General features: G+C 73.3%; 102 protein-coding genes, 1 tRNA gene, 2 pseudogenes and 2 riboswitches (2 of these 107 running past the window's edge). Of the genes and pseudogenes, 51 read left to right on the top strand and 54 right to left on the bottom strand.

Features of this window, described 5'->3' with window-relative positions; all coding sequences use genetic code 11:
* The 4 genes from Aiant_RS02160 to Aiant_RS02145 form a co-directional block, all read left to right on the top strand.
* Positions 1–48, top strand: the end of a protein-coding gene (locus tag Aiant_RS02160) for a MarR family winged helix-turn-helix transcriptional regulator (protein WP_189337020.1). 402 nt of this gene lie to the left of the window's left edge; 48 of the gene's 450 nt are visible here — the last part of the coding sequence; the start codon falls outside the window, past its left edge; the stop codon is at positions 46–48.
* A 52-nt stretch (positions 49–100) separates the two neighbouring features.
* Positions 101–204: riboswitch (glycine riboswitch) on the top strand.
* 4 nt (positions 205–208) lie between these two features.
* Positions 209–289, top strand: a riboswitch (glycine riboswitch).
* Positions 290–321: 32 nt separating this feature from the next.
* Complete coding sequence (gcvT, locus tag Aiant_RS02155) at positions 322–1,362, top strand: glycine cleavage system aminomethyltransferase GcvT (protein WP_189337021.1); 1,041 nt, start codon at positions 322–324, stop codon at positions 1,360–1,362.
* Positions 1,363–1,374: 12 nt separating this feature from the next.
* Positions 1,375–1,734: a glycine cleavage system protein GcvH gene (gcvH, locus tag Aiant_RS02150; protein ID WP_189337022.1), complete on the top strand. Its 360-nt coding sequence runs from the start codon at positions 1,375–1,377 to the stop codon at positions 1,732–1,734.
* A 39-nt stretch (positions 1,735–1,773) separates the two neighbouring features.
* On the top strand, positions 1,774–3,063 hold the full coding sequence (locus tag Aiant_RS02145; RefSeq protein ID WP_189337023.1) for an L-serine ammonia-lyase: 1,290 nt from the start codon (positions 1,774–1,776) through the stop codon (positions 3,061–3,063).
* A 37-nt stretch (positions 3,064–3,100) separates the two neighbouring features.
* Here the strand turns inward: Aiant_RS02145 and Aiant_RS02140 are convergent, their stop codons facing one another.
* Both Aiant_RS02140 and Aiant_RS02135 read right to left on the bottom strand, forming a co-directional pair.
* Complete coding sequence (locus tag Aiant_RS02140) at positions 3,101–4,222, bottom strand: glycoside hydrolase family 12 protein (RefSeq protein WP_189337024.1); 1,122 nt, start codon at positions 4,220–4,222, stop codon at positions 3,101–3,103.
* A gap of 91 nt (positions 4,223–4,313) precedes the next feature.
* A complete protein-coding gene (locus Aiant_RS02135; RefSeq protein WP_189337025.1) occupies positions 4,314–5,825 on the bottom strand; it encodes an IPT/TIG domain-containing protein in 1,512 nt (503 codons plus the stop codon).
* A gap of 74 nt (positions 5,826–5,899) precedes the next feature.
* On the opposite strand from Aiant_RS02135, the gene Aiant_RS02130 reads away from it, so the two are divergent.
* Positions 5,900–6,361, top strand: coding sequence for a nitroreductase/quinone reductase family protein (locus Aiant_RS02130; RefSeq protein ID WP_229831520.1), 462 nt, complete (start codon positions 5,900–5,902; stop codon positions 6,359–6,361).
* A gap of 59 nt (positions 6,362–6,420) precedes the next feature.
* Here the strand turns inward: Aiant_RS02130 and Aiant_RS02125 are convergent, their stop codons facing one another.
* Positions 6,421–7,428: an enoyl-CoA hydratase/isomerase family protein gene (locus Aiant_RS02125; protein WP_189337026.1), complete on the bottom strand. Its 1,008-nt coding sequence runs from the start codon at positions 7,426–7,428 to the stop codon at positions 6,421–6,423.
* A 1,426-nt stretch (positions 7,429–8,854) separates the two neighbouring features.
* On the opposite strand from Aiant_RS02125, the gene Aiant_RS02120 reads away from it, so the two are divergent.
* Positions 8,855–10,057, top strand: coding sequence for an NAD(P)/FAD-dependent oxidoreductase (locus Aiant_RS02120; protein WP_189337027.1), 1,203 nt, complete (start codon positions 8,855–8,857; stop codon positions 10,055–10,057).
* Here Aiant_RS02120 and Aiant_RS02115 read toward each other — a convergent pair.
* From Aiant_RS02115 to Aiant_RS02105, 3 genes are all read right to left on the bottom strand, one after another.
* Complete coding sequence (locus Aiant_RS02115; protein ID WP_189337028.1) at positions 10,054–10,929, bottom strand: hypothetical protein; 876 nt, start codon at positions 10,927–10,929, stop codon at positions 10,054–10,056. The two genes, Aiant_RS02120 and Aiant_RS02115, sit on opposite strands and share 4 nt — an antisense overlap.
* 11 nt (positions 10,930–10,940) lie before the next feature.
* The gene (locus Aiant_RS02110) at positions 10,941–11,726 is read right to left on the bottom strand and encodes a class I SAM-dependent methyltransferase (RefSeq protein ID WP_189337029.1); all 786 of its coding nucleotides are present in this window, start codon (positions 11,724–11,726) and stop codon (positions 10,941–10,943) included.
* 71 nt (positions 11,727–11,797) lie between these two features.
* Complete coding sequence (locus Aiant_RS02105; RefSeq protein WP_212846914.1) at positions 11,798–12,787, bottom strand: IS481 family transposase; 990 nt, start codon at positions 12,785–12,787, stop codon at positions 11,798–11,800.
* Between the two features lie 125 nt (positions 12,788–12,912).
* Between Aiant_RS02105 and Aiant_RS02100 the strand changes: the two genes are divergently transcribed.
* Both Aiant_RS02100 and Aiant_RS02095 read left to right on the top strand, forming a co-directional pair.
* Positions 12,913–12,985 (top strand) — tRNA-Asp (locus Aiant_RS02100).
* Positions 12,986–13,017: 32 nt separating this feature from the next.
* Positions 13,018–14,529, top strand: coding sequence for an ankyrin repeat domain-containing protein (locus Aiant_RS02095; protein WP_189335544.1), 1,512 nt, complete (start codon positions 13,018–13,020; stop codon positions 14,527–14,529).
* Positions 14,530–14,568: 39 nt separating this feature from the next.
* Here the strand turns inward: Aiant_RS02095 and Aiant_RS02090 are convergent, their stop codons facing one another.
* The 5 genes from Aiant_RS02090 to Aiant_RS02070 form a co-directional block, all read right to left on the bottom strand.
* A complete protein-coding gene (locus tag Aiant_RS02090) occupies positions 14,569–17,658 on the bottom strand; it encodes a tubulin-like doman-containing protein (RefSeq protein WP_189335545.1) in 3,090 nt (1,029 codons plus the stop codon).
* 16 nt (positions 17,659–17,674) lie between these two features.
* Positions 17,675–19,174, bottom strand: coding sequence for a vWA domain-containing protein (locus Aiant_RS02085; protein ID WP_189335546.1), 1,500 nt, complete (start codon positions 19,172–19,174; stop codon positions 17,675–17,677).
* The gene (locus tag Aiant_RS02080) at positions 19,171–20,451 is read right to left on the bottom strand and encodes a hypothetical protein (RefSeq protein ID WP_189335547.1); all 1,281 of its coding nucleotides are present in this window, start codon (positions 20,449–20,451) and stop codon (positions 19,171–19,173) included. Before Aiant_RS02080 ends, Aiant_RS02085 begins: the two co-directional genes overlap by 4 nt.
* Positions 20,451–23,363 carry a hypothetical protein gene (locus Aiant_RS02075; protein ID WP_189335548.1) on the bottom strand — a complete coding sequence of 971 codons (2,913 nt, stop codon included), beginning with the start codon at positions 23,361–23,363 and terminating at the stop codon, positions 20,451–20,453. The genes Aiant_RS02080 and Aiant_RS02075 overlap by 1 nt, the downstream gene beginning before the upstream one ends.
* Before the next feature lie 73 nt (positions 23,364–23,436).
* Entirely contained in the window at positions 23,437–25,452 is a 2,016-nt protein-coding gene (locus Aiant_RS02070; protein WP_189335549.1) for a hypothetical protein, read from the bottom strand.
* Between the two features lie 560 nt (positions 25,453–26,012).
* Between Aiant_RS02070 and Aiant_RS02065 the strand changes: the two genes are divergently transcribed.
* From Aiant_RS02065 to Aiant_RS02025, 9 genes are read left to right on the top strand one after another with little or no spacing between them, the layout of a single operon-like run.
* Positions 26,013–27,881, top strand: coding sequence for a hypothetical protein (locus Aiant_RS02065; RefSeq protein WP_189335550.1), 1,869 nt, complete (start codon positions 26,013–26,015; stop codon positions 27,879–27,881).
* Positions 27,878–30,430: a serine/threonine-protein kinase gene (locus tag Aiant_RS02060; protein WP_189335551.1), complete on the top strand. Its 2,553-nt coding sequence runs from the start codon at positions 27,878–27,880 to the stop codon at positions 30,428–30,430. Before Aiant_RS02065 ends, Aiant_RS02060 begins: the two co-directional genes overlap by 4 nt.
* Positions 30,431–30,443: 13 nt before the next feature.
* Complete coding sequence (locus Aiant_RS02055) at positions 30,444–31,676, top strand: hypothetical protein (RefSeq protein WP_189335552.1); 1,233 nt, start codon at positions 30,444–30,446, stop codon at positions 31,674–31,676.
* The gene (locus tag Aiant_RS02050) at positions 31,673–33,508 is read left to right on the top strand and encodes an AAA family ATPase (protein WP_189335553.1); all 1,836 of its coding nucleotides are present in this window, start codon (positions 31,673–31,675) and stop codon (positions 33,506–33,508) included. The genes Aiant_RS02055 and Aiant_RS02050 overlap by 4 nt, the downstream gene beginning before the upstream one ends.
* Complete coding sequence (locus Aiant_RS02045) at positions 33,505–34,140, top strand: 4Fe-4S cluster-binding domain-containing protein (protein ID WP_189335554.1); 636 nt, start codon at positions 33,505–33,507, stop codon at positions 34,138–34,140. Before Aiant_RS02050 ends, Aiant_RS02045 begins: the two co-directional genes overlap by 4 nt.
* The gene (locus Aiant_RS02040) at positions 34,128–34,646 is read left to right on the top strand and encodes an FHA domain-containing protein (protein WP_189335555.1); all 519 of its coding nucleotides are present in this window, start codon (positions 34,128–34,130) and stop codon (positions 34,644–34,646) included. Before Aiant_RS02045 ends, Aiant_RS02040 begins: the two co-directional genes overlap by 13 nt.
* Positions 34,643–35,350 (top strand): PP2C family protein-serine/threonine phosphatase, encoded by a 708-nt coding sequence (locus Aiant_RS02035; RefSeq protein ID WP_189335556.1) that lies wholly within the window; start codon positions 34,643–34,645, stop codon positions 35,348–35,350. The genes Aiant_RS02040 and Aiant_RS02035 overlap by 4 nt, the downstream gene beginning before the upstream one ends.
* The gene (locus tag Aiant_RS02030) at positions 35,337–36,533 is read left to right on the top strand and encodes a CHAT domain-containing protein (protein ID WP_189335557.1); all 1,197 of its coding nucleotides are present in this window, start codon (positions 35,337–35,339) and stop codon (positions 36,531–36,533) included. The genes Aiant_RS02035 and Aiant_RS02030 overlap by 14 nt, the downstream gene beginning before the upstream one ends.
* A gap of 10 nt (positions 36,534–36,543) precedes the next feature.
* Positions 36,544–38,205, top strand: a complete 1,662-nt coding sequence (locus Aiant_RS02025; RefSeq protein ID WP_189335558.1) for a CHAT domain-containing protein — start codon at positions 36,544–36,546, stop codon at positions 38,203–38,205.
* Between the two features lie 876 nt (positions 38,206–39,081).
* On the opposite strand, the gene Aiant_RS02020 is transcribed toward Aiant_RS02025, so the two are convergent.
* On the bottom strand, positions 39,082–39,744 hold the full coding sequence (locus tag Aiant_RS02020) for a response regulator (protein WP_189335559.1): 663 nt from the start codon (positions 39,742–39,744) through the stop codon (positions 39,082–39,084).
* Between the two features lie 54 nt (positions 39,745–39,798).
* Positions 39,799–40,956 carry a sensor histidine kinase gene (locus Aiant_RS02015; protein ID WP_189335560.1) on the bottom strand — a complete coding sequence of 386 codons (1,158 nt, stop codon included), beginning with the start codon at positions 40,954–40,956 and terminating at the stop codon, positions 39,799–39,801.
* 132 nt (positions 40,957–41,088) lie between these two features.
* On the opposite strand from Aiant_RS02015, the gene Aiant_RS02010 reads away from it, so the two are divergent.
* Positions 41,089–41,496, top strand: a complete 408-nt coding sequence (locus Aiant_RS02010) for a DUF6069 family protein (protein ID WP_189335561.1) — start codon at positions 41,089–41,091, stop codon at positions 41,494–41,496.
* Between the two features lie 9 nt (positions 41,497–41,505).
* Here the strand turns inward: Aiant_RS02010 and Aiant_RS02005 are convergent, their stop codons facing one another.
* The 5 genes from Aiant_RS02005 to Aiant_RS01985 form a co-directional block, all read right to left on the bottom strand.
* Positions 41,506–42,243 carry a maleylpyruvate isomerase family mycothiol-dependent enzyme gene (locus Aiant_RS02005; protein WP_189335562.1) on the bottom strand — a complete coding sequence of 246 codons (738 nt, stop codon included), beginning with the start codon at positions 42,241–42,243 and terminating at the stop codon, positions 41,506–41,508.
* Between the two features lie 244 nt (positions 42,244–42,487).
* A complete protein-coding gene (locus Aiant_RS02000) occupies positions 42,488–43,408 on the bottom strand; it encodes a S1 family peptidase (protein WP_189335563.1) in 921 nt (306 codons plus the stop codon).
* A 42-nt stretch (positions 43,409–43,450) separates the two neighbouring features.
* A complete protein-coding gene (locus Aiant_RS01995; RefSeq protein ID WP_189335564.1) occupies positions 43,451–44,020 on the bottom strand; it encodes a DUF1349 domain-containing protein in 570 nt (189 codons plus the stop codon).
* Between the two features lie 19 nt (positions 44,021–44,039).
* On the bottom strand, positions 44,040–44,696 hold the full coding sequence (locus Aiant_RS01990; protein WP_189335565.1) for a response regulator: 657 nt from the start codon (positions 44,694–44,696) through the stop codon (positions 44,040–44,042).
* Positions 44,696–45,928: a sensor histidine kinase gene (locus Aiant_RS01985; protein WP_229831241.1), complete on the bottom strand. Its 1,233-nt coding sequence runs from the start codon at positions 45,926–45,928 to the stop codon at positions 44,696–44,698. Before Aiant_RS01985 ends, Aiant_RS01990 begins: the two co-directional genes overlap by 1 nt.
* 110 nt (positions 45,929–46,038) lie before the next feature.
* Here Aiant_RS01985 and Aiant_RS01980 point away from each other — a divergent pair, with 110 nt between their 5' ends.
* A complete protein-coding gene (locus Aiant_RS01980) occupies positions 46,039–47,469 on the top strand; it encodes a nitrilase-related carbon-nitrogen hydrolase (protein WP_189335567.1) in 1,431 nt (476 codons plus the stop codon).
* Here the strand turns inward: Aiant_RS01980 and Aiant_RS01975 are convergent.
* Positions 47,393–47,767, bottom strand: a complete 375-nt coding sequence (locus tag Aiant_RS01975) for a YciI family protein (RefSeq protein ID WP_189335568.1) — start codon at positions 47,765–47,767, stop codon at positions 47,393–47,395. The two genes, Aiant_RS01980 and Aiant_RS01975, sit on opposite strands and share 77 nt — an antisense overlap.
* An 86-nt stretch (positions 47,768–47,853) precedes the next feature.
* Here Aiant_RS01975 and Aiant_RS01970 point away from each other — a divergent pair, with 86 nt between their 5' ends.
* A complete protein-coding gene (locus tag Aiant_RS01970; RefSeq protein WP_189335569.1) occupies positions 47,854–48,840 on the top strand; it encodes an ArsR/SmtB family transcription factor in 987 nt (328 codons plus the stop codon).
* A 271-nt stretch (positions 48,841–49,111) separates the two neighbouring features.
* Complete coding sequence (locus tag Aiant_RS01965; RefSeq protein ID WP_189335570.1) at positions 49,112–49,408, top strand: hypothetical protein; 297 nt, start codon at positions 49,112–49,114, stop codon at positions 49,406–49,408.
* Here Aiant_RS01965 and Aiant_RS01960 read toward each other — a convergent pair.
* The gene (locus tag Aiant_RS01960) at positions 49,384–50,367 is read right to left on the bottom strand and encodes a serine hydrolase domain-containing protein (protein WP_189335571.1); all 984 of its coding nucleotides are present in this window, start codon (positions 50,365–50,367) and stop codon (positions 49,384–49,386) included. The two genes, Aiant_RS01965 and Aiant_RS01960, sit on opposite strands and share 25 nt — an antisense overlap.
* 115 nt (positions 50,368–50,482) lie before the next feature.
* On the opposite strand from Aiant_RS01960, the gene Aiant_RS01955 reads away from it, so the two are divergent.
* A complete protein-coding gene (locus Aiant_RS01955; protein ID WP_189335572.1) occupies positions 50,483–51,445 on the top strand; it encodes an RNA polymerase subunit sigma-70 in 963 nt (320 codons plus the stop codon).
* On the top strand, positions 51,435–52,124 hold the full coding sequence (locus tag Aiant_RS01950) for an SDR family oxidoreductase (RefSeq protein ID WP_212846912.1): 690 nt from the start codon (positions 51,435–51,437) through the stop codon (positions 52,122–52,124). Before Aiant_RS01955 ends, Aiant_RS01950 begins: the two co-directional genes overlap by 11 nt.
* A gap of 123 nt (positions 52,125–52,247) precedes the next feature.
* Here Aiant_RS01950 and Aiant_RS01945 read toward each other — a convergent pair whose 3' ends face one another.
* On the bottom strand, positions 52,248–53,201 hold the full coding sequence (locus Aiant_RS01945) for a GlxA family transcriptional regulator (RefSeq protein ID WP_189335574.1): 954 nt from the start codon (positions 53,199–53,201) through the stop codon (positions 52,248–52,250).
* A 96-nt stretch (positions 53,202–53,297) separates the two neighbouring features.
* Here Aiant_RS01945 and Aiant_RS46970 point away from each other — a divergent pair.
* The 3 genes and pseudogenes from Aiant_RS46970 to Aiant_RS01935 all read left to right on the top strand — a co-directional run.
* Positions 53,298–53,483: pseudogene (locus tag Aiant_RS46970) on the top strand (hypothetical protein); the annotation flags it as partial.
* Between the two features lie 123 nt (positions 53,484–53,606).
* A pseudogene (locus tag Aiant_RS46830) lies at positions 53,607–54,008 on the top strand (hypothetical protein); the annotation flags it as partial.
* A gap of 281 nt (positions 54,009–54,289) precedes the next feature.
* Positions 54,290–55,087 (top strand): hypothetical protein, encoded by a 798-nt coding sequence (locus tag Aiant_RS01935; RefSeq protein WP_189335576.1) that lies wholly within the window; start codon positions 54,290–54,292, stop codon positions 55,085–55,087.
* Positions 55,088–55,892: 805 nt separating this feature from the next.
* Here the strand turns inward: Aiant_RS01935 and surE are convergent.
* Genes surE through Aiant_RS01915 form a run of 4 tightly spaced genes read right to left on the bottom strand, consistent with a single transcriptional unit; the run spans position 55,893 to position 58,683 of the window.
* Positions 55,893–56,768, bottom strand: coding sequence for a 5'/3'-nucleotidase SurE (gene surE, locus Aiant_RS01930; RefSeq protein ID WP_189335577.1), 876 nt, complete (start codon positions 56,766–56,768; stop codon positions 55,893–55,895).
* A complete protein-coding gene (locus Aiant_RS01925; RefSeq protein ID WP_212846910.1) occupies positions 56,768–56,986 on the bottom strand; it encodes a hypothetical protein in 219 nt (72 codons plus the stop codon). The genes surE and Aiant_RS01925 overlap by 1 nt, the downstream gene beginning before the upstream one ends.
* A 12-nt stretch (positions 56,987–56,998) precedes the next feature.
* Positions 56,999–57,460, bottom strand: a complete 462-nt coding sequence (locus Aiant_RS01920; RefSeq protein WP_212846908.1) for an alpha/beta fold hydrolase — start codon at positions 57,458–57,460, stop codon at positions 56,999–57,001.
* 17 nt (positions 57,461–57,477) lie between these two features.
* Positions 57,478–58,683 carry an MFS transporter gene (locus Aiant_RS01915; protein ID WP_189335578.1) on the bottom strand — a complete coding sequence of 402 codons (1,206 nt, stop codon included), beginning with the start codon at positions 58,681–58,683 and terminating at the stop codon, positions 57,478–57,480.
* A 113-nt stretch (positions 58,684–58,796) separates the two neighbouring features.
* Between Aiant_RS01915 and Aiant_RS01910 the strand changes: the two genes are divergently transcribed.
* The 3 genes from Aiant_RS01910 to Aiant_RS01900 are packed head-to-tail and all read left to right on the top strand — an operon-like array spanning position 58,797 to position 61,307.
* A complete protein-coding gene (locus tag Aiant_RS01910) occupies positions 58,797–59,795 on the top strand; it encodes a LacI family DNA-binding transcriptional regulator (RefSeq protein WP_189335579.1) in 999 nt (332 codons plus the stop codon).
* Positions 59,796–59,835: 40 nt separating this feature from the next.
* A complete protein-coding gene (locus tag Aiant_RS01905; RefSeq protein ID WP_189335580.1) occupies positions 59,836–60,096 on the top strand; it encodes a BatC protein in 261 nt (86 codons plus the stop codon).
* A complete protein-coding gene (locus Aiant_RS01900; RefSeq protein ID WP_189335581.1) occupies positions 60,096–61,307 on the top strand; it encodes a cupin domain-containing protein in 1,212 nt (403 codons plus the stop codon). Before Aiant_RS01905 ends, Aiant_RS01900 begins: the two co-directional genes overlap by 1 nt.
* Here Aiant_RS01900 and Aiant_RS01895 read toward each other — a convergent pair.
* Positions 61,276–62,115 carry a hypothetical protein gene (locus tag Aiant_RS01895; protein WP_189335582.1) on the bottom strand — a complete coding sequence of 280 codons (840 nt, stop codon included), beginning with the start codon at positions 62,113–62,115 and terminating at the stop codon, positions 61,276–61,278. The two genes, Aiant_RS01900 and Aiant_RS01895, sit on opposite strands and share 32 nt — an antisense overlap.
* Positions 62,116–62,139: 24 nt before the next feature.
* On the bottom strand, positions 62,140–62,556 hold the full coding sequence (locus Aiant_RS01890) for a hypothetical protein (RefSeq protein WP_189335583.1): 417 nt from the start codon (positions 62,554–62,556) through the stop codon (positions 62,140–62,142).
* A 79-nt stretch (positions 62,557–62,635) separates the two neighbouring features.
* On the opposite strand from Aiant_RS01890, the gene Aiant_RS01885 reads away from it, so the two are divergent.
* The 3 genes from Aiant_RS01885 to Aiant_RS01875 are packed head-to-tail and all read left to right on the top strand — an operon-like array spanning position 62,636 to position 64,554.
* Positions 62,636–63,058 carry a hypothetical protein gene (locus tag Aiant_RS01885; RefSeq protein WP_189335584.1) on the top strand — a complete coding sequence of 141 codons (423 nt, stop codon included), beginning with the start codon at positions 62,636–62,638 and terminating at the stop codon, positions 63,056–63,058.
* On the top strand, positions 63,055–64,224 hold the full coding sequence (locus tag Aiant_RS01880; RefSeq protein WP_189335585.1) for a zinc-dependent alcohol dehydrogenase: 1,170 nt from the start codon (positions 63,055–63,057) through the stop codon (positions 64,222–64,224). Before Aiant_RS01885 ends, Aiant_RS01880 begins: the two co-directional genes overlap by 4 nt.
* Positions 64,225–64,260: 36 nt before the next feature.
* Entirely contained in the window at positions 64,261–64,554 is a 294-nt protein-coding gene (locus Aiant_RS01875; protein ID WP_189335586.1) for a hypothetical protein, read from the top strand.
* A gap of 27 nt (positions 64,555–64,581) precedes the next feature.
* Here the strand turns inward: Aiant_RS01875 and Aiant_RS01870 are convergent, their stop codons facing one another.
* The 4 genes from Aiant_RS01870 to Aiant_RS01855 all read right to left on the bottom strand — a co-directional run bounded on the left by Aiant_RS01870 (position 64,582) and on the right by Aiant_RS01855 (position 67,877).
* Complete coding sequence (locus Aiant_RS01870) at positions 64,582–65,331, bottom strand: L-type lectin-domain containing protein (RefSeq protein WP_189335587.1); 750 nt, start codon at positions 65,329–65,331, stop codon at positions 64,582–64,584.
* Positions 65,332–65,402: 71 nt separating this feature from the next.
* On the bottom strand, positions 65,403–66,245 hold the full coding sequence (locus tag Aiant_RS01865) for an NAD(P)H-hydrate dehydratase (RefSeq protein ID WP_189335588.1): 843 nt from the start codon (positions 66,243–66,245) through the stop codon (positions 65,403–65,405).
* On the bottom strand, positions 66,229–66,951 hold the full coding sequence (locus Aiant_RS01860; RefSeq protein ID WP_189335589.1) for a histidine phosphatase family protein: 723 nt from the start codon (positions 66,949–66,951) through the stop codon (positions 66,229–66,231). The genes Aiant_RS01865 and Aiant_RS01860 overlap by 17 nt, the downstream gene beginning before the upstream one ends.
* 11 nt (positions 66,952–66,962) lie before the next feature.
* The gene (locus tag Aiant_RS01855; RefSeq protein WP_229831268.1) at positions 66,963–67,877 is read right to left on the bottom strand and encodes a helix-turn-helix transcriptional regulator; all 915 of its coding nucleotides are present in this window, start codon (positions 67,875–67,877) and stop codon (positions 66,963–66,965) included.
* A 104-nt stretch (positions 67,878–67,981) separates the two neighbouring features.
* Between Aiant_RS01855 and Aiant_RS01850 the strand changes: the two genes are divergently transcribed.
* Positions 67,982–68,653, top strand: a complete 672-nt coding sequence (locus Aiant_RS01850; protein WP_189335591.1) for an alpha/beta fold hydrolase — start codon at positions 67,982–67,984, stop codon at positions 68,651–68,653.
* A gap of 4 nt (positions 68,654–68,657) precedes the next feature.
* Here Aiant_RS01850 and Aiant_RS01845 read toward each other — a convergent pair whose 3' ends face one another.
* Complete coding sequence (locus Aiant_RS01845) at positions 68,658–69,323, bottom strand: hypothetical protein (RefSeq protein ID WP_189335592.1); 666 nt, start codon at positions 69,321–69,323, stop codon at positions 68,658–68,660.
* An 80-nt stretch (positions 69,324–69,403) separates the two neighbouring features.
* Between Aiant_RS01845 and Aiant_RS01840 the strand changes: the two genes are divergently transcribed.
* Positions 69,404–70,741 carry an AI-2E family transporter gene (locus Aiant_RS01840; protein ID WP_189335593.1) on the top strand — a complete coding sequence of 446 codons (1,338 nt, stop codon included), beginning with the start codon at positions 69,404–69,406 and terminating at the stop codon, positions 70,739–70,741.
* A gap of 44 nt (positions 70,742–70,785) precedes the next feature.
* Here Aiant_RS01840 and Aiant_RS01835 read toward each other — a convergent pair whose 3' ends face one another.
* Positions 70,786–71,775 carry an aldo/keto reductase gene (locus Aiant_RS01835; protein WP_189335594.1) on the bottom strand — a complete coding sequence of 330 codons (990 nt, stop codon included), beginning with the start codon at positions 71,773–71,775 and terminating at the stop codon, positions 70,786–70,788.
* 103 nt (positions 71,776–71,878) lie between these two features.
* On the opposite strand from Aiant_RS01835, the gene Aiant_RS01830 reads away from it, so the two are divergent.
* On the top strand, positions 71,879–72,751 hold the full coding sequence (locus Aiant_RS01830) for a helix-turn-helix transcriptional regulator (protein ID WP_189335595.1): 873 nt from the start codon (positions 71,879–71,881) through the stop codon (positions 72,749–72,751).
* 66 nt (positions 72,752–72,817) lie between these two features.
* On the opposite strand, the gene Aiant_RS01825 is transcribed toward Aiant_RS01830, so the two are convergent.
* The 3 genes from Aiant_RS01825 to Aiant_RS01815 all read right to left on the bottom strand — a co-directional run bounded on the left by Aiant_RS01825 (position 72,818) and on the right by Aiant_RS01815 (position 74,426).
* On the bottom strand, positions 72,818–73,093 hold the full coding sequence (locus tag Aiant_RS01825) for a hypothetical protein (RefSeq protein WP_189335596.1): 276 nt from the start codon (positions 73,091–73,093) through the stop codon (positions 72,818–72,820).
* A gap of 155 nt (positions 73,094–73,248) precedes the next feature.
* Positions 73,249–73,659, bottom strand: a complete 411-nt coding sequence (locus tag Aiant_RS01820; protein ID WP_189335597.1) for a RidA family protein — start codon at positions 73,657–73,659, stop codon at positions 73,249–73,251.
* The gene (locus Aiant_RS01815) at positions 73,656–74,426 is read right to left on the bottom strand and encodes an NAD(P)-dependent oxidoreductase (RefSeq protein ID WP_189335598.1); all 771 of its coding nucleotides are present in this window, start codon (positions 74,424–74,426) and stop codon (positions 73,656–73,658) included. Before Aiant_RS01815 ends, Aiant_RS01820 begins: the two co-directional genes overlap by 4 nt.
* Before the next feature lie 78 nt (positions 74,427–74,504).
* Between Aiant_RS01815 and Aiant_RS01810 the strand changes: the two genes are divergently transcribed.
* Complete coding sequence (locus tag Aiant_RS01810) at positions 74,505–75,404, top strand: LysR family transcriptional regulator (protein ID WP_189335599.1); 900 nt, start codon at positions 74,505–74,507, stop codon at positions 75,402–75,404.
* A 249-nt stretch (positions 75,405–75,653) separates the two neighbouring features.
* On the opposite strand, the gene Aiant_RS01805 is transcribed toward Aiant_RS01810, so the two are convergent.
* From Aiant_RS01805 to Aiant_RS01780, 6 genes are all read right to left on the bottom strand, one after another.
* Positions 75,654–77,291, bottom strand: coding sequence for an NAD(P)/FAD-dependent oxidoreductase (locus tag Aiant_RS01805; protein ID WP_189335600.1), 1,638 nt, complete (start codon positions 77,289–77,291; stop codon positions 75,654–75,656).
* Between the two features lie 161 nt (positions 77,292–77,452).
* Positions 77,453–78,589: an LLM class flavin-dependent oxidoreductase gene (locus Aiant_RS01800; RefSeq protein ID WP_189335601.1), complete on the bottom strand. Its 1,137-nt coding sequence runs from the start codon at positions 78,587–78,589 to the stop codon at positions 77,453–77,455.
* 176 nt (positions 78,590–78,765) lie between these two features.
* On the bottom strand, positions 78,766–79,476 hold the full coding sequence (locus Aiant_RS01795) for a histidine phosphatase family protein (protein ID WP_189335602.1): 711 nt from the start codon (positions 79,474–79,476) through the stop codon (positions 78,766–78,768).
* A gap of 3 nt (positions 79,477–79,479) precedes the next feature.
* Positions 79,480–80,229, bottom strand: coding sequence for an SDR family oxidoreductase (locus Aiant_RS01790; protein WP_189335603.1), 750 nt, complete (start codon positions 80,227–80,229; stop codon positions 79,480–79,482).
* A 240-nt stretch (positions 80,230–80,469) separates the two neighbouring features.
* A complete protein-coding gene (locus Aiant_RS01785) occupies positions 80,470–80,718 on the bottom strand; it encodes a hypothetical protein (protein ID WP_189335604.1) in 249 nt (82 codons plus the stop codon).
* A 332-nt stretch (positions 80,719–81,050) separates the two neighbouring features.
* Positions 81,051–83,003 carry an ABC1 kinase family protein gene (locus Aiant_RS01780; protein WP_229831245.1) on the bottom strand — a complete coding sequence of 651 codons (1,953 nt, stop codon included), beginning with the start codon at positions 83,001–83,003 and terminating at the stop codon, positions 81,051–81,053.
* A 116-nt stretch (positions 83,004–83,119) separates the two neighbouring features.
* Between Aiant_RS01780 and Aiant_RS01775 the strand changes: the two genes are divergently transcribed.
* The 4 genes from Aiant_RS01775 (at position 83,120) to Aiant_RS01760 (ending at position 85,631) form a co-directional block, all read left to right on the top strand.
* Positions 83,120–83,959 carry an SDR family NAD(P)-dependent oxidoreductase gene (locus Aiant_RS01775; RefSeq protein WP_229831247.1) on the top strand — a complete coding sequence of 280 codons (840 nt, stop codon included), beginning with the start codon at positions 83,120–83,122 and terminating at the stop codon, positions 83,957–83,959.
* Between the two features lie 52 nt (positions 83,960–84,011).
* Positions 84,012–84,362: a hypothetical protein gene (locus Aiant_RS01770; RefSeq protein ID WP_189335606.1), complete on the top strand. Its 351-nt coding sequence runs from the start codon at positions 84,012–84,014 to the stop codon at positions 84,360–84,362.
* Entirely contained in the window at positions 84,359–84,712 is a 354-nt protein-coding gene (locus Aiant_RS01765; protein ID WP_189335607.1) for a hypothetical protein, read from the top strand. Before Aiant_RS01770 ends, Aiant_RS01765 begins: the two co-directional genes overlap by 4 nt.
* Before the next feature lie 121 nt (positions 84,713–84,833).
* Positions 84,834–85,631, top strand: a complete 798-nt coding sequence (locus Aiant_RS01760) for a cyclase family protein (RefSeq protein ID WP_189335608.1) — start codon at positions 84,834–84,836, stop codon at positions 85,629–85,631.
* 12 nt (positions 85,632–85,643) lie between these two features.
* Here the strand turns inward: Aiant_RS01760 and Aiant_RS01755 are convergent, their stop codons facing one another.
* A complete protein-coding gene (locus Aiant_RS01755) occupies positions 85,644–86,081 on the bottom strand; it encodes a MarR family winged helix-turn-helix transcriptional regulator (RefSeq protein WP_189335609.1) in 438 nt (145 codons plus the stop codon).
* Positions 86,082–86,224: 143 nt separating this feature from the next.
* Between Aiant_RS01755 and Aiant_RS01750 the strand changes: the two genes are divergently transcribed.
* On the top strand, positions 86,225–87,409 hold the full coding sequence (locus Aiant_RS01750; protein WP_189335610.1) for an MFS transporter: 1,185 nt from the start codon (positions 86,225–86,227) through the stop codon (positions 87,407–87,409).
* Positions 87,410–87,428: 19 nt separating this feature from the next.
* On the top strand, positions 87,429–88,247 hold the full coding sequence (locus Aiant_RS01745; protein ID WP_189335611.1) for an aldo/keto reductase: 819 nt from the start codon (positions 87,429–87,431) through the stop codon (positions 88,245–88,247).
* Between the two features lie 7 nt (positions 88,248–88,254).
* Here Aiant_RS01745 and Aiant_RS01740 read toward each other — a convergent pair whose 3' ends face one another.
* On the bottom strand, positions 88,255–89,442 hold the full coding sequence (locus Aiant_RS01740; RefSeq protein WP_229831250.1) for an alginate lyase family protein: 1,188 nt from the start codon (positions 89,440–89,442) through the stop codon (positions 88,255–88,257).
* 180 nt (positions 89,443–89,622) lie between these two features.
* Between Aiant_RS01740 and Aiant_RS01735 the strand changes: the two genes are divergently transcribed.
* Together Aiant_RS01735 and Aiant_RS01730 are read left to right on the top strand one after the other, a co-directional pair.
* Complete coding sequence (locus tag Aiant_RS01735; RefSeq protein WP_189335613.1) at positions 89,623–90,300, top strand: TetR/AcrR family transcriptional regulator; 678 nt, start codon at positions 89,623–89,625, stop codon at positions 90,298–90,300.
* Positions 90,301–90,439: 139 nt separating this feature from the next.
* Positions 90,440–91,579 (top strand): FAD-dependent oxidoreductase, encoded by a 1,140-nt coding sequence (locus Aiant_RS01730; protein WP_189335614.1) that lies wholly within the window; start codon positions 90,440–90,442, stop codon positions 91,577–91,579.
* 4 nt (positions 91,580–91,583) lie between these two features.
* Here Aiant_RS01730 and Aiant_RS01725 read toward each other — a convergent pair whose 3' ends face one another.
* From Aiant_RS01725 to Aiant_RS01695, 7 genes are read right to left on the bottom strand one after another with little or no spacing between them, the layout of a single operon-like run.
* Positions 91,584–93,017: an amidase family protein gene (locus tag Aiant_RS01725; protein ID WP_189335615.1), complete on the bottom strand. Its 1,434-nt coding sequence runs from the start codon at positions 93,015–93,017 to the stop codon at positions 91,584–91,586.
* Complete coding sequence (locus Aiant_RS01720; protein ID WP_189335616.1) at positions 93,014–93,799, bottom strand: glycosyltransferase family 2 protein; 786 nt, start codon at positions 93,797–93,799, stop codon at positions 93,014–93,016. Before Aiant_RS01720 ends, Aiant_RS01725 begins: the two co-directional genes overlap by 4 nt.
* 20 nt (positions 93,800–93,819) lie before the next feature.
* Positions 93,820–94,908 (bottom strand): beta-ketoacyl synthase N-terminal-like domain-containing protein, encoded by a 1,089-nt coding sequence (locus tag Aiant_RS01715; protein WP_189335617.1) that lies wholly within the window; start codon positions 94,906–94,908, stop codon positions 93,820–93,822.
* Positions 94,901–96,286, bottom strand: a complete 1,386-nt coding sequence (locus Aiant_RS01710; protein WP_189335618.1) for a class I adenylate-forming enzyme family protein — start codon at positions 96,284–96,286, stop codon at positions 94,901–94,903. The genes Aiant_RS01715 and Aiant_RS01710 overlap by 8 nt, the downstream gene beginning before the upstream one ends.
* Positions 96,280–98,007, bottom strand: coding sequence for a thiamine pyrophosphate-binding protein (locus Aiant_RS01705; protein ID WP_189335619.1), 1,728 nt, complete (start codon positions 98,005–98,007; stop codon positions 96,280–96,282). Before Aiant_RS01705 ends, Aiant_RS01710 begins: the two co-directional genes overlap by 7 nt.
* The gene (locus Aiant_RS01700) at positions 98,004–98,567 is read right to left on the bottom strand and encodes a hypothetical protein (RefSeq protein WP_189335620.1); all 564 of its coding nucleotides are present in this window, start codon (positions 98,565–98,567) and stop codon (positions 98,004–98,006) included. Before Aiant_RS01700 ends, Aiant_RS01705 begins: the two co-directional genes overlap by 4 nt.
* Positions 98,564–99,748, bottom strand: coding sequence for an aldehyde dehydrogenase family protein (locus Aiant_RS01695; protein WP_189335621.1), 1,185 nt, complete (start codon positions 99,746–99,748; stop codon positions 98,564–98,566). The genes Aiant_RS01700 and Aiant_RS01695 overlap by 4 nt, the downstream gene beginning before the upstream one ends.
* A 333-nt stretch (positions 99,749–100,081) precedes the next feature.
* On the opposite strand from Aiant_RS01695, the gene Aiant_RS01690 reads away from it, so the two are divergent.
* Genes Aiant_RS01690 through Aiant_RS01660 form a run of 7 tightly spaced genes read left to right on the top strand, consistent with a single transcriptional unit; the run spans position 100,082 to position 108,598 of the window.
* Positions 100,082–101,389: an MFS transporter gene (locus tag Aiant_RS01690; RefSeq protein WP_189335622.1), complete on the top strand. Its 1,308-nt coding sequence runs from the start codon at positions 100,082–100,084 to the stop codon at positions 101,387–101,389.
* A complete protein-coding gene (locus Aiant_RS01685) occupies positions 101,386–102,090 on the top strand; it encodes an SDR family oxidoreductase (RefSeq protein ID WP_189335623.1) in 705 nt (234 codons plus the stop codon). Before Aiant_RS01690 ends, Aiant_RS01685 begins: the two co-directional genes overlap by 4 nt.
* Positions 102,091–102,110: 20 nt before the next feature.
* Entirely contained in the window at positions 102,111–103,661 is a 1,551-nt protein-coding gene (locus Aiant_RS01680; protein ID WP_189335624.1) for a GMC family oxidoreductase, read from the top strand.
* Entirely contained in the window at positions 103,658–104,470 is an 813-nt protein-coding gene (locus tag Aiant_RS01675) for a glycosyltransferase family A protein (RefSeq protein WP_189335625.1), read from the top strand. Before Aiant_RS01680 ends, Aiant_RS01675 begins: the two co-directional genes overlap by 4 nt.
* Positions 104,467–106,527 carry an HAD-IIIC family phosphatase gene (locus tag Aiant_RS01670; RefSeq protein WP_189335626.1) on the top strand — a complete coding sequence of 687 codons (2,061 nt, stop codon included), beginning with the start codon at positions 104,467–104,469 and terminating at the stop codon, positions 106,525–106,527. Before Aiant_RS01675 ends, Aiant_RS01670 begins: the two co-directional genes overlap by 4 nt.
* Positions 106,524–107,480 carry a ribonucleotide-diphosphate reductase subunit beta gene (locus Aiant_RS01665; protein WP_189335627.1) on the top strand — a complete coding sequence of 319 codons (957 nt, stop codon included), beginning with the start codon at positions 106,524–106,526 and terminating at the stop codon, positions 107,478–107,480. Before Aiant_RS01670 ends, Aiant_RS01665 begins: the two co-directional genes overlap by 4 nt.
* Entirely contained in the window at positions 107,477–108,598 is a 1,122-nt protein-coding gene (locus Aiant_RS01660; protein ID WP_189335628.1) for a glycosyltransferase family 2 protein, read from the top strand. The genes Aiant_RS01665 and Aiant_RS01660 overlap by 4 nt, the downstream gene beginning before the upstream one ends.
* Here the strand turns inward: Aiant_RS01660 and rox are convergent.
* The 3 genes from rox to Aiant_RS01645 form a co-directional block, all read right to left on the bottom strand.
* Entirely contained in the window at positions 108,556–109,971 is a 1,416-nt protein-coding gene (rox, locus tag Aiant_RS01655; RefSeq protein WP_189335629.1) for a rifampin monooxygenase, read from the bottom strand. The two genes, Aiant_RS01660 and rox, sit on opposite strands and share 43 nt — an antisense overlap.
* Positions 109,972–110,120: 149 nt before the next feature.
* Complete coding sequence (locus tag Aiant_RS01650; protein WP_189335630.1) at positions 110,121–110,909, bottom strand: maleylpyruvate isomerase family mycothiol-dependent enzyme; 789 nt, start codon at positions 110,907–110,909, stop codon at positions 110,121–110,123.
* Between the two features lie 41 nt (positions 110,910–110,950).
* On the bottom strand, positions 110,951–113,041 hold the 3' portion of the coding sequence (locus Aiant_RS01645) for a putative bifunctional diguanylate cyclase/phosphodiesterase (RefSeq protein WP_189335631.1). Its footprint extends 186 nt past the window's final position; the window shows 2,091 of its 2,277 coding nt (coding positions 187–2,277); the start codon falls outside the window, past its right edge; it ends in the stop codon at positions 110,951–110,953.

Below are 113,041 nucleotides of genomic sequence, written 5' to 3'. Positions count from 1 at the left end.
CGGCTGGCCGCGGCGGGGGAGAAGGGCGACACGGCCAGTGGATCTTGATGGCTCCGGCGCGGCCTGATAGCTTCCGAAGCACAAAAGAAGACTTCGCCGCGACGCCGCTGCGGGAGAGCACTCGTCCGCTGGGAAGCGAGACGGGTCGCCGAAGGAGCAAATCTCCCTCAAGAATCTCTCAGGCACACGTACCGCAACGGTCAGGCGACTCTGGAAAGTCAGCTCCCGTGAGCTGCGCCCAAGGTGCAAGCCGCCCCCGGCGGTGAACCTCTCAGGCCCCATGACAGAGCGAGGGAGGCCGACTGTCAAGGAGCCTCCCTGTTGCGACGCACCGCGCTTCACCACGTTCATCAGCGTCTCGGCGCCTCATTCACCGGGTTCGCCGGCTGGGAGATGCCGGTCCGGTACGGCAGCGACGTCGCCGAGCACCACAGCGTACGGAAATCGGTCGGGCTCTTTGACCTGGGCCACATGGGACAGATCGAGGTGAGCGGGCCGGAAGCGGCCGCCTTCCTGGATTACGCCCTGGTCGGGCGGCTGTCGGCGGTCGCCGTGGGGCGGGCCAAGTACACGATGCTGTGCCACACCAACGGTGGCGTGCTCGACGACCTGGTCGTCTACCGGCTGGAGCCGCAGCGGTTCCTGGTGGTGGCGAACGCCGCGAACGCGCCGATCGTGATCGCGATGCTGGGGGAGTACTCCGGTGGGTTCGCGGTGACGATCACGGCGCTGGACCGGGCGCTCGTCGCGGTGCAGGGGCCGGACGCCGTGCGGGTCGTCGGGGAGCACGCCGACCTGCGGTACTACGGGATCAAGGCGGAGCGGCTGGCCGGCAAGGACGTGCTGCTGGCCCGGACCGGGTACACCGGCGAGGACGGGTTCGAGATCTACTGCGCGAACGCGGACGCCGAGGCGATCTGGGAGTGGGCGCAGGCGGCCGGGGCCCAGCCGGCCGGGCTGGCCTGCCGGGACACGCTGCGGCTGGAGGCCGGGATGCCGCTGTACGGGCACGAGCTGACGGTGCGCACCACGCCGTTCCACGCCGGGCTGGGCCGGGTGGTCGCGCTGGACAAGTCGGACTTCGTCGGTGCGGCGGCTTTGCGGACGGTCACGCCCGAGACCGAGCTGGTCGGGCTGGTGACCAAGGGGCGGCGCTCGCCGCGGGCCGGCCACGCGGTGCTCGACGCGGTGACCGGGGCGAAGGTCGGCGAGGTGACCAGCGGGGCGCCGTCGCCCACGCTCGGGCACCCGATCGCGCTGGCCTACGTGGCCCGGGATCGCGCCGGCGGTTCCCTGGTGGTCGACGTCCGCGGGACCCGCGAGGCCGCCGAGATCGTCTCCCTGCCCTTCTACAAGCGATAGCGAGGTCGGACCATGCGTTTCACCAAGGATCACGAATGGCTGACCGAGGAGGAGATCGCCACGGTCGGGATCACCTCGTTCGCCGCGGACGCGCTCGGTGACGTCGTCTTCGTCGAGCTGCCCGAGGTGGGCACGGTGGTCAGCGCCGGCGACCCGGCCGGGGAGATCGAGTCGACCAAGTCGGTGAGCGAGGTCTACGCCCCGGCCGACGGCGAGATCGTCGAGGTCAACCAGGCGGTCGTCGACGATCCGGCGCTGATCAACTCGGATCCGTACGGCAAGGGGTGGCTGTACCGGCTGCGGATCAGCGGGACGCCGGTGACGCTCTCCGACGTCGAGTACGAGGCGCTGATCGCGGGGGAGACGTCGTGATACCTCAGTTCGCCGGGGCGCGGGCCGATGGGCGGGGTCATGGCTGTCTCGGTCTTTGACCTCTTCTCCGTCGGCATCGGGCCGTCGAGCTCGCACACCGTGGGGCCGATGCGGGCCGCCCGGATGTTCACCGCGCATCTCGACTCCCGGGTGAGCGGGGTGCGGGCGGAGCTGTTCGGGTCGCTCGGGGCCACCGGGCACGGGCACGGGACGCCGCGGGCGGTGCTCCTGGGGCTGATGGGGCACGATCCGGAGACCGTGGACACCACGCTGGAGCCGCCGGCGGACGGCCGGATCGGCTCGCTCGACGTCGACCTGGTGCTGCACCGGCGGCGGGCGTTGCCGGAGCACCCCAACGGGATGATCTTCACGGCGCTCGGAGCCGGTGGGGAAGAGCTGTTCAGCAAGAAGTACTTCTCGGTTGGCGGCGGATTTGTCGTAAGTTCGATGATAAATCCGGACAAAACGGCGGTGGCTTATCCGTTCTCCTCCGGGGCCGAGCTGCTGGAACTCACCCGGACGACCGGGCTGTCCATCTCGCGGATCATGCTCGTCAACGAGGGCGCCTGGCGCTCGGCGGACGAGGTGCGGGAGGGGCTGCTCGGCATCTGGAAGGTGATGCACGAGTGCGTGTCCGCGGGACTGGACGCCGAGGGCGTGCTGCCCGGCGGGCTGAAGGTGCGGCGCCGGGCCGCGGCGACCGCCCGCCAGCTGCGCGCCGCCGGGGACCCGCAGGTGCACTCCATGGAGTGGCTCACGGCGTACGCGATGGCCGTCAATGAGGAGAACGCGGCCGGAGGTCGCGTGGTGACCGCGCCCACCAACGGCGCCGCGGGGATCATCCCGGCCGTGCTGCGGTACTACCTGGACTTCGTGCCGGGCGCCTCGCCGGAGGGCGTGGTCCGGTTCCTGCTGACGGCCGGCGCGATCGGCCTGCTGTTCAAGGAGAACGGCTCGATCTCCGGCGCCGAGGTCGGCTGCCAGGGCGAGGTCGGCTCGGCGTGCGCGATGGCGGCGGCCGGGCTGGCCGAGGTGCTCGGCGGGACGCCGGAGCAGGTGGAGAACGCCGCGGAGATCGGCATGGAGCACAACCTGGGCCTGACCTGCGACCCGGTGGGCGGGCTGGTGCAGATCCCGTGCATCGAGCGCAACGGGATGGCGGCGGTCAAGGCGGTCACCGCGGCGCGGATGGCGCTGCGCGGGGACGGGAAGCACCACGTGTCGCTCGACAAGGTCATCAAGACCATGAAGGAGACCGGCGCGGACATGAAGATCAAGTACAAGGAGACGTCGCGGGGCGGGCTCGCGGTCAACGTCATCGAGTGCTGAACCCGGTCCGGCAGCGATGCCGGACCGGGTCGCCGGGTCAGGCCCGGGTGCAGGCCGTGCCGTTCAAGGTGAATCCGGTCGGGGCGGTGAACGAGCCGCTGTAGGTGCCCTGGAAGCCGAACGACGTGCTGGCGCCGGCCGCGATGCTGCCGTTGTGGCTGACGTTGCGTGCCGTGATCGCGCCGGACGTGCCGCTCAGCGTGGCGTTCCAGGAGCCGGTGACGGACTGGCCGGAGGGCAGCGTGAAGCCCAGACTCCAGCCGTTGATCGCGGCGCTGCCGGTGTTGGCCACCGTGACGTCGGCGGTGAAGCCGGTGTTCCAGACGTTGGTCGCGTAGGTGACCCGGCAGGCCGCCGAGCCGCTCGGCGGGCTGGACGGCGGCGGCGAGGACGGGGATCCGCCGCCGTTGACCGCCGCGGAGAAGTTGGTGACGGCCAGGCCGGTGCCGCCGATCCACGGCTCGAAGCCGGCTTGGATGCTGGTCAGGTACCACGAGTTGGTGACCGAGCTGCGCGTCTTGGTGTCGTTGATGAAGTCCAGGACGCTGAAACTCCAGCTGGCGATCGGGGACGGCGCGACGTAGGAGACGACGGCGTTGGAACCGTTGCTGCCGGTCCACACCTCCCAGGTGCGCCCGCCGATGGTGGCCGTGGCGGTCCGGGAACCGATCGGCTGGATCGAGCCCTGCCGGTTGAACCAGATCATGATCTCCTGGGCGTTCACGCCGTCCTTCTTCGGCGACGGGTCGAGCCAGATGTCGTAGGCCGCGTCGTAGGTGGCGCCGGAGACGTAGTTGTAGCTGATGCTGCTGGTCGCGCTGCTGATCTGGCTGACCTGCATGGGCAGGTTGGTGCCGGGCGAGCAGTTGGTGTAGTGGCAGCCGTAGAAGACGGCCGGGTACGACACCGGGGCGCCGCTGGTGCTGCCGACGCCCTGCTGGGTGGTGATGGCGAAGCCGGTGCTGGTGACGTTGATGCACTGCTGGGCGCTGGTGCCCCAGCGGTTGTTCATCACCACGTAGCGGCCGCCGATGGTGGTGGAGCCGTACTGCTCGCAGATCTGGGTGTCGGCCTGGGCCGGACCCGCCGCGATCACTCCGGTGATCGCGGCGGCGGCCAATACGCCCGCGGCTAACAGGGCGCGGAGGGAACGGGTCATGGGGGAACTCCTTCTCAAGCGAAGGTGGGAGCGCTCCCAGCGGACGTTACCTCAGATTGATGTTCGTCGAAAGTTACGGGAGTGTTGCCGGTCAGTCCAGGTCGCTGTACGCGAAGATCGCCGCGACCGAGAAGCGGCTGGCGACGCCGGTGCTGGAGGTGAAGGAGACCCAGGTCGTGCCGGGCTGGCTCGCGACCGGGACAACGCACTGGTACGCCGTGGCCGACCCGGTGCCCTGCGCGGTGCACTCGGCGGCCTTGTCGCCGAACTTGAAGTTCTTCGCCGCCGCGACGTCGCCGCCGGCCACCTTCACGGTCACCTTCGAGCCCCCGGCGACCACGTCGCTCCTGGCCGACAGGCTCACCACCACCGGCACGTAGCCGACCGTGGCCGGGGCGCCCGGCACCTCGTCGTGCAGCAGCGTCACGCCGGCCGACGGGGCGTTCGAGGCCGGCAGCGCCACCCTCACGTGCGTGGCGTCCACCCAGGTCACCGTGGCCTTCGCGTCGCCGACCCGGGCGGTGATCGCCTCGGCCGTGAAGTCCTTCTGCGTCGCCCCGGCCGTGCCGCCGGTGACCTTGAGGGTGACCGTCCCGCCGCTGGCCTTGGCGACCGTGCCGGCCGGAACCTCGATGCCGAGCGGTGACCGGTAGTCGACCGTCGCCCGGCCCGTTCCGCCGGCGGTCTTCACGGTGACCTCGGCCGTCCCGTTCACGCCCGCCGGGGCCACCGCGACGATCTGGGTGGCCGACTTGACCGTGAAGCTGGTCGCGTTCGCCGCACCGAACTTCACCGCGGCCGGGTCCTTCACGTCCACCTCGGAGAACCCGGTGCCGGTGATGGTCACCGAGGTGCCACCGGCCGTGGTGATGTTCGCCGGGGAGACCGTGGTGGCGGCCGGGGCGTAGCCGATCGTGGCCTTGGACGGCTCGCCGGCCACCCCGTCGTGCAGCAGGGTGATGGGCAACTTCGCCGCGGTCTTGCTGCCCGGGGCGGTCACCTTGACGTGGGTGGCGTCCACCCAGGCGACCGTGGCGACGGCCTCGCCGACCCGTGCGGTGATCTTCTCGCCGCTGAAGTCCTTGGCCGACCCGCCGACGGTGCCGCCGGTCACGGTGACCGGCACGACGGTGCCGCCGGTCATCTTCACCCCGGTCACCGACTCGAACTCGGCGCCGAGCCGCGTCCGGTAGGCGAAGGCGAGCGTCCCGGTGCTGGCCCCGGTGCCGTTCGCCACGGTGATCCTGGCCGAGCCGCTGGTGCCGGCCGGGGCGACCGCCGTCAGCCTGGTGTCGGAGGTGACGGTGAACGAGGCCGCGTTGACCGAGCCGAACTTCACCGCGGCCGGGTTGGCCAGGTTCAGCGAGGAGAACCCGGTGCCGGTGACGGTCACCGAGGTGCCGCCGGCGGTCGGGCCGGCCGCCGGGGTGATCGCCGTGACGGTCGGAACCTTCACGGCCGGCGCGGACGCCGACGGGCTCGCGGACGGCCCACCCTCGGTCGCCCCCGCGTTCGCCGGGGACCCGGCGAGGGTGACGGCGACGGCGGCGGTCGCGACGGTGACGGCGGCGGCGGCCCCGAGGGCCTGCTTGGTGGTGGCCATGTGAAGACCATCACCGCCGCTGAGTGCCGCCCTGGTGGCGTCGGGGTGCCGTCCGGTTGCTTACGCTCTTGATCGTGATCTGGAGAAAGTTCTGGCGGGCGGTCAGCGACGCGCCCTTTTTCACGCCGGTCGCACGGCGGATGGTGGCCATGGACCGGTGGCTGAGCCGGGCGACGCGGGGGCGGGTCGTCGCGCTCGGGATGGCGCCCGGGCTGCTGCTGACCACGGTCGGGCGGCGCAGCGGGCAGCCGCGGCAGAGCCCGCTCCAGTTCGTCGCCGACGACGGGGCGTTCGTCGTGGTCGGGTCGAACTGGGGCGGGGAGAAAGCGCCGGCCTGGGTGCACAACCTGAGCGCCCAGCCGCACGCCACGGCGACCGTCGGCGGGCGGGACATCCCGGTCGAGGCGCGGGAGGCGTACGGCGACGATCGGGAGCGGCTGTGGCAGGCGTTCGTCGACCAGTGGCCGGGGTATCGGCGCTATCGCGAGACCGCCCAGAACCGGACGATCCGCATCTTCCGCCTCATCCCGCGCTGATCGGCCTCGCCCTCCATCCCGCGCTGATCGGCCTCACGCTCAGCCCGCGCTGATCGGCCTCACTCGAAGATCTCGTCGATCAGCTCCGCGGACACCTCGTCCAGGGTCGCCGGCTGCCAGCGCGGGCGGCGATCCTTGTCGATGATCTGGGCCCGGATCCCCTCGGCCAGGTCCGGCAGGCGCAGCATCGCCGCCGACAGCCGCAGCTCCTGATCGAGCGCGGCCCGCAGATCGGGCAGCCCGGCGGCGGTCCGCAGGGACCGCAGCGTGATCGTCAGCGCGGTGGGTGACCGGGTGGCGATCTCCTTCGCCGCGGCCTGCGCGCCCGGCTCGGGATGCCGGGCCAGCCGCTCGACGATCGCCCGCACCGAGTCCCCGGCGTAGCAGGCGTCGATCCAGCCCCGGGCCGTGGCGAACTCGCCCGCCGGCGCGCTCGTGGCGAACGCCGCGACGACCTCCTCGACCGGCCGCTCGCTCAACGCCCGGGTCAGCTCGGCGAAGCCGCCCGCCGGCACGAAGTGATCGGCGAGACCGGCCGCGATCCCGTCCGCCGCGCCGACCGGTGAGCCGGTGAGCGCCAGGTGCGTGCCCAGCTCACCGGGCGCGTGCGAGAGCAGCCACGAACCACCGACGTCCGGGTGCATGCCGATGCCGACCTCCGGCATCGCGAGCCGGGAACGCTCGGTGACCAGGCGCACCGAGGCGTGCGCCGACACGCCGATCCCGCCGCCCATCACCAGGCCGTCCATCCAGGCGACGAACGGTTTCGGGTACCCCGCGACGGTCGCGTTCAGCCGATACTCCTCCGCCCAGAAGTCGACCGAGCCGGTGCCGCCGGAGACCGCGTCCGCGTGAATCGCCCGGATGTCGCCGCCCGCGCACAGCCCACGCTCGCCCGCGCCGCTGATCAGCACGGTCCGCACCCGGTCGTCGTCCGCCCACTCCGCCAGCGACCGCCGCAGGATCGCGACCATCTCCGGGGTGAGGGCGTTGATCGCCCGGGGCCGATTCAGGATCAGGTGGCCCAGGTGGCCGCTCACCTCGGCGATCACAGGTGCTGCACTCATCCGGTGATCATCGCAAACCAAAGTTCGATGGCCCGGCCCGGTGCACACCGATCCTCACCGCCGCCTGCAGCTCCGGCCCGGTGTGCGCCGATCCTCACCGCCGGCTGCAGCTCCGGCCCGGTGTGCGCCGATCATCATCGCCGGCTGCAGCTCCGGCCCGGTGTGCGCCGATGATCACCGCGCCGGCTGCGGCTCCGGCCCGGTGTGCGTCGATCATCACCGCGCCGGCTGCGGTGCCGGACCGCTCGGTGCGGGCCGGAGCCGAGGTCGCCGGCACGCATCCGGAGCAATGCCTCCAAGATCAAGATCATGCTGACTCGGATCCGCGCTGATCACTGATCGTCGCTCCCGCCAGGGACCCTTCCGGGCCGGGCAGGACGCTGGCGCGTCCCGAACGCCCGCCCCTACAGGGCGACGCCCGTGGGTGGCCACGACCCGCCAAACCCCAAACCCCCAGCTGGCCCCCACGGCCCTATCCCGGCCCGAAATAGGGCCGTGAGGTCCAGCCGCGCATGCCGGGCTGGTCCTCAACGCCCTACGGCGAGTCGTGATAGGGCCGTGGGGGCCAGCCGCACGTGCCGGGCTGGTCTTCAGCGCCCTATGACGAGTCGTGATGGGGCCGTGGGGGCCAGCCGGGAGTGCTGGGCTGGTCTTCAGCGCCCTATGACGAGCCGGGATGGGGCCGTGGGGGCCAGCCGGACGTGGCGGGCTGGTCTTCAGCGCCCTATGGCGAGTCGGGATGGGGCCGTGGGGGCCAGCCGGACGTGCCGGGCTGGTCCTCAGCGCCCTATGGCGAGTCGGGATGGGGCCGTGGGGGCCAGCCGCACGTGCCGGGCTGGTCCTCAGCGCCCTATGACGAGCCGGGGTAGGGCTGTGAGGGCCAGCCGCACGTGCCGGGCTGGTCCTCAGCGCCCTACGGCGAGTCGTGATACGGCCGTGGGGGCCAGCGGACGTGGCGGGCTGGACTTCAGCGCCCTGTGACGGGACGGGGTAGGGCCGTGGGGGCCAGCCGGACGTGGCGGGCTGGTCCTCAGCGCCCTATGACGAGCCGGAGTAGGGCCGTGGGGGCCAGCCGGGAGTGGCGGGCTGGGCTTCAGGGGCCTATGACGAGTCGGGATGGGGCTGTGGGGGCCAGCCGGGGGTGGCGGGCTGGCTTCAGGGGCCTATGACGAGTTGGGGTGGGGCGGCCGGGGGTGGCGGGCTGGGCTGTGCGGCTGGGGTTTGGGCGGACCACCGGGAGGTAGGGGGTTGGCCCGGATGCGGCCTCGCGGTCGTTAGGGGGCCGGGCCTGGCGTCGAGGCTCGGGACGGGGCTGTGCGGTTGGGGCGGGGCGAGGGCGTATCGAAAGAGGATGTTGAATGTGGCGGTTTCGATTGGCGGGGGTGCGCGGAAGAATCCGGGTGGGACTCACCGCGCGGAGGTTCGCATGGACACGTTCGTCATCGTCGGCGCGAGTCTGGCCGGCGCCAAGGCCGCCGAGACCCTGCGCGAGGAGGGTTTCCCCGGCCGGATCGTGCTGATCGGCGAGGAGCTCCGGCGGCCCTACGAGCGGCCGCCCCTGTCCAAAGGTCTGTTGCTCGGCACCGCCGGGCCGGACGAGCCGTTCCTGCACGACGAGACCTGGTATGCCGAGCGCGACATCACCCTGCGGCTCGGCGCCCGGGTGACCGAGATCGATCGCCGGGGCCGGGTGGCCCGGGTCGGCGCGGAGGAGATCGGGTACGACAAACTGCTGCTCGCCACCGGCTCCCGCCCCCGCGAGCTGCCCGGCGACGGGCTGCTCTACCTGCGCACCTACGACAACGCGGTGCGGCTCAAGGAGGTCCTGCGAGCGGGCGGCCACCTGACCGTCGTCGGCGCAGGCTGGATCGGCCTGGAGGTCGCCGCGGCTGCCCGCTCGGCCGGCGTCGAGGTCACCGTGATCGCGCCGGAGCCGGTCCCGTTGCAGGGCGTGCTCGGCGACCGGATCGGCGGCGTCTTCGCCGACCTGCACCGCGGGCACGGCGTCGACTTCCGGTTCGGCACCACCGTCGGTGAATTCGGCGACAAACGGGTCGTGCTCTCCGACGGCAGCGTCGTGGAAACCGATCACGTCCTGGTCGCCGTCGGCGCCGCCCCGAACGTCGAGCTCGCCGCGGCGGCCGGGCTCGCCGTCGACAACGGTGTCCTGGTCGACGCGTACCACCGCACCAGCGACCCGAATATCTTCGCGGCCGGCGACGTGGCGAACGTCGAGCATCCCCGGTACGGCACCCGGATCCGCGTGGAGCACTGGGGCAACGCGCTGACCTCCGGCCCGGCCGCGGCCCGCGCCATGCTCGGCCGCGGCAGCCCGTGGACCGCGGTTCCCTACTTCTTCACCGACCAGTACGACCTCGGCATGGAGTACGCCGGCCTGCTCCAGCCCGGCGCCACCCTGGTGATCCGGGGTGACCTCGGCAAACGGGAGTGCATCGTGTTCTGGACGGTGGACGACCGGGTGATCGCCGGCATGAACATCAACGTCTGGGACGTGACCGACGACATCCAGGCGCTGATCGCCGCCGGCTTCGACGGGCACCGGGTCGTCCCGGCCCTCCTCGCCGACCCCACCGTCCCGCTGGCCGAGCTGCTGCCTCAGACGCCCTAGCCGACGAAGGCCAGGGTGGCGTTCGGGCCGGCCAGGAACGGGCTCAAAGAGTCCCTGTCCACGCGGCGGACCGCCGTGCCGTCGTGGTACCCGATGTCCACGCACCCGGCATACCGGATCAGCACCTCCGCCGACCCGATCGCCAGCACGATCGCCTCGTCGCCGTGGGCCACCTCGGGCGCGCAGTCCTGCGGACGGTTCGGCCCGCCGCCGACCGGTGCCTGCGCGATGCCCCGGATCGCCCGGTCGGCGGCGTCGTCCGTCAGCCGCAGACTCGACAGCAGCGTCGGATCGTTCTCGGACAACCGGTACCGGCAGACCGACACCGCGGTGACGTCGTGCAGCTTGGTGACGTCGGTCGGCCGCGTTTTCAGCGAGTGGGTCGCCGGGCAGCCGTAGGCGTCGACGGTGACCTTGTGGATCGTGGCGAGGATGCGCTCCCGCAGCTCGGCCGGTGTCTGCACGATGACCTCGACCTTGCCGAGGGTGACGGTGACCCGGTCGCCGTCCCGCGTGATGCCGTCCGTCTCCGACGCGGCGTCGCCGAACCCGACCACCGTGCCGGTGTGGGCGAGGTCGGTCGCGGCACCCATGCATGCGATCAGCGGCACCCCGGCGCCGGGCCGGGCCACCACCGGCGGCTTGCCGCCCGGCCCGTCGATGCACCAGGCATCCAGACGCAGGCCGCGGTCGCCCCAGCCCCACTCGCCCGGCACTCCGACCTCGACCCCGCCGTAGGACTCCCAGCGCCATCCGGCCGGCAGCACCGGCGCGGAGGGGTCCGGCCGCGGACCGGCGGCGGTGCCCACCGGCGCCGGGGCGCCGCACGCGGCGAGGCTCAGTGCGGCCACCACGATCCAGAGCTTGCGCATAGTCCGCCAACCTACTCGACAGTGGCGGTGACCAGGAAAGCGGCGGCGTCGACCCAGAGGCCGCCGGGCCGTTCGCGAGCGGCGAGGTCCGCCGCTGTCGCGGCGAGAATCCGATCACGGTCCGCGCTCCCGGCCAGGAGATCCCGGATCATGGAGGTCCGATTCGCGTACGCCAGGACGTCGCCCGCGTCGGCGCCCAGCCGTACCGGCTCCCGGATGCCGCGCACCTGCGCACCGGTGAACCCGGCCGCCGTCAGCGTCCCGGCGATCCACCCCGGGTCGGCGAACGGATCCGCGGTCACCGCGCCGGTGTGCACGCCGTACCGTTCGCAGGCCCGCAGCGGAATCGCGAACACCTCGTTGACCAGCGCACCCTGCCAGCAGAGGAAGGCCAGCCGGCCACCGGCGCGGAGCGTCCCGCGCAGGTTCCGGAACGCGGCCACCGGGTCCTCGAAGAACATCACCCCGAAACTGCTGACCACGACGTCGAAGTAGCCCGGCGGCAACGGGTGCACCTGCGCGTCCCCGCGCTCGTAGCGGACACCGGGCGCTCGCGCGGCCACCGCGAGCAGCGGCTCGGAGACGTCCAGCCCGACCACCTCGGCCGCCGTCCCGGCCAGCGCCACCGCGACGTCACCGCACCCGCACCCCACGTCCAGCACCCGGTCACCGGCCCGGACCTGGGCGAGCAGGTGGGGCAGCAGCGGCTCGCGCACGGCGGCGTGCCGTTCCCGCTCGGCGAGCCAGCGCCGCGCGGTGTCACCGTTCCACTTGTCGATCTGGCGCTCGTTGGGCATGGGCCCATCATGTTGAGGGCCTGTCCTGCCGATCAAGCGGGGCAGCCCTCGCTCGATCGGCAGGACAAGCCCTAGATGTTCTGCCCAGAGAGGTTAGGAACGCGGCTGGCGGGTGAGCCGCCGATGGCGGAGTGGTAGCGGTGGTGATTGTAGGTGTGCAGGAAACGGGGTAGGGCTTTGCGGCGGGCGTTTTCGCTGGTGTATGGCTTGGAGTAGGCCCATTCATCGGCCAGTGTGCGGTGGAAGCGTTCAACTTTGCCGTTGGTCTGCGGCCGGTAAGGACGCGTCTTTTTCACGGTGACGCCCAGCTCGGCGCAGGTCTCGCGCCAGAGGCGGGAGATGTAGCAGGAGCCGTTGTCGGTCAGTACCCGGGCGATGCTGATGCCGTGGCCGGCGAACCAGGCGTGGGCGCGTCGCCAGAAGGCGGTGGCGGTCTCTTTCGTTTCGTCGGCCAGGATTTCGGTGTAGGCCAGGCGGGAATGGTCGTCGAGGGCGGTGTGCAGGTAGGCGTAGCCGAGCCGGGCGCCGCCGAACCTGTCGGTGCGGTGCCCGGTCGTGGCGGTGCGGTTGAGTTTGCCCTGGGCGCGGCCTTGGGTGCGCCAGCCGCCGCCGTCGGGGATGTTGCCGAGTTTCTTGACGTCGACGTGGATCAGATCGCCGGGCGCTTCGTGTTCGTAGCGGCGGACCGGTTCGGCGGTGGCCCGGTCCAGATGCGTCAGGGGTACAGCACCGGCCCGGCGCAGGATCGCGTGGCAGGTCGAGGCGGGCAAGCCGAGTCGCCAACCGATCCGGACCGGGCCCAGGCGCTGGCTGCGACGTAGATGCAACACTCGTCGTTCGATCGGCCGGGGTGTGCGGCGGGGACTGTGACGCGGCCGGCTGGGCCGATCGCGCATGCCGGCGGCGCCCTCGCTCTGGTAGCGGTCGGCCCAGCGTTTCGCTGTCGTCGGGCTGACCTGGAACCGATCCGCGGCCCGCCGTAGCGACCAGCCGTCATCGACGACGCACCGGGCCAGCCTCAATCGGCCGCGTTCGGTCAACGGAGCGTTAGCGTGGGGCACGAGGACCTCCCGGGTGTGGTGTGGAACCTTCGACAAGCTCCACCTCACCCGGAGGTCCTCACCTATTTCAGCAAGTCAGCCCCGTTACCAACGTCCGTGAGCAGAACACCTAGACTGCGCCGCGGTGGGCCGTAGCGCAGAGGTAGTCGCGCCTTTCTGTCAGTGAGGAGGACGCCGGTTCGAATCCGGTCGGCCCACACCTTCCGGCGGCGGTGAACGGTGAGGCACGGGTGGACCAGGGACGGCGACTGGACCGGGAGCGATACCTGCGGCAACTCGGGTACGCGACCCCGGCCGGAATGGTGCTGGAGGCCACAGCGGCCCGGCTGGCCGGGAACTGGCGGGCGGCCTGTGCTGCAGCCGGCGTGCAGGTCAACCTGGACCTGCGGGACGTCGCCGACGACTTCGGGACGGCCGCGGCCGAGATGATCGAGGCCGATCTGGCCGGGCTGGCCCCGGACTACCTGCGGCGGCACCTGCCGCGCACCGAGGCGTTCCGGCTGGAGCCGGGCATGCTGGTGGTGCTGTCCCGGTGGCCGTTCCCGTTCGCGAAACCTGGGTTGCGGGCCGGGACGCCGGTGCTCGCGGTCATCCTGCCGGCCGGCTGGGAGTCGCCGCAGCGGCTGGAACTCCGGGTGATCGAGACCGGTTCGCTGCGCGAGCGCTGGGTGGACCTGCCCGAGTGGGCCTGGCACGCCGGTGCGGTGACCGAGCGACGCTGGGCCTATGGGGCGTCGGCGGCCCGCCTGCCGTGGCAGGCCGGGGATCTCGCCGGCCCGGATCGCGCGTCCGAGTTCGAACGGCTGCTCGCCCGCAGTGATCCGGGGCGGATCAAGGACCTGTACCGCTCGGCCGGGTTGGCGGTCGAGCAGGGGGAGCGGCCGAGGTGGTTGCCGCAGGAGCTGCTGCGGTTGCAGGACCGGCTGCCGGTGCTGGCGGCCGAGGCGCGCCGGCTGGCGTTCCGGTACGGCGACCTGCTGCGGGATCCGGACACCGGAGACGTGGTCCTGCCGGCGACCGCATGGGGCAGCCCGCAGGTGCTGGCGCGCGCGGACGGTTCGCTGCTGGTCTCGGCCCGGAGCGGGTCCGCGAGCCGGTGGGGCGGACCCTTGGCCTTCGGGACGAGCGCGCCGGTGGACGCCGCGCTGCTGCGCTGGGGGCGGCTGAGCCCGGACGAGTTGCATCCGCTGGTGCACGAGGCCCTGTTCCCGGGGCGGGAGCAGGACTGGCAGCCGATCACGCACGATCCCTACGCGTCCTTCCGGGTGCGGTGCGGCGGCGAGTGGCACCTGGTCGAGGCGGCCGGGGCGAGCGTGCTGACGTCCCATGCCGGGCCGGGGTGCGCGGCGGCCCGGGCGGGGTTTCGCACCGGGCGGAAACCGGTGCCGAAGGAGGTCCGCAAGCTGCGGCAGCGGATCTTCGCCCAGGTGTTCCACGGCGACACCGACGCGGTGCTGGCCGACGTGGCGGCCGGGTTCGATCCGGCGCTGCGCGACGGCCGCGGCCGGACGCTGCTGCACCTGATCGGATACCTGGATCACGAGCGGGTGCTGCCGGTGCTGCTCGCGGCCGGGTTGTCGCTGGAGGAGCGCGACGCGGCCGGACACACGCCGCTGCACACCGCGGCGCTGTCCGGTTCCACGGCAGCGATGGCGGCGCTGATCGCGGCCGGGGCGTTCGAGGACGCGCGCGACCCGGCGGGAAACACCCCACGGCAATTACTGCCGGCGGTGCGAAGGTGACGCGGCCCGGTCCCGGCACGCCGGGACCGGACCGTGGGTTCACCGCTGCTTGTCGATGAAGACGTAGGCGGCGACGGTCAGCAGCTGCCAGAGGGACGCGTCGATGCGGTACGCCGGCGGCAGCCCGTAGAAGCGCTGCGTCCCGTACTCCCAGTCCAGGTCGCGGACCGCCTCCTCGGCAGCGGCCAGCACCGCGCCCCGGCGGATCTCGGCCAGTTTCGTGCCGGCGGTCATCAGGCTCTTCAGCAGGCGGCCGAGGCGGGCCTCGTCGCCCAGGTCCTGGCCGGGCTCGCCGCGGTGGGAACGGGTCTGCCAGCCCAGCACCTGCTCCGAGTCGCCGGGCGGGAACATCGGGGCGAGCCGTTCGTTGGCCAGCGCCACCGCGGCCGCGGTGAGCAGGTCGAAGTCGCGGCAGAGCAGCAGGTTGTCGCCGGTGAGCCGGGGGAGCGGGCGGGGCAGCACGCCGACCCCGACCAGGTCCTCGGACTTCGCCTCGAGCAGGGCGGCGTTCTTCTCCTCGGCGATCACGTGCGGGGACGGCGGGACGGCCCGGCGGTCCTCGTACGAGCGGCGCAGGTCGTTGAAGCCGTCGAAGGCGCCCAGCCGCAGCGAGTGCCACGAGGCGAACAGCATGATCTTGTCGGTGACCGGGCGGTCCGACGACTCGGCCGACGGGACGATGTTGTTCAGGTCGACCTGCTGCTGGCCCAGGTACTCCCAGAGCTCCCGGCTCAGCCGCGCGCCCGGCATCCCGGCCGCGGGCAGGGCGGCGAACGCGTAGTGCATCTTCTGGTGCGGGTCGTCGTCGTCCGGGGACTGGTTGACCAGCCGCAGGTGCTCGTCGGTGTCGTAGTCGACCAGCCAGTCCGCGCCGTCCTTGAGCTCCTTGCCGATGTCGTCGGCCGGCCGCTTCGAGCGTTCCAGCAGCTCGAACACCGACAGCTGGCGCAGCGGCGCGAAGATCGGCCGGGCCCGGCCGGACAGCGCGCCGACCACCTGATCGACCAGTGACGAGGAGGCGGGCGGCGAGGCCGTCGATCCCGCCGGGGAGGTGGCCAGGACCAGGCCCGGCTTCGGCCCGCTGGTGTCGACCTTCCACGCCATCGCCTCGGCGACGGTGTCCAGCGAGGTCACCGACCGGTCGTACAGCCACTGCTCGGTGTCCTGGTCGTCGACCTGCGGCACGACGTGCCGCAGCGGGAACTTCTCGGCGTCCCGGCGTTCCTTGCGGACGTCCTCGATCGACCGGGCGAGGGCCTGCGCCGCGTCGTCGACCGTCGAGCGCCACCGGTCGGTCTCCGCCCGGACCGCGGTGACCTCCTGCGTCATCCGGTCCAGCATCCGCAGCGTGCGTTCGTGACAGTCGGCCTGGAGGTGCGCGAGCAGCAGGGCGTACTCGGCGCCCAGGTAGTCGAGCTGGTGCCGGCCACGCCGGAAACCCCGGTCCTCGCGGGCCTTCTCCTCGGCGTAGTCCCGGGCCGCCTTGAGGTGCGCCGGGTCCTGCCGCGGCGCGTTCTCCACCCGGGCCCGGTACGTCTCCAGCCGCTCCCGCACCAGGTCGAGGAAGGCCAGCCCGGTACGCGGCCCGCCGTCCCGCCGGGACATCACCCGGGCCACCGCGCCGCGCAGCGCCACCGCCCAGTCCCGGCCGATGAGCCGTTCGTGGTGCTCGGCGACCGGGTGCCACTGGAGCCGGGTCTTCGTGGTGAGCGGCACGTCCCGGTCACCCCAGAACGCCCGGACCGTCTCCTGCGTCCGGTCGATCACCACCTGCCCGCGGTGGTCGGTCCGGAACGACGTGATGTCCTCGAACGGCAGCATCAGGTTCGGCACCTCCGGGAACGGCTGGCCGCCGTCCCGCGATTGCAGCCAGCTGACCGTCGGGCCGAGCAGGCCCTGCTGCGCCGGTTCGCTGTCCAGTTCCTGGAGCACCGGCGGTGGCAGCGCCCCACCGGCGTCCGGGATGTCCATCGCGCCGAGCAGGAACTGACCGACGTCGTCGCCGAGCGAGCGTGCCGCCTTGACCGGCATGCTCTGGAGCACCTCGAGCGCGGCCCGGCTGACCAGGCCGCGGATCACCGGCTCCCAGGCGTACTCGATCATGTAGACGCCGAACGTCGAGTACAGGTCGGTGGCGCCCTGCCGGTACTGCCGGGCGTTGACCCGGTAGCTGCTGAACGCGGCGCCGACGGTGGGCAGCAGGTGGGCGTAGACCGCGTCGGCGACCGCGACCGGGGAGACCGTCTCCGGGCCGAAGCCCTCCAGCCGGCGGGCCGCCGAACGGGAGCGCCGGCCGTCGATGAAGTAGGTGTACTGCACCGGCGCGGCGGTCATCTGGTGCGCGTCGCGCGGCGCCCAGCGGAAGTCGGCCGGGTGCTCGCGGCCGACGTGCATGAGCCGGTCCAGCTCGCGCAGCAGCGCGTAGCCGTTGGCCTCGCTGCGCTGCCGCTGCGGGCCGTCCAGCCGCCGCCGGAACGCGCCGGAGAGCACGCAGAACAGCGTGACCGAGAAGTCCGCGCCGTGCGCCTGGCGCATCCGCTGCAAGGTGGCCAGGACGTCGAGCAGGATGCCGGCGCCGGTGCCGCCGGCCGTCGAGGTGATGATGTAGATGTTCGGCGTGACGTCCGCGTGCACCCGGGTGAGCTGGTCGAGCGCGTCCTCCAGGCGCTTGGTCACCGGGGCCGAGCCGAGCACGTCGGCGAAGAACGACAGCCGTCCGAACGAGCGGATCTGCCCGGCGCCCTCGCTGAGGAAGTCGAGCGCCTCGTCGTCGCGGATCCGCCGGGCGTCCTCCGGGCCGAACCACGGCACCACGGTCGGGTAGAACGCCTGGGCGGTCTCCCGGCCCTGCCGGATCTTGTCGATCATGCCGCCGATCGAGCCGTTGAGGTACAGGTCCTCCACGTCCGCGTCGAGGCTCAGCCCGTCCACCCGGGGCCGGTTGCGCCGGTCCACGTCCAGGGCGCGCAGCAGGATCGGCCAGTCGTAGGGGCGGCCGTCGCCGCGGGCCGGCGCGGCCGCGTCGCGGTCCAGGTCCTGCCAGCGCTGCTCGGTCGCGAGGCGGGCCTTCAAGTGGGCCGCGGCGGCGCTCCCGGTGCCGCCGAGCCCGATCACCAGTGCGGGAAGCACGAGGGAACCTCCGAGGTCAGGGTTGGTAGGTGAAGGTGGTGCCGTCGGTGAGGGGCTTGGTCTGCCGCGGCCGGCAGATGACCTTGTGCTGCTTGCCGGCCCGCTTCCAGTCGATCCGCAGGACCAGCTCCTTGCCGGCGCCGACCTGTTTCTTCTGCCGGAAGGCGCGAACCGTGCCGGTGCCCCGCGGCGCTGTGCCGGAGCCATGCGTCGACGGGATGCTGACCTTGCGGCCGGAGAGCATCTGCCGGTACGGCACGCCGGCGCCCTGCTCGGTGATGGTCAGGTAGCCGCCGCCCATCGGCCGCCAGTGATGGCGGCGGGCCCGCCAGCCCAGCAGTGCCACCACGAGCACGGCGAGGATCAGGAACGCCAGATACCACGGGGAGAGTCCGGTCGCGACCGCCTCCAGCGGCAGCCTGACCTGGGCCGGCGGCGGCGCGAACTTCAGCAGCAAGTCCTGCTCGATCACGTCGTGCCACGGCGAGCCGACCGCCGCCTCGATGCGCAGGGTGCCCGGCGTGGAGCGCTCGCCACCGATCCAGAAGCCGGTCTTGCTCGCCGGCCCGATCCGCAGCCGGACCTGCTGCTCGGCGCCCGGCGCCACGGCCGTCTCCCCGGCGAGCACCTCGACCGGCAGGGAGACGCCGTCGGCGGCGGCCGTCAGGAGCACGGTCAGCGGGACCTTGGCGGCGTTGTTGCGGACGGTGACGGTGACCGTGACCGGCTCATCGCGTACCGAAAGACGGGTTTGATCGGGGGTCAGCGTGATCGCGGGTTTGTCCCGCGCGACCAGGGCGGCGGCCTTGGCCACCGCCACCCGGGCGCCGACCTTGCTGAGGTAGTCGCCGACCTGCTCGGGCGGCAGATCCATCAGCACGGTGTCGTCGAAGACCTTGTCCAGCAGCGCCACGTCGGTCTGGCCGGTGAGCGGGATGCCCAGCGCGCGGACCGGGCGCCGCCGCTCGACACCGGCGGCCCGGTTGCGCAGCTGCTCGATCGCCGCGTCGAGGTTCCCGGCGTACTTCGAGTTCGCCGGCGCGTCCTGCTTACCGTCGGTGAGCAGGACGACGGTGGCCGGATCGGTCGCGTCCGGCAGGTCGATGGTGTCCAGCGCCGCCTCGATCGCCGCGCCGATGTCGGTCCGCCCGCCCTCGGCGCGGCCCGGCAACCGGCTCAGCACGCTCGCCCCGGCGTCGCCGATCGCCGCGGTGAACGTCGGGTCCGGCCGGTCGGCGAAGGCGAACAGGTGCAGCCGGTCGACCGGGTCGAGGGCGTCGAGCAGGGGACGTAACGCCTGCTGGGCGCGGGTGTAGAGGTCCGGCCCGCCGGCCGGCTGCATGGACGACGAGACGTCGAGCAGGACCACGTAGTCGGCCGGGAGATTGTCGGTGCGCAGGGCGCGCAGCACCTCGGGCAGGGGCGTCGGCGCCGGTTCGGCCCGCGCCGGGACGGGCACCATCACGATCAAGAACAGCAGGCTTGCGTACGCCAGGAGCCGTCGCGCGGCGATCATGACGACGGTCTCCTCTCCCGGGTGTCCACCAGGTCCCCGCCGTAGATCACCCGGCCGCTGCGGTAGATCCCGCTCGGTTCCAGCAGCGCGGGGCGCAGGCAGTCGAAGATCCGCCCGGAGTCGGCCGGGTCGGTCACCGGCAGCCGGATGTCGCTCTCCGGATCCGCCTCCCGGCTGCCGCGCAGCTCCGGGTAGGACGTGCGGATGCCCAGGTCCTTCACCTTCAGCTGCGGCGCGTACGCGGAACCGGTGTCCCGCACGAAGGTCATCGCCTCGGCCCGCGCGTCGGCCCACCAGCTGCCCGGCGCCGCCACCGGCTGGTGCAGCACCGAGCGCAGCACCTCGGCCAGCTGGGCGGCGCGCAACACGGTGATCCGGCCGTCGGTGCCGCTCTCGGCGCTGCGGTACGCCGTCAGCCCCTCCCGCACGTCACGCTGGAACTCGGTGTAGGCGCGCTGCGCCGGAACCAGGCCGCCCTGGGTGGCGTACTGTGCCGTCCGGTCCTCCCGGGCCAGCCAGAGCATCTGCGAGGCGATCCCGGCGATCCGGCGGTGCTGCTGCACCCGCTCGCCGAACGCGGTGCCCACGATGTCGTGGGGCGGCGCGTCCCGCCAGGCCACCGTCCCCGGATGGTCGTGCGAGGCCGGGATCAGCACCTGCTTGCCCTCGATGTCGGCCAGCACCTCGGTCCAGCCGCGCACCGGCCGGGTGAACTCCACCGGCAGGTACCGGCTCAGCTTGGCGCGCCAGTGCTCGGCCTGGTCGCGGTGCAGGCGCAGCAGCCCGAGGTGGAACGCCGGCCAGTCCTGCACCGGCGTCCGGCCGGGCAGCGGGTCGGCGCCCAGGACCGCGCGCACCTGCGGGCTCTCCGCGAAGTCCTGGAACACCTGCTGGATGCCCTCGTCGATGCGGCCGCGCTCGACCGCGCCGGGCCGCACCGTCGCGGTGGCCCGCGGCTTCTCCGCCACGGTCGGCACCACCTGGTGGGTCACCTTCGGGGGCTGGTCGGGCACCGGGCCGGCCGCCTCGCGCCGTCCGGCGAACAGTCCCTTCAACCGGTGGACCAGCGCGTTGCCGAGCGCCATCGTCGCCTCCTGGTCGGGCCGCGCCGCACCCTGCGCGCGGGCCACGTCGATGCTGGTGCCGTAACTGATCTCGTCGACCGCGACCAGCAGCCGGGTCAGCTGGTCGGCCACCACGCGCGCCAGCGGCCCGTCGTGCAGCGCCGCGTCGTGCAGCAGGTCCTCGAGCGAGGCCGGGGGATTGGAGAGGGTCATCAGTGCGTCCCGTCGAAGGGGTTGTCGTGGTCGTCGTTCTCGGACCTCGGCGTGCCGAGCGGATGGCGGTACACCATCCCGGGGCGGTGCTCGATGTCGATCGGGGAGTCGCCGGTCCACAGCGGCGGGTCGCCGGCGTGCACCCGGATCGCGCCCTCCTCGTCCACGCTGACCAGGTGCGGCACCAGCGGGCCGGGCGTCGCGGCCAGGCGGCCCAGCAGCTGCTGCCGGCCCTGCTCGTCGTGCAGCAGGAAGGCCCAGCGCCCGTCCTCGTCCGGCGGCGGCAGCGGCGCGTGCCCGAGCAGGGCGGGGCGGACCGCGCCCTCCTCGTCGGCGAACCGTTCCCGGGTCGGCGCCGGGTCACCGCGCAGCGCCGGGCGGGCCGGCGCCGCCGACGCGCCGGCCACCAGGATCCGGTCGGCCAGCCGGTCCAGGTCCGGCACCGCGCCGTCGGCGAGGGGGATGCGGACCGCCATCGACGTGCGATCCACCCGGTAGACCGGGCGCTCGCCCCGCCAGAGCAGCAACGACACGTCGAGACCGCCGTCCGCCTCGATCCCGCAGCGGATCTGCCGGGGCCAGATCTGCGGATCGAGCCGGAGCCCGCTCTCCTCGGCGAGCCGCACGTTCAGGTCCGACCAGCGGAACATGCCCCACGGCAGCGGCTGGCCGCCGTCCACCTCGCGCAGGATCACCAGCCGGTTCGGCAGCAGGCCGATGGTGGCGTACGCCCGTAACCGCCCGCCGGGCAGCTCCTGGAACGGCGTGCCGACCTTGAGCAGCGCGCGGTTCTGGTCGCTGGAGCCGCGCATGCTCAGCGTGCAGGGCAGGTCGAGCAGCAGGTTGTCCACCTCGATGGAGACCGAGGTGGCGCCCTGCCGGAGCAGTTCCTCGTCCGGTTCGGCGACGTCGTACGAGCTCATCGACGCGGCCCAGGCGGCGCCCATCGACGCGGCGTTCTTGGCATAGGTCCGCTCCACCACCACCTGCACCGGCCGGCCCTGCGGCCCCTGCCCGGTGCGCAGCTCCCGGGACACCACCTCGGAGGCCAGGCCGAGCTGGCTGGCCTTGCCGGTGAGGATCACCCGGTCCAGCCGCTCGCCGCCGGTGAGCCGGGTGCGGGCCAGGGCGGCGGCCAACCGGCTGATCTCCTCCAGCATCGGCCGGCAGACCGTCTCGAAGTCCTCGTAGGTCAGCGGGTCCAGGTCGCTGCCGATCCCGGGCGGCAGGCCGGCCGGCGCCGGGACCACCGCGCGGGCGATGTCCTGCACCTTGTCGGCCGGGAACCCGTACGCGCGGTGCGGGCCGATGCCGATCTTCGCGGCCTCGGCGAGCTCCCAGAGCGTGGTGAACGCCTTCTCCCGGGCGGCCAGGGCGTCCGCGTGCCACCCGGCGGTCCGGGTGCCGATCACCAGCTCCACGTTGTCGCGGGCCCGCTGCCCGGCCGGCGGCTCGGCGACCGCGGTGTCCCGCTGGAGCGCCAGCCGGGACTGGGCGACCAGGCTTCCCGGCCGGTACCGCCCGTCCTCGGTCCGCAGCGCCGGGTCGAGCCGGGCGATCGTGTCGCGCCGCCAGACGGCCCAGGTCTCCGGCTCCTCGGCGAAGGCGTCGTCGCCCGGGTCCGGCAGGGTCAGCAGGTGGTCCGCGATCATCGCCTTGATCAGATGGAACACCTGGAGGGTGAGGAAGTCGCCGCCGCGCCGGCTGCGCCCGCTGGTGCCGCGCAGCCGGGGGACCACCCGGTAGTGCCGGCCGGTGCTGCCCGGCGGCGCGTCCCGCAGTTCCGGGGTCTCGTCGTACAGGTGGGTGGTGATCAGCGCGATGTCGGTGGTGCCCCCGCCCACATCCACCACCAGGGTGTTCTCGGCGCGGTGCCGCTCGTCGCCGGGGACCGCCCGGAACCGGGCGCGCAGCGCCTCCACCCCGATGGTGTGGTTGGCGCCCAGGTCGCGCATCAGGAAGAAGAGCGCGGCCGCGATCGCCTCGTCGTACCGCAGGTCCACCTCACCGACGCCGAGCAGGCCGCCGATCACCGACTCCAGGCGGCGGCGGACCGCGGGCGGCGCCATCGTCGGGTAGGTGGCGACCACGTGGTCGATCGGGGCGTCCTCCAGGCGGTCCGGGTGCGCGTGGGTGAACTCGTCGGTGCGGTCCAGCAGGAACGCGAACGCGCCACCGAGCAGGGGTTCCAGCTCCACCCAGCGCTCGCCGCCCTTGAGCGGGTGCCGGAAGTCGGGCTTGTCCAGCTGGTGTTTGAGGCCGCGGAGCGGGGCGGCGAGCGGGGAGCCGAGGGCCTGCGGGCGGCCCAGGCGTACCGACAGGTCCGGGTCGACCGCGGTGATGTCGAGCCGGCTCGGGACCTCGTCCTCGTCGGTGGCGTTGTCGAGGCGTACCGGGAAGAGCGAGTAGTGCTCCAGCGCCGGGGTGCCGAACGCCTCGTCGTAGCAGCCGTGCAGCCGGTCGGCCAGCCAGCCGGCGAACGGCGCGGTGCCGCCGGCCTGGGCGAGCTCCAGGGCCAGCAGCACGTCGTAGAGCAGCGGGTGGTGGGCGCCCTCCTCGGCCTCCACCGCGTCGGCCAGGCTCTCCGGTGTGCCGCCGCCGGTCAGCTCGCGGGCCAGCCGGGTGCGCAGCGTGTCCCACTCGGCGCGGCACTGCCCGGCGCTTCGGTCGATGATCTCCTCGACCTGCGGCTCGGAGCGCAGCATCCGCACCACCGCCCGGCCGAGCACCGCCCGCTGGTCGGCGGGCATCGGCAGCACCGGTGGGGGCAGGTTCGGGTCGTGCAGCGTCACCGTCGAGTTGGAGGTGCCGAAGTCGACCGCGGCCAGGCCGTTGTGCCGGGGGTCGCGAATCCGGCGCCGGGCCGGCTGAATGCGCCGGTGCGGATCAGCGGCGATGTAGTCCTCGCTCATCGCGCCACCTCCGCTGCGCTCCGGCGTCGCGATGAGGTGATGACTGTGCTTGTCGATTCGCTCGCAAGCTCGCTCATTGGTGTTCTTCCTCGGAGTCGGCGCGTTCCAGGAGGTCCTCGATCCGGCGGGCGGCGGCCTGCGGGGCCACACCGGTGGTGGCCGGTCCGCCGCCGAGCAGCGCCCGGACGTGGGCGTCCGGCTGCTGCTGGGCCTGCCGCTGGAGGCGCAGCCGGCGGCGGATCGTCTCGACCCGGGCGGCGAGGGCGTCGGCGAGCCGCTCCTCGCCGAGCCGCTGCGCGGCGACGACCATCTCCCGGCGGACCCGCATCACGGTCATCAGGTGCCGCCCGTGCCCGCCGGCGTCGTCGGCGTCCTGGTGCCAGGGCAGGTTGCGCCGCGGGTCGAGCGGGAAGGCCGCCCGGACCGCGCCGTTCGCCCGCTGGTCGTCCGGCGGGGCGGCCGGTTCGGGGCGGGCCTCGGTGAGCCAGCCGAACTGCACGCCGCGCCGCAGCTGGGCGACCGTGTCGCTGGGGCCGTCCCGCAGCGGCGCGATCACCTCGAAGAACTCGCTCTTGAGCGGGGCGACCCGGACCGACCAGTGGCGCAGCCAGTTCTCCACGGTCGCGTCGATCACCCGGGCGCAGGCCTCCGGCAGGTCGTGGACCAGCCGTTCGAACCGGGCCAGCAGGGGACCGGGTGTGCTCGGCAGGTCGCCGGGGACCAGCACGTGGTGGCGCAGGGCGGAGAAGAGCGCGGGCCACTGCGGCCAGGCGTACACCTGCGTGGTGATCCACTGGCGCAGCGCGGCGTACGGGGTGATCCCGTCGGCGAGCGACGCGGCCGGCCCGGCGATGCCGCGCTCCACGTCGTCGGTCATCGCGGACAGTTCCGCGCCGATCCGGCCGAGCAGGTCACGCACCGCCATCTCCTGCGGCGAGGCCATCGGCGGGGCGGCCAGCGGGGTCTCGTCCAGCGCCGCGACCACCCGGCGGACGGTCTGCCGGAAGCCCTCGTAGGCGGCCTCGGTGCGCTGCGCCCGGGCGGCCAGGCAGGCGGCCTGGCCCTGCTTGCAGATCTCGGCGCGCAGGTCGGCCAGGGCGCCGCCGTCGCGCAGCACCAGGTAGTTGTCCGGGCCGCGCAGGACCGTGGGGGAGGGGCCGCGCAGCCGGTCCAGCAGCCGTTCCGCCTCGCGCTGCGGGCCCTCGACGGTGACCACCGCGCCGGCGCCGGCCAGCTCCGTCTCGATCAGCCACTCGGCCCGGCCGGTCCGCAGCCGGCCGTCCAGCATCGGCAGGTCGATCAGGTCGAGCCCGTCCTCGCTGATCGGCCAGCGCTCGTCCGGCACGTCGACGTCCAGCACGATCCGGCGGACCGCGGGGAAGACCCGGTGCAGCACGCTCTGCCCGAGGTCCTGGTCGGCGTCGTACGGACCGGCCGCGCCGATCTCCGGGAACGGGCGCCGCCCGGCGGCCGCGTCGCTCCACCGCACCGGCATGGTGGCCTGGTGCACCGCCTCCAGCCGGACCGGGACGCCGTCGCGGCCGAGGAATCGTCCGGCGAAGATCTGCGCCCGGTACAGGCCGGCCAGCTCGTCGATCGCGGCCTGCCGCGCGCTGTCCGCGGCGTCCCAGACGTGCCGGGCCAGCTCCAGCACGGTCGTCCACTCCGCGTCGGCGGCGCCGGCCGGCAGATCGCCGATCTGGGCCAGCAGGCGGGCCCGGCAGCGCAGGATCTCCGGGCCGGTCAGGAACGAGGCGGTGGCCTTGCGGACCGTGGTCCGGTCACCGGGCACCGGATGCAGCCGGACCGCGGTGACGTAGCCGATGGTGGTCCGGGCCGGGGTGAGCGCCGCTACCCCGTCGCCGAGCAACGGCGCCCACATCCGGTGGCTGACCACCTGATGGTCCAGGCCGGCCTCGGCGAGCAGCGCCACGGCGGGCCGTTCCCCGGCGGCCCGCAGCACCCGCCCGGCAGCCTCGTTGATCTCCCGCTGCTGCACGCCGTCGGTGAGGAGCGCGGTGATGCCGGGAAGCAACCGGTCGACCCGGGCACGGGTGCGCCGTGCCGGATCTGCGCTCTGCAAGGACACGCGTCCCTCCGTTTTTGGGTGTGGGCCATCCGCAACAGTTGGCGCGATTTGGCCGGGATAGGGGTGGAACTGTAGCCGGGGCATTGCGAAAAGGAAAAGGCGACCGGCCGGGAAAAAGATTAATCCGATCGTGCAATAGCGATGTCAACCAACGGGGTCGTCCATTCGGTTGTTCGCCTTTGCCTGTTCGTATTCACGCCGGCGCGAAGCGCGGCGCGACCAGCGGTGTCGGCTGTGGACGGATCGGCGGTCAGCCGGATCGAGCGGTGCTGCCGGGTCACCCCGTCGATCATGATCAATAGCGGGCCGTCCCGGGCCGCCGTGGCTCCGGAGCCCGCCGGCTCCCTTTCCCTGCTGCCTGACAATTACATGCCGGAACACCGGATGTCAGTCGGCATATCGGCCGACGCCGTTCCAACATCAACTTCGTCGCGCAGGATTGCCCGGCGTTTCGCATTGACGAGGGCAATGCCGGACTGCAAGGCTGTCGGGGCCCGTGGATCACATTATGACCCCATTGCCACTTTGGACTGCGACAAGTCCGCCGTTCGGATGACTGCATGACGCTATTAGTCGGAACCATTCCGTGCGACCAAGTCGACGCGGCGGTCGAGGCCGCGCAGCAGCGGGTCGCCGCGGCCGCCCGGCGGGCGCCCGCCCAGCGCGTGCTGGCCCTGCTCGCGGTCTCCCACGCGCTGCTGAGCCGGTTCCTGTGCCGGCACGCCGCCGACGACCTGGACCGGTCGATCGACGCGGCCCGCGAGGCCGAGCGGCTGGTCCCGCGCGGCCGGCCGGAGCGCCGCGGCGTCACCGTCCGGCTGGCCAACGTCCTCGCGGTGCGCAACCGCCCGGAGGACGTCGTGTTCGCCCTGGACACACTGCGCCGCGAGCAGGCCGGGCTGCGGCCGGGCACCCCGGAGCACGCCGCCCTGGACACCATGTACGCCACCGTGCTGGCCCCGCAGTACCTGCGGTATCGGCGCCGCGAGGACCTGGCCGACGCGCTGGACCGGATGGAACGCGCGCTGCCGGTGCTGGACCGGGCGACGGCGGTGGCCCGGCCGAATTCGCAGGTGGCCGAGGTCTACGCCACCGCGGCCGCGTCCGCCCATTCGACCCTGGCCACCCTGCTCGTCGCCCGGTCCGGCGACCCGGACGCCGACCCCGGCGACGAGGACCGGATCCGCCGCCTCGTCGAGCAGGCCGGCCGCCTCTCCCCGCTGGTCGGCTCGATCGGCGACACCCTGGTCCGGGCACACGAGCTGCGTGGCCTGGAGCAGCGCCCGGCCGAGGAGGCGGCCCGGTTGATGGCCGGGTTCGAGCCCAGCGGCATCGTGGGCGTGGGCGTGGGCGCGGCCGGCAGCGGCGTCCAGGTCGGCGGCCGCTACGGCACCGGCAGCGACCTGCGCGCCCTCGACGACGGCATCCGCGACATGGAGGCCGAGCTGGACGACCCCGACCGGTTCGAGGCCGACCGCCCGTCCCAGCTGGCCACCCTGGCGAACATGTACCACCTGCGGTCCCGGACCAAGGGACTGTCCGGCGACCCCTCCGCCGCCGCCGACCGCCGGCAGGCCGAGCACCTGGCCTCGCAGGTGCTCGCGATGGGCCGGGACAGCCAGGACGAGGCCCGGGTGGTGCTGGCCAACTGCAAGCTGGACGGCTACCGGATGGACGGCCCCGAGCAGCACGTGCTGGACGAGGCGGTCACCCTGCTGCGCCGGGCCACCTCCGGGCAGGCGATGGCCCCGCACGTGCGCCGGGCCACCCGCAGCTCACTCGCCGAGGCGCTGATCGGCAAGGGGTTCCGGGACGGCGACCTGGAGTCCGTCGACGAGGGGGTGGCGCTGTTCCGGATGCTCCGGGACGGCTACCTCCCGGGGAGCCTGCCGCACGCGATCGCCTGCTCCCGGCTCGCCGCCGGGCTGCACATGCGTGCCGAGGCGACCGGGTACACCGAGGACCGGCTGGCCGCCGCCGACGAGTCCCGGCGGGCCGTGGCCGAGCTGACGGACAAGAGCCTGATCTGGGCGTACGACACCGCGATCCGGTGGGGGGACTGGTCCTGGCGGCACGAGCGGATGGCCGACGCCGGCGACGCCTACCTGGTCGCCGTGGACGTGCTCAACCAGCTGGTCCGGGCCCAGCTCACCCGGGCGATGAGCGAGCTGGTGCTGGGCCGCGGCGCGCAGGGCATGCCGGCCCGGGCGGCCTACGCGCTGGCCCGCCGCGGCCGGCTCACCGAGGCCGTCGAGGCCCTGGAGGGCGGGCGCGCGGTGCTGCTCTCCGCGGCGCTCGACCGCGACCTGGTCGGCCTCACCGCACCGGAACTCGAACCTGTCCGTCAGCGATATCTGCGGGCCGTGGAGCACCTGCGAGGACTCCAGGACCGCGCCATCCAGGAACAGCTGGCCACGGAGGGGGCATGAGCGACTACACCACCCGGCGTGAGGACGTCACGCCGGGAGCGGCCGCGACCACCCGGGAGGGCGCCCCGGCGACCACTCGCGAGGGCGCCCCGGCAACCACGCGGGAGGGCGCGTCGGGTCCGGCGCCCACCACCCGGGAGAGCCCGGAGGGGCACGCCGGCAGGGAGGACTCCGGCGGCCTGCCCGGCGCGGTCTTCGCCCGCTATCGCCCGGAGGCCGACCTGGCTACCGGCGGCGAGGCCCACCTGGTCATGCTGGTCCGCGACCGGGAGACCGGCGAGCAGCGGGTCGCCAAGGTCTACCCGACCGCCGTACGCCCGGACACCGCCCTGCTCGACGCGCTGCGCACCGCCGACGCCCGGCACGTCGTCCGGGTCATCGACTGGGGCGAGGAGTCCGGCGCCTACGGCCGCGAGATGAGCTGGGAGGTCCTGGAGTACGCCCCCGGCGGCTCGCTGGCCGCCCTGGCCCGCGACCACGGCGGCCCGCTCCCGCCCGACCAGGTCCGCACGGTGCTCGCCCAGGTCACCGAGGCCCTCGCCTACCTGCACGGCGAGTTGCGGCACGGCGCCGCGGTCGGCATGGCGCACCGCGACATCAAGCCGGAGAACATCCTGCTGCGCGGCCGTGACCCACTCGACCTGGTGCTCTGCGACTTCGGCCTGGTCGCCGAGCTGCGCGCCACCCGGCGCACCACCGGCCGGGCCGGCACCCCGGCGTACCAGGCGCCGGAGACCTGGTGGCAGAAGAGCCAGAAACCGGAGCAGGACTGGTGGTCGCTGGGCGTGGTCATCGTCGAGCTGCTCACCGGGCGCAACCCGAACAGCGGCGTCGGCGGCTGGGCGGCCAACGAACGCGCCGTCTTCGAGCACATCGCCACCTACGGCGTCGACCTGGACGGCGTCACCGACCCGGAGTGGCGGCTGCTCTGCCAGGGGCTGCTCACCCGGCCGCCGGAGGAGCGCTGGGGCGCCACCGAGGTCCGCGCCTGGCTGGGCGGCGAGCGGCCCGCCGTGCACGACGCCCCGATCGTCGAGCCGGCGCCGCCGGCCGCCCCGCCGGTCGCGCCGTTCGAGGTGGCCGGGCGGGTCTGCCGGACCCCGGAGCAGATCGGCGCGGCGCTGTCGGAGAACTGGGCAGCCGGCATCGCGCTGTTCGAGAACCGCACCCAGCAGCTCGACCTCTCCGACTGGCTCCGGGACAACTTCCCGGAGGTCAACCTGCCGGAGAACCTGATGCGCACCAAGGTCAGCCACCGCACCGACGCGGCCGCCCGGCTCACCCGGCTCATCTCCTGGGTGGCGCCCGAGATGCCGCCGGTCTACGAGCAGCGCCGCGCCGACGCGCCCGGGCTCGCCGTGCTGGGCCAGTCCGCGGCGGCCGGCGACCCGACCGCGCTCGCCCTGCTCGGCAACCTCAACGTCGGGCTGTTGCGCGCCCTGGCCCGGCACCGGTGCCGCAACCACCCGCAGTGCGCCGCCGCGCAGCCCGGCTGCGCGGTGCTGACCGAGGCCGCCGACCGGCTCGACCAGGTCACCGCCGCGGTCCAGGAACGGATCAACGAGCTGGCGGTCCGGCTCGCCGGCGGGTTCGGCACGGCCCGGCGGCCGGAGGTGGACCGGGCGCTGCCGGCCGCGGCCGCGATCGCGTTCCGCCTGCTGGTCGACCCGGACCACCGCGAGCGCCTGCACACGGAGCTGCGCCGGCAGAAGGCTCCCGGCAAGGTCGGGTGGTGGGCGGCCCTGCGCGATGAGGCCCGCGGGACGGACAACCGGCAACTGGCCGCCGGTGCCGTGGCGACCGCGCTGATCCCGGTCGCCACCGCCGAGTCGGCCGCCGAGAAGGCCCGGCAGGCGCAGGCCAAACAGGAGCGGCGCAACGAGCGGGCCACGGCGGCCGGGTTCGCCCCGGCACCCGGGCGGACCGCGGCCCGCAACCTCTGGCGGGACGCGGTCAACCTGCTGCTCGCCGTCCTCCTGGCCTACCTGACCACGTTCGCCGGGGCGGCCGTCAGCAAGTTCGAGGCGTACGACCTCAACCCGGGCCGGACCCCGCTGTACCTGCTCAACGTCACCGACGTGCAGACCATGGTGGCGCTGCCGGTCCTGATCGTGCTCGGCTGCCTGCTGATCCGGCCGGTCGACCCGCCGGTCGCGCTGCGCCGGGCCCGCTGGTTCTGCTGGCTGTTCGGGCTCGCCGTGGCGATCGTGCTCAGCGTCGCCGACGGCGAGTACCGGATCCTGGTCCGGTTCCCGATCGTGCTGCGCAGCGCGTTCCACGACCCGCTGCAAGCGGTGAACGGCAACTTCGCCGAGATCTTTCCGTACGCCGTGTTCGGCATGCTGATCGCCGCCCTCTGGCTGAGCCGCCGGCTGGTGAACCGCGGCTGGCAGACCGAGGCCGGCGACGGCGGCTCGCTGGTCCGCGGCATCCGGGCCGCCCTGATCATCGCGGTCGTGGTCCTCTACCTGGTCCAGCCGCTGTGGGTGTGGCAGCAGTTCGCGGTGCCGTTCCTGCCGTCCCCGACCGAGGTGTGGTGGCAGTGGTGAGAGGAGACCTGGCATGAGCTCGATGACCGGCGCGCGTTACGTGGTGGAGACCGCGGCCGAGCGACTGGCCCGCGAGCAGCGCGCCGAGTGGGAACGCTACGTGCAGGCGCGGGGCGAGCTGGAGGCGGTGCGGGCCGAGGCGGAGGCGTACCGGTCGGTCTACGGTGACCGGATCGCCAAGGTGCCGGCCGGTCGGCAGGCCCGGCCCAAGCACTCCCCGGCCAAGATCGCGGCGACCACCGGCGAGCTGCGCGAACTCGCCCGCCGGGAACGGGAGGCGCTGCGCTCCGCGGTCAGCGCCGCCTCGCGCAGCGACGTGAGCGGGCTGCTCGCCGCCGGACCCGCGGCGGAGGCGGTCAGCACCACGCGGACCTGGGACGACTCGGTCCTGGAGAAGGCTCCGGAGCCGGTGCGGACGACGGACGGGAGCGCGGCACGGCGTACCGAAAAACGGGCGGCCCGGCGGAAAGCGGACGCCGAGCGGGCCGCGGACCTGGTCTCCCGTCTTCCGGCCGGCGCGCCGGCCGAGACCCGCGCGGCCTGTGCCGCGGCCGCCGCCGAGATCGCCGGCGGCGCGTCCGAGATCCGGGTCCGGCTGCTGCTGACCGACCTGGAGAAACGGGTACGCGACGCGCAGCGTGACGACGAGCAGGTCGGCCGCGCCCGCCGCGAGCTGCTGGCGGTCGCCGCACCGCTGGAGACGGTCCCGGGGGAGGAGGCCGATCGGCTGCGCGCCCGCATCCAGCGGCTGATCGCCGAGCGGGTCCTGGAGGTGCCGGACGGGCTGCGCGCCGAAGCGGACACGGTGGTGGACCGGGCCGACCGGGCACGCCGGCGCAAGGCCATGGCGAACGCGCTGCGGACCAAGCTGACCGACCTCGGCTACCAGGTGACCGAGGGGTTCGAGACGCGGCTGGCCGGCGACGGCGTGGCCTACGCGGGGATGGGCGACGGCCGCGGATACGGCGTGAAGGTCCTGCTCGACCAGGACAACCCGGTGGTCCGCACCCAGGTCGTGCGGGCGCGGAGCACCCACGCGGGCGCCGCCGACGACGCCGGCGCCGAGCGCAAGTTCTGCGACGACTACGACGTGCTGCTGCGCTCGATGCGCAAGGAGGGCGTCGAGGTCGCCGACGTGGCGCGGCAGGAACCGGGCAAGCGCCCGGTGCAGGCCGTCGCCGACGAGTTCATCCCGGCCAAGGCCGCGCAGGCCAGACAGCATCAGCACAGGGAGCGGACACTGTGAACCCGGAGAACTCCACCAACCCCGCCTGGCTGCGGGAGATCGACCTGGCGCTCTGCGCACACCCGCAGATCCTGCTCACCGGCAACGTGCGCGACCTGTACCGGCTGCCCGACCCCGGGTTCGCCGGCCGGGTCCGGTTCATGGGCCTGGTCGAGGCGCTGTGGAGCGTCGCCCAGCCGCGCGGCTACGGCGCCCTGCTCGCCTACTCGACCGGTGTCGGGGTGGAGCTGATCAGCGCCACGCCGGAGGGCCGGACCGCGGCCGAGGGGGTGCTGCGCGAGGCCGACGTGGAGCAGCGGCGCCCGCTGCACCTGGCCCAGGTCCGTGACCTGATCACCGCGGTGACCGACCTGGACCGGCGCCGGGCCGCCGGGCCACCGGTCGCGCTGGTGCTCAGCGACGCGGCCCGGCTGTTCACCGGCGAGCTGCTCTCCCCGGAGGAACGGCTGTTCCTGGCCACCGCGGACCGGCTGGCGTACCGGGCGCTGCCGGTCGGCACCGGTTACAACACCATCTTCTGGGTCCTCGACCGGGAGCACGACCTGCCGGCCTGGTTCGCGACCGGCAACCACACGCTGCGGATCACCGGCATCCCGGAGCCGGACCTGAGCGCCCGGCTGGCCACCGCCGGCGACATGGCCGCCAAGCTGCCGGAGATGCCCGCGGACGAGGCCGAGCGCGACGCCATCGCCCGCCGGTTCGCCGAGGCCAGCCATGGGATGCGGCTGCGCAGCATGCAGGACGTGGTCCGGCTGGCGGCGGCGGCCGGCATCCCGGGCGGCCGGATCGACGACGCGGTCCGGGCGTTCCGGGTCGGTGTGCCGGACAACCCGTGGCAGAGTGCCGGGCTGCGGGACCGGCTGCGGACCGCGGAGAAGGAGCTCGGCAACCGGGTGCTGGGCCAGCCGGACGCGGTCCGCCGGGTGCTGGACATCCTGGCCCGCTCGGCCACCGGCCTGGCCGGGGCGCACACCGGCAACACCAGCAAGCCGCGCGGCGTGCTGTTCTTCGCCGGCCCGACCGGCGTCGGCAAGACCGAGCTGGCCAAGGCCCTCGCCGAGTTGCTGTTCGGCGACGAGAACGCGTATCTGCGCTTCGACATGTCGGAATTCTCCGCGGAGCACTCCGAGGCACGGCTTATCGGCGCCCCGCCCGGTTTCATCGGTCACGACGCCGGTGGCGAGCTGACCAACGGGATCCGGCAGCAGCCGTTCCGGGTGGTGCTCTTCGACGAGATCGAGAAGGCGCACCAGCGGCTGCTCGACAAGTTCCTCCAGATCCTCGACGACGGCCGGCTCACCGACGGGCGCGGCGGCACCGTCTACTTCACCGAGGCGCTGATCGTCTTCACCACCAACCTCGGCATCGTGGTGCCCGGGGAGGACAACAAACCGGTCGAGAACGTCACCGACGAGATGGAACTGCCGGAGATCGAGGAACGGGTCCGGCAGTACATCGAGGTCTTCTTCCGGCACCTGATCGGCCGGCCCGAGCTCTACAACCGGGTCGAGCAGAGCATCGTGGTCTTCGACTTCCTGCGCCCGGAGGCGGCGCTGGAGATCGCCGACCGGACCATCGGCCGGGTCGCCGAGGCCGTCCGCCGCAACTTCGGGGCGACCCTGGAGTTCAGCGACAGCGCCCGGGAGGAGCTGCTCCAGCAGGCCACCTACAACCTGCGCAACGGCGGGCGCGGCATCGTGGCCACCATCGAGAGCATCCTGCTCAACCCGCTCGCCCGGGAGCTGTTCGCCCGGCCGCCGGTGCCGGGACAGACGCTGCGGGTGGCCGCGATCGAGCCGCAGGGGCAGAACTACGTGCTGGTGATGGCGTGAGCCTGCGGCTGGCCCGGCTGCATCATCCGGTCACCACGCTGGGGCCGGGGCAGCGGATCGGGATCTGGGTGCAGGGCTGCGGCATCGGCTGCCCCGGCTGCGTCTCCCGGGACACCTGGACCGCCGGGCCGGAGCACGACACCGAGGTGGCCGACGTGCTCGCCTGGTGCGCGGAGCGGGCGGCCGGCACCACCGGGGTGACGATCACCGGGGGTGAGCCGTCCGAGCAGCCGGAGGCGCTGGCCGAGCTGCTGACCGGGCTGCGCCGGATCGACCCGGACTGGGACGTGCTCTGCTACACCGGCGTCGAGCTGGACGAGTTCCGGCGGCGCTGCCCGGCGGCGTACCCGGAGATCGACGCGCTGATCACCGGACCGTTCCGGATCACCGAGCCGACCGCCCTGGTCTGGCGCGGCTCGGCCAACCAGCGGCTGATCCCCTGCTCGCCGCGGGGCGAGCAGCGCTATGCCCGCTGGGCCGGCGCCGAGCGGGAGCACCCGGAGCTCCAGCTCCAGGTCGACGACGAGCGGGTCTGGCTGATCGGCATTCCCGGCCGCGGCGACCTGGACCGGGTCCAGCGCGTCCTGCGTGCCCAGGGCATCGAACTGGAAGGTGTGTCATGGCGACCCTGATCTGCCCGATCCACGGCCCGCAGTCCGGCGGCGGCTCGTTGTGCTCGCAGCCGGGCTGCATGGAGTTCCTGCAACCGGAACCGGTGTGCCCCGAGCCGGGCTGCGGGAACCCGCTCAATCCGGACGGCAGCTGCCCGCTGCACAGCCTGACGATGGCCGCCGAGGCGGCCGCCTACGCGCCGCCGACGACCCGGGAGAGCGGCCTGTTCCGGCTCGAGTTCCCGTTCGGCCCGGTCGCGGTCGGCAGCGACGAGGTGCCGATCGGCCGGGCCGAGGAGCTGGGGGCGATCGCTCAGTCGCTGAAGGACTACGACAAGGTGTCGCGCCGGCACGCGATCGTCTGGGTGGAGGGCGGCGACCTGTTCGTCCGGGACCTCGGGTCCACCAACGGCACCTATGTCAACGACCGGCAGGTCGAGCACGGTGACCGGCGGCAGCTGCACGACGGCGACGAGCTGCGCTTCTCCAGCACGGTCCGGGCCCGGGTACGGCGGGCGGCGGCATGAGCCGGGTGAAGGTCACCTCTCTCACCGGGCGCGGCCTGGTCCGCTCCGGCAACCAGGACGCGGTGCTCGCCTTCGACTGGATCTGCCAGGCCGCCGAGCCGCGGGTCGTCGAACTGGCCGTCGACGGGCCGCCGCCGCTGCTGTTCGCGGTCGCCGACGGGCTGGGCGGGCACAACGCCGGCGACCTGGCCAGCCGGCTGGCCGCCGGTGACCTGGTGGCCCGCCACCCCGGCTGGGACACCGCGGAGGCGATGCACGCCGGGCTGATCGCGATCAGCGAGAACCTGCACCACACGGCGGGTCGCGCCCCGGCCACCGCCGGGATGCGCACGACCGTGGCCGGGCTGCTGCTGCACGGCGGCGGCGCGCGGGTCTTCAACGTCGGCGACAGCCGGGTCTACCGGATCACCGACGGGTACCTGGAGCAGCTGAGCGTCGACCACGCGTCCGGCCGGTCCATGCTGACCCAGGCGCTGGGCGACGCGCCGGGCGGGCTCGATCCGTACGTGGCGGACACCCCGGCGGAGGGTCGTTACCTGCTCTGCACCGACGGGGTGCACGGCGTGCTCGACGACCGGGTACTGCGCCGCTCGTGCCGGCTGGACGACGCGGCCAAGCTGGCCGAGGCGTTGCGCGACGAGGCGTACGCCGAGGGCGCCCCGGACAACCTCAGCCTCCTGGTGGTCGACGTTGCCGCCGGATGAGCTCCAGCTCGCGCACGCCGAACTGGCCGCGGCGATCAAGGCGATCCAGTACGTGCCCGGCTTCGAGAACTTCCTCGCACCGACCCGGTTCGCCGACGTCGCCGCCACCGCCGGGCACCCGCTGGTCTACCTGGTCCCGTCCGAGCAGTCCGGCCTGGCCCTGATCGTGCACGGCGACACGGTCACCGACGTACGGCTGCCCGGCCTCACCGACCGCCAGGTGCACGAGTGGGCGGAACGCCACACCGCCCCGGACGGCTGGCGGCGGCACCTGCCCGGGCTGACCGGCTGGCTCTGGGACGCGGTCGCGGGTCCGCTGCTCGACGCGCTGCCCGGGGCGCCGCGGATCACCCTGGTCCCGGCCGGGCTCACCGGGCTGCTGCCGCTGCACGCGGCCCGGTGCGCGGACGCGGCCCGGCCGAGCGGGTACCGGTACCTGATCGACGACGTGGTCGCCGGGTACACCCCGAACGCGCGGGCGCTGGCCGCGGCGCGGGAGCTGGCCGCCGGGGCCGAGCCGCGCCGACTGCTGGTGGTCACCGACTCGCGGCTGCCGCATGCCCGGTGGGAGGGGCGGGCCGCCGCGGTGGCTTTCGGCGAGAGCGTGGTGCGGACCGGGGAGGAGTTCGAGCCCGGCCTGCTCGCGAACGCCGACGTCGCGCACTTCGGCTGTCACGGGGCCGTCGACGTCGAGCCGTTGCAGAACGCCATCCGGCTCACCGCCGCCACGTCGCTGCGGGTGGCCGACGTCCTTCCGATGCGGCTGCGGCTGCGGCTCGCGGTGCTCTCCGCGTGCGACACGTTCGTTCCGGGGCGCACCCTCCCGGACGAGGTGATCAATCTGCCGACCGGGTTGTTGCAGGCCGGGGTGGCGGGGGTGGTGGCTTCCATGTGGGCGGTCGACGACCACGCCACGGCGCTGCTGATGACCGAGTTCTATCGCCGGTGGCGCCCGGCGGACGATCCGGCGGCCGCGCTGGCCGTGGCGCAGCGGTGGCTGCGCGACGCCACGCCGGTCGACGTCGAGGAGCAGTGGGGCGCGGCGCTGGACGCGGGGGAGGCGTGGCTGCCCGAGGAGGTCGCCGATGCGCTGCTGCCGGGCGTCTTCGCGGCCGGTGACTCGGGTGGGCGCCCGTGGTCGGAGCCGGCCACCTGGGCTGCGTTCACCTTCACCGGCGCATAGGCTGACACCGATGACTGCCGACGACGACGCCCTCCGCCGGGTCGCCGCGCAGGCCCGGGAACGCCTCCCCGAACTGCTGGCTCACCCGGGCGCGGCGGAGCGCGTCGCCGCCGCCCTCGACGCCGCCCTGGCCCGCCCGTCCGGCCCCCGCGCCAGGATCGCCCTGCACGGCGCCCTGCGCCTCGACCCCGGCCTGGAACGCTGGGCCCGCTCGGCCCTGCGCACCGCCGAGAGCCAGCTGCGCGCCGAGCCCGGCACCGCACCGCCGGCCCGCTACCTGACCACCTCGCTGCCGGCCCGGGCCCGCGGCGGCAAGCGGCTCGCCCTGCACGCCTCCATCACCCGGGACGGCGGCCCGGGCAGCGTGCCGACCCGCCCGTTCCCGATCCCGCCGTCCGGTGTGGACGTGCTGCTCACCGTCGCCTCGGAAACCCTGGAGATCGAGTCGGACGCGGTGCAGCAGGTGCGAGTCCACCCGGACCGGGACTCGGACACCGTGCTGTTCGTGCTGACCGCGCCGGCTCCCGGGCGGCATGAGGTGCGGGTGCGCGCCTACCTCGCGAGCGGGGGCGGGGAACTGAGCGCGACCGTGCGTACCGTAGAAGTCGATCCCGCCGGAACCACCGACCCACCGCGCACCCTGACCGCCCGCCTGGACCACCTCGCCGCCGCCCCGGACACCGTGACCCTCCAGGTCGACCGCGCCGTCGGCGGTCTGAGCTGCCGCGTCATCGGCGCGGATGCGCCGGCCGCGCTCGCCGCGCCGCTGCCGGCCGCGCTGATCCGCGACATCCTGCGCGACGCGCACCGGATGGCGATCGGCGAGTCCGCGTTCACCCCGCCCACCGCCCGCCGCCGGCTGGAGGACTGGGGGACGACCCTGTGGGGGCTGCTGCCGCCCCCGGTCCGCGAGGACGTCACCGCACGCCTCAAGTCGGCCACGGTCACCGGGTTCACCCTCTGCACGGACGTCAGCACGCTGCCCTGGGAACTGCTGACCGACCCGGCCGGCGACGGCTTCCTGGTCGACCGCGTGCCGCTGGTCCGGCAGACCGGAACGCGGCCGGTCTCGCGCACCCTGGCCCTGGCCGATCCGGTGTTCGTGCTGGGCACCGACCCGCCCGCGGGCGCCGAGCGGGAGATCCTCCGGGTGCACGAGATGCTCTTCGCAGCCGGCGACCCGCACAGCCTGGACGACCAGCGGACCCTCGTCTCCCGCATCGACGCCGGTGACTTCAACCTGTTGCACCTGGCGTGCCACCAGACGAACCCGGACGCCGGCCGGCCCGGGGGCGTGGCGATGGTCGACGGCCCGTTCGAGCCGGTCTCGCTGGCCCGCGCGGCGGCGACCGGTTCGCTGGGGAAGCGCTGCCCGCTGGTGTTCTTCAACGCGTGCGGCAGCGTGGACGGCGGCTCCTACGACACGCTGATGGGCGGCTGGGCCGAGCAGTTCCTGCGGGCCGGGGCGGGCGCGTTCATCGGCTCGTCCTGGGCGGTCAATTCACCGGCAGCGCGCCGGTTCGCGATCGCCTTCTATCGCGAGTTCGCCGCGGGCGTGCCGCTGGGCCAGGCATCGATGATCGCGCGCGGTTCGCTGAACACCAGCGGCGCCGATCCGACCAGGCTCGCTTACACGATTTATGGCGATCCGCGGGCGGTCGCGGTCCGTTGAAAACAATTTCCGGTACGACCGGCAGCACCGTGCCGACGTGCCCGCCCGGCCCGCTCCCCGTCACGGCCCGCCCGGCGGCCCATGACCGTTACTCCGGCGCGCCGCGCCCCGGTCCTCCCCTCGCCGGACCGACTCCCGCCAGTCCGCAGCAACGATCACCACCAGCGTGGTGCCCCGCCTGCCGTCCACCGCACTGTCCGCGGTTGGTTCCGGAGATCAAAACCCGGCTGGTCATCAGCGCCCTATCCCGTCCCCGGATAGGGCCACCAGGGCCAGCCCGACGCTCCTCGGCTGGTGCTCAGCGCCCTATCCCGTCCCCGGATAGGGCCATCAGGGCCAGCCCGACGCTCCCCGGCTGGTCCTCAGCGCCCTGTCCCAGCCTCGGATAGGGCCATCAGGGCCAGCCCGGCACTCTCCGGCTGGTCCTCAGCGCCCTATCCCGTCCCCGGATAGAGCCACCAGGGCCAGCCCGACGCTCCCCGGCTGGTCCTCAGCGCCCTGTCCCAGCCTCGGATAGGGCCATCAGGGCCAGCCGGACCAGCCGGACACTCTCCGGCTGGCGCTCAGCGCCCTATCCCGTCCCCGGATAGGGCCACCAGGGCCAGCCCGGCACTCTCCGGCTGGCGCTCAGCGCCCTATCCCGTCCCCGGATAGGGCCATCAGGGCCAGCCCGGCACTCTCCGGCTGGTCCTCAGCGCCCTATCCGAGCCCCGGATAGGGCCACCAGGACCAGCCGGACACTCCTCGGTGCCCTGGGCAGACGCGGGATCGGGCCACGCCGCTTGACTCCTCTGGCACATGGGATGTCTTCACTCTGAATCCTGGCCCGCCGGGTGAGGCCGGCCCTACCCGAGCCGCGCCGCGGAGTTGCAGCGGTCAGGCGAGGCCGGCGTCGTGGACCAGGAGGGCCAGCTGGGTCCGGTTGTCCAGGTCCAGCTTGGTCAGGATGTGCGAGACATGCGATTTCACCGTTGCCAGCGTCATGTCCAGCTCCGTGGCGATCTCCGCGTTGGTGAACCCCTGCCCGACCGCCACCACCACGTCGTGCTCCCGCGGACTGAGCACCCCGAGTGCCCTCCGCGCCTGGGTGTAGGCCCCGGCCTGCACCGCCACCCGATCCATCAACCGCCGGGTGATCCGCGGCGACAGGATCGGCTCCCCGGCCGCCACCTGCCGGACCGCCTCCGCGATCCGCGCCGGCGGCGTGTCCTTGAGCAGGAACCCGCTCGCCCCGGCCCGCAGCGCGTGCAGGATGTTGTCGTCCGTGTCGAACGTGGTCAGCACGATCACCTCGGGCGGCCGCTGCCGGGCCCGCAACCGGCGGGTCGCGGTGATCCCGTCGACCCGCGGCATCCGCAGATCCATCAGCACCACATCGGGCGCGTGCGCGTCAGCCGCGGCCGGCACCTGATCCCCGTCGTCGGCCTCGCCGACCACCGAGATCCCGGCCGCGCCGTCCAGCATCATGGTCAGCCCGGCCCGCACCAGCGCGTCGTCATCCACCACCAGCACCCGCACCGGCCGATCCACGCCCATCATGCTATCCAGCCGTGCCCGACCCGTCGCTGGCCGGAGGCGACGGAGCAGGCAGCGTCATGCCGGCCACGGGATCGACGCGCGCAGGCGGAACTCGCCGTCGACCGCCTGGTGATCGAGCCGCCCACCGGCCAACTGCACCCGTTCGGTGAGGCCGGCCAGCCCCGCGCCCCCGGACCATCCTTGGGGCGCCGGCCGCTCCGGCGCCAGCGCGTTGCGCAGCTCGACCTCCAGCACCTCCCCGGGCCCGCCCCGCAGGTCGACCCGGACCGGCTGCCCGGCGGCGTGCTTGCGAGCGTTCGTCAAACCCTCCTGGATCACCCGGTACGCCGTCCGGGCCACCCCGGCCGGCGCCGCCCCGGGCGAAACCACCACGTCCCGCACCTCCACCTGCGTCCCCGCCTCCCGCGACTCCGCCACCAACCGCGGCACATCAGCCAGCACCGGCTGCGGATGAATGCCGTCCTGCTCGGCCGGCGCATCGTCGCGGAGCAGCGAGATCACCTCGCGCAACTCCTCGAGCGCCTGATGGACCCCGTCGCGCACCACCCCGGCGGCCCGGGACATCTGCTCCGGTGCGGAGTCCGGCCGATACTCCATCGCCCCGGCGAACGTCGCCAGCAACGACAACCGGTGCGCCAGCACGTCGTGCATCTCCCGGGCGATCTTGCGGCGCTCCAGCATGCGCGCCTCGGCCACCCGTCGCCCCTGCTCCGCCTCGGCCCGCCGGGCTCGCTCGCGCAGCGACGCGACCAGCGCCGCCCGCGCCTGCGCCCAGGCGCCCCAGCCGAGCAGCGCGCCGTACGCGAAAGTGATCAGCGCCAGCCACCAGCCGTACGCCATCCCGCCGTTGGACCGCCACAGCCCCTGCACCGCGTGCGCGGCCACGCCGCCGGCCGCCACCGCGACCGCCACCGGGAACCGCCGCCACCGCGCCACGTGCAGCATCCCGATCGTGGCCGGCGGGGTGGCCATCGGCGACACCGCCGCCAGCACGGCGAGCACCGCCGTCGTGCCGACCGGCCGCCACAGCAGCAGTGGCGTCAGCAGCCAGCTCAGCACCGCCACGGTCAGGTCGAGCGCGAGCAGCGGACCCACCGGCCGCCCGGCCCACCAGGCCGCGAACGACAGCGCGATGAGCAGCCCGGACGACCCGAGCAGCGCGACGACGGCAGCCGCCCGGGGTGGCCGCTCGACAGGGGGAACGCTGGTCACCCGGCGAGGCTATCCGGCCCGAATGGGCCGCCGACACCATCGAAAGTTGGTGGTCCGCTCTGCCGAAAGATGGCCACCGCACCATCCGCGGTCCGATGTGTCCACCCGCCCCGATCCGCGAATCTCTTCGGCATGACGACGAACACGCAGCACACCAACCGCCGCACCGGACGCCTGATCACCGTCGCCGCGGGCGCCGCCGGCGCCCTCCTGCTCTGGGCCGTGAACGATCCCTGGGCCGGCCACGACCTGATCGTCCGTCAGAACGGCACCCTCCAGCACGTCGGCCCGCTCGCCGTCGTCCTGACCGCCCTGCTCGCCGGCCTGGCCGCCTGGGCCCTGCTGGCCGTCCTGGAGCGCACCGTCCGCCACCCGGTCCGGACCTACCGGATCATCACCTCGATCGTCCTGCTGCTGTCCCTGACCGGCCCGCTGTTCGGCGCCGTCGGCACCGCCACCCGCCTGGCCCTGCTCGGCATGCACCTCACCGTCGGCCTGGCCCTGATCATCGGCCTTCCCGGCCCGCGCCACTGCCGGTGACGCCGCCCGTCACACCACCGCGTAATTCCTGAGCAGCCGCAACGCCTCCGCCCCATGCGGCCCGCGAGTCTGCAACCCGGACGCACCCGGCGCCAGCCGCTGTGCCCCGACCCGGCAGAACGCCCCCGCCGCTCCCGCGATCCCGGACTCCGACCGCGGATCCCCGAACGTCCATCGAGCCCCGCCGGGCCCGCGCAGATCGCAGAACACCGACACCTCCGGCCGCCCGGCCAGATGAAACGCGTAGGGCAACGTGCTGAACCCCAGCCACGCCACATGCCGCAACCGGTCGGTGTCCGGATAGTCGATCCGCAACGGCCCGACGATGTCCAGCGCATGCGCCCAGTGCTCGGCCAGCCGTGTGGTCGCCAGCGTCCGAGGCTTCAGCGACGCCGTCACCCACCGCAACGGCCGCCGCGGATCCGCCGCCCGCAACGCCCGCACCGACTCCCGCCGTGCCGCCTGCCACCGCGCGAGAATCTCCGGCCCGGGCCCCGCCTCCGCCCGGACCATGGCCCCCATCGCCGCGTCGACCGTGGGCCCGAACCGCCGCCAGTCGAGCGCCCGCGAGTCACCACCCGCACTGGCCGCCACGGCCTCCTCGGTCTGCGCCAGATGCAGCACCACGTCCGCCACGGTCCACCCGGAAGCCGCCGACGCCCGATCCCAGTCCGCCCCGGCCAAACCGGTCAGCACCGCGGCCAGCGCCTCCTGCTCCGCCTCAAGATCGTCAATGACATCCGCCATGCCACCTCACGCTAGTTGCTCCCCGGCAAACCGCACGCCCGCACCACAAGACCCACCCGCCGGCGCCATTTCCGATCAACCCCTATTTCGGTACGCGATGAGCACCCATCCGCTGACCGTCCGTGCGGGTCCGCCCGCAGCCGAGGCACGGTCGCGAGTGCTCACCCGAGGCCGCCGTCAAGCGTCCGCCCGCGACTGCTCACCCGTACATCGAGCCACGCCGTGCGGTCCCCGCGAGCGCGTTCTACCCTCGCCGGCGCCGTTTGCCCCGGTGCCGGCTGCCGCCGCCCGCCGCCAACCGCCCGGCCACCGCGACGACCAGCAACGTCACCGCCCCCACCCCGGCCAGCTTCCAGGACGCCGGGACCTCCTCGTCCGCCACCGGCTCCGGCAGTGCGTCCACCGGCGCGGACGACCGAGCCGTAGCCCGGGGCGTGGCCGCCGGTGATCCGTCCTTCCCCACCACCGACCGGATCCAACCCGCCACCGCGTCCACCCGCCCGGCCTGGTCCGCCCCGACATGGGGACAGTCCGGCCCATGGCTGACCACCCCCACGACGGTGGCGGTCCCGTCCTCGGCCACCGTGAAATACGGCCCACCCGAGTCGTGCTCGCACGGGCTGGTCGTCCGCTGCGGCTCCACCCCGGACATCCCGATCTCCAGGTCGCTGACCGAGGACACCCGGAACACCCCGGTCCGCGGCCGGTCCGGCGTCCTCGTCGTCCCCGCCTTGAGCAGCCCGTACCCCACCAGCCGCACGCGCGATCCCACCTCCGGGGCGTCCCGCCCGACCCGCAACGGCGTCACGTCCGTGATCGCCCTGTCGAGCTTGGCCAGCGCCACGTCCGCCGTCCCGCTCTGCCGCACCGCGATCACCCGGGCGGTCCGTTTGCTCCCGGCCACGGTCACCACCGTCTTGCGGGCCACCGGCCGGGACACCCGGTTGCCGTCCGTGTCCCGGAAGCAGTGCGCGGCGGTCAGCACCCAGTGCGGCGAGATCAGCCCACCGGAGCAGGAGCTGTCCCGCGTCCCGCCGCCTTTCACCGGGATGTCGTAGTCGGTCAGCTTGACCGCGAACCCGTACTTGCCGTCCGGCACCGACGCGCCGTTCGCGATCGCGTGCGCCGGTCTCGCCGCGCAGCCCAGCACGAGCCACCCGACCATTGAGAACAGGACAACGGTCCACCCCCGCATGGCGCCGCCGTCCTACTCGAGGCCGTCCCGTGAGATCGGCTCCCCGACCCGGAAGTCGCGGAACGTCACCTCCAGCCCGGCCCGCTCCGGCGAGCAGCACATCAGCCCCACCTCCACGGTCTCCGGCAGATCCAGGTGACCGAGCCGGACCAGGTCCCAGCCTCCGGCGCCGTCGCCGCGGTGCACGCACACCGCGTCACCGAACCGGGTCAGCCGCAGCGACAGCTCCCCGCCGTACCCGGGCAGCGGCGCCACCGACAGATCGGAGTCTTCCCGGGTCAGCACGGTGCTCAGCTGCACCGCACCGGAGGTGACCTCCAGCCCCGACTTCAGCCAGGTCCGCTCACCGGCCCGGATCATCAGCCCGGCCTGGTCGAAGCGTGCCGCGTGCCCGGCCGCCACGACCACCTCGGCGGTGAAGTCGCCGGCGACCGACCGACGATAGAAGTGACCGTTGTCGGTCACGTACCCATAGAAGGTCCTGCGCCAGAAATCGGTCTTCAGCCCGGTGACGACCCGGACCACGCCGTCCTCGTCGGACCACTGCGGTGGCTCGTTGAGCCAGGACATCCCGTTCGGCATCACGCCACTCTATGCGTGATCATCCAGAGCCGGGGGTCACCAGACCGGACTCATAGGCGACCATCACTGCCTGTGCGCGGTCACGCAGGCCGAGCTTGGCGAACAGGTTCCCGACATGGGTCTTGATCGTGTGCTCGCTCAGGTGGTGGTGCGCGGCGATCTCCGCGTTGGACAGCCCGCCCGCGATCAGCCGCAGCACGTCGGTCTCCCGCGCGGTCAGCCCGGAGACCGCGGTGGCCAGCGCCGGGTCCGGGTTGCCCCGCCGGTGCAGCTCACCGATCACCCGCGCGGTCACCGCCGGCGCGAGCAGCGACTCCCCGCCCGCGACCACCCGCACCGCCCGCACCAGCTCGGCCCGCGGCACGTCCTTGAGCAGGAACCCGCTGGCCCCGGCGCGCAAGACCGCATAAAGGTACTCATCGTTGTCGAACATGGTCAGCGCCAGCACCCGGCTCGGCGTCCGCGCACACACCTGCCGCGTCGCCGCCACCCCGTCCAGCACCGGCATCCGCATGTCCATCAGCACCACGTCCGGCGCGTGCTCCACCGCGGCCCGCACCGCCGCCGCCCCGTCCGCGGCCTCCGCGACCACCTCGATGTCCGCCTCCGCACCAAGGATCGTCGCGAACCCGGCCCGGAACAGCTCCTGGTCATCGGCAAGCACCACCCGCACCATCAGGCCCCCGCCCCGCGCCGCGCCGCCCCCGAAAGGCTCCCGCCCTCCGGCGTTGCCGTCGCGGAGCCCGGATCGTCCGGCGTTGCCGCCGCGGAGCCCGGATCGTCCGGCGTTGCCGCCGCGGAGCGTCCCTCCATCGGCGGCGGCGCCGCCGAGCCGCCGGCGGCCGGCAGGGTCGCGGTCACCGCGAAACCGCCGCCGACCGGGCCCGCGCGCAGCGAGCCGCCGCATGCCTGAGCCCGCTCCCGCATCCCGACGATGCCGTAGCCGGCCGGCCCGGACGGCGCCGCACCCCGCCCGTCGTCGGTGATCGACACCGTCAGCGACGACGCCAGGTATTCCAGGACGACCTGGACCGAGCGAGCCTCGGCGTGCCGCAGCACGTTGGTCAGCGACTCCTGCACGATGCGGTACACGGCGACCCCGACATCGGCGGGCGGCGCGAACGGCGTGCCGGAAACGGTCAGCCCGGCCTCCAGCCCGGAATCCCGCAGCCGCTCCACCAGGGCCGGTAGTTGCGCGAGCCCGGGCTGGTCGAGTGGTTGATCGGCGGGCTCCCGCAGGGCACCGACCGCCCGCCGCAGCTGGCCGACCGCGTCGCGCCCGGTCGATGCGATCGCTGCAAAGGCCGCATTCGCCAGATCCGGATCTTTCCGTACGACCAACGGCCCCGCCTCCGCCTGCACCACCATCACCCCGAGCGCATGCGTCACGATGTCGTGCAGGTCCCGGGCGATCCGCGTCCGCTCCCGCAACACCGCCGCCTCCCGCTCCCCGGCGAGCCGGCGTTCCCGTTCGGCCGATGCCGACTCCCGCTCCCGCCGGGCCCGCGTGCTCGTGCCGAGCGCGTAGGCAAAGACGAAAGCCAGCGTGAGATACCGCATCACCTCGACGTCCGGCTTTGGGAACAGCACCGACACCAGCAGTCCCACCGCCGTCACGACGATCCCGAGCAGCCGCAGCGGCAGCGAGGCCCGCGCCGCGAAGGTGTAGAGGCAGACCAGCGGCCCGACCGGCAGCAGCGGGGGAGCGCCGAGCGAGGCCGACACCGTGGTGGCCACCCCGACGGTCAGGCTGACCGGCACGAGCGCGCGGTCCCGCCACAGCACCGGCACGGAGGAGGCGAGCGCGAGCGGCAGCACCCACCAGTCGTCCGGCCCGCCCGTCACCACCGGCAGCACGGTCGCCACGACCGCGGCCGGCGTGACGGCGAGGTTCGCATACCGCTTCACGTCGGCAGTATCGTCCGCCACCCGCGCCGCCCGCTTCCCTCCACGGGACCAGATCGGACCCCTCCCGTGCGGCGATCCGTTCCGCCTCGGCCCGCCGGACCCTGAGTGCCATGTCGACGATCGTCGCCGCCGCCCTGAGCGCTCTCCTGTGGCTCGGCGGATACGGCCTGCAACCCCTGCCGATACTCACCTGGCTGGCCCCGCTGCCCCTGCTGGTGCTCGCCGCCTTCGCACACCGCAAGGCTCTGTTCGCGACCCTGCTCGCCTGGCCGCTCGGCCAGCTGGCGATGGCCACCTACTACCACCGCACGTTGCAGATCCCGCTCCCGGTGGTGATCGCCTTCGTCCTCTACGGCACGGCCCTGGCCACCGGCACGATCGGCCTCGCGGGCGCGCTGCTGCGCCGGGGCCGGACCGCGACCGCCATCCTCGCCACCCCGGCCCTGTGGGTCCTCGGCGAATACACGGTGTCGTTGCTGATGCCCAACGGCGCCTGGTGGAGCCTCGCCTACACCCAGGCCGACGTGCGCCCGATCATCCAGCTGACCGCCCTCACCGGCGTCTGGGGCGTCACCTACCTGCTGCTCGCCACCCCCATCGCCCTCGCCGCGCTGCTCACCGCCGGCAAGCGGGCCACCCGGACGAAACCGGCGCTCGCCTGCCTGCTCGCGCTCACCGTCACGACCGCCGGCTGGGCCACCTGGTCGCTGACCCGCCCCTCCGCCGCAACCGGGAAACTGCGGGTGGGCCTGGTCGCCCTGGAACAGACCGAGGACGGCCTGCCCCTCGACCAGCCGTCCGGGCAGGAGCTGCTGGCCCGCTACCTGCCACGCGTGCAGAGCCTGGCCGGCCAGGGCGCCACGATCGTCGTGCTGCCCGAGAAGGTGTTCACCGCGAGCCCGCAGGCACTGGCGGCGGCGTTCCGGCCGGTGACGAACCGCGGTGTCCAGGTCATCGTCGGTGCCGTCCAGCACGACGGCGGCACCGCCCGCAACGTCGCCGTCGTACTCGGCCCGGCCGTCCGGACCTATGCCAAGCAACACCTGATCAAGGGTCTGGAGGACGACTGGCTCACCCCCGGTGACGACGACCTGATCGTCGACGGCCGGTACGGGATAGCCATCTGCAAGGACCTGGACTTCCCCGACCTGACCCGCCGCTACCGCGCACACGGCGCCACCATGCTGCTCGTCCCGGCCCTCGACTTCACCGGCGACGGCTGGCTGCACAGCCGGATGGCGGTGGTCCGCGGCGTCGAGACCGGCACGACCGTGGTCCGCGCCGCCGCCTTCGGCCGGCTGACCGTTTCCGGCCCCACCGGCCGGCTGCTCGGCGAAGCCACGGCCGGCGACGCGCAACTACTGGTCACCGTGGCACCGTCGGCCCCGGGAACGTTCTACGGGCGTACCGGAAACTGGTTCTTGATCTTCTCTCTGGTCTTGGTCCTGATGGCCGGGCGACGCGCTACTCGGCGCCGCCCTGGAGCGCGCGGACCTCGATCCGCGACCGGGCGGCTGCCGAGCACCGCTCGGCCCAGGTGAGGGCGGCCTCCCGGTCCGGGACATCGATGATCCAGAAACCGCTGAGGTACTCCGGCGCCGTCACGAACGGCCCGGGGACGCGCTTCGCCTCGGTGCCGGTGGCGTCGATGGTGACCGCGGTCGACGGCGGGTGCAGCCCGCCGGCCTGGACGAAGACACCGGCCTCGTGCAGGTCGGTGTTCACCCGCCCCACGGCCGCCACCAGAGCCTCCAGCTCGGCCGGATTCGTCTCGTGCAGGGACGCCAGGGTCGGCTCCTCGGTCGCGTCGCCGGGGACGGTCAGGAAGTACTGCGCCATCGGATTCTCCTCTGTCGTGGCCGGTCAGGCCGCCTGTGCGGACTTCACCTTCGATGACCGGGCACCCCGGCGACTAGGCTTTCGATGTGGATCGAAAGGTTGTCGAGTTCCGGCTGGATCCGGCCGACGTCTCCGCGGTCCGCTTCGGCATCTCCCCGGGGTACGAGCTCGTGCACGCGGTCCGGGTGGTGCTGCGGCCCCAGGTCGCGCCACTGCACTGGGGCTGGTTCCGCACCCTGCGGGACGAGCCGGCGAGCGAGGCGTTCCGGCTGCTGGCGATGATCAGCGGTGTCGACGGCTACCTTCCCGACTTCCTCACCTCCGCGCCGTCCGGTGACATGACGCCCGAGGATGAGCTGGACCGGCTGCGCCGCGTCCCGGACGACCTGCTGCGATCCGACCTGGACAAGATGGTGCTGCGTTCCAGCGGCGCCCGGCAGCAGGCGATCCGCGAGCTGATCGCGAACCCGGCCCGGGCCCGGGCCGCGATCGCCGACGCCTGGCAGGAGGTCTGGTCGACGCTGCTGGCGCCGGTCTGGCCGCAGATGCTCCGCCTGCTGCGCGCCGACATCGCGGTCCGGGCCCGGCGCATCAGCGACGCCGGGCTCGCGGAGATGGCGGCCACCCTGCACGCGTCCGTCACCTGGCTCGACCACGCCGTCCGGGTGGAACTGCCGCACTATGCGAACACGATCGACTGCGGCGGCACCGGGCTGGTGCTGGTGCCCTCGGTGATGGCCACCCACCGGTGCTTCGTGCTGGACGAGGCGCCCACCCAGCCGACGGTCTTCTATCCGGCACACGGCATCTCGGAGACTTGGCACCGTCCGGTGTCGGACACCCTCGGAGCGCTCACCGCGCTGCTGGGTTCCGCTCGCGCGCGCCTGGTCGTCGAGCTCCAGCAGCCGTTGTCGACGTCGGAGTGCGCCGAGCTGACCGGCCTGGCGGCGTCCACGGCGTCGCACCACCTCACCGTGCTCCGCGATGCCGGCCTCGTCGACAGCAGGCGGGCCGGCACCCGGGTCCTGCACACCCGCACACCCCTGGGCGAGGCGCTGGCGGCCGGGCACTGACCGCCCGCCGCCCCCGCCGCGGAGTTCTCGTCGACCGGCGGCGACGGCCTGCTGGTCACGGCCCGCTCCGTGGGCGTGCGGAGGACTCGTTGCCGATGACGGCGGCCGGGAGAAGCACCGTGATCGTCGTCAGCGCCGGCTGGACCCTCATCTGCCTGGCCGGGGCTCATCTGACCCTGCGCCGGTGTCATCGACACCAGTGGCTGAGAGGAGCGGATCCGGCGCGCGGGCTTGTGGCGAGGCGGCCGGACCGGTGCGCTACGGTCGTGGCATGCGTGTTCCTACCGCTGTGATCACCGCGGGCTCCCTCATCGGTGGCTGGCAGCTCGCCCGGCGGACCGGCATCCGGCCGCTCGGGGGTGTCGTCCTCGCGGCCGGCGGCGTGCTGGCCGGGCGCGAGTGGGCGCGGCGCACCAGCCCGGCGGTGACCGGGGCGCTGGTGGCGACCTATGTGGGGGCGTTCGGCCTGTCCCACCCGCTCGCCAAGAGGATCGGCGCCTGGCCGTCGGTGCTCGCGGTCTCGGCCGCCACCGCCGCGGCGTCCTACGTGGCCGCCGACCGCCGCTGACCGGCTGACGTCTCGCCGCGGGCGATCAGGTCGTCGATCACACTGTCGGCGAGCCGTTTGGTGCGTGCCTCCGCATGATCCAGCGCGATCACCACCATCGCGGCACGCTGCGCGGGCAACCGGGCGATCTCGGCGCTCAGGCCGGCCCACACGCCGCCGTGGCGGTGCAGCGGAAAACCGGCCCTGGTCAGCACGTCGACACCCCAGCCGTAGGGGAGGGGCGGGCCGTCGTCGAGCCGCCCCGCGGTGTGCAGCAGGCCGGAGACGCCCAGCTCGTCGGCGGCCAGCGCCTCGTTCCAGCGCATCAGGTCGGCCGCCGTCGACCAGACACCGCAGTCGCCCAGTGACAGCGGCGCCGGGGAGCCCAGCTCGGTCGGCGTGGTGCCGGGCGGGAACGGCTCCGGGCCGGGCCAGTATCCGGTGGCGGCCATGCCCAGCGGCTCGAACAGGCGCGAACGCGCGAAATCGGGGAACGGCTCGCTGGCGACACGTTCGACGATGACCGACAGGCACGCGTAACCGGGGTTGCGATAGCTGAACGCGGTTCCCGGGATGCTCTCCAGGGACTCGTGCCCGGCCAGCTCGGCCAGCATTCCGTGTACGGTCCGATCCCGGCCCGCCTTCTTGAGCGCGAAGAACTCGCCGGCCTCGGGCAGTCCGCCGGTGTGGTGGATCAGGTGCCGCACGCGGACGGTGGCCGCCCACGCCGGCAGCTCGGGAATCCATCTGGCCAGCGCCGACTCGACGTCGAGCTGGCCCTGCCGCACCAGCAGCGCCACGCACGCCGCGGTGATCTGCTTCGACACCGACGCGACGCAGGCCGTCGTGAACGGCTCGCCGTGGCTGACGTACACGGCCGGCGCGTCCCCGTGCCGCAGGCCGACCACGACCCGGTCGCCGTCGCCGTACCCCGCCGACTCGATGAGCGCGGTGGCGCGCTGGGCAAGGCCTCGATCCACCGGCAAAGTATCGGTATCGGCCGCGATCGAGTACATCGAATTACGGTACGGCTGGTGAGCGCCGGTGAGTTTCGGGTGCGCCGTGGGTCTGTATGGCGAGAGGAGGTGGTTCGCCATGGGATTCGCCGAGGTGGCCGCGCCGCTACGGCCGGAGATTCTCGCGCACTGCTACCGGATGCTCGGGTCGGCGGCCGACGCCGAGGACGCCGTGCAGGACGCGTACCTGCGGGCCTGGCGTGGCTTCGACCGCTTCGAGGGCCGGTCGTCGCTGCGCACCTGGCTGTACCAGATCGCCACCAACGTCTGCCTGCGCCTGGCCGACCAGCGCGGCCGCCGGGCGCTCCCGGCCGGCCTCGGTGCCGCGGAAGCGGACTGGCAGGCGCGTGCGCGGCCGGCGCCCGCGGAAACCCGCTGGCTCAGCCCGCTGCCGGTCGACCCGGCCGACGAGGCCGGTGCGCGCCAGCAGATCCGGCTCGCGTTCGTCGCCGCCCTGCAGCACCTGCCCGCCAAGCAGCGGGCCGTGCTGATCCTGCGGGACGTCGCCGACCTGCCCGCCGACGAGGTCGCCGCCACCCTGGGCACCACCACGATCGCGGTCAACAGTGCCCTGCTGCGCGCCCGCGACCGCCTGCGCCGCCTGGCGCCCGACCCGGACGGGATGACCGAGCCGGACCACCCTCACCTGCAGAAACAACTGCTTCGGTACGTCGACGCGTTCGAGCGTGCCGACGTCGAAGCGCTCGCCGCGGTGCTCCGCGAGGACGTCACCCTGGAGATGCCGCCGCACGCCACGTGGTTCACCGGCCGCCGTCACGTGCTCGGTTTCCTCGCCACTCACGTGCTGCGCCGCCCCGGCCAGTTCACGATGCTCCCGGTGACGCCGACGGCGAACGGCCAGCCGACCTTCGCCATGTACGCCGACCGGGAGGCACACGCCCTGCACGTCCTGGAGATCGATCCCGGCGGAATCCGGAGCATCCACATCTTCCTGAATGCGGAGTTGTTCCCGATGTTCGGCCAGCCGGTGACTCTGGCACCGCCGCGGGATCTACTCGGGTATGACAGCGATGACAGGTAAGTCAGCAGTGGTGGTCGGCGGCAGCCGCGGCTTCGGTCTCGGGGTGGCCCGCGCCGCCCGGGAGGCCGGAGCGCGCGTCACGGTCGTCGCCCGGCATCCGGATTCCGCCGACGGCGTGGCGGGCGACGCGACCGACGAGGTGTTCGCCGAGAAGGTGCTCGCCGACACCCGGCCCGATCTGCTGGTGCTGACCGCGGGCGCGGCGCCGGAGATGCGGCCGCTGACCGAGCACTCGTGGGAGTCGTTCTCGGTCAACTGGCACCAGGACGTGCGGATGGCCTTCGTCTGGCTGCGGGCCGCCCTGCGCCTGCCGCTCCCCGCGGGCGCACGGGTCGTGGTGTTCGGCAGCGCGGCGGAGTTGCGCGGCTCGCCGTTGAGCGGTGGATATGCCGGCGCGAAGGCCACGGTCCGGCTGATCACCGGCTATGCGGCCGGCGAGGCACGAGACTCGGGGATCGGGGTGACGGCGGTGCTGCCGGTGCTCACTCCGGGGACGACGGTGGGGGAAACCGGCATCCGGGCCTATGCGCAGGCCGAAGGGATCTCCCGGGACGCGTTCGCCGCGAGGCTTACGGCGGCCCCGACCCCGGAGTCCGCCGGCGCGGCGGTGCTCGGCCTGCCGGCGACCGAGTTGGCGCCGGCCTACCTGCTTGACGCCGACGGGCTGCGGGCGCTTTAGCCCGGCCACGGCGACCGCCGGGCGGGCCGTGGGGTGGGCTGGGCGTCGCGGGGAGCCACGGGACCTGATCGGTGCGGTTGGGGCGGGCGCAGAGCGTAACGAAATCGGGTCCTCGAACGGCCTCTACTTCCGGTAGGAGACGCGGAAGGTCGCGCGGTAGCTCTGCGGGCTGGCGCCGACGACGCGTTTGAAGCGGTCACGGAAGGCCGTGGGTGATCCGAATCCGACACGGCCGGCGATCTGTTCGACCGGCTCGTCGGTCGCCTCCAGGAGGTGCTGGGCGCGGCGGATCCGGGCGCGCAGCAGCCATTGCAGCGGGGTCGTCCCGGTCTGCTCGCGGAACCGCCGGTTCAGCGTCCGGACGCTCATCCCGCCCCGCGCCGCGATGGCACCGAGGGTGAGATCGACGTCGGTGTTCTCCTGCATCCACCGGAGCAGCGGCTCGAGCGCCGAACCGCGGGGCGTGGGCGGCTGCTCCGGCACGATGAACTGCGCCTGCCCACCCTCCCGCTCCAGCGGCATCACCGACAGCCGGGCCGCGTCCGCCGCCACCGCCGACCCATGGTCCCGCCTGATCAGATGCAGGCACAGATCCAGCCCGGCCGCCGCGCCCGCCGACGTCAGGAACTGCCCGTTGTCCACATAGAGCACGCCGGGATCCACCTCGACCTGCGGATACTTCGCGGCCAGCAGCGACGCGGCGAGCCAATGGGTCGTCGCCCGCAGCCCGTCCAGCAGTCCCGTCTCGGCCAGGATGAAGGCCCCGGCGCAGATCGACGCGATCCGCGCACCGCCCGCCGCCGCCTTGCGGAGACAGGTCAACACCCTTTCCGGTACGACGACCGCACCGTCCGCACACCCGGGCAGGATGATCGTGTCCGCGTCGAGCAGGGTCTCCAGCCCCCAGGGCGCCTGCAGCGTGAACGCTCCGGCATCCACCGTCCCGGCCGTGGAGCAGACCCGCACCTCGTAGGGCGCGCTCCCGTCCGCGAGCCGCACCCGGCTGAACACCTCGAGCGGCGTGGCCAGGTCGAACGGGATCACCCGGTCCAGCGCCAGCACGGCGACGATGTGCATGCCGGTCACCCTACTTCCCAGGTTGGCCAGAACCCGTCGGCGGGCGGCAATCCAGCCAGTTCTCCGGCGCTCGCCGCTTGACTACCGTCCCCAACCGTGACAAAGCTCCTGCTCAGCCTGCACGTCCTGGCCGCCGTCCTGACCGTCGGCCCGATAGCCGTAGCCGCCAGCATGTTCCCGGCCCTCGCCCGCCGCACCCTCGCCGGTGACCGCCCCGGCGCCGCTTCTCCCGGTCCTGCCGCCGATCGCACCATCAGCACCTCTGCCCCCGGTCCTGCCTCCGACAGTGCTGCCGTCGGTCCCGCCGTCGACAATGCTGCCGTCGGTCCTGCCGCCGACAGTTCTGCCGTCGGTCCTGCCGCCGACAGTTCTGCCGTCGGTCCTGCCGCCGACAGTTCTGCCTTCGGTCCCGCCGCCGACAATGCTGCCGTCGGTCCCGCCGCCGTTGCCGCCGTCGATCGTCCGGCCGGTGCTTCCGCGCTGTCGGTGTTGCACCGGATCTGCCGCGTCTACGCCGTGCTCGGCGTGGCCGTCCCGGTCTTCGGCCTGGCCACCGCCGGCAGCCTCGGCGTCCTTGGCGATCCGTGGCTGCTCACCTCGATCGCCCTCACCGCGCTCGCCGCCGCCGTCCTGGCCTTGCTGATCCTTCCCGGTCAGCGACGGCTCCTCGCGGCCGATTCCCCGGCCGATCACGACCACCGGCCGGTGCTCGCCAGACTCGGCATGCTCACCGGAGTCTTCAATCTGCTGTGGGCCGTAGTCGTCATCCTGATGATCGTCCGCCCCGGCTCCACGACGGGCGCCTGACCGTGCCCCTGCCGTGCCGAGTTCCAAGCCGATCCGCGGCTGTGCCTACCCGTTCGTAGTAGTCATGACCGCCACGAACGCCGCCGCGTGCCGGGATGCGCGCCTGCTGGCCGACCGGATTCGGCGGCCTGCTGGCCCGCCGCGGGCTTCCAAGATCGTCTAGATTCTGGCGGCATGAACGCCGCTGGCAACACGGGCCCGAGGCCGCGACAAGCGTTGCGGACCACGACGATCCACAACGCGACGACCCGCTGCCCCGCGGTCCGGAGCAGCGTGACTCGGTGGGCGTGAGTCGAGGGGTGCGCATCGCGGCGGCGGTGATCTGTGCCCTGCTGGCCGCGATCGCCGGGGCCACGGCGGGGTCGTGGCTCGGCGGCCTCGAGCCTGGTCCGCTCCCGGGCAACGGCGCCGCCCTGCTGATGGCGGAGGAGATCGTCCCGGACATTCCCGCCGGTGCGGAGATCGACCGCCGTGACTTCCGCTTCGGATCCCGCCTCGACGACGACGAGTCCGGCCCCGGCTTCGTGGAGATCTACTACGCGCCGGAGGAGTCCACCGACGCCGCGATCGATGCCGACGCGACGACCGATGCCGCCGCGACCGATGCAGACGCCGCGACCGATGCCGACGCGACGACCGATGCTGACGCGGCGGGCGAGCCCGACTGCCGTGACGACCAGGATGCTCGTGTCAACGCCGCCGCCCATGGCTGGTCCGGCTTCACCGATGCTGGCGGTCTCCACTGTGAAAGCTGGAACGCCTGGCGCGACGACCTGGTGGTCACCTACGACGGCGACAGCTCGACGATCACCTTCTACCGCTCGACCACCGCGTCCAGCGTCGGCGCCCTGCTCGGGGCCATGTCGGCGGCCGCCCTCGGCGCCGCCGCGGGCGCGTTCCTGGCTCGCCGCCCCTGGGCGGTCATCGGGATCGTGAGCGTCCCCGCCCTACCCCTCGTCCCGTTCACGATCCTCGTGCTCTATGTCATGGCCTTCTCCGCCGGCGAGGGCCCGTTCCCAGAATTCTGGACCCTCTGGCCCATCCTGTTCCGCGCCTTCACCTACGGCATATTTCCTTAGCCAACCCGCCTCCCGCCCGAACCGTCCGCGCCGCCGGAACCGTCCGCGCCGCCCGGTCGCCGCGCTTGCCCGCCCGCACAGGGCCACGAGGCCCAGCCCGGAACTCGGTCCGGGCCTCGCGGTCCTATGCCGTGCCGGCAGGACCGTGGGAGCAAGCTGAGCTTCGAGGCGCGGGCGGTGGTGAGTGGGCCGGAGCGTCGGACGTGTCGAGCGGGGTGCGGTTCGGAGTGGGCCGGAACATCGGTGTGTCGAGCCGATCGCTGGGCGCGATGAGAGCCAGCGGGGGCATCGCGTAAGTCGAGCGGACCCCTGGGCGCGATGCGGTCCGGGGTAGGGCGCAGCGTCGCGGCGCCGAGCGGACCCGCATGACACGCGCTGCGGTCCGGGGTGGGGCGCAGCGTCGCGGCGCCGAGCGGACCCGCATGACACGCGCTGCGGTCCGGGGTGGGGCGCAGCGTCGCGGCGCCGAGCGGACCCGCATGACACGCGCTGCGGTCCGGGGTGGGGCGCAGCGTCGCGGCGCCGAGCGGACCCGCATGACACGCGCTGCGGTCCGGGGTGGGGCGCAGCGTCGCGGCGCCGAGCGGACCCGCATGACACGCGCTGCGGTCCGGGGTGGGGCGCAGCGTCGCGGCGCCGAGCGGACCCGCACGACACGCGCTGCGGTCCGGGGTGGGCCGCAGCATCGCGAGCCGACGGGCACGGGACGCCAAGTCGTACCGAAAAATGGTGTTGAGGCGGCCGCGGATCAGGGGGCCCTCCGGAGCGGTCCGGAGGGCCCCCGGTCAGGTGCCGTGACCGCCGGTCAGCTGTCCAGACCCGCCAGGATGCGGTCGCCGAGGTCGGTCCGGCCCGGCGAGGCATTCCAGTCCGCGTTGATCGGGGAGAGGGAGATCCGGTCCGCCAGCAGCGCGTGCAGGTCCGTGCCCCGGGCGGCCGCCGCGGTGTCGATCGCCACCGTGACCTTCCACTGGCCGGGGCCGTCCGGACGGTAGGTCGGGCGGAAGATCGGCTGGTGCGCCTGCCGGGTCAGCTCGATGCCGCGAGCGGGCCGGGAGCCGTCGCCGACCACCGGATAGTTGACGTTGAGACCGAGGCCGGTGGGCAGCAGTGGGCCGGAGCGGGATCGCAGGTGGTCGACCAGGCGGACGGTGAACGCGGCGGCCAAGGGCATCGCGCGCAGGGTCGGCTGCGGGTCGCCGCCCGGGTCGAGGTCGGTGGAGACGGCGATGGCCGGGATGCCGTAGTCGAGGGCGGTGATGGCGGCGCCCACCGTGCCGGAGTGGTTGGCGACGGCGGCTACGTTCGGGCCGAAGTTGGCGCCGGAGACGACCAGGTCCGGTGGTGCGGCGGCGAAGACCTGGTGCAGGCCGAACAGGACCGCTTCGCCCGGGGTGCCGTCGACCGCCCAGACCTTGGGCTCGGGCTGCCAGGCTTGGACGGCCGGGCCGTATCCCTGCTTGGTGCCGACGCCGCTGTTGTTCACGGCCGGGGCCACGATGGTGACGTCGTGACCGGCGGCGGTCAGGGCGGCGGCCACCGCGCGGATGCCCGGAGCGGTGTATCCGTCGTCGTCGGTCACCAGGATGCGCAGGCCGGCGGGCCGGGCCGCCTGGGCCGGAGCGGCGCCGGTGAGCGCCACCAGCAGGGACGCCGCGAGCGCGGCGGTGCGCGTGCGCATCAGAGCCAGCCCTGCATCGAGGTGAGGAAGCCGTCGAGGTCGTCGCGGTGGATGGTGTGCCCGGCGCCGTGCACGACCCGGACGGTCAGGCCGCCCTGCCGCATCTTCTCGATCGTCTCGGGCACGTTGCCGAAGCTCAGCTCTGCCACCTGCACCAGCGACGGCACCCGCGGGTCGGCCGGCGCCCCGATGGTGGTGACCGCGGTGACCGCGTCCACCGTGTTCTCGTCCTAGACGGCGAGGGTGGCCAGTTCGACGTCGACGTCGGCCGGATCCCAGTGCGGGTTGAAGTCGACGATCTGTTGCCGGGTCGCGGACTTGAACTTCTTGAACATCCGCGCGTCGACCGGCGCCCCGGCCTGCGCCGCGAGCCAGGCCGGATCGCTGTAGACCGCCCGCGCGCAGTCGAGCCGGTCCACCGCCAGCGCGAGCGCCACCGCGCCCAGTGAGTGCCCGACCGCCAGGTCGACGTGGCCGGACACGGTCTCCACCAGGTCGTCCGCCCACTCCTGCGGGCTGTACGAACCGCGCGGGCTCCCGCCGTGGCCGCGCAGGTCGACCGCGGTCACCCGGTACCCGAGTTCGGCGAGCCGGGGGCCGACCCGGTGCCAGGTCCGCGAGTCGGACATGATCCCGTGCACCAGGAGCGCGGTCTTCTCGCCGTCTCCCCAGGTACGTGTATTGAGCTGCATGGTGTCTCCTTCGTGGTTCAGCGGACGCTGCGGACGGGGATGATGGCGAGCGCGCCCAGCACGGAGAGCGCGCCGCCGATCAGGAAGAGTTCGCCGTAACCGGCCGCCGTCACGATCACCGAGGCGACGAACGGCGCGACGATCTGCGGACCGGCGTTGGCGATGTTCAGCACGCCGAGGTCGCGCGCGGCGTCCTCGGCCCGGGGGAGGACCAGGGTGACCAGGGCGGTGTCGACCGCCATGAAGCAGCCGAAGGCGAGGCCGTTCAGGCCGCCGAACAGCAGCATGCCGGTCCAGGTGGGGCTGACCAGCGGGATCAGCATGACGGCACCGGCCAGCACCGCCGAGACACCGATGAAGATTTTGCGGCGGTCGAGCCGGTCGGAGAGGACGCCGCCGGCGACGGTGGCGAGTGCCATCGCCCCCATCGAGATCGGGGTGAGCACGGCGACCGCCGCGGCCGGGGTCAGCCCGGCCAGCAGCCGGATGTGGTCGGTGAGGATGTAGAGCTGGTACGCGCTGACCGTGAAGTACCCGAGCACCAGCAGCGCCCGCCCGATGAAGGCCCAGCGGAAGTCGTGGTGCGCGAGGCAGGACAGGAAGACCCGGACCTGCTCGCCGAGGCCGGCCGCGGCGCGCGGCGGCTGCCGGCGCTCCCTGGTGAACAGGCTGAACACCAGCGCCGCGCCCGCCACGATCACGCCGAGCACGAGGTATCCGGTGCTCGGCGTGCCGATCGTGGCCGAGGCGATCGCCACCCCGATCGTGCCGCCGATCGGCACGCCGAGCCCGACGACGGCGGAGGCGACGCCCCGCCGCTGCGCCGGCACCCGGTCGGGCACCACCGCGGTGAGCGCGGCCTGGTAGACGTTCATCGCGGCCTGGCCCAGACACCAGCCGACGGTCACCAGCAGCACCGTGCCGGCGTGCCCGAGCAGGACGAAGACGGCCAGGGCGGCGAGCCCGCCGCCGAGGATCCACGGGTTGCGCCGGCCGGTGCGGTCGGAGAGCGCGCCGGCGATCGGGTTGAAGAGCGTGGCGAAGACGGCGCTGACGCCGGCGACCAGCCCGAGGCTGGTCACCTTGTGCGCCGGGTCGATGGCCGCCACCTGGGCGGGCACCAGCACGCCGCCGATGCCCAGGTAGACGGTGTACATGGCGACATTGCCGAGCAGCAGGTGCGGCAGCAGACCGCGCTCGGTGGAGGTTGTGGTGAGGCTCATGAGGTAGACCACCCATCGTGGTTACACGTGTAACGTTACTCGTGTAACGCAGTGTTTAACACGGCTTAACCCGGCCGCGCTAGAGGGGAATCGCCGTGACACGATGGCGGACGATGTCCGGATCCCCCCACCCCGCCCGCGCGACCAGCGCCGACGTCGCCCGCCTGGCCGGGGTGTCCCGCGCGACCGTCTCGTTCGTCCTCAACGACACCGAGCCCGGCCGGGTCAGCGACGCCACCCGGGCCAAGGTCCGGGCCGCCGCCGAGCAGCTGGGCTATGTCGGCCACGCCGCCGCCCGCGCCCTGCGCGCCGGGCGCAGCAACCTGGTGCTGATGCCGGCCACCCAGGCGGCGATCGGCCGGCTGGTCAGCGACTGGCTCGACGACCTGCAACAGGCGCTGCACGAGCACGGCTACACGCTGGTCCTGCACGGCGGCCGCGGCGCCGACCCGGTCGAGGTGGCACGGGTCTGGGCGGAGATGCGGCCCGCCGCGGTGCTCGCGCCCGGCCCCGGGCTCAGCCCGGCCGCCGTCGAGCTGCTGCACACGGCCGGGGTGCGTGCGGTCATCGCGACCGGCGGCGAGCCGGTGCCCGGCGCGCACACGGTGATCTTCCGGCAGGACGAGCTGGGCCGGCTCGCCGCCGCCCACCTGATCGAGCGGGGCCGCCGGCGCCTGGCCGTGCTGATGCCCCGGGAGCGCGGGCTCGACGTGTTCGCGGAGGAGCGGCTGGCCGGTGTGCGAGCGGCCGCGCAGGGCCGCGACGTCGAGGTGACACCCGTCCCGCTGGGCTACGACTGGGATGAGGCACTCGCGCTGGCCCGCTCCTGGCCGGGCCTCGACGGCGTCTTCGGCTACAACGACGAGTACGCGCTACTGCTGATCCGAGCCTTGCAGGAGGTGGGCCGTGCGGTGCCGGGGGAGGTGTCGGTGGCCGGCGCCGACGATCTGCTGCTGGCCCGGATCGCCCAGCCGGCGCTCACCTCGGTGCGCATCGAGCTGGGCGCCGCCACCGAGCTGGCCGCGCTGGTGCACCGGATGATCGAGGAGCCGGCCGAGCCCGGCGTGGTCGACACGATCCGCATGCACTTGATCATCCGCGACTCCACCTGAGGCCGGGATTAACGATGATCTCTCTGGGTACATGCGGGTCATGGGACTCAGTGATCAGGAAATCATCAGCTCCGACCCGGACGGCCTGAACGGCGAGGGCCCGGCCGACGGTGGCGCGAACCCGACCGGCCACGACGGCGGTGCTGACGGCGGCGCCGGCAAGGAGGGTCCCGCCGACGGCGGCGCCGACCCGGCCGCGGTCGACGGCGGCGCCGACGGTGGCGCCTCCGGCGAGGGCCCGGCCGACGGCGGCGCGAACCCGGCCGGTCACGACGGCGGCGCCGACGGCCCCGCTGCCTGATGACCGCTCTCGCCCAGGTCGTCGCCGTCGACCAGGACGAGTTCGCGGCCACCTACTGGGGGCGCCGTCCCCTGCTGTCCCGGGCCGCCGACCTCGGCGGCCCGGACGGTTTCGCCGCTTTGCTCTCGGCCGACGGCGTCGACGAACTGCTGAGCCGGCGCGGCCTGCGTACCCCGTTCCTGCGGGTGGCCCAGCACGGCAAGGTGCTTCCCGCCACTCGCTACACCGGCAGCGGCGGGGCCGGCGCCGAGATCGCCGACCAGGTCCACGACGAGCAGGTGATGCGTCTGTACGCCGGCGGCGCCACCCTGGTCCTCCAGGGACTGCACCGCCTCTGGCCGCCGATCGTCGACCTGGCCGACCGGCTCGGCGCGCAGCTGCGCCGCCCGCTGCAGGTGAACGCCTACCTGACCCCGCCGGCCAGCCAGGGCTTCGCCACCCACTACGACACCCATGACGTGTTCGTGCTCCAGGCCGAGGGCGAGAAACGCTGGTGCGTCCACCCGCCGGTGCTCCCCGACCCGCTGGAGCAGCAGCCGTGGGGCGGGCACGCCGACGAGGTCGCCGCCACCGCCGAGGGCGAACCGGCGCTGGACGTGGTGCTGCACCCGGGCGACGCGCTCTACCTGCCGCGCGGCTGGCTGCACTCGGCCCGCTCGCAGACCTCCCGGTCACTGCACCTGACCGTCGGCATCCGGGGCCTGACCAGGTACGCGCTGGTCGAGGAACTCCTGCTCGCCGCGGCCGCGGATCCGCGACTGCGGGCGGGGTTGGCGTACGGAACGGATCTGACCGACCCGGAGACCGTCGCCACCGAGCTCACCGCGACCATCGACGCGCTGCGGGCCTGGCTGCCGACCGCGGACCCGGCGATGATCGCCGGACGGCTGCGCGAGCGGACCTGGTCGCAGACCCGCCCCGCGCCGTTGCGCCCGCTCGCCCAGCACGACTTCGCCGCCGGGCTCACCCCGCTCGACGAGGTGGCCGTCCGGCCCGGTCTGCGCTGGACCCTGGAGCGCGCCGGTGACCAGGTGATCCTCCAGCTCACCGGGCGGCATCTGCGCCTGCCGGAGCGGTGTGCGGCGGCGCTGCGGCACGCGCTCGACGGGCGGGTGCACCGGGTCGGTGACCTGCCGCTGCCGGACGACGCGGACCGCTTGGTGCTGGCCCGCCGGCTGCTCACCGAGGGTGTGCTCGTCCCCGGTGGCTGAGGGCGGCCAGGAACGCGTCCAGCTCCGGGCCGTCCGGCACCGGGAACCGCAGCCTCGCCCCGGCGACCTGCACGGACACCAGGCACACCCCCCGGCGCCGCGGCTGTGCTCGCACCTCGGTCCCGGCGATCCGCGGCCGGGGCACGACCGTGACCACGACCGAGTAGTCGTCGCCGGAGGTGCCGAACCAGTCCCGGCGGTGGATCACCAGGACCTCCCGGCCGTCGCTCAGCGTGATCGAGGACCGCAGGCCGGGCCGCCGGGCGGTCGCCGTGACCAGCCGCAACTCGGGCTCCCGGGCGACGATCCGCCGATAGGCGTTGACCAGCCCGGTCTCCACCCCGCCCAGGTAGGGCCCGGCGGCGGCGCCGGGTGGCAGCGGCTCCGGACCGAACGGCAGGTAGCTTCCCCGCAGCATCCCGGCGAGCCGCTGCATCGGGGCCCGGGACGCTCCGTTGTAGGGGATGACCAGCATGCCCCCGTCCGCGGTGTGCAGGCCGAGCCGCCCGTCGAGCAGGCAGACGCTGTCCTCGATCGCGACGACGTGATCGAACGGCAGCCGCACCGCGTCGTAGCCGCCGTCGCGCCGGCTGAGCACCGCCAGCGTCTCCTCCTCGACCGCGATCAGGTGGTCGTAGAGGTCCATGTCCGGCCGGGCGTTGCGCCGGTCGAGGCTCCGCGGCACCTTCAGCACGAGGCGGCAGTCCTCCGGCTCGATCCCGGCGCCCCGGAACAGCGGTGGCACCTCATCCGGCCGGCAAACCTCTCGGACCCACGGCCCGAACCCGTCCCACTCGGCGCTGTCCATGCCCCATTCTGACGACTGCCCACATCAAGATCCCATTTCGGTACGCCCGCAGCCCGCTGATCCGCGCCGCCGGACGAGCCCGGTGCCGCGCGCGTACCGTGGCCGGGTCGCGGCGACACCGGCGACGGCCAGAGCGGTGGCGATCGTCGCGTCGAGCAGCGCGGCCGGCCGGTGCCGCGGGGACGCGACGGCGTACCAGAGATCGGTCGCCGCGTGCAGGACATCGACGACGGCCCCGCCCCGGGCAACCGGCGCGCCCGGCCACCCGGCGAGGACGGCCGCCTGGACGAGCTGCCGGGCGCCGAGCAACCGGGCGAGCCGGGTCAGGACCGGGCCGGGCACCGGGCGCCCACCGATGCGCAGCACGGACTCCGGGGTGAGCAGCAGGACACAGCCCCATCCGGCGCGGGCCGCGGCGGCGACGTGTGACGAGTTCGGCATGGCATCCCCGCTTACCACCCGGCGCCGGTCGCAAACCGCCGGCCCGTTTAGACCGGTGCTGCCGAGGTAAGCGCCATCCATGGGTCGTACACGAAACACTCTTCTGTTCGTCGGGCCGCTCGCGGCCGGCGCCGCGGCGGTGGCCGTGGTCCGCCGCCGGAAAGCGCCCGTGCCGCGCCGCCGCCACGTGGTGACCGTCTACAAGCCGTTGGCCGAGCTGGAGGTGACGCAGCTGCCCGGCTCGCTCCATGAGATCGCGGATCGGGTGGAGATCAGCCTGGCCGCCGCGCCGGGCGGCCGGGGCACCGAGATCGCGGTACGGATACCGGACGGCTCGCCGGTCGGCGACGGCGAGGTGCGCCGCGCGCTGCGCGAGACCCGTTCGCTGATCGAGGCCGGTGACGTGCTGCTGCCCTCCGGCCCGGCGACCACTCGGACCACCGTCCTGAACCGGCCGTTGCAGGCGGCCACCCGGCACGGCCGTGAGGGAGGACTGCTGTGAAGGCGTTGCAGTGGGAGGGCGTCAACAAGCTCGCCGTCGGTACCGTCCCGGATCCGGAGCTGCGCAACCCGGGCGACATCATCGTCAAGGTCAAGCGGACCGTGACCTGCGGCTCCGACCTGCACCTGCTGGGCGGGTACATCCCGTTCATGGAGAAGGGCGACGTCATCGGGCACGAGTTCCTCGGTGAGGTGGTGGAGACCGGGCCGGACGTGCGCAACCACCGGGTCGGTGACCGGGTGGTGGTCTCCTCGTTCATCTCCTGCGGCAACTGCTGGTACTGCGACCAGAAGCTCTACTCGCTCTGCGACAACGGCAACACCAACCCGGCGATCACCGAGACGCTCTGGGGCCAGGCGCCCAGCGGCTGCTTCGGGTACTCGCACGCGATGGGCGGCAACGCCGGCAGCCACGCCGAGTTCATCCGGGTGCCGTTCGCCGACGTCGGCGCGTTCACCGTGCCGGACGCGGTGAGCGACGAGCGCGCGCTGTTCGCCTCCGACTCGGCGTCGACCGGCTGGATGGGCGCCGATCTGTCCGGGGTGAAGCCGGGCGACGTGGTCGCCATCTGGGGCGCCGGCGCGGTCGGGCAGATGGCCGCGCGGGCCGCGGTGCTGCTCGGCGCCGAGCGGGTGATCGTCATCGACCGCCTGGAGAACCGGCTGCGGCAGGTGCGGCAGCACGTCGGCGCGGAGACCCTGAATTACGAGAAGGCCGACGTCGCCGGGGAGCTGCGCGAGCGCAGCGGCGGCCGGGGACCGGACGTCTGCATCGAGGCGGTCGGCATGGAGGCGCACACGTCCGGCCCGCAGTTCGCCTACGACCAGATCAAGCTGCAGCTGCGGTTGCAGACCGACCGTCCGATCGCGGTCCGCGAGGCGATCCACGCCTGCCGCAAGGGTGGCTCGGTGTTCGTCCTCGGCGTCTACGCCGGCTTCGTCGACAAGTTCCCGCTCGGCGCCCTGATGAACAAGGGCTTGACGGTACGCGGTGCGCAGATGCACGGGCAGCGCTACATCCCGATGCTGCTGGACCGGATGGCCAAGGGTGAACTGGTGACGGAGTACCTGGCCACGCACGTGCTGCCGCTCGACCGGGCGCCGGAGGGCTACCGCCTCTTCAAGGAGAAGGAGGACGACTGCGTCCGCGCCGTCTTCCTGCCCTGACGGTGTATCGGGGACCGGAGCGGGCACCCGGTAACCATGGCCAGAGCGCGCGCCGCGACGGTGGCGGCATCCAGTGAATGGGTCGGCGAGGACGGGATCCGCCAGCCGGGCGGCGAGGTGCACGCCTGGACCCCCGGCCTCAACCAGACGCTGTGCGGCCTGGCGCTGAGCCGGACCCGGCTGCGACGGTTCCCGCACGTGCCGTTCGACTTCCGGGCCACCGACGTGATCACCGCCGAGGACCAGGTCCGGTACGTCTGCCCGCGCTGCGTGGCGGCGACCAGCCGGCGCGGCGAACGCTCCTGGACCCGCACGTCGCCCCGGCCGTGACCAGCGGCCGGGGCACGTGGCCCGGCCCTATCGGCCGGTCCCGGACGTGGTCGTCAGGGACCAGGACAGGATGTCCTGGGTCGAGTGGACATAGCCGGTGGACCCGGTGAAGCCGACCCAGGCCGTCGCCGCACCGACACTCTCCCGCAGGTCCAGGGTGCGGTCGACCACCAGGTGCGGTTCCGCCTCGCCACCCGGCCCGCCCAGATAGACCCGCAGTTTCCGGCTCGCCGGGTCGTGGACGACCCGCGCCCGGAACGGCGCCCCGAACAACGGGACCGGTGATTCCGCGGTGACCAGGTGATGGTCCGGATTGTTGTTGACCACCAGTCCGACGTGATTGTCGCTCGGATCCGGCGCATTCCGATAATCGTCGAATTCGACCGCCACGCTGTGTTTCAGGCCGCGATATCCGAGGCCGCCGCCCCAGCCGCCGAGCGCCCGCGGCCCGGACGCCTGCACCACGAACGCGATGCCGTCGGCACCCGGCGCGCGGCCGTCCAGCAGCACCTCGAACGTCGTGTCGAAGGACTCGGTGAGGTCGATCCGCGCGCCGGACCAGGCCGAACCCATCTGCTCGTAACCGCCGTCGGTCAGCCGCAGCACCGGCACCCGGCCGGGACCGGTCCGGACCACGGCGGCGGAGCCGTTGAGGCTCAGCGCGCCGGCGTCACCGAAGTTCGGATAGTCGACGTCGGCGACCGCCGGACTAGAGGTCATCACCAGGAAGACGGCGGACAGTGCGCCGCCGCCGCAGGACTTCCAGATTCGTCGCATGAAAACGAGTAGAACACCACGGATAAATGGGGCCGCGGAGAACGTACGAAAAACGCGGGTGTTTGTTTTTCTCAAACGGTGGCAAGGGTGAAAGCGACCTCGTCGACCAGCTCCCGGGCCAGGAATCCGGTGCGGCCGTGCCGCGGCGCGAGACGCTGGCCGCCGACCGCGTGGGCGAACGCCGCCCAGCAGGCCGCCTGAGCCGGCTCGGCGCCGCGGCCGAGCAGCCCGGCGACGATCCCGGCGCGGACGTCGCCGCTGCCCGAGGTGCCCAGGCCGACGTCGGCGCTCTCCTCCCGCCACAGGCCGCCGTCCGGGTCGGCGATGTGGCCGAAGAGCGAGACCACCGCCCGGTAACGCTCGGCCAGCGCGCGGCTCGCGGCGCCCAGGTCGTCGCCCGGGGGCCGGCCGAGCAGGTGCTCGGCCTCGGTCAGGTTCGGGGTGAGCACCGCGCGGCGCTGGCGCAGCAGGGACGGATCGCGGCTCAGCGCGCCCAGGGCGTACGCGTCCAGGGTCACCCCGGCCTCCGGGCCGGCCGCGCCCAGCACCTGCCGCAGCAGGGCGCCGGTCTGCTCGATGTCGTCCAGGCCGGGACCGATCAGGATCACGTCGGCCTCCGCCGCCAGCTCGGTCACCGGCTCCGGCAGCGGCTCGCCACCGGACGGGAAACCGACCACCTTGGCCTCCGGGACGGCGATGCTCAACGGGATCGCGGTCTCGTCGGCGACCGCCAGCTGCAACCGCCCGGCGCCGGCCCGCAGCGCGGCCTCGCCGGCCAGTAGCACGGCGCCCGGGTTGAACCGGGACCCGCCGACCACCAGCACCGTGCCGCGGGCCTCCTTGCCACCCTGCGGATCCGGCAGGGGCCACTCGCGCAGCAGCCGCGGAGTGATGATCTCAGGCCGGGTCGGCACGGACTTCCTCCTGTTCGGTCGGCGGCGCGCCGTGGTCCTGAAGGTGCGCGACGTCGTTGAAGCGTTCCGGCGACAGGCTGACGCCGTCGCCGCACCACGAGCTGACCGAGCAGTTGGCGATCGCCTCGCTGCGGGTCAGCGCCATCAGCTCCGGCTCGGCCAGCTCCTCGGCGAGCGCCCGGATCAGCCAGACGGTGGCCTCGTGCGCGAAGAGCAGGATGCGCCCGCCCGGGTGGTCCTCGCGCAGCTCCCGCAGCAGCGAGCGCAGGCGCAGCTGCACATCGGCCCAGTTCTCCCCGCCGGGCGGCCGGTAGTAGTACTTGCCGAGGTGTGCCCGCCGCACCGCCTCGTCCGGGAACCGCGCCAGCACGCCGGCGTTGGTGAGCAGGTCCAGCACGCCGAGCTCACGGTCGCGCAGCCGCTCGTCGACGACCATCGGGATCCGGGTGCCGGCCAGGGCCAGCTCGGCGGTCTGCCGGGCGCGCAGATAGGGCGAGACCAGCGCCAGGCCGGGCTGCGGGTCCTGCTTGGCGAGGAACGCGGCGACCGCCTCGGCCTGATGTCGCCCGGTCGGTGAGAGCGGCACGTCGGCGTCCCGCTCGGCCAGGTCGATCACTTCCGCGGCGGCGCGTTCCGCCCGCGCCGCCGCGATGTTGCCGATGCTCTGCCCGTGCCGCACGATGCCCAGCCACGCGAACTGCCCCATGGCTACCCGCCTTACCCAGCCGTGGGCCCGGCAACCTCCTCGATCGCGCGGCGGAACCGGTCGGCGACGGTGGCCACCGCGGCACGCAGCTCCGGCCCGCCCTCGACGGTGAAGTCGAACGGGACGGCGGCCAGCCACTCCTGGGCGTACATCGCCGGGTTGCGGGTGCTGCCGGTCAGCAGGCACCGGTCGCCGTGCTCGGCGAGGGTGCCCATCGGCGGGCGGATCCATGGTGCGACCTGCGCGAACGGGGCGTGGAACAGCACCCGGGTGGCGAACCGCCAGCCCTTGCCGAGGTTCTCCTCCAGGGCGGCGACCGGGTCCAGGCCGTCCGGCGGGGTGAACCGGTGCGGCGTCCGGTGGACCGCCCGGATCCGGTCGATCCGATAGGTCCGGATCGCGGTGGCGCGATGCGAGAGGCACAGCAGATACCACCGGCCGTAGCGGACCACGACCGCCCACGGATCGACCTCGGCGTCGAACTCGCCGCCGCTCTCGCGGCGGTAGGTGACGATCACGCGCCGCCGTTCGGCGACGGCGGCGACCAGGGCGCTCGCGGTGGCCGGATCGGTCCGGGCCGCTCGGGGATCGGGTGCGATCGCGGCGTACGCCCGCAGCGCCCCCGCCTGCCGCCCCACTCCCTCCGGCAGCGCCCGGATCACCTTCCCGAGCGCCTCGCCGACCACCTCGTCGGCGTTGCTCGCGTCCAGCACCGCCATCACCAGCCCGAGTGCCTGCTCCTCGGTGAACACGACCGGCGGGAGCCGCGTCCCGCGCCCCAGCCGATAGCCGCCGTACGGCCCGCGCACCGACTCGACCGGGATGCCGGCCTCGCGCAGGATCTCGACATAGCGCCGGGCGGCCCGCTCGGTCACCGCCAGCGCGGCGGCCAGCTGCTCGGCCGTCGTCCCCGGCCGGGCCCGCAAGATCTCCAGGGTGCGCAGAGCCCGCGCGGTCGGGCTGGAACCGGTCGGCACACCGCCGAAGATACCGGAAGCCGATCGTCCGGAATCACCTCTAGGTTGCTCCCATGAGTGCTGAACGAATCGTTCTCGTCGGTGGCCTGTGGCTGGACTCCTCGGTCTGGACCGAGGTGGTCGCCGAGCTGGACAAGCGAGGTCGTGAGGCGGTGCCGGTGCACCTGCCCGCCGACCGGGACACCGCCCTGGCCGACCAGCTGGCCGCGGTCCTGGCGGCCGTCGAGGAGGCCCCGGGCCGGGTGGTCCTGGCCGGTCACTCCGCCGCGTGCGGCCTGGCCTGGCTGGCCGCCGACGCCCGCCCGGACCGGATCGCGAAGGTCGCCCTGATCGGCGGCTGGCCCGCCAAGGAGGGCGGTGCCTACGCCGACTTCTTCCCGATCGCCGACGGCTTCATGGCGTTCCCCGGCTGGGCCCCGTTCGAGGGCGCCGACGCCGCCGATCTGGACGAGCGGCAGCGTCAGGCCTTCGCCGCCGCGGCCGTCCCGGTGCCCGAGGCCGTGGCGCGCGGCACGGTCCGCTACGCGAGCCGGCGACGGTACGACATCCCGGTCACCCTGATCTGCCCGGAGTACACCCCGGCCCAGGCCCGCGCATGGCTCGACGCCGGCGAGCTGCCCGAGCTGCCCGAGGTCAAGCACCTGGACATGCTCGACCTCGACTCCGGTCACTGGCCGATGCTCACCCGCCCGGCCGAGCTGGCCTCCCTGCTCGCGTCCCTCTGACCGGTCAGGGGTTCAGCAGGTCGGGGGCCCAGCGCTCGCCGAGCACCTGGGTGAGGACGGTGAGCACGATCGACACGGCGACGGAGACGAGGATGGCGGTGATCAGGCCGCGCAGGCCCCGGCGGCGGTGTTCCGAGCCGTCCGGGTTCAGGGGTGGGAGGTTGCGCGGCCGGGTCCAGGGCACCTCGCGGAACGTCCAGTAGAGCAGGCCCAGCCCGAACGGGACCGCGGCGAACATCCAGAACCAGTACCAGCGGGTGGCGGTGACCGGCGGGCGGCCGGCCAGCAGCACACCGAGGAAGACCACCGCGAAGAGCAGCCCGATCCCGTTGACCAGGTTGCCCAGCACGATCACCGGGCCCTGCTCCGACTCCTGGCCGGCCACGTCGAACGAGCCGTCGTTCTCGGTCCAGTGCACGCGGCCGTCCGGGGTGCGCCACGCGAGGATCGGGGCCGGGTCGGTGGCCGGCGGCTCCAGGTGCGGCACCGCGAACCAGCGGTCCGGGGCCCGGTCGGTCCACCGCTCGCCCCACTGGTACGCCGCGACATAGCCGCTGGTGAGATCCGTGCGCGCCCGGTCGCCGTCCGCGTGCCGGGGCGCACCCCACCAGGCCGTCACCGCCGCGAACAGCCACAACGCCACCAGGAGCCACCGTCCGAAACGCCACATGGGCTCGACCTTAAACCGGCTGATCAAGCATGAAACGACGCTTCCCCGGGCATCTGAGCGGCAACCGAAGGGGAAAGTCGATGAGCTGGACACACACCGTCTGGGACCGCGCCCGGGCGACGCTGGCCGCGGCGGCCAGCCGCAACGTTCCGCCGCCGTTCACGGTCGGTCCCGAGTTGCAGGACACCACCACACCCGTGGTGGTGGTCAACAACCGGCCGAGCAGCGCCGACGTCCTGCCCCGCGGGGTGCGTACGGCCGGCGCCTGGGCCTGGCGCTTCATCCTCTTCGTCGTCGCCGCCTACCTGTTCCTGCGCGTCGTCGCGCTGCTGCACGTGATGCTCATCCCGGTCGCCGTCGCCACCCTGCTGGCCGCCCTGTTCCAGCCGCTCAGCGCGACCCTGGTCCGCAACGGCATGAAGAAGTCCCTGGCCGCCGGCCTGGTCCTGGTCGCCGCGCTGGTGCTGGTCTTCGGCGGTCTGGGACTGATCGTGCGGACCTTCATCAGCCAGCTCGACGACCTCTCGGCCCGGGTCGAGGGCGGCCTCGCCGAGGTGCAGAGCTGGCTGCACCGCGGCCCGCTGCACCTCTCCGACGCGCAGCTCGACCAATACCTGGAGAAGGCGCGGGAGCAGTTCGCCGCGAGCCAGGGGTCGCTCACCACCGGGGCGCTCAGCACCGCGACCACGGTGGGGGAGGTGCTCACCGGGTTCTTCCTGGTGCTGTTCACGCTCTTCTTCTTCCTCCGGGACGGCGGCCAGATCTGGTCGTTCCTGTGCCGGCTGCTGCCCCGCGACGCCCGCGTCCCGACCGCCCGGGCCGGGCACTACGCGTGGCACACGCTGATCTCGTACGCCCGCGGCACCGTCCTGGTCGCCTTCATCGACGCGGTCGGCATCGGCATCGGCCTGCTCGTCTTCCGGGTGCCGCTGGCCCTGCCGCTGGCCGCCCTGATCTTCCTGGGCGCGTTCATCCCGGTCGTCGGCGCCACCGTCACCGGCGCGATCGCCGTGCTGGTCGCGCTGGTCGCGAACGGCCCGGTCACCGCGATCAGCATCCTGGCCGTGGTGATCGCGGTGCAGCAGCTGGAGGGGCACGTCCTCCAGCCGCTGATCATGGGACGGGCGGTGGCGCTGCACCCGCTCGCGGTGATCCTGGCGATCGCGGCCGGGGTGGTGGTGGCCGGGATCGTCGGCGGGCTGATCGCGGTGCCGCTGCTCGCCGTGCTGAACACCGCGATCCGCTACCTGGTCGACCACCCGTCCGGTGAACCCACCCCGGACCGCGAGCCGCCCGGCACCGAACCGACCGACGACGACGAGGCCGAAGCCGAGGACGCCGCCGAGGCCACCGCGCGAAGCGCGGACCCGGCCACCCCGCCGCCGGCCGAGACTTCGGTCGCCCCGGCCCGCGGCTGATCCGCGGGCCGGCCCGGGAACCGCGGGTAGGCGTACCGAAAGAGTTAGTTGCCGACGCCGACCGAAGCCATCAGAGCGGCCGGATAGCGATCGCCGCGGGCCGAGCCCTTGGGCACGGCCCGCTCGATCGCGGCCCGATCGTCCGCCGTCAGCGTGAGATCGAGTGCCGGCAGCGCCTCGGCGAGGCGATCGCGGGTGCGGGCGCCGACCAGCGGCACGATGTCGTCACCCCGCCCCGCCACCCAGGCGATGGCCAGCTGGGCGACCGTGCAGCCCTTCGCCTCGGCGACCCGGCGCAGCTCCTCGACCAGCGCGAGGTTGTGCCGCGCGTTCTCGCCGGAGAAGCGCGGCATCCGGCCCCGGTGGTCACCCGGCCCGGCCGCGGTCCAGTGCCCGGAGATCAGCCCGCGGCTCAGCACGCCGTAGGCGGTGATCCCGATCCCCAACTCGCGCACCGTGCCCAGCACCTCGGCCTCCACCCCGCGGGACACCAGCGAATACTCGATCTGGAGGTCGGCGATCGGGTGTACGGCGTGGGCCCGGCGGATCGTCTCGGCGCCGACCTCGGAGAGCCCGGCGTACCGGACGTAGCCCGCCTCGATCATCTCGTGGATCGCGCCGATCGTGTCCTCGATCGGCACCGCCGGGTCGAGCCGGGCCGGGCGGTAGATGTCGATGTGCTCGACGCCGAGCCGGGTCAGCGAGTGGACCAGGAAGTTCTTCACCGCGGCGGGCCGGCTGTCCTGCCCGTGGAAGCCGCCGCCCGGACCGGTCAGCGCGCCGAACTTGACGCTCAGCAGGTAGTCGTCCCGGTTCCGGCCGCGCAGCGCCTCGGCGAGCAGCATCTCGTTGTGGCCGGTGCCGTAGTGGTCGCCGGTGTCCAGCAGGGTGACACCCCGCTCCAGCGCGGCGTGCACGGTGGCGATCGCCTCCCGGCGGTCGGCGATGCCGTAGGCGCCGCTGGACATGGCCATGGTGCCCAGGCCCAGCGCGGAGACGGCCGGTCCGGTGGTGCCCAGAGTTCGTTTCTGCATGCGGTCCACCCTGCGCCGGTGACCGGCCGGGCGGGAGCGGAGCGCCTGTCGTGGGAGCGCCGCTCCCTGTCTGCGCGCCCGCACCCGGGGCAGGATGGATCGCATGCAGCGTGAGCAGCTCGCCGACTTCCTGCGCCGCCGCCGCGAGGCGATCCGCCCGGCCGAGGCCGGCATCGCCGCCGGTCCGCGGCGCCGCACCACCGGCCTGCGGCGCGAGGAGGTGGCGATGCTGGCCGGCATGTCGGTGGACTACGTGGTGCGCCTGGAGCAGGGCCGCAGCAGCCAGCCGTCGGTCCAGCTGCTGACCGCGCTGGCCCGGGCCCTGCGCCTCTCCGACGACGAGCGCGCCCACCTGTTCCACCTGGCCGGGCACCAGCCGCCACCGGCCGACGGGGTGGCCCGGCTGGCCCGCGCCGGCCTGGTCCGGATGCTCGACCTGCTCGGCGACACCCCGGCCATGGTGATCTCCGACCTCGGCGAGGTGCTCGCCCAGAACCGGATGTCGATCCTGCTCGTCGGCGACCAGAGCGGCCTCGCCGGCGACCGGCGCTACCCGATCTACCGCTGGTTCACCGAGCCGGAGGTGCGCGCCGTCCACCCGCCCGCCGAGCAGGAGCGGCACGGCCGCCAGTTGGTCGCCGACCTGCGGGCCGTCGCCGGCCGGCGATCGACGGATCCGCTGGTCACCGGGTTGCTGTCCCGCTTGCGACAGGCCAGTTCCGAGTTCCGTACGCGCTGGGACGCGCACGAGGTGGGCCTGCGCCGGGCCGACCGCAAGACGCTGGTGCACCCGCGCGTCGGCGGCATCCTGGTGGACTGCGAAACCCTGGTCACCCCGGATCTCGGCCAGCAACTGCTGGTCCTCACCCCGGCCGACGCCGACGCCCGCGAGCGGCTGGACCTGCTCCGCGTCCTCGGCGTCGAGGAGTTCCCGGGGCAGCCCGCGCACACCACCTCGGGTCAGCCGGCGCCGTGACGAGCGGCTTCCCGGCGACAGCACCCCGGCGACGACAGCGAGCAGGGGATCGGCGACCGGCTGGTGTCACGGCTCGCCGCCGCGGCCGGAGACCGCGTGCAGTTCGCGGCCGGCCCGGCTGAGCCACGCCAGCGCGCGGACGGCGTCGTACGTCCCCGCTTTCAGCTGCGCCGCCGCCCGGGACGCGGTCTGATACAGCTGCTCCGCCTCGGGCGTCCCCTTGCACTCGATGGCGAGCACCGCGAGCGACTCGACGCTCTCCCACGATCCCGGCTTCAAGGACGCGGCGGCCTCCAGAGCCCGTTGCAGTGGCAGGCGCTCATCGTTGCGGTTTCCGAACATCAGGGTCCCTTCCCGAACTGCGTAGCCGGCGGGCTGGAAAGTACAACCACCGCGCACGCGGCGGACCCGCGTCAAGCCACGATCCGGCCGTCGGCCGGCGATCGCCGGGTCATGGCACGCTCGTCGCGGAGCCGCGGCCGGCATCGTCCGGACCCTCAGGTGCGGTCACCGACCGCCGCGGTCACCTCGACCTCGAGCACCAGGCCGGGCAGGAACAGGCCGCTGACCTGGACGGTGGTGCTCGCCGGTGGCGTACCGGTGAAGACCTCCCGCCGCACCGCCGCGTAAGCCGGCAGGTCCGCCAGGTCCAGCATGTAGGTCCGCACGTGCAGGACGTCGCCGAAGCCCGCCCCGTGCGCCGCGAGCAGCCCGCCGATGACCTCGAAGATGCGGGCCGCCTGCGGACCGGCCTCGCCCGGGGCGAGCACCGCACCGGTGTCGTCGATCGCGACCTGCCCGGAGAGGGTCAGCAGGGCGCCGCCGGGCAGGTCCAGGCGGGCGACATGCGAAAACCGATTCGCGTACGGCGCGGGCGCGGTCGCCGGGTTGTCGAGGGTGAGTTTCACCGGGACTCCCGATCGATCAGCGCGCAGATGTCGGCCTGCTGGTCGGGCACGGCCGCGAGCAGGCTCAGCGTGGCCTCGACGACGGGTGTCGTCCCGCTTGCGAACCGGAGGTCTTTGGCGGCCAGCGCGACCGGGAAGTCGGCCGTGGTGCTCGTCGCCCGCCGCAGCGCGCCGGCCAGCGGCCCCGCGGCCAGCAGCTCCATCGCCGCCGCCCGGTCGATGCCGAGCGCGGCGGCGACCTCCAGCGTGTCGTGCAGCGCGCCGATGGCGGTCAGCGCCGCGGTCATCTGCATGACCTTGACCGCGCTTGCCGCGTCGCACCGCTGGATCGTGCCGAGGTGCCGCAGCACCGGCTCGGCCGCCTCCACCGCGCCACTGGCCAGGATCACCAGCGTCCCGGCCGCGACCGCGTCGACGCTGCCCATCACCGGCGCGTCCACGAACGACACGTCCCCCGGCAGCCGCTCGACGATCGCCGCCGTCGCCTCCGGCCCGATCGTCGACATCTGCACCAGCACGGTCCCGGGCCGCAGCGTCGCCCCCGATCCGAACAACACCTCCGCTACGGCCGCCCCGTCGGTCAGCACCGTGATCACCACGTCGGCCCCGGCGACCGCCTCGGCCGGGGACTCCGCCACCTTCGCGCCGGTCGCGGCGGCCCGCGCCGGGTTCCGGCTCCACGCCGTCACCACATGTCCCGCCGCGCTCAACCGCCGCACGACAGCACTGCCCATCCTCCCGGTGCCCAGCACCGCGATGTTCGTCATGCCTCGAACCTAGGAGCGTCCGAGGCATGCGACAAACGACTGTCTGGCATGGCTGCCATGCCCAGATAGCATGCCTGGATGGAGACGCAGCTGCTCGAGGTGTTCCGGACCGTCGCCCACCTCGGCTCGATCACCGCCGCCGCCCGCCGCCTGCGGTTCACCCAGTCGGCGGTGTCCCGGCAGATCGCGGCGCTGGAGGCGGAGGTCGGCGCCCGGCTGCTGGACCGGCTGCCGCGCGGCATCGCGCTCACCGAGCCGGGCCGCGCGCTGCTGCCGCACGCCGAGGCGATCCTCGACCGGCTCGGCGCCGCCCGGCAGGCCGTCGGCGACCTGGACAGCCTGGCGGCCGGTCGGCTGCGGGTCGGCGCGTTCGCCACCGCGGTCGCCGCCCTGGTCCCACGGGCCATCACGTCGTTCCGGACCGTGTTCCCCGGCGTCGCGGTGTCCCTGGTGGAGGGCTTCTCGCCGGCGCTGCTGGAGCGGCTCGCGGGCGGCGACGCGGACCTCGCGATCGTCAGCGACGCCCCGGCCGGGCTGCCCGGCCCGGACCGGTTCGACCTGCATCACCTGCTCGACGAGGAGATGCTGGTCGCCGTGTCCCGCCGGCACCGGCTGGCCCGCCGCCGCACGGTGCGCCTCGCCGAGCTGGCCGACGAGTCGTTCGTGGCCAGCTCACCGCGGCCGGCCGAGACCCTGCTGGGTGGCAGCGCCGCGGCCGGCTTCCAGCCCCGGATCGACATCGTGGTGGGGGAGTGGACCGGCAAGTTCGGCTGCGTCGCGGCCGGGCTCGGCGTGACCCTGGTGCCGGCGCTGGCGGCCCGCATGGCCCCGGCCGACCTGGTGCTGCTGCGGGTGCATCCGGACGACCAGTCGCCGCGCCGGATCTACGCCGCCACCCTCGCCGGCCGCACCCGGCCACCCGCCGTGACCCACTTCCTGTCCCACCTGGACGCCGTGGCGGGCACTGTCCGGTCCTGATCTCGGACGGCACCACCTGCCCTGCCGCATTCCTGGGAAAGGCCCCCTCACGGTTCACTGCGGAGGCGACCTACGCCGTCCGTGGTCTCTGGCCGTCGCCCCATTCCCGCCCTGAGCGTCGTGGCCCGGCCCCGGTCGGTCGGCGTTGGCAGAACCTCACCCCACGCCACCACCGCCACCGCGGTCTGGCCGCCCGGTGAACGCCCCGTCGGGATGTGACTTCGTGTACCCGCGGCCACCGCCCCTCCGTCAGACCGACCGGACCAGGTCGGCGGCCTCGGCGATGGTGGCGCGGTCGTAGTCGAAGTAGGGGCGCAGCGGCAGCGGGGCGGCGGTCCGGCCCCACTGGTAGATCAGCCGCTGTGTCTCCATCGACCCGTCATGCCAGCGGCGCAGCACGTCGTGCAGGTTCAGCGGGGACGGCGACGCCTCGCCGTCGCCCAGGATGAAGGCCAGCTCCGGCACCGCGTCGGCCGGGGTGAGCGCGCCGTCACGCACCCGGGACAGCACCTCGAAGCAGGCGTCGAACTGCTCCTGCGCGCTGGGCAGGTCCGGGCAGAACGAGCCGGGCACCGGGCCCTGGTGCAGGCGGTCCAGCAGCGCCGGGTCGGCGGTCTCCAGGAACTGGTAATACGTCCCGGCGACCCGGAGGACGCCCAGGTTCCACGCGAGGTACCACATCTTCGACCAGGCTCGCCACAGGTCGAAGTCACGGAACGCGATGTACGACCCGGCGATCAGCTTGTCGTTGTTGTCCAGGATGCTCTGGTTCAGCGTCTCCAGGTACGCGAACCGGGTGGCCGAGTAGTCCCCGGCAGCCCGGGCCTCGAGGAACCGCGGCACGAACGCCTCGATCACCGCCATGGTGTTGCTCATGCCGCGGCTGAACAGGGCGTCGATCGCCCCGGCCGCGTGGCTCATCAGCACCCAGCGGTCGCCGACCGTGCGGGACGAGGAGAACTGGGTGCGGCCGGTGGAGATCCAGCGGAACGCCGACGTCGCGTTCGCGAATTGCCGGCCGATCGACGGGAACCGCTCCAGGAACTCGCCCCACTCCTGCTCGGCGGTCACCCCCGGGCGCTGCGGCCAGCGCTCGGCGTCCAGGTTGAGCCCCACGCTGACCAGGTCGGACTCGCTGCCCGGCCGGTTGTCGAACGGGATCACCCACATCCAGCCGCCGTCGAAGACGTGGTGCAGGGTGCCCTCGTGCCACCGGTTCGGCTGGCCGCTGGACTCGGTGACGTCGTCGAACGGGACCACGCCCCGCAGGTGGGTGAAGATGGTCCGCGAGTTCGTCCGGAACCGGCACGGCTCCTCGCGCAGCCCGAACGCGTCGGCCAGCACCGACGTCCGCCCGGTCGCGTCGATCACGTAATCGCTGTGCAGCGTCTCCCCGCTGTCCAGCGTCACCACGGCCTCGTCGGGCCGGATGTCGACCGCCTGCACGCGGACGCCCTCCCGGGTCAGCGCGCCGTACCGTTGCGCCGCCTCGAACAGGTACTGATCGATGTCGGCGCGCATCAGGTGCGACTCCGGCCCGAACGGGCCCTCCGACACGCTGCACTGGGTCACCTCGAACGGCTCCTGGAACCGGCCCTCCCGGTGGTAGACGAAGCCGAAGTTGGTCTTGATCCCGCACCGGCTGCTCACGTGCTCGGCGATCCCGCCGCTGGTCGACACGTGCGCCAGCTCCGGCACGTCGTACCGGGCGGCGAGCAGCCGCAGCAGGAACGACGTCTCGCCGATGGTGGACTCGCCGAGCGCGAACCGCGGGTGTCTCGCGGCGTCCACGAGGGCCACCGAGATGCCGAGCCGGGCCAGGATCGCGGCCACCGTGCTGCCACCGATGCCGCTGCCGAGAACCGTTACGTCGACGCGCCTGTCCATGCCTCATCTGCCTTCCGGTTGACTGCGGCCGCAGACCGCCGCTCGATCAGCGAGAGCAGCGGGCCGGTGGCCAGGGTCGTGATCATCAGCCCGGCGGACACCCGCCGAGCCGCGCGAGCGCCACGATGACCGCCAGGCTGAGCAGGACCTGAGCGAACACCTCACTGCTCATGCGGGGTCCTCCGGTCAGCGACCTCGTGCGAATACTCCACACCGGCCTTGGCCTGGGCGGCGGCCATGGTCCGGCGGGTCAGGCCGCCCGACTGGAGCTCGGCCTGATAGGCCTGCACCCGTGGCCAGGTGGAGGCGGTGAAGTACGGGATCACGCGGCGGGCGAACAGCTCGTAGGAGCGGCGGGTGGCGTGCGGGTCGGCGATGTCCGACTGCTCGATCAGGAAGGTGCCGAAGCCGCCGCTGAGCTCCCACATCTTCTCGATGTGCCGGATCGCCTGCTCCGGTGTGCCGATCACCGCGGTGCCGGTGGTCATCAGCACGTCGATGACCGCCTCCGGGTCGTCCAGGTCGACCGGCACGTTCATCGGGAGGATCTGGCGGATGTACTTGATGTACTCGGTCAGGCCGTGCCGCACCTCGGCGCGCGCCTGTGCCTCCGTCTCGGCCACGTGCATGAGGCTCATCACCGACCAGCGGCTCCGGTCGAAGGACAGCCCGGCCTGCCGCGCCTCGGTCTCGGCGATCCCGGCGGCGGTCCGCAGCGGATTCTCCGAGCCGGTCCCGATCGCGGCGGACGCGCCGAACGAGACCAGGCCGGCGCCGTACCGCCCGGCCAACTGGGGGCCGGACGGCGACTTGAACGCGGCGACCCGGATGTCCAGCGGCCACTGGAACGGCCGCAGGTGCAACACCGCCCGGTCCAGCTCGAACCAGTCGGTCTTGCGGGTGACCGGACCGTCGTAGCGCAGCAGGGCGGTGATCGCCTCCAGCGACTCCGCCATCATCCGCCGGGCCTGCATCGGGTCGTGCCCGATCATCGTGGCGTCCAGCGGCAGCGCGCCCGACCCGACCCCGAAGATCAGCCGCCCCCGGGTCAGGTGGTCCAGCTGCACGATCCGGTCCAGCAGCAGGAACGGGTGGTGATAGGAGAGCGTCGCGACGCCGGTGCCGAGCCGGATCCGCCGGGTCCGCTGCGCCGCCGCGGCGATCATCAACTCCGGCGAGGCGATGATCTGCCAGCCGCCGGAGTGGTGCTCGCCGAACCAGAACTCGTCGAAGCCGAGCCGGTCGCAGAGCTCGGCGAGGTCGAGGTCACCTTCGAGTTGCAGGGTGGGGTCTTCCATCGGGTGATGAAACGGAAAGAGCAACGCCCCGAACTTCATGACTCCGGCCCCCTGCCCGCGAGTACGCCCACTGTAGACGCGAACCCACCGATCGAGCAGACCCGGAATTTGCCACAGTGGATGTGAGCCCGATCACGGTTCGCTCCCGGCGCGGGCCGATCCGGCGATCCGCGGGATCAGCGATAGGTGAGCAGCCGGCGGTCGCCCTCCAGGTGGGTGTGCTCGTTGAAGGTGGAGAGCGACAACCCGCTGCGCCCCGCGATCACCTTGGTCATCCCGGTGTTCACCGAGACCCGGTTCAGCGCCGCCCACACCGTCGCGACCGTGCCCAGCGGCGCGTCGAGGCCCGCGGTGAGCAGCGCGGACACCATCGCGATCGGGCCGCCGGAGCTGACCAGCACGATGTCCCGGTGCTGCCGCAACAGGTCCGCGGCCGACGACAGGGCCGCCGCGACCCGCCGCCGGAAACCGGCGAACGACTCCGTGTACTCCAGGTCGAACTGACCCGACGACCACCGCGCCGTCGCCGCGTCGAACACCTCCTGGAACGCCCGGTCGGGCCGCTCCGCGAGGTTGAGCTCGGCCATCATGGCCGCCCGGTCCCGGTACACCGGCCGGTGGATCTCGACGACGTGCTGGAAGTCGAACTCGTTCCACCCCGGATCGACGGTGGCCGGCACGTCCGCGCCGAGCCCGTCGAGGAGCCCCGCCGCGGTCTCCGCGTGCCGGCGCATCGTGCCGCGCAGCACCAGGCCGGGCTTGACGCTCCGGGCCGCGAGAGCCCGCCCCAGCGTCCGCGCCTGCTCGTGCCCGAGCTCGGAGAGCGCGTCGTAATCGTCGGCGCCGAAGGACGCCTGACCGTGCCGGACCAGCAGAAGACGAGCCATTTCTCAGACCATCTTCCGTACGACGGACAGCGGCAACACACGCATCGCCACCCCGATGGGCACCCAGGGCCAGGCCGGCACATACGCCTTGACCTTGCGTTTCTCGATCGCGGCCACCATCGCCCGCACCCCCGGGACGGTATCGACCATGAACTTCGTCTTCTGCTTCACGTGCGCGTTCATCTCCGAGCGGATGTAGCCCGGGTAGATCACCGACACGTCCACCCCCGGCACCCGCTCCGATCGGACGCCCTCGGCGATCGCGGCCACGCCCGCCTTGGTCGCGGCATAGGTGGTCATCGACTTGCGCATCCCCCGGAGCGCCGACATCGACGAGATCAGGACCAGATGACCCCGCTTTTGCGTACGAAAGATCGTCAGTGCCGCCTCGGCCTGCGCGAGCGCCCCGACGAAGTTGACCATCGCCGTCGCCCGGTTCGCGTCGAAGCGGCCGGTGCCCAGCGGGGCGCCCTTGCCGAGCCCGGCGTTCACCACCACCCGGTCGATCCGCCCGAACTCGTCCGCGAACTGCTGGAACACGGTGAACACCGCGTCGTCGTCGGTGACGTCCAGCGCCCGGACGCTGACCCGCCGGTCGGGGTGCGCGGCGGTGATCTCGTCACGGAGCTGATCGAGACGGTCGGTGCGGCGGGCGCAGAGGGCGAGGTCGTAGCCGAGCGCGGCGAACTGCCGGGCCATCTCCTCGCCGAGGCCGGCGCTGGCCCCGGTGATCAGCACAACTCCTGGTGGCATGCGCACACGGTAGGTGTTGCCCGGCAAAACGCAAGATCCGGGTCTCGCACGACCCGAGGCTCGGCCAAGTCACTCTGCCTGTCGTGCTCCGATCCCGGTGCACCCGGCCAGCGCGTGTGCGGTCAACCGCAGGTGGCCTTCGAGGCAGACCAGCTCGTCCGGGCGCGGTCCGGCCAGGATGAGCGGGGCGAAGCGTTGTCCCCTTGGGCCGGCGCGCACGCCCGGCGGGACAGGCGCCGGTCAGGGGTGGGGCATGCGAGCGAAGAACACGTAGACGCTGGCCCCGCAAAGTACGAATACCATCAGGATCAGGCCCAGCAAGGTGATCACGCGGGCCACGACCCTGGCCTTGGTGGGCGGAGGCCCGGGCACCTCGGGGACGTTCGGCACCCCCACCCCGCCGTAACGGCGAATGTAGTCGGCCTGGTCCGAGCGCTGCTGCTCGATCCGGCGGCGGTTGTCGTTCTCCAGCCGGCCCCACTGGTCCATCCTGGTGCCTCCCATGTGTGCGGCGCTCACAGCGTTGGCGGTCTTCGCCGCGCCATCCGCACGGCACCGTCTCGGGCCGGCGTTCCGGGCGGGCCCTGCGTGTTCTGGTCATAAACACGTAAGCAAAGTCCTACGGAGACTGGCACGTCCGTTCGGCCACGGCCGCATCCGCTCATCGGCAGCTCCGCGGAGGCGCGGCTCGGGCGCCTCATGGGGCGTCTGCACGGGAAGCGAACAGGCTGCGGAGCTACCACGAGCGCTACCGGCGGTGGAGATCCGCAAAGCGTGCACCGGGCAATGCGGGCGGGCGGACGCCGCGAGCGCCGATCGGCTCAGTCGCGGCGCAAGATCACTACGAGGACGCGGAGGACGAGCACGACCGAGATGATCAGGAGGCCGTAGCCGAGCAGGGGGAACAGGCCGATGCCGGCGCTGATCCGCGGCCCGCCGCCGGTGCCGAGCAGCAGGATGCCCATCACGCCGGCGGTCGCGCCGATCACCGTGAGCAGCACCTGATGAATCAGCCCGGTCACCACCCGCCGGTCCCGTTCGTCGGAGAACAGCCGGATGTTCAGCCGCAGCCGCCCGTTCTCCACGGCGTCCCCGATCCGGTCGATCCGCCGGGGCAGGCCGCGCAGCATCGGCAGCAGCGTGACCAGCTCCTCCTCCAGGGTGCGCGGCAGGTTCCGCGGCCCGAACATCTCGGCCAGCCGGCGATCGCCGGCCTCCCGGGCCGCGCCGAGCAGGTCGAACCCCGGGCGCAGCAGACCGAGCGTGCCCTCCACCGTGGCAAAGGCCCGGAACACCGCCGCGACCGCCGCCGGCACGCCGAGCCCGTAATCGGCGACCGTCCGCAGCAGCGCGGTCACCGCCGCCACCCCGGCCGAGCTGCCCGGCGCCGCGTAGCGGACCAGCAGCACGCCGAGTGCCCGCTGGAGGTCACGCTCGTCGACGTCCCCGCCGTGGTCGGCCAGGTCGAGCAGCGCGTCGCTGGCACCCACCGCGTCCCCGCGGCCGACGGCGGCCAGCAGCCGGCCGACCGCGGCCCGGGTGACCCCGTCCAGGCGGCCGACCGAGCCGAGGTCGAGCATGCCGAGCGAGCCGTCCGCCTCGACCAGCAGGTTGCCGGGGTGCAGATCGGCGTGGAAGACCCCGTGCACCAGCACCTGGTCGAGCAGGCTGTCCAGCAGCGCCGCGGCGACCGCCTGCCGCCGCTCGTCGTCCAGCCCGGCGAGGACCGGCTCGGCGGCGCCCAGCGGGGTGCCCGGGAGCCGGCCCATCACCAGGACCCGTTCGGTGCTGAGCTCGGCGTACGCCGTAGGGACCCGGACCCGGCGCTCCGGCGTGGTGGCCAGCGCCGCGGCCATGGTTTGCAGGTTGTCCCGCTCGACGGTGAAGTCGAGCTCCTCGCGCAGCGCCTCGGCGAAGCCGAGCGCCAGCCCCCGCGCGCCGAACGCCCGGCCCCACGAGGTGCGGGCCTCCAGCGTCCCGGCCAGCCGCAGCAGGATGTCCAGGTCGCGGTCCACGACGGCGGCGATGCCCGGCCGGCGCACCTTCACCACGACCGCGGTGCCGTCCGCCAGCCGGGCCGCGTGCACCTGCGCCACCGACGCCGCGGCCAGCGGCTCCGGGTCGATCTCGGCGAACGCCCGGTCGCCCAGCTCGGCGTCGAGGACCGCGGAGATCTCCGTCCACGGCACCGGGGCGGCCCGGTCCTGCAGCGCGGTCAGCTCCTCGATGAACTCGGCCGGCAGCAGGTCCCGCCGGGTGGACAGCAACTGCCCGACCTTGACGAAGGTGACCCCGCCCTCGTCCAGCGCCGCGCGCAGCGACCGGGCCAGCCGCCGCCGGGCCGCGGCCGAATCCGGACCGGCCGGCGGGCGGCCGCGCAGGAACCGGCCCAGCCCGTGCCGCAGCGCGATCCGCACGATCGACGAATACCGCCGGGTCCGCGCGACCCGTCGCCGGGCGGCCCGCCACGCCTCGGCCGGCCCGGGCAGCGTCCCGGACGGCAGCAGCACCTCCAGGACCACCAGGGCGGCCATCGCGAGCAGCACGGAGACGCAGACGGCCGCGAGCATCAGCAGAGTTCCCTCGGCCGTGGACACGGTGGCCGGGTCCGGCGGGGCGAGCGCGGCCAGGATCGGCGAGAGCACCAGCGTGGCGAGCACCGCGGCGACCAGCGTCCGGCCCGGCCCGACCGGCACGCCGAGCAGCCGCCGGATCACCGCGGCGAACAGCAGCACGGTCAGTGCCAGGAACGGGATGAACAGCAGCACCTGCACCCGCCCGACCCTAGGGGAGACGCGCGTCGATGTCCGTCCCGTCATCAGTGGCGCTGATGACGGGTATCGCGAGATTCGTCTTCCGGAGCCACCCGGTGCCGGCCGATCGTGGTCGGATGCGGGAGATGCGATCCGGCCGGGCCGCCGGCGACGTCATGGCGGCCGGGACCGGCCTGGCCGGGGCCACCGGTCGGCTCGGGGAGGGCGGTCAGGGCCGGGTCGCGGGGAAGGTCGTCCTGGTCACCGGCGCTGGGCAGGGGCAAGGGGCTGCGGAAGCGCGGCTGCTCGCCGCCGAGGGCGCGATCGTCGTCGGCTGTGACCTGGGGCCGTCGCCCGCCGAGGACCTGGGCGGCGCCGGCTATCGGCAACTGGACGTGACCGACGCGGCCGGGTGGGCCGGGCTGGTGGCCGAGGTGCGGGACCGGTTCGGGCGGGTCGACGGCCTGGTGGCGAACGCCGGGGTGACCTGGCGGGCCCGCCTCGCCGACCTGGACCCGGCCGACCTGGCCCGGGTCACGGACGTCAACGTGACCGGCGCGCTGCTCGGCGTTCAGGCGGTGCTGCCGCTGATGCCGGCCGGCGGGTCGATCGTGCTGGTCGGCTCGGTGGCCGCGCTGACCGGGCACTTCCCGGTCGCGTACACCGCCTCGAAGTGGGCGCTGCGCGGCCTGGCCAAGGCCGCCTGCCTGGAGCTGGGCCCGAGCGGCATCCGGGTGAACACGGTCCACCCCGGCTACATCGAGACCCCGATGACCGCGTCCGCCGCGCCCGCCTTCCGCGCCGCGAACGTCGCCGAGACCCCGCTCGGGCGCACCGGAACGGTCGACGAGGTGGCCCCGCTCGTCCTGTTCCTGCTCAGCGACGAGTCCTCCTTCATCACCGGCGCGGAGATCCCGGTCGACGGCGGCCTGACCGCCCACGGCGGCGTCAAATCCATCAGCGACGCCGTCCGCTGAGGCGGTGCGGAGGTCGATTACGATCACTGCCTCGTGACCGCGAGGGAGCATCATGGACGACGACCGGCCAGTCTCGGCGCCCTATCGATGGACGGCGCTGATCGGCCTCGGGTGGTACGCCGTGGTCATCACCGCCTGGCTGGTCGGCATGTTCCAGGTGAGCGACCCGCACGCCTGTGACGGCGAACGCGGCATGGGCTGGTGCATGACCACCGCGAACGCCGCCGTCTTCGGACTCACCCTGCTCAGCCCGGCCGTGCTCGTCATGATCGGCGGGATGCTGGCGCTCGCCGTGCCGATCAGCCGGAACGTCGGCTCGCCGCCGCTGGCCGGCACCCTGGCCGCAGCCGGCTCCGCGGTGCTGGGGCTCTGCCTGGGCGGCGCCTGGCTGGTGCTCCGGTGACACGGGCCGGCCTCGGCACGCTCTTCTTCGGGTGGATGTGGGGCGTCCCGTTCCTGCTGATCGTCGGGCTGATCCGGCGCGACAAGGACTTCCCGGCGACCGGGTACCTGACCGCCGCGCTGGTGCTCGACCTGGTCGTACCGATCGGTGGTCTGCTCCTGGCGCGCCTGCTGAGCGACCGATTCTGGGCACGGCAGTTCGAGGGCGCCCTGGTCGGGATGGCGGCGCTGTTCCTAGCCTGGGCGGTGATCGCCGGGTCCGGGGGGTCGCCCGAGCCCGCCCCGGAGCCGTCACCGCGGGTCTCCCGGTGTGTGCAGTTCAGCGGCGGTCACCAGTGCCCCGGCGGCTGATCACTCCCAAGGCGAGCTGCCGGGGGTTCGCCCGGCCGGTTTTCCCGGTGGACTGCCGCGGCGGCCGTCCGATGTGCACGATGAAGGGCGGACCTGAAGCCGAGCCGAGGGAGCTGACCAGATGTGCACTGAGCCGGGCAAACACGGACTGACCCGCCGAGCGGCGCTGTTCGGTGGGGCGGGTGTCGCCGCCGCCGTCGCGGTCGGCGCGCCCGCCGAGGCGTCCACCGGTGGACGCGGGCTGCGTGATCTCACCTACCCGCTGGGCCCGGACACGCCGGCGTTCAGCCCGGGGGAGGAGGCGGTGCGCCGGACCGTCACCACGATCCCGGCCGACGGGTACTACATGCAGGAGTGGCGGATCATCGAGCACATCGGCACCCACGTCGACGCGCCCGCGCACTTCACCGCCGGCGGCCGCACGTCGACCGAGCTGCGCCCGGCCGAGCTGGTCATCCCGGCGGTGGTCATCGACATCGCGGCTCGTGCCGCGCACGACCCGGACACCGTCGTGACCGTCGACGACCTGCGTGCCTTCGAGCGCCGGCACGGCCGCATCCCGGACGACGCCGCCGTGCTGATGTACTCCGGCTGGGGCGCCAAGGTCGGCGACCCGGACGCGTACCGGGGCACCGACGCGGCCGGCACCCTGCACTTCCCGGGGTTCGGCGTGGACGCCTGCGAGTGGCTGCTGCGCCGCCGGCGGATCCGGTCGCTGGGCGTCGACACCCTGAGCATCGACCCCGGCGTCTCCACCACCTTCGACACCCACCTGGCGCTCACCGGAGCCGACCGGTACGGCCTGGAGAACCTGGCCGACCTGCACCGGATCCCGCGCCACGGCGCCACCATCTTCGTCGGCCTCATCCCGTACGAGGGCGGCTCCGGCGGTCAGGCCCGCGTCCTCGCCACCTGGTAGCCGGGCCGCCGGTCACGCCTGATGCAGGGCGGTGACCAGGGACTCCAGCTCGGGGAGTCGCTCCGCGCGGGTGAGCGACTCCTCCAGCACCCGGTCGTGGGTGGGGCGCGCCTCGTCGAGCAGCTCGCGGCCGGCCGGGGTCAGCTCGGTGTAGATGCCGCGGCGGTCGTCGGCGCACAGGATCCGGGTGAGCAGTCCCCGGTCCTCCAGGCGGGTGACCAGCCGGGTGGTGGCGCTGCTGGACAGGGCGGCGGCGCGGGCCAGCTGCTGCATCCGCATGTGCCAGCCGTCCTGGCGGCTGAGCGCGTCCAGCACCGTGTACTCCACCACCGAGAGCCGGTGGGTGGCCGCCAGCTCCCGCTCCAGGGCGGTCTCGATGAGGCCGTGCAGGGCGGCGAGCCGGCGCCAGCCCTGCGCGCGGATCTCCACCGCGTCGTTGCTGATCCCCATCGCGTCGTCCCTTCCACTTCCCGGCCCCGAGACGCTCCTCACCGTACACCGCCTTGCGCGGATATACCGCGCCTGCAACTATTTAGCCGTTGCGTGTGCAACTACTGCACACGCCGGTTATTGCATGCGCTGGAGGAGCTCCCGTGCCCATCGCCCTGTACGCCCTCGCCATCGGCGGCTTCGGCATCGGCCTGACCGAATTCGTCATCGCCGGCCTGCTGCCCGAGGTGGCCGCCGAGTTCCAGGTCTCCGAGGCGGTGGCGGGCGGCCTCATCTCCGGGTACGCGCTGTCGGTCGCCGTCGGAGCGATCCTGCTCACCGCCGCCCTGGGCCGGATCGACCGCCGCCGCGCGCTGCTGGGCCTGATGGTCCTGTTCATCGCCGGGAACCTGCTGTCCGCGGTCGCGCCGACCTACGGCCTCATGCTGCTCGGCCGGATCCTCGCGGCGCTCTGCCACGGCGCGTTCTTCGGCATCGGCTCGGTCGTCGCCGCCGACCTGGTCCCCGCCGACCGCAAGGCCGCCGCCATCGCGACCATGTTCACCGGCCTGACCGTCGCCAACGTGCTCGGCGTGCCGCTCGGCACCTTCCTCGGGCAGGCCGCCGGCTGGCGGGCCACGTTCTGGGCGATCGCCGGCATCGGGGTGCTCGCCCTGATCGGCATCGCGGCGCTGACCCCGGCCACCCCCGCCCCGCGCGGCGGCAGCCTGCTCGGCGAGTTCCGGATCTTCGCCAGCGTCCAGGTCTGGCTGTCGATCCTGGTGACCGTCCTCGGCTTCGGCGGCATGTTCGGCGCGTTCAGCTACCTGGCCTACACGCTCACCGGGGTCAGCGGCTTCCCGGCCGCGGCCGTACCGTGGCTGTTGATCGTCTTTGGTCTCGGTCTGTTCGCCGGGAACCTCCTCGGTGGCCGGGCCGCCGACCGGAACCTGCCGGTCACCCTGCTCGCGCTGCTCGCCGGTCTCACCTTGGTCCTGGCGCTGTTCGCGCTCGGCGCCGGCAGCCAGGTCGCCGCGGTCGCCGGGCTGCTGCTGATGGGCGGGTTCGGCTTCGCCACCGTGCCCGGCTTGCAGATGCGTATCCTCGGCCACGCGACCCAGGCGCCGACGCTGGCCTCCGGCGCGAACATCGCGGCGTTCAACGTCGGCAACGCCTTCGGCGCCTGGCTCGGCGGCCTCACCATCACGGCCGGGCTCGGCTACCGCGCGCCGCTCTGGGCCGGCGCCGCGGTCACCCTGGCCGCCCTGCTCATCTACGCGCTGGCCACCCGGCTCCCGGCCGGCGAGTTCGCCCGCGCCACCCGCACACCCGTCCCCGTGCACCACTGATCCACCACCGGAGGAATCCATGAATACCGTCAAGTTGAACAACGGCGTCGAGATCCCCCAGCTGGGCTTCGGCGTCTGGCAGGTCCCCGGCGCCGGGACCGAGGCCGCCGTCAGCACCGCGCTGGAGGTCGGCTATCGGAGCATCGACACGGCCTCCGCCTATGGCAACGAGGCCGGTGTCGGGCGGGCGATCGCCGCGTCCGGCCTGCCGCGCGACCAGGTCTTCGTCACCACGAAGCTGTGGATCGCCGACCTCGGCCGCGCCGCCGCCCGCGACGCCCTGCGTGCCAGCCTGGACAGGCTCGGCCTCGATCACGTCGACCTGTACCTGATCCACTGGCCGGCGCCGGCGACCGACGCCTACCTGGACGCCTGGCAGACCCTGGAGGAGTTGCAGGCCGAGGGGCTGACCCGGGCGATCGGCGTGTCGAACTTCCTGCCCGAGCACCTCGACCGGGTGATCGCGCTCGGCGGCACCGTCCCGGCCGTCAACCAGATCGAGCTGCACCCGGCCCTGCAGAATCGGGCGACCGTCGCCGCGAACGCCGAGCGGGGCATCGCCACCGAGGCCTGGAGCCCGCTCGCGCAGGGCGCCGTGCTGACCGAGCCGGCCGTGCTGGCCGCGGCCGAGGCCCACGGCGTCACCGCGGCGCAGGTGGTCCTGCGCTGGCACCTCCAGAAGGGCACCGTCGTGATCCCGAAATCGGTCACGCCGTCCCGGATCGCCGCCAACTTCGACGTCTTCGGGTTCACGCTGACCGACGCCGAGATCGCGGCGATCGACGCGCTCGACCGGGACGGGCGCACCGGCCCGCACCCGGCCACCTTCAACGGCTGACCGGGGCCTATGCCGGGTTGTTCGCGTGGGTCAGGGTCTCCCAGGCGGACATCAGGTTGTTGTTGCCGGCCGGCCGCTGGGACAGCGTGAGCTTCTCGGTGGCCGGCATCTGCACGCCCATCCGGTTGTGCAGGGCGTTGAAACCGACCTCGGTGACCGGACCGACCCAGCGGTTGTCGACCTTGCCGCCGCACAGCCAGGCGGGCAGGTCGCCGGTCGCATATCGGGACAGGAATCCCATGGCGTGCCGGAGCCGGTCCTTGACCTCGGGGTAGAGGTCGTGGCCCTGGATGCGGCTGGTCTCGGCGATGTGGCTGATCGCGGCGACGCCGTAGCCGGTGTGGGTGAAGTCGCGGCAGGTCTCCTGGGAGATGCCGTCCACGAAGGTGGTCTGGTCGTACCAGTACTTGATGATCTCCGCGCGGGTGTCGATCGTGGTGGTCGGCGGCGCCTTGGGCAGCGCGCCGTCCGACTTCAGGTAGATGTAGGCGGGCACCCGCTTGCGGAACCGGGCGATCGCCTTGTCGTACAGCGCCTGGTCGTCGAGGTGCACGGCGATCCCGACGGTGGCCTCCAGCTGGGTCAGCTCCCAGTTGCCGTTCCACGACGAGCGGTCCGCCTGCGCCATCGGCAGGTAGACCTTGCGCAGCATGGTGGCGAAGCGGGGCGCGTTCGGCCACTTCTTGTACTGATACTTGATGATCTCGGCGGCGCGCGGCCAGACCGAGGCGGTCCACGAGGACTGGAGGGCGTCGTTGCTGTTGGTGTGCGCGGTGATGGTGCCCGACCAGGCGTCCATGACGGTGATCGCGCGCTGGGCGTACCGGTCGTCGCCGGTCAGCGACCAGGCCAGCGCGAGGGTGTAGGCCGCGAACGCGTCACGACGCTCCGCGCCGCAGCCGATGTCCGGTTTTGAATAGGGTCCGCACTCCACCACCCGGACCGGCGCCGGCGTGTAGTCCAGCGACGCGGACGGGCTCGCCATCATCGCGTCGTACGCCTTCTTCCACGGCTGGGCGTCTCCCTTGACCTTGGCCTTCACGAAGGTCAGCTGCGCCTGGCTGACCAGGACGCCGGGATGGCTGAAGCTCTTCGAGCCGGTCGCGGGCGTCGCCGGGGCGCTGCTCGGAGCGGCGGCGGTGGTGGTCGCCGCATCCGCGGTGCCACTGCACGCGGCGAGGACCACGGCTGTCACCGCACCTGCGAGAACAGCGATCAGGCGGCGGGCCATGCGGGTGCTCCAAGCTGTGCGATCGTCCGGTGTGCCGGATGACTGTCGCCGGAAATGACCGAAAGTGTCAACCACCCGACGGCCAGTTCAGCGGCTCTGCCCGGGTAGGTGGCGGCTGACGAACATGTTCGCTACGATCGCGTTATGAGTCCTCGACGTGAACCCGTCAGCCGGCGCGACCGGCCCGCGAAACCACCGCTGAGCCGGGCGGGCGCGGTGGCCGTGGCGTTGCGGATCATGCGTGAGGAGGGTCTGGAGCGCGTCACCATGCGGCGCCTGGCCGCCGAGCTCGACACCGGTCCGGCGTCGCTCTACGTCTACGTGCAGAACACGGCCGAGCTGCACGGCGCCATCCTCGACGAGTTGCTCGCCGACCTGGACCTGCCGCGGCCCGACCCCGGCTCGTGGCGGGAGCAGCTGATCGAGCTGATGGCCGGTTACACCAGGCTGCTGATCGCGTGGCCGAGCCTGGCCCGCTCGGTGCTGGCGCTGCGTCCGTCCGGCCCGCACTACGTGCGGCTCATCGACGCGGTGCTCGGCCTGCTGCACGCCGGCGGGGTGCCGGTCGGGCAGGCCGCCTGGGGTGTCGACATGCTGCTCCAGCTCGGCACGGCGACCGCGGCCGAGCAGGGCACCCGCGGCGAGGCGGTGGACGCCGACGGCGAGCACCAGCTGCTGGTGCAGGAGCTGCGGGAGGTGTCCGAGCAGGAGTTCCCGCACATCGCCGGGGCTCGCGACGACCTGTTCTCCGGGACCGGGGAGCAGCGGTTCACCTGGGCGTTGCGGGTGCTGATCGCGGGCATTCAGGCCGTACCGAAATAGTTTCCGCGGCGACCGGAAGCTGACCGCCCGCCGGAACCGGCGGGTGGGTTGCGATATCCCCGAAGAACATGTTCGTCAGAAACGTGTTCGTCAGAATGGCTCGCAGAGCCATGCGACGACCAACCGACCGGAGGGCACAATGACCACATCTGTCACGATCGTAGGCGCCGGACTCGGCGGCCTCACCCTCGCCCGAGTGCTGCACGTCCACGGTATCCCCGCGACCGTCTACGAGCTGGACGCCTCGCCGGAGGCCCGCACGCAGGGCGGCATGCTCGACATCCACGACTACAACGGCCAGATCGCGATCCGGGCGGCCGGCCTGTTCGACCGGTTCCAGACGATCATCCACCCGGGCGGCGAGGCGATGCGGATCCTCGACAAGCGGGGGACCGTGCACGCCGACGAGCACGACGAGGGCGACGGCGGCCGGCCCGAGGTCGACCGCGGTGACCTGCGGCGGATGCTGCTCGACTCGCTGCCCGAGGGCACCGTCCGGTGGGGGAGCAAGGTCACCGGGGTCCGGGCGCTCGGCGACGGGCGGCACGAGCTGACCCTCGCCGACGGCGCGACGGTCACCACCGAGCTGCTGGTCGGCGCGGACGGCGCCTGGTCGCGGATCCGGCCGCTGCTCTCCGACGCCGGGCCGGCGTACTCGGGGATGTCGTTCGTCGAGGTGGACCTGCCCGACGCGGACCGGCGGCATCCCGGGCCGGCGCGCACGGTCGGCAGCGGGATGCTGTTCGCGCTCGGTCCCGGCAACGGATTCCTCGCCCACAAGGAGACCGACGGGAGCCTGCACATCTACATCGCGCTGCGGAAGCCGGCGGACTGGGTCGAGGGCATCGACTGGACCGACGCCGACAAGGCCAAGGCGCTGCTCGTCGACGAGTTCCACGACTGGGCGCCGGAGTTTCACGCGCTGATCACCGAGGCGGAGGGTGCGCTGGTCCCGCGGACGATCAACGTGCTGCCGATCGAGCATCGGTGGGAGCGGGTGCCGGGGGTGACGCTGCTCGGGGACGCGGCTCACGTGATGTCGCCGTTCGCGGGGGAGGGGGCGAACCTGGCGATGCTGGACGGGGCGGAGCTGGGGCAGGCGATCGCGGCTCATCCGGGGGACGTCGAAGGGGCGCTCATGGCGTACGAAAAAGCGCTCTTCCCGCGCAGCGCCGAAGCGGCCCGGGAGGCGGCCCGCAACCTTGACCTGTGTTTCGACGAGCGTGCCCCGCAGAGTCTGCTCGACCAGTTCGCCGCCTACGGGCAGGCCGGGCGGTGACCGGTCAATCGGGTACCTCCGGAGCCGGGAACCCGTCGGCGGGTGGCTGAAAGCCGCCGATCACGTCGGCGAGCAGACCGGCGAAGCCGATGCCCAGCCGGTCCTCACCGGGCCGGGCCAGCACCTGCAAGCCGATCGGCAGCCCGGCCGGCGACCGGCCGGCCGGAAAGACCGTGGCCGGCAGGCCGGGCAGCGCGGCCAGCGACCCCGGGAAGAACAGGGTGTTGTAGCGGCCGGTCCGGTCGCCGAGGTCCAGGGTGGAGAACCAGTCGGCCGCCTTGCCGGGGTCGTGCTCGAACGCCACGACCGGGGTGGCCGGCGCGACGAGCAGGTCCCAGTCATCGAAGAACGCGCACCAGGCGGTCACCAGCCGGCGGCGGTGTTCGGCCCACAGCGCCCGGCAGTGCGCGGTCGGGAACAGGCCGGACACCCAGGCCTCGTCGCGGGGGTCGCCGGACCCGAGCAGGGCGGCCGCGAACTCCTCCCGCTCCTCGCGCGGCGTCAACCGGGCGCCCTGCGCGGCCAGCACGGCCAGGAAGGTGTCGTGCTGGGCGGACAGTCCGCCCGGCAGGTCCGGCGTGCGCCAGGCCAGCCGGTGCACCTGTCCGGCCAGCACGTCGGCGAGCCGGTGGTAGGCGTCGGCGACGTCGGGATGCAGGACGAACCAGGGCGGCGGCGCCAGCATCGCCACCCGCAGCCCGGACAGGCGGCCGGCTTCCCGGTGCGTGCCGGGCGCCGGTGGGCCGAGCACGTCCAGCACATCCAGGACCAGGCGCAGATCCTCAGCGGAGCGCGCGATCGGTCCCACCTCGGTCATCCGCGGCACCGGCGGCCGCCGGGCCGGCGCCGGGCCGGCCCCGATCAGCGCGCCCTCGGTCGGCCGGTGAGCGTAGACGCCGCAGAAAGCCGCCGGCAGGCGCAGCGAACCGGCGGTGTCGGTACCCAGGTCGATCGGCACGACGCCGGCCGCCACCGCGGCCGCCCCGCCACCGCTGCTGCCGCCGGGAGTACGCCGGACGTCCCACGGGTTGTTCGTCACGCCGTACACCGTGTTGTAGGTCTGCCAGTCACGGCCGTGCGCGGACTGGTTGGTCTTGCCGATCAGGACCGCGCCGGCGTCGCGCAGCCGGGCGACGCACGGGGCGTCCGCGGGGCGCAGGTGTGCCCGGCCCGGGTCACCCGAGGTGGCCGGCAGGCCGGTCACGCCGATGTGCTCCTTGACCGTCATCGGGATGCCGAGCAGCGGCAGCCGTCCCGGCCGCGGCGCGGCGTCGGCCCGCCGGGCGCTCTCCGCCGCGCCGGCCCGGTCCGTCAGCACCACGGCGTTGAGCGTGGCATCGACCTGGTCGTGGCGGTCCAGGTGGCGGGCCAGCACCTCGGTGGCGCCGGTCGCCCCGGCGGCCAGTTGCGCCCGGAGCTCGGTGGCGGTGCCGTTCACCGCAGGACCGCGGCGTTCGAATATCCGCCCATGTAGTACCGCAGGGTGGCCCTCTCGCTGCACACCATCGGCACCTTCGCGCGGTCCAGCAGCACACACCAGGCGTAGTCGTCGGTCCATTCCAGCTTGCGCCACCAGCGGGAGAACTCGGTCGGGTACGGAAAGCGCCGGTAGAGCCGCCGGCTGACCAGCACCTCGCTGGTGTCCACGCCGTTGAACTCCCGGCCGCCGGCGCGCAGCGCGTCACGGACCACCGGCGAGCCGGGCTCGAAGACGCCGAGCTCCACCAGGCGGGCGTACGACGAGGCCCGCAACGCCGGGTCGGGATGCCACGGGTTCTCCGCGGCCACGTACGGCGACCCGTCCGGCGCGACCAGCCGGCGCCAGCTGTGCGCGACCTCGACTCCCGGGTTGGCCGCCAGGCAGTCCAGCAGGGACCGCAGGTGGTCCGGTTCGAACTCGTTGTCGTCGTCGAGCTGCGCGATCCACTCGCCGGACGCCACGGCGACAGCACCGTTGCGGAGCGCGCCGAGCCGCGCCGGCAGGTAGTCCTGCGGCAGGGCGGCGTGCTCGGCACCCGTGACGTTGCGGACGATCGCGTGCGGGAAACGCCGCGACAGCTCGGCGACCAGCGCGTCCGTGAGCGCCGGGCAGTTGTCGCCGATCACCAGGTGCTCGACGCGGACACCGCGCTGCGCCGCCACGGAGTGCATCGCCCGGACCAGTTCGGCCGGCCGGTTCATGGTGGGTGTCACCACGGTGACCAGAGGTAACGACATCATCGGGCTCCTCGGCTCGATCGTCATGGCTTGCGCAGCACCATGGCGGCGGTGTTCCCGCCGAACCCGAAGCTGTTCACCAGCACGCTGTCCACCCGGGACAGGCGCTGCGCGGTGGTCGGCACGGTCAGGCCGCCCCGCTCGACCGGGGCGCGCAGTCCGGCGGTGGGCGGTGCCGTGCGGGTTTCCAGGGTGCGAACGGCGGCCACCGACGCCGGGAAGCCGGCGCTGTGCATCAGGTGGCCGACGGCTCCCTTGTGGCTGCTGACCGTGGTCGCCGGCCAGGCCTGGTCGCGCGCCAGCCGGTCCAGCCCGGCGAGTTCGGCCTCGTCACCCTGGCGGGTGCCGGCCGCGTGGGCGTGCACGTGATCCGGACACCGTACGCCGGTCCGGCGCAGGGCCTCGGTCAGGACGGCGGAGGTGGCGCCCGGGTCGGACGCGGCCGCCTCGGTGCCGGCGACGCGGCACGTCACCCCGGCGACCACCGCCCGCGGTGTCGCGCCGCGCCGGTTCGCGTCGGTCGCGCGTTCCAGCACCAGCGCGCCGCCACCCTCGCCGAGCGTGGTGCCGGTGCGCTCGGCGTCGAACGGCCGGGCCACCTCCGGGCTGAGCGCCTTGACCACCTCCATCGAGGCGACGCCGTACTCGCCGGCGGTCCAGCCGCCCAGCACGATCGCGGTGTCCGCGAGACCGGCCCGCAGCCAGTGGCCGCCCAGGGCGATGCCGAACAGCACCGAGGCGCAGGCGTGCGACAGGAAGACCGGCTCGGCGTCGCCGCGGACCGCGGTGGCCAGCGGATCGGCGCCCAGCATCGACAGCCGGCGGCCCGTCGTCCGGTCCAGGGCCGGGGTCTGGCCGACCAGGACGACCACCGCCCGGGCCGGCGGTGCCGGAAGCCCCGCGTCGGCGAGCGCCTCGTCCAGGGCACGGCGCACCAGCCACGGCTGGCGGCCGGGGTCGTCCGGCCGGTCGCTCGGGCCGGGCGCCGGGGCGACCGCGGCCGCGGTGAGCCCGGAGGCACCCTCGACCAGCCGGGTCCAGAACGGTTGCACGCCGCAGCCGAACGTGGTGACCAGGCCGAGGCCGGTGACGACGAGTTCGGGGTCAGCCATGGTGAGTCATCTCCTTCCGGGCGGCCGCTTCCTGGGCCACCCAGCGGCGCAGCGCCGCGCGGTCCACCTTCCCGGTGCCGGTGCGGGGGAGCGGCACGTCGATGTGGATGTCCCGGGGCCGTAACCGGGGAGGCAGGTGGCGGCGGCAGAGGGTGCGCAGGTCGGCGACCGCGACCGGCTCGGCCATCTCGACGAACGCGACGACGCGATCGCCGCGACCGGAGGTGTCCTCGGCCGAGCGGACGCCGAGCACGCACGCCTCCACCACCCCGGACATCGTCCGCAGCACGTCCTCGATCGAGGTGGGCGCGTGGGTTTCGCCGTCCACGATGAGCGCCTCCTTGAGGCGCCCCAGCACGCGGACGTGCCCGTCGGGATCGACCTCGCCGATGTCGCCGGAGCGCAACCACCCGGTCGCGGTCAGGGCCGCCGCGGTGGCCTCCGGGTCGCCGAGGTAGCCGAGCATCCGGCTGGGGGTACGGATCACCAGTTCACCACTCGCCGCACGGCGCACCTCGGTGCCGTGCAGCGGTAGGCCGACCGTGCCGGGACGGGTCAGCCCCGGCGCGCTGACCGCGACGTTCGGCCCGGCCTCGGTCAGCCCGTAGCCGTCGTGCAGGTCCGCCCCGAGCGCGGCGAAGCGGGCCGCCAGCGCCGGATGCAGGACGTCCCCGCCGATGCCGCGGACCCGCACCCGGCGCAGCCGCTCGGCGACGGCCGGCTCCCGGCTCGCCGCGCCGAGCAGCAGCGAATACATCGACGGCACCCCGTCCAGCGTGGTGACGTCCCGGGTCAGCAGCCGCCGGGTGAGCCCGCCCACCGTGAACGACGTCTCCACCAGCAGGTCGCCGCCGCCCGACAGCCACATCAGCGCGATCGTCAGACCGTATGCGTGGGCCAGCGGGAGGGGCACCAGCATGGTGTCGGCGTCGCCGATCCCCAGCCGGGCCGCGGTCTCGCGCGTCTGGTACTCGAGCGCCGCGTGGGACAACAACACCAGCCGCGGCCGGCCGGTGCTCCCCGAGGTCGGGAAGACGGCGGCGGCCTCGGCCGGCAGGGTGGCCCGCCCGGGGCCGGCCACCGGCAGCACCTCGGGCATGCCGTCCCGGCCCTCGACGATCTCGGCGGCGCTGTACGTCGCCAGCCGGGCGCACAGCTCAAGTTGCAGCGCCGGCGGTGAGAACGCGACCGCGGCGCCCAGCCGGCGTGCCGCCACCACCGCCGCCAGCGCGCCCAGCCCGGTCCGGCAGGCCGTCATGATCGCCCGGCCGGGACCGGCGCCCAGCCGCCCGCAGTGCCGCACGACCTCGTCGAGCGTGCGCCGCAGCGTCGCCGCCTCGACCGGCACGCCGTCGAGGAACAGGTTCCCGGTCACCATGGCGCCGGACCCTCCACGCCACAGATCCGGCGGATGCCCACCGGCACGTCGTCGTCGTCGACCGGCACCACGACGAGCGCGAGCCGGCCGTCGTCCACGGCGGCCCGGGCGTCCCGCAGGGCGGACCCGGCCGACTCGGCGTCGGTCACGGTCGCGACCACCCCGCCGAGCGCTTCGACCAGCTCGGCCATCGGCAGCCGGGTGCCGAAGTCCGCCGTCGTGGTCGGCTCGCCCTCCTGCTGCCGCAGGAAGCGGGGCCAGCCGAAACCGCCGTTGTCGAACACCACCATGACCAGCGGGCAGCCCAGCTCGGCCGCGGTCGGCAGGGTGTTCGAGCTCATCGCGAACGCGCCGTCCCCGCAGACCACCACCACCGGCCGGCCCGGCCGGGCCACCGAGGCGCCGACCGCCGCCGGCAGCCCGAAGCCCATCATGGTCTGCTCGCCGGGGCCGACCAGCGGGAAGTCGGCGGGCAGCGTCAGTGCCGAGAGGTGGTAGCCCCAGATGTCGTGCAGGCCGTTCTCCTGCACCAGCACCGCGTCCGGGAACCGCTCCACCAGGGCGCGCAGCACCGTCCGGGTGGGTGACTCGGCGAAGGTCACCGCCGCGGCCCGGGCGTCCATCGCCTGCCGGGCGCGCACCACCGAGCCGAGCCATCCGGTACGCCGTGCGGCGCCCGCGTCGCCGGCCAGCGCGGCCCGCAGCGCCGCGGCGGTCAGTCCCGCGTCGCCGAGCAGGGTGACCTCGGCCGGCACCGACCGGTGGAAGGCGGCCGGATCGCCGTCGGCGTGCACCAGCCGGACCCGGTCGAGATCCCAGCCCATCCGGACGGTCTCCTCCAGCGCGGTGCCGATCGCCAGCACCACGTCGGCCTCGGCGATGCGCTCGGTGAGCGGTGGGGTGGCGTACAGGCCGACCAGGCCCAGGTAGTGCGGGTGCCGCTCGTCGAAGGTGCCCCGGCCGGAGGCGGTGGTGGCGGTGGCGGCGCCCCACTCGGCGGCCAGGGCGCGCACCGCTGCGGTGGCGCCCGCCGCGCGGACGCCACCGCCGGCCAGCAGGAGCGGACGGCTGGCCCGGGCCAGCACGGCGGCCGCGACGGAGACGTCGGCCGGGTCGGGCGCCGACCGGGCCACCTGGACCGGATCACCGGCGCCGGGGTGCACGATCAGATCGGTGGCCGTGCCGACCTCGGTGGTGATCTCCACCAGGACCGGCGCCGGCCGGCCGTTCAGGGCGAGATGCGCGGCTCGGCGCAGCGCCCACGGCAGGCTCTCCGCGGTGGCGACCACGAGATGGTCCTTCACCACCGACTGGGCCAGCGACCGTTGATCGGTTTCCTGGAAACCGCCCCGGCCGATCTCGGCCGCCGCGATCCGGGTGGTCACCACGATCACCGGAGCGCCGAGCGAGTTGCCCTCGAGCAGCCCGGTCAGCGCGTTCGTGAACGCCGGACCGGTGGTGAGCGCCAGCACGACCGGGCGGCGGGTCAGCATCGCGGCGGCGACCGCGGCGCAGGCGCCGGCCCGCTGGTCGCGTACCGGGATCGGGGTGAGGCCGTCGGTGTGTGCCGCCGCGTCGAGCAGACCCGGCTCGTCCGCCGGCAAGCCGAACACCAGCTCACAGCCGGCCTCGCGAAGCACCTGGGCCGCCACCGGCCAGCAGCCGGTGACCGCCCGGTCGACAGCCGCCGGCGCCGCCGGGTCCAGTGCCGGGGCGCTCATGCCGGATCCCCGGTGGAGAGGTCCCCGGACTCGGCGACCAGCAGCAGGGCGGCGGCGGACAGGGCCGGCTTGCCGTCCTCGGTCCCCGCGGCGACGGCGATCTCCGCGACCAGCGCCGCCGGGACACCGCCGGCCACGGCGGCTCGTGCGCTCCGGATCGACTGGCGTACGTCGTGCTCCGGCGTGCAGAGGAAGAACAGCTCCCCGGTCCAGCGGTCGGCCTCGTCGAGATCCTGGTCCAGGCCCTGGGCCAGCCGCGAGCACTCCATCTGGATCGAGTGCGACGGCCGGAGCCGCCGGGACGGATCCTCGTGCCGCTCGGCGAAATACGTCGCCGTGCAGGCCGCGTAGGGCGCGGCGGCCACGAAGACCGGCGCCTGGCGCCGGTCGGCGCCGGTGAGCAGGTCCAGCGTGGACCGCAGCGCCCGCCGCAGCACCTCCGGGGCCGGCACGTCGGTGTGCCGGCGGACGACGGCGCCGGGGGCGAACGAGGGGAGCCGGGGCGGTGCCGAGCCGGGCGAGCCCACCGTCACCAGCGACGTGCGAAGCGGCGCGGTCATGCCGGCTCACCGGCCAGCGCGGCACCGGCCGCCGCGAGAACCCGGCCGCGCCGGGCGGCGCCGAACTCCGCCGAGACCAGCAGCGGGCGGGGAATCAGCCGGCCCCGCTCGTGCACGCTGCTGGCCTGCACCCCGAAACCGCCGAACGGGCGGTTGCCGTCCTCGATGTCGAAGGTGGTGCAGTCGCGGGTCACGATGCTGGTGCCGACGGTCGCCGAGCGCAGCGCGGGCTCGCCGTAGACCGAGAGGTACATGCCCCGGGCCAGTTCGGCCGGGGTGTTCGCCCACTCGTGGATCTGGGCCACGTCGTCGTACACGCAGATCTGGAAGACCGGGGAGAAGAACTCCGGTGGCCGCAGCTGCGGGTGCAGTTCGGTGAGCAGGACCGTCGGGGTGACGGTGTTCGTCGCGAGATCCACCGTGCCGCCGAACCGGACCTGGTCACGGTGCAGGTCGAGGTACTCCGCCGTGCCCTGGGCCGCGTCGTCGTACACCAGCGGGACCACCCGGGCCGCCGGGTCGCGCCGGTCGGACATCGGCACCTCGGCCAGCCGCTCGGTCAGCTGGGTCACCACCTCGGACACCCGGTCGCGGTGCACGAACACGGCGTCCGGGCACAGGCAGTCCTGACCGGAGTTGTAGAGCCGGCTGCGCAGCAGGTCGTCGACGACGGTCGTGACGGCCGCCTCCGGGCCCACCACGAACGGGTTGGGACCCGACCCGAACAGCAGCAGCTTCGTCCGGGCGGAGACCCGGCCGGCGATGTCGAGTCCGTTCTCGTACCGGCCGGTGAAGACGACACCGTCGCCCTCGGCGCAGGACCGGACGAAGTCCCGCTGCGACTCCCGGGTGAGCGCCACCCGGGACGTGTCGTGTCCGCGCACCGCGGGCGAGAGGATCTCGTGCACGGTCTCGATCACGCCGGACACCCGGCTGGACGGCCGGATCGCGACGTGCCGGGTGTACAGCGACGGGATGACACACAGCAGCGTGTACGAGTAGAGGACGTTGTTCGACGGCAGGAACACGCCGAGCAGGTCCAGGGGGTCCGGGCGGTTGCCGGCGAACTCCCAGCGCACCCCGGCGAGCGCCCGGATGGACCGGTGCAGTTCGTCCGTGGCGCTGTCGTGGGTGGCGATGCCGGTCAGCGCGCCGACGAGCTCGTCCTGCCGCCGCAGCATCAGATCGATGATGTCCTGGCACTGCCGCGCCACGTCGTACCGGTCACCGGATTCGCGAGGGGACGGGTGACGGTAGTGTGACGCACCAATGTGGCTGACGTTCAAGGAAATACCCCCGTCGCTCGCAGGAAGTGACCATTCAGCCGGTTTGCATGGAACGCTATCGATCTGACAGGCGTTTTGAACACCCTTAATAACCCCTAATGTCGCGGCCGGAGAACGGCTCCGCCGGGTCTCCACCCCTAAGACCGCGAAGAATCGTGTCCCGCCGTGTTCCCCGTCGGTATCGTCTGGCCTCGACGACGCATTTACCGCAGACCGGAGGGACCAGAAATGCCACTCCCGCAGAGCGCGGCGACGCCGCGCCCGGCGCCGGCGCCGATCTGGCGGGCGCCCGGGCTGGCCCGCCTTTTCGGCAGCCTCACGATCAGTCAGCTCGGTGGCGCGGTGACCGGCGTGGCACTGCCGATCTTCCTGCTGGACCGGTTCGGGATGGGTCTCGAGTTCGGTCTCACCCTCGCGGTCCGGCTGATCCCGAACATCCTGCTCGGCACCGTGGTGGCCGAGGTCGTCAGGCGCCGGGACGCCCGGGTCGTCGCCGTGCTCGCCTCGGTGGCCAGCGCCCTGATCGCGATCGCCATTCCGTTCGCCGGCGCGCTCTGGCAGATCCAGGTGCTGTCCTTCCTGATCGGTCTGACCTCGATGTTCCTGGCGCCGGCCCGGCTGGCGCTGCGGACGCGGGTGACGCCCGAGGGCCGCGAGCTGGCCGCGAACGGGCTGATCGTCACGGCCCAGCGGGTCGCCTCGCTGCTCGGCCCGCTGGTGGCCGGCCCGATCCTGGTGCTCACCGACATCGCCACCCTCTTCTTCGTCGAGGGGGTGATGGCGTTGATCGCGGCGGCCCTGCTGCTCGGGCCGTTCCCCGCGTCGAAGGACGTGCCGGAGCCGGACGCGGAACCCCGGGCGAAGCTCGGCGGATCACCGCCGGCCCTGCTGCGCAGGCTGTTCGTGACCAATCCCCGGGACCTGTTCGCGATGGTGCGCGGGGACGGCATGGTTCTCGGCCTGACGCTCACCGCCTTCACCTACGTGTTCGTCGTCGGCCTCAATTCGGTATTCGTTCCGGCATTCGCGCACATCCGATTCCCGGAGATCGACGGAATGTTCGGATACCTCATCGCCGCACTGGGCCTCGGTGGGGCGGCCGGTGGGCTCCTGGCGGGCCGGCTGGTGCGATTCAACCCGGGTCTCATGTACATTCTCGGAAATGTTCTCGAGGCGGTGTGCTGGCTGTTTCTGCTGCTCGCCCACCAGCCCGCCGTGGCCATCGGCATTCTCGTGGTGGGCGGCATTCTGGAATCGGTCGCGACGGCGGTCTACATGGCCGAGGTGCAGGCCCGGTTCACCGAGCGCGAGCTGACCCACTACTACTCGATGCTGCTGCCGACCAACGACCTGTTCGTGCTGCTCGGCGCGACGCTGGCCGGCCTGCTGGTGGCACCGGGCCGGCTGGGGGTCTCGGTCGCGCTGATCGCCTTCATGATGGCGGTGCCGATCCTGCTGCTCACCCGCACGTTCTTCACCCCGCGCCCGGCGCGGAGTGAAGACCGCCGGCCCGAGACCGTCGCGAGCCTGGCATGAGCCGATCCGTCCTGGTCACCGGCGCCGGCCGCGGCATCGGGCTGGCCGTCGCCCGCGCGTTCGCCGCGGCCGGCGACCGGGTGACCGCCACCTACCGCACCGCGCCGCCGCCGGGCGACCTGTTCGGCGTCGAGTGCGAGGTGACCGACACCGCCTCCGTGCACCGTGCCTTCACCGCGGCGGAGCGGCGGCACGGCCCGGTCGAGGTGGTCGTGGCGAACGCCGGGATGACCCGGGACGGGCTGCTGGCACGCATGAGCGACGACGACTTCACCACGGTGGTCGACACCAACCTGACCGGCGCGTACCGGGTGGCCCGGCGGGCCGCGCCGGCGATGGTGGACGCCGGCTGGGGGCGGCTGGTGTTCGTGTCGTCCTCGGTGGCGCTGTCCGGCGAGGCCGGACAGGTCAACTACGCGGCCTCGAAATCCGCGCTGATCGGCCTGGCCCGTTCGCTGACCCGGGAACTCGCGCCGCACGGCATCACCGCCAACGTGGTCGCCCCGGGATACACCGAGACCGAGATGGCCGCCGCGGTCGGCGAACGGCGCCGCACCGCCTGGCTCGCCCAGATACCGGCGGGTCGCGCCGCGACGCCGGCCGAGGTGGCCGCGGCCGTCCGGTACGTCGCCGGAGCGGACGCGGGATACGTGACCGGGGCGGTGATCCCGGTGGACGGGGGCGCCGGGATGGGCCACTGAGAACGGAGGGACCGACCGACATGACCGAACCGACTCGTACCCTGACCGGAGGGCATCCGCCGCCGGAGCACGCCCGTGTGGTGATCGTCGGTGGCGGGTTCGCCGGGCTGGAGACCGCCCGGCACCTGGCCGAGGCGGGCGTCGACGACATCCTGGTGGTCGAGGGCGGCCCGGTCGGCGACCTGGTGCACACCAACGTCGCCCACGACCCGGACACCGCCGTCGAGATGTGGCTCGACCCCGAGCGGGACCCGTACCACCGGCGGCCGTGGAGCTCGGACAGCGACCGGCACTTCGCCGGCAACGCCGGGATCCGCGCCCGGCTGGGCGGCCGGTCGCTCTACTGGTACGGCGTCACGCTGCCGATCGACTCCTGGGCCCTGGACGAGCAGCACTGGCCCGCCGCGGTCGCCGACGACCTGACCCGGTCCTGGCGCGGTGGCCCGTCGCTGTACGAGCGGGTGGCCGGCGACCTCGGGCTGACCTGGGCGGACGGGACGATCGCGAGCACCGGCCAGGCCCAGCGGGTCGGCGGGTTCACCCTGCGGCCGACGCCCCGGGCGTCTCGCGCCCACCCGGGCCGGCCGGGGCGCTGGTCGGCGTACTCGCCGCTGGACCACTGGCGGGATCCGGCCACCGGCGCCGTCGGCGAGCCGCCGGCCGGCGTGCGCTTCCTGCTGGACAGCCCGGTCCAGCGGGTCCTGCTGCGCGACGGCCGGGCGGCCGGCATCGTGGTGGACGACCGGCGGACCGGCCGGCCGGCGACGGTGACCGCCGAGACGGTCGTGCTCTGTGCCGGCACGGTGGAGAACAGCCGGCTCGCCATCCAGGCGCTGACCACCGCGACCGGGGCGCCACCCCGGCTCGGTGGCCTGGCCGACCACCTCGCGCAGGGCTTCTTCGTCCGGATCGACGCCCGGCGAACCCCCCGGCCGTTGCCGGTCCGGCCCGGCTCCTACTACCTGCCGGTGCCCGAGGCCCGCTCGATCCTCTTCCTGTCGCTGTGGCGGGTGTCCCGCGACGAACTGATGCTGGACGTCAAGATCAACGGCGAGTTGCCGCCCGACCCGGAGAGCCAGGTCGCGTGCCTGCCGTCGGCCGGCCACCCGTGGCCGACCACCGTGCGCTCCACCGTGTCCACCGCGGGCCGGGCCGTCGTCGCCGCCCAGCAGGAGGTGCTCGCCGACGTGTGGGCCGCGGTCGCCGGCGCCTTCGGGCTGGCCGGCGAGCCGGCCTTCGGCAGCTACGACGAGCCGCGCCTCGGCAACACCGCCGTGCTGCCGAGATACCGCGAGCAGTACCCGATCGGCGTGCCGCAGCCGTGGTGCAGCGCGCTGGGCGCCGAGGACCACGAGGGCGGCACGCTACCGCTCGGCGGGGTGCTCACCGAGAACCACGAGTTCGCCCGGATCGCCGGGCTGTACGCGGGCGGCCCGGCCACCTTCCCGCGGATCGGCGCGGCCAACCCCTCCCTGACCACGATGGCGCTGAGCCGCCGGCTCGCCGCCGTGCTGGCCGACGAGTTGCTCGCCGAGGCGCCCGGCGCCGGACACCGGAGCGAGCGATCATGAGCACCCCCGAAGTCGCCGTCGTCACGCCGACCCGCAACCGCCCGCACCTGCTGTGGCGGGCGGTGGAGTCGGCGGCCGCCCAACAGGACGTCCGGATCCGGCACGTCATCGTCGGCGACGACTGCCCCGTGCTGGCCGACCCCGCTTTCGTCGCCCGGCTGACCCACGCCTTCCCGCACGTCACGGTCATCAACACCACCCCGCGATCGCATCCGCGGGTGCAGCACGACTACCGGTGGGCCCGGGTCGCCCGGCTGCGCAATCTCGGCTCGGCCGCCACCGACCTGGAGTTCATCGCCCACCTCGACGACGACAACACGTGGGACCCCGGTCATCTGAGCTCGCTGGTCGCCGGCCTGCGCGCCGACCCGGCGGCCGAGCTGGCGCACGGCTGGCGACGGCTGCTCTACGACGACGGGTCGCCGTATCTCATCCCCGAAGGCCTCGACCCGTGGAACGACGACCCGGAGAGCAGCGCCAAGTCGTACGCCTTGCTGGTGGCCTCCGGGGTGGTGACGCCAGGCTCCAACATCCTGCGGGACCGGATGTCCTGGAACGGCATCCTGCTCGGCCGGGTGGACAACAACGAGCTGATGGTCCGGCGCCGGCTGTTCGACCGGATCCCGTACCCGGAGGAGTTCTCCCGCTGGAAGCAGAAGCTCGGCCTGGGCGACGACGCGCTGCTCAACTATCTGCTGCTCAAGGACAAGGTCGACATCGTGTGTACGGAACGGGTGACGGTGAACTACTTCATGGGCGGCAAGTCCAACCACGAGACGTACGTGCCGCTCGCGTCGGCGGCGTCATGAACGGCGCGCTCCGGCTGGACGAGGCGGTCCGGCTGATCACGGTGTCCGGGCACCACGTGCTGATCGACGTGGCCCGGCTGCAACGGATCACCATCGCCGCCGAGTGGCTGAGCCTGTGCGAACGGGCCGCGGCCGGCTGGGCCACCCGTGACGACCTCGCCGAGTCGGCCGACCCCGCGCACCGGCCGGCCGCCGCGGCCTTCGTCGAGTTCCTCCTCCAGCGGGGCTTCCTCGTTCACCACGAAACCCGGCAACACGCCGCGCTGCCCGACGTGGTGGCCACCGGCGACCTGGACACGTACTGGAAGCCCGTCGCGATCAGTGCCGCCGACCTGGCGCCGGGCAAGTCCGAGCTGCGGCCGGTCAGAGCGCTGCTGGTGGGTGGCTGCGTCGCGCAGTTCGCGGCCGATGCGCTGGTCCGTGCCGGCCTGCGGCGCGGACTGGCGGTGACGCCCACGCACGAGTGGCCGGCCATCCGCGGCCGGCTCCGCGAGCTGGTCGACCGCCACCAGCCCGACGTGGCCGTCCTCCAGCCCACCGTGCAGCCGTTCCTCACCGGTCTGTGGGACGACGGCGTCTTCGCCGGCCCGGGCGAGCGGCGCCGCCGCCTCACCGTGATGAAGCGCGCGTTGAGCTCGGCGATCGCCGAGTTCGCCGAGGCGCTCGGCGCCCGGCTCGGGATGGTGCACAACGTGGCGCCGCTGGCCGTCTCCCCGTTCGGCCGGTACGACTTCCGCCAGGAGACAAGCCACCGGGAGATCGTGGCGGACCTCAACCGGCACATCGACGAGCAGGTCCGCCAATACCCCTCGCTGCTGGTCGTCGACGAGGAACGGCTGGCGGCCCGGCACGGCGCCGGGCTGCTCTTCGACGACCTGCTGTTCCCCTTCGGCCACCACGGCGGCCGGCCCGACCCGGCGATCGAGTCGCCGCACCAGCTGCCCGCCCTCGGCGACGCGCTGGCGGAGGAGTACGTCGCGGGTTACCTCGCCCAGCACGGCCTGGACCGGATCAAGTGCGTGGTGGTCGACCTGGACAACACGCTGTGGCCCGGGATCGCCGCCGACGACGGCTTCGGCTGGGTCGACGGCGACGCCACCAGCCGCTGGATCCACCTCGGACTGCACCAGGCGCTGCGGGTGCTCCGCCAGCGTGGCGTACTGCTCGTCACGTGCAGCAAGGGCACCGAGGCGGCCACCCTGCGGGCCTGGGACGCCGCACCCGCCGGACCGCTGCTGCGGCCCGACGACTTCGTGCTGCACCGGATCAACTGGGACGCGAAGTCGGCGAACCTCGCCGACATCTGCGATCGGCTCGGCGTCGCGCCGGAGGCGACGCTGTTCCTGGACGACAACCCGGTCGAGCGGGCCGAGGTGCGCCGCCACCTGCCCGGGGTACGTGTACCGGAACTGGCGGTCTGGCAGTTCCGCGAGTTCCTGCTCACCGAGCCGGGGCTGGAGTCGGCGACCGCCACCGACGAGGCCCGGCAGCGGACCGAGACGACCCGGGCGATGCTGCGCCGCGCCGAGCTGATCGAGGAGGGTGGCGCCGACTTCCTGCGCGAGCTGGACGTGGTGGCCCGGGTGTGGCGGGCCGAGCCGGCCGACCTGCCGCGCGCGGCCGAGCTGCTCAACCGGACCAACCAGTTCACCACCACCGCGTGGCGCACCACCGAGGCGGAACTCGCCGCGCTGACCGCCGGCGGCGCCGAGCTGTACCTGATGGCGGTGACCGACCGCTTCGCCGAGTACGGCACGGTCGGCGCCTGCCTCATCGTCGGCTCGACGGTCCGGGCGCTGGCGGTGAGCTGCCGGGTGATCGGCCTCGACGTCGGCCCCGGATTCCTGGCCGCCTGCCTCGGCAACCACCCGGGCGACGCAGGCGTGACCGGGCGCATCGTGCGCACCGACCGCAACCACGCCGCGCAGGACGTGTTCCTGCGAGCCGGCTTCGCCGCCGCCGCGGACGGCGAGTTCGTGCTCGAACCCGGCGGCCGGCTCGTCGACCTCGGCACCCTGCCCCAGCGTTTCGCCGTACGAGAGGAGACCGTCCGATGAGCAGACGGTGGAGCACCCTGCTGATGGACACCGCCGACCTGACCCGGTTGCCGGACATCCCGATCGGGCAGGTCGACACCCACGCCGAGTCGATCTTCGGGCAGCGACTGGGCCCGATGGCCCTCTACCGCCGCTGGGAGACCCAGCAGTGGGAGGCCGAGGCGGTCCCGCTCGCGGCCGACCGCGAGGAGTTCGACGCGCTGCCCGAGCTGTTCCGCACGAAGATCCGCGAGCTGGTCAACACGTTCGTCGTCGGTGAGTACACCGGCCTCGACCTGCTCGGGCCGATCCTCGGTGGCTGCCCGGACGAGCAGGGCCTGATCTATCTCGGCACCCAGGTCGCCGACGAGTCGCGGCACACCGTGCTGCTCGCCAAGATCGCCGTGGACCTGCTCGGGATGGAGCCCGACCTGCGGTCGATGCTGCCGCTGATCTGGGCCGAGATGACCGTCCCCCACCGGGAGCTCAGCATCGTCGAGGCCGACCTGGTCCGGGAGCTGGCCGACAAACCGTCGGACTACGGCCGGTGGATCCGCGCGGTCACCCATTTCCACCTGATCACCGAGGGGGTGCTGGCCCTCAACGGGCAGCGCAACCTGATCAAGGGGCTGCGCCACCGGCAGGTGCTGCCGGGTCTGCAAGCGGGCTTCACCGCGATGGCCCGCGACGAGTCCCGGCATGTCAGTTACGGCATGCACGCGCTGCGCCAGGGCCTGCGGGAGGGCTACCACGACGAGGTGATGGACGTGCTGGAGCACTGCGCGCCGCTGGCCGTCCACATCGAGCAGCGGGGCCACGCCGAGACCCCGCACGCCCGGCGGACCGCGCGGGAGCTGACCCGCGAGCTGGAGCGCCGGCTCAACCAGCTGGACCTGCCGCGCACCTCGATCGACCACATCCTGACGGTCGCCGCCCGGCCGTACACGCCGCCCGGCGCCGAGGACCTCGGGTGAACGTCAGCGTCGTCATTCCCGCCTACAACTCGCGATCGGCCCTGGAGCGCTGCCTGCGCACGCTGGGAAAGACCGGACACGACCCGGATCTTTCGTACGAGGTGATCGTCGTCGACGACGGCTCCGACGACGGTACGGCCGAGCTGCTGGCGGGGTTCTCCGGGCCGTTCGAGCTGCACTCGGTGTTCCTGCCCCGCACCTCCGCGTCCGGGCGGGGCGCGGCCCGCAACGCCGGCATCCACCGGGCGACCGGGGAGCTGATCGTGATGCTCGACGCGGACCAGCTGGTCACCCCCGGCCTGCTGGCCGAGCATGTCCGCTTCCACCGGCTCCGGCCCGACCTGGTCGTCGTCGGCCGCCGCGACGAACTGGCGCCCGGCCCGGTCGAGGGCCCGCCCCGGGTCGTCGCGGTGGACAGCCGCGAAGCCCTGTATGCCGAGTTCTCGGCGAACCTCAACAACCTGACGACCTGCTGGCACCACTTCTACAGCTGCAACGCCTCGGTACGCCGCGAGCACCTGCTGGCCGTCGGCGGTTTCGACGAGTCCTTCCGCGGCTGGGGCCTGGAGGACACCGAGCTCGGATTCCGGCTCCGGCAACGCGGACTGGCGTTCGCCTACCACCCCGGGGCGCTCGTCCACCACCAGCATGCCCAGCGGATCACCGCCCGGATGTACGCCGAATGGCGCCGCAACCTGCGCCGCTTCGCCGACAAGCACCGCAACGCCCCGGAGGTGGCGCTCCAGTCCGTCATCGGGCGCCCAGACATCGGCTGGGAGGAGGCGATGCGCCGGTTCGAACACGCCGCCCGCGCCCTGGCCGGCCGGTTGCCCCGCCCGGTCGCCTGCCAGGTGCTGACGGCCGACGACGCGAACGCCGGGGCCGTCCTGCCCGGCCTCGCGGCGCTGGCCGCCACCACCGACCTGCTGGTCATCGACGACACCACGGGCGCCCGGCTGTCCGGCCCGGTGCAGTGCCTCGACACACCCCACGAGCTGCTGTATTTCCACCGTCCCCCGGCCGGCCGGCGAGCCGCGATCCTGGCCCGCTGGGGCCGGCACGAGGGCGGGCGCCGCTATGCGGGGCGGCTGGGGGAGCCGAACCAGCGGGACAGCTGAGCCTCCAGGCCCTGCTGGTCGTCACCGAGCCAGGTGACGTGGCCGTCGGGCCGGAGCAGGACGGCGGCCGCGTCCAGTTCCTCGCTCACGTCGGCCACGTGATCGACCCGGTCGGTCCAGCCGGCCACCGACAACCGGCCGGACTGGTCGAGCAGCAGACCCCGGCCGGTTCGCATCAGTTCGAACAGGCGGCCGTGTTTGAGCCGCACGTCCTTCAACCGGCGGCCGACCAGGACCTGCTCCGAGCCGAAGTCGTACCGGACGTCGATCGCCGTCACCTGCCCGACCAGGTAGCGGTGCACGTCCTCGAAGTCCATCAGCCGGGCGATCAGCCCGCGCACCGGTGCGCTGTTGAGCATCTCCGACTGCACCCGGGTGTTCTCCAGCACCTCGGCGGCCACCGGATGCCGCTCGGCATGGTAGGTGTCCAGCAGACCGGCCGGCGCCCACCCGTTGACCTCGGCGGCCAGCTTCCACCCGAGGTTGAAGGCGTCCTGCACACCCAGGTTGAGGCCCTGCCCGCCCAGCGGCGGATGCACGTGTGCCGCGTCCCCGGCGAGCAGCACCCGCCCGGTCCGGAACGCCGCGGCCAGCCGGGTCGCGTCACCGAACCGGGACAGCCAGCGCGGCGAGTGCGCCCCGAAATCCGTCCCCGCGTACGCCCGCAGCTGCTCCCGGAACTCCTCCATGGTCGGCTGCCGCGCCGACCCGGCCTCCGCGGCCGGGACCACCACCCGGTACAGCCCGCCCTGGGTCGGCCCGGCGCCGAACCGCAACTGCGTCTTGCGCACCTCGGTCATCACCGCGGCCACCTCGTCGGCCGGCGCGGTCAGCTCCATCTCGCCGAGCAGCGCGTCGTTGCGCGACGGCTCGCCGGGGAAGTCGACGCCGAGCAGCTTGCGCACGGTGCTGCGGCCGCCGTCGCAGCCGACCAGGAAACTGCCGCGCAGCCGGGTGCCGTCGGACAGCTCGGCGGTCACCCCGTAGTCGTCCTGGGTCAGCCCGGTCAGCGCGCAGCCGGTCCGGATCTCCGCACCGGCCTCGGTGGCGTGCTCGGCCAGCAGCCGATCGGTGACCGGCTGCGGAATGCCGAGCGTGTAGGCGTGCGCGGTGTCCAGCCGTTCCGGCGCCGGTTTGTGCACTCCGCCGAACCCGCCGGCCGCCGGATATTGCGTGCCGGCCTCCAGAAATCGTTCCAGCAGGCCGCGCTGATCCATTATCTCGATGCTGCGAATGTGCAGCCCGAGCGAGCGGACGTGCGGCGGCCGCTCGCTCTCCTTCTCCACCACGACCACCCGCACGCCGTGCAGTCGCAGCTCACTCGCGAGCATCATGCCGGTCGGACCGCCACCGGCAATGATCACGTCAATCACGAAAAGCCCCCATCGCCATTTCACCGTAATTGCCGTTCCGCCGGCGATTCTCCGCCACGGTGGGGGCCTTGCCGCAAGCCCCCATTCCCGCGCTACGGTTGAGGTGGCGGGAGGAAATAGCTATTTCACGGTACGCCCGCCGCAGCCCCTCAGAAGCCGGGGAACACCGCGCGCAGCCCGTCGAGGGTCACGTTGCCGGCCACCTCGACCCCGGACGGCGTGTGCTCGGGCGCGAGACGCCCCACGATCAGCCGCAGCGCGGACTCGAGCGGCCCGGTGAACACCGCGGTGGCGGTGGCACCGTCCGAGGTGAAGTGGGCGCTGTCGTCGAGCACGATCCGGTACGGCGTCCCGTCGAGCTGGACCACCGCGGGCTCGCCGATCGCCTCGGGCTTGGCGATGAAGCCGAGGAAAAAGCTCAGCCCGCCGTTGAGGTGCTCGGCCAGCAGCTCCGCGGACTCGGGCGACAGGCGCGCGGCCGGATCGGTGGCGACCCGGATGTCCCAGCCGTGGTGGACCGTCTCGCTCAGCCGGAGGCCGGCGAAGGTCGCGAGCGGAGCCGGCGCGGGCAGGAAGCCCGGGTTGATCCGGAGCGTCTCGTGCTGCTCCGGCGTCAGGCTCTCGAACGCGGCCACCAGCGCGGCGTCCGACTCGACGGCGCCGGCGGCCTGCGCCTCGGGGCTCATCGCGTTCCACCGGTCCCACACCCGCTGGTTGAAGTCCGGTCCCGGCGCGTCCGCCACGCCGGTCGCGGCCCGCAGGCCGGCCAGCGTGATCTCGGCGCCGCTGCCGAGGTGCGAGAACACCTGGGCGACGGTCCAGTCCGAGGCGCCGGACGGGCCTTTGAGCCGGTCCGCGGAGAGGGTGGCGCCGGTCGCGGCGAGACTGTCGTGCTCGGCGCGCAGGGCGGCGATGGTGCGCTCGGCAGAAGTTGTCATGACACATAGGGTAGATCGATGATCCGGGTGATGCGGTGCGGTCAGGAGGCGGTGGGCAGAGCGGCGAGCGACTCGCTGTAAGTGATCAGCCAGCGGTCGAACTCGTCCGGCGGCATCGGCCGGGCGTAGTGGTAGCCCTGCGCGATGTCGCAGCCCAGCTCCTGCAGGGCGACCACCGCGGTCTCGTCCTCGACGCCCTCCGCGACCACCTGGAGGCCCAGGTTGTGGCCGAGCGTGATCGCCGTCCGCACCAGCACCTCGTCGGCCCGGCTGCTCGCCATGGCCTGCACGAACGACTTGTCGATCTTCAGCTCGTCGACCGGCAGGCGCTGGAGGTACGCCATCGACGAGTGCCCCGTCCCGAAGTCGTCCAGGGACAGGCTGATGCCCGCGTCGTGCAGGGCGCGCAGCACGGTCAGCGCCCGGTCCGGATCGGCCATCGCCGCGCTCTCGGTGATCTCCAGCTTGAGCAGGGCGGCGGGCAGCCCGGTGCGGTACAGCAGGCCGAACACCTGACCGGCGAAGCCCGGGTCGAGCAGGCAGCGGGTGGACAGGTTGACCGCGATCGGCAGCGGGGTGCCCCGGTCGGCCCAGAGTTTCGCCTGGCGGACCGCGATGTCCAGGACGTGCGTGGTGAGCGGGCGGATCAGGCTGGTCGACTCGGCCATCGGGATGAACCGGTCCGGCGCCATCCGGCCCAGCGTCGGGTGCTGCCAGCGGATCAGCGCCTCGACGCCGGTGACCCGGCCGCTGGCCAGGCACACCTTCGGCTGGTAGTGCAGCGACAGCTGGTCGTCGGCGCCGATCGCGCGGCGCAGGTCGCCGAGCAGCTCCAGGCGGGTGTCGGCGCCGGTGTCGTGCGCGGCGTCGTACTCCTGCACGGTCGCCGCCTGCTCGCGGGCCAGGTGCAGGGCGGCGTCGGCGTGCCGCAGCAGCGTCTCGGCGTCGGTGCCGTGCTCCGGGGCGGCGGCCAGCCCGGCGTTCGCCTCCACGTCCAGGTGGAAGTCGTCGATCAGGAACGTGTGGTGCAGCGCGGCCAGCAGCCGGTCCGCGGTGACCCGGGCGCTCGCCAGGTCGTCGCCGGGCAGGAGCACGGCGAAGTCGTCGGCACCGATCCGGGCGACCGTGGCGCCGGACGGCGCGGCCTCGGTGAGCCGCTGCGCCACCTGGATGAGCAGCAGGTCGCCGTGCCGGTGCCCGAGCACGTCGTTGACGGTCCGGAAGCCCTGCAAGTTGATGATCAGCGCGGCGGCCGGCCGCCCGCCCCGCAGGGCGGTCCGGGTGCGCTCGTTGAACTTCTCCCGGTTCGGCAGGCCCGTCAGGGCGTCGTGGGACGCCGCCCGGCGCACCGACAGCGCGTGGCTGCGCCAGCTCAGCCCGGACACCAGGATCGTCAGCAGCGCGCCGAGCAGCAGGGCCAGCGACCAGACGCTCAGACCCTGGGTCCAGCCGCCGTCCGCCGACGGTGCGGAGACCGCCACGTACCAGTCGTTCGCGTTGTTCAGCGTCGCCGGCATCCGCTGGAACGCCACCCGGCGCCCGTCCAGGGTCATCGTGCCCTTGAGCTTGCCGGCGCGGACGAGCGGCACGAACGTCTGGTCGACGTTCTCGGTGATCGTGGTCTCGACCCGGGAGTCGACGAACACCTGCCCGGACTCGGCGTCCACGATCGACGCGGCCCGGTCGCCGGTGGTGGCCGGCATCCGGAAGCTGTCCAGGCTGGTCTCGAAGTGCACGATGCCGGTGTGCCCGTACGCGGTCAGCAGGATCGAGTTCGAGATCACCGCGCGCCCGGTGTCCGGCGACTGGTACGCCCTGGTCTGGTAGACCCGGGCCGGGCCGAGCGCCATCGTCGGCCCGAAGTACGACGCCATCTCCTCGTTCTGCCGCAGGTCCTTGGCCGCGGACGAGTAGCCGTCGACGACCCGGGCGATCTGCGTGCCGTCCTGGTCGACGAAGCACGCCTCGCCGACCCGCCCCGGATACAGCTGCTCCAGGTAGGCGAGCGCGTCGTTGACCCGTTCCAGCAGCGGCCCGCCGGCGGCGATCTTCTCCTTGTTGGTGCCCGGCGCCTTGTAGAAGTCGATGAACACCGGGCTGTCCGCGAGCACCTGGGCGATCGCCCGGGACTG

This window comes from Actinoplanes ianthinogenes, from assembly GCF_018324205.1.
GTDB classification, from domain to species: Bacteria; Actinomycetota; Actinomycetes; order Mycobacteriales; family Micromonosporaceae; genus Actinoplanes; species Actinoplanes ianthinogenes.
Note: the sequence above shows the minus strand (reverse complement) of the source record. Positions and strands in the feature narration are given on the sequence as shown.

Bases quoted from the DNA above. Each gene is read 5' to 3' on its own strand.
- Aiant_RS02005 (WP_189335562.1), bottom strand. From the start codon at position 42,243: ATGGCGGATGTCATTGACGATCTTGAGGCGGAGCAGGAGGCGCTGGCC.
- Aiant_RS01795 (WP_189335602.1), bottom strand. From the start codon at position 79,476: ATGGCTCGTCTTCTGCTGGTCCGGCACGGTCAGGCGTCCTTCGGCGCC.
- Aiant_RS01885 (WP_189335584.1), top strand. From the start codon at position 62,636: ATGGGTCGTACACGAAACACTCTTCTGTTCGTCGGGCCGCTCGCGGCC.
- Aiant_RS01745 (WP_189335611.1), top strand. From the start codon at position 87,429: ATGAATACCGTCAAGTTGAACAACGGCGTCGAGATCCCCCAGCTGGGC.
- Aiant_RS01730 (WP_189335614.1), top strand. From the start codon at position 90,440: ATGACCACATCTGTCACGATCGTAGGCGCCGGACTCGGCGGCCTCACC.
- Aiant_RS01720 (WP_189335616.1), bottom strand. From the start codon at position 93,799: ATGATGTCGTTACCTCTGGTCACCGTGGTGACACCCACCATGAACCGG.
- Aiant_RS01850 (WP_189335591.1), top strand. From the start codon at position 67,982: ATGAGTGCTGAACGAATCGTTCTCGTCGGTGGCCTGTGGCTGGACTCC.
- Aiant_RS01650 (WP_189335630.1), bottom strand. From the start codon at position 110,909: ATGACAACTTCTGCCGAGCGCACCATCGCCGCCCTGCGCGCCGAGCAC.
- Aiant_RS01835 (WP_189335594.1), bottom strand. From the start codon at position 71,775: ATGCAGAAACGAACTCTGGGCACCACCGGACCGGCCGTCTCCGCGCTG.
- Aiant_RS01760 (WP_189335608.1), top strand. From the start codon at position 84,834: ATGTGCACTGAGCCGGGCAAACACGGACTGACCCGCCGAGCGGCGCTG.
- Aiant_RS02055 (WP_189335552.1), top strand. From the start codon at position 30,444: ATGAGCTCGATGACCGGCGCGCGTTACGTGGTGGAGACCGCGGCCGAG.
- Aiant_RS01825 (WP_189335596.1), bottom strand. From the start codon at position 73,093: ATGTTCGGAAACCGCAACGATGAGCGCCTGCCACTGCAACGGGCTCTG.
- Aiant_RS01675 (WP_189335625.1), top strand. From the start codon at position 103,658: ATGAGCACCCCCGAAGTCGCCGTCGTCACGCCGACCCGCAACCGCCCG.
- Aiant_RS02120 (WP_189337027.1), top strand. From the start codon at position 8,855: ATGGACACGTTCGTCATCGTCGGCGCGAGTCTGGCCGGCGCCAAGGCC.
- Aiant_RS01845 (WP_189335592.1), bottom strand. From the start codon at position 69,323: ATGTGGCGTTTCGGACGGTGGCTCCTGGTGGCGTTGTGGCTGTTCGCG.
- Aiant_RS01870 (WP_189335587.1), bottom strand. From the start codon at position 65,331: ATGCGACGAATCTGGAAGTCCTGCGGCGGCGGCGCACTGTCCGCCGTC.
- Aiant_RS01680 (WP_189335624.1), top strand. From the start codon at position 102,111: ATGACCGAACCGACTCGTACCCTGACCGGAGGGCATCCGCCGCCGGAG.
- Aiant_RS01840 (WP_189335593.1), top strand. From the start codon at position 69,404: ATGAGCTGGACACACACCGTCTGGGACCGCGCCCGGGCGACGCTGGCC.
- Aiant_RS01955 (WP_189335572.1), top strand. From the start codon at position 50,483: ATGGGATTCGCCGAGGTGGCCGCGCCGCTACGGCCGGAGATTCTCGCG.
- Aiant_RS02140 (WP_189337024.1), bottom strand. From the start codon at position 4,222: ATGACCCGTTCCCTCCGCGCCCTGTTAGCCGCGGGCGTATTGGCCGCC.
- Aiant_RS02080 (WP_189335547.1), bottom strand. From the start codon at position 20,451: ATGACCCTCTCCAATCCCCCGGCCTCGCTCGAGGACCTGCTGCACGAC.
- Aiant_RS02115 (WP_189337028.1), bottom strand. From the start codon at position 10,929: ATGCGCAAGCTCTGGATCGTGGTGGCCGCACTGAGCCTCGCCGCGTGC.
- Aiant_RS02065 (WP_189335550.1), top strand. From the start codon at position 26,013: ATGACGCTATTAGTCGGAACCATTCCGTGCGACCAAGTCGACGCGGCG.
- Aiant_RS02060 (WP_189335551.1), top strand. From the start codon at position 27,878: ATGAGCGACTACACCACCCGGCGTGAGGACGTCACGCCGGGAGCGGCC.
- Aiant_RS02145 (WP_189337023.1), top strand. From the start codon at position 1,774: ATGGCTGTCTCGGTCTTTGACCTCTTCTCCGTCGGCATCGGGCCGTCG.
- Aiant_RS01830 (WP_189335595.1), top strand. From the start codon at position 71,879: ATGCAGCGTGAGCAGCTCGCCGACTTCCTGCGCCGCCGCCGCGAGGCG.
- Aiant_RS01785 (WP_189335604.1), bottom strand. From the start codon at position 80,718: ATGGACCAGTGGGGCCGGCTGGAGAACGACAACCGCCGCCGGATCGAG.
- Aiant_RS01800 (WP_189335601.1), bottom strand. From the start codon at position 78,589: ATGGAAGACCCCACCCTGCAACTCGAAGGTGACCTCGACCTCGCCGAG.
- Aiant_RS01915 (WP_189335578.1), bottom strand. From the start codon at position 58,683: ATGAGCCTCACCACAACCTCCACCGAGCGCGGTCTGCTGCCGCACCTG.
- Aiant_RS01920 (WP_212846908.1), bottom strand. From the start codon at position 57,460: ATGCAGCTCAATACACGTACCTGGGGAGACGGCGAGAAGACCGCGCTC.
- Aiant_RS01735 (WP_189335613.1), top strand. From the start codon at position 89,623: ATGAGTCCTCGACGTGAACCCGTCAGCCGGCGCGACCGGCCCGCGAAA.
- Aiant_RS02020 (WP_189335559.1), bottom strand. From the start codon at position 39,744: ATGATGGGCGTGGATCGGCCGGTGCGGGTGCTGGTGGTGGATGACGAC.
- Aiant_RS02010 (WP_189335561.1), top strand. From the start codon at position 41,089: ATGACGACGAACACGCAGCACACCAACCGCCGCACCGGACGCCTGATC.
- Aiant_RS01995 (WP_189335564.1), bottom strand. From the start codon at position 44,020: ATGCCGAACGGGATGTCCTGGCTCAACGAGCCACCGCAGTGGTCCGAC.
- Aiant_RS01950 (WP_212846912.1), top strand. From the start codon at position 51,435: ATGACAGGTAAGTCAGCAGTGGTGGTCGGCGGCAGCCGCGGCTTCGGT.
- Aiant_RS01670 (WP_189335626.1), top strand. From the start codon at position 104,467: ATGAACGGCGCGCTCCGGCTGGACGAGGCGGTCCGGCTGATCACGGTG.
- Aiant_RS01700 (WP_189335620.1), bottom strand. From the start codon at position 98,567: ATGACCGCGCCGCTTCGCACGTCGCTGGTGACGGTGGGCTCGCCCGGC.
- Aiant_RS01990 (WP_189335565.1), bottom strand. From the start codon at position 44,696: ATGGTGCGGGTGGTGCTTGCCGATGACCAGGAGCTGTTCCGGGCCGGG.
- Aiant_RS01875 (WP_189335586.1), top strand. From the start codon at position 64,261: ATGGCCAGAGCGCGCGCCGCGACGGTGGCGGCATCCAGTGAATGGGTC.
- Aiant_RS01905 (WP_189335580.1), top strand. From the start codon at position 59,836: ATGGGACTCAGTGATCAGGAAATCATCAGCTCCGACCCGGACGGCCTG.
- Aiant_RS01755 (WP_189335609.1), bottom strand. From the start codon at position 86,081: ATGGGGATCAGCAACGACGCGGTGGAGATCCGCGCGCAGGGCTGGCGC.
- Aiant_RS02135 (WP_189337025.1), bottom strand. From the start codon at position 5,825: ATGGCCACCACCAAGCAGGCCCTCGGGGCCGCCGCCGCCGTCACCGTC.
- Aiant_RS02035 (WP_189335556.1), top strand. From the start codon at position 34,643: ATGAGCCGGGTGAAGGTCACCTCTCTCACCGGGCGCGGCCTGGTCCGC.
- Aiant_RS01965 (WP_189335570.1), top strand. From the start codon at position 49,112: ATGCGTGTTCCTACCGCTGTGATCACCGCGGGCTCCCTCATCGGTGGC.
- Aiant_RS01695 (WP_189335621.1), bottom strand. From the start codon at position 99,748: ATGCTGCGGCGGCAGGACGAGCTCGTCGGCGCGCTGACCGGCATCGCC.
- Aiant_RS01685 (WP_189335623.1), top strand. From the start codon at position 101,386: ATGAGCCGATCCGTCCTGGTCACCGGCGCCGGCCGCGGCATCGGGCTG.
- Aiant_RS01980 (WP_189335567.1), top strand. From the start codon at position 46,039: ATGTCGACGATCGTCGCCGCCGCCCTGAGCGCTCTCCTGTGGCTCGGC.
- Aiant_RS01910 (WP_189335579.1), top strand. From the start codon at position 58,797: ATGTCCGGATCCCCCCACCCCGCCCGCGCGACCAGCGCCGACGTCGCC.
- Aiant_RS01945 (WP_189335574.1), bottom strand. From the start codon at position 53,201: ATGCACATCGTCGCCGTGCTGGCGCTGGACCGGGTGATCCCGTTCGAC.
- Aiant_RS01775 (WP_229831247.1), top strand. From the start codon at position 83,120: ATGCGGGAGATGCGATCCGGCCGGGCCGCCGGCGACGTCATGGCGGCC.
- Aiant_RS02125 (WP_189337026.1), bottom strand. From the start codon at position 7,428: ATGAGTGCAGCACCTGTGATCGCCGAGGTGAGCGGCCACCTGGGCCAC.
- Aiant_RS02025 (WP_189335558.1), top strand. From the start codon at position 36,544: ATGACTGCCGACGACGACGCCCTCCGCCGGGTCGCCGCGCAGGCCCGG.
- Aiant_RS01665 (WP_189335627.1), top strand. From the start codon at position 106,524: ATGAGCAGACGGTGGAGCACCCTGCTGATGGACACCGCCGACCTGACC.
- Aiant_RS01705 (WP_189335619.1), bottom strand. From the start codon at position 98,007: ATGAGCGCCCCGGCACTGGACCCGGCGGCGCCGGCGGCTGTCGACCGG.
- Aiant_RS02085 (WP_189335546.1), bottom strand. From the start codon at position 19,174: ATGATCGCCGCGCGACGGCTCCTGGCGTACGCAAGCCTGCTGTTCTTG.
- Aiant_RS01900 (WP_189335581.1), top strand. From the start codon at position 60,096: ATGACCGCTCTCGCCCAGGTCGTCGCCGTCGACCAGGACGAGTTCGCG.
- Aiant_RS01810 (WP_189335599.1), top strand. From the start codon at position 74,505: ATGGAGACGCAGCTGCTCGAGGTGTTCCGGACCGTCGCCCACCTCGGC.
- Aiant_RS01975 (WP_189335568.1), bottom strand. From the start codon at position 47,767: ATGGCGCAGTACTTCCTGACCGTCCCCGGCGACGCGACCGAGGAGCCG.
- Aiant_RS01805 (WP_189335600.1), bottom strand. From the start codon at position 77,291: ATGGACAGGCGCGTCGACGTAACGGTTCTCGGCAGCGGCATCGGTGGC.
- Aiant_RS01770 (WP_189335606.1), top strand. From the start codon at position 84,012: ATGGACGACGACCGGCCAGTCTCGGCGCCCTATCGATGGACGGCGCTG.
- Aiant_RS02040 (WP_189335555.1), top strand. From the start codon at position 34,128: ATGGCGACCCTGATCTGCCCGATCCACGGCCCGCAGTCCGGCGGCGGC.
- Aiant_RS01710 (WP_189335618.1), bottom strand. From the start codon at position 96,286: ATGGTGACCGGGAACCTGTTCCTCGACGGCGTGCCGGTCGAGGCGGCG.
- Aiant_RS01895 (WP_189335582.1), bottom strand. From the start codon at position 62,115: ATGGACAGCGCCGAGTGGGACGGGTTCGGGCCGTGGGTCCGAGAGGTT.
- Aiant_RS01890 (WP_189335583.1), bottom strand. From the start codon at position 62,556: ATGCCGAACTCGTCACACGTCGCCGCCGCGGCCCGCGCCGGATGGGGC.
- surE (WP_189335577.1), bottom strand. From the start codon at position 56,768: ATGCGCACGCGCACCGCCGCGCTCGCGGCGTCCCTGCTGGTGGCGCTC.
- Aiant_RS01715 (WP_189335617.1), bottom strand. From the start codon at position 94,908: ATGGCTGACCCCGAACTCGTCGTCACCGGCCTCGGCCTGGTCACCACG.
- Aiant_RS02075 (WP_189335548.1), bottom strand. From the start codon at position 23,363: ATGAGCGAGGACTACATCGCCGCTGATCCGCACCGGCGCATTCAGCCG.
- Aiant_RS01815 (WP_189335598.1), bottom strand. From the start codon at position 74,426: ATGACGAACATCGCGGTGCTGGGCACCGGGAGGATGGGCAGTGCTGTC.
- Aiant_RS01690 (WP_189335622.1), top strand. From the start codon at position 100,082: ATGCCACTCCCGCAGAGCGCGGCGACGCCGCGCCCGGCGCCGGCGCCG.
- Aiant_RS02000 (WP_189335563.1), bottom strand. From the start codon at position 43,408: ATGGTCGGGTGGCTCGTGCTGGGCTGCGCGGCGAGACCGGCGCACGCG.
- Aiant_RS01860 (WP_189335589.1), bottom strand. From the start codon at position 66,951: ATGGGGCAGTTCGCGTGGCTGGGCATCGTGCGGCACGGGCAGAGCATC.
- Aiant_RS02110 (WP_189337029.1), bottom strand. From the start codon at position 11,726: ATGCCCAACGAGCGCCAGATCGACAAGTGGAACGGTGACACCGCGCGG.
- gcvH (WP_189337022.1), top strand. From the start codon at position 1,375: ATGCGTTTCACCAAGGATCACGAATGGCTGACCGAGGAGGAGATCGCC.
- Aiant_RS01790 (WP_189335603.1), bottom strand. From the start codon at position 80,229: ATGCCACCAGGAGTTGTGCTGATCACCGGGGCCAGCGCCGGCCTCGGC.